General features: G+C 58.5%; 83 protein-coding genes (2 of these 83 running past the window's edge). 47 read left to right on the top strand and 36 right to left on the bottom strand.

All coding sequences use genetic code 11. The annotated features are described in order from the left end of the window. The 11 genes from DES53_RS12040 to DES53_RS11995 all read left to right on the top strand — a co-directional run. On the top strand, positions 1-249 hold the final stretch of the coding sequence (locus DES53_RS12040) for a hypothetical protein (RefSeq protein WP_113958507.1). Its footprint begins 32,688 nt before the window's first position; only the last 249 of its 32,937 coding nucleotides appear in the window; its start codon lies beyond the left edge, outside the window; its stop codon occupies positions 247-249. An 80-nt stretch (positions 250-329) separates the two neighbouring features. Continuing rightward, the gene (locus DES53_RS12035) at positions 330-1,298 is read left to right on the top strand and encodes an ABC transporter substrate-binding protein (RefSeq protein ID WP_113958506.1); all 969 of its coding nucleotides are present in this window, start codon (positions 330-332) and stop codon (positions 1,296-1,298) included. Then, a complete protein-coding gene (locus tag DES53_RS12030; protein ID WP_113958505.1) occupies positions 1,295-3,064 on the top strand; it encodes a PAS domain-containing sensor histidine kinase in 1,770 nt (589 codons plus the stop codon). Before DES53_RS12035 ends, DES53_RS12030 begins: the two co-directional genes overlap by 4 nt. Further along, positions 3,061-3,768, top strand: a complete 708-nt coding sequence (locus tag DES53_RS12025) for a response regulator transcription factor (RefSeq protein ID WP_113958504.1) — start codon at positions 3,061-3,063, stop codon at positions 3,766-3,768. The genes DES53_RS12030 and DES53_RS12025 overlap by 4 nt, the downstream gene beginning before the upstream one ends. A gap of 245 nt (positions 3,769-4,013) precedes the next feature. Next, a complete protein-coding gene (locus DES53_RS12020) occupies positions 4,014-5,192 on the top strand; it encodes a fibronectin type III domain-containing protein (protein WP_113958503.1) in 1,179 nt (392 codons plus the stop codon). A 2-nt stretch (positions 5,193-5,194) separates the two neighbouring features. Beyond that, positions 5,195-7,849 carry a peroxiredoxin family protein gene (locus tag DES53_RS12015; protein WP_113958502.1) on the top strand — a complete coding sequence of 885 codons (2,655 nt, stop codon included), beginning with the start codon at positions 5,195-5,197 and terminating at the stop codon, positions 7,847-7,849. Next, positions 7,846-8,748, top strand: coding sequence for a fibronectin type III domain-containing protein (locus tag DES53_RS32945; RefSeq protein ID WP_170157048.1), 903 nt, complete (start codon positions 7,846-7,848; stop codon positions 8,746-8,748). The genes DES53_RS12015 and DES53_RS32945 overlap by 4 nt, the downstream gene beginning before the upstream one ends. Before the next feature lie 61 nt (positions 8,749-8,809). Then, the gene (locus tag DES53_RS12010) at positions 8,810-9,688 is read left to right on the top strand and encodes a fibronectin type III domain-containing protein (protein ID WP_170157047.1); all 879 of its coding nucleotides are present in this window, start codon (positions 8,810-8,812) and stop codon (positions 9,686-9,688) included. 1 nt (position 9,689) lies between these two features. Next, entirely contained in the window at positions 9,690-12,368 is a 2,679-nt protein-coding gene (locus DES53_RS12005) for a redoxin domain-containing protein (protein ID WP_113958500.1), read from the top strand. 7 nt (positions 12,369-12,375) lie between these two features. After that, positions 12,376-12,810: a signal peptidase II gene (locus tag DES53_RS12000; RefSeq protein WP_113958499.1), complete on the top strand. Its 435-nt coding sequence runs from the start codon at positions 12,376-12,378 to the stop codon at positions 12,808-12,810. After that, positions 12,807-13,595 (top strand): prolipoprotein diacylglyceryl transferase, encoded by a 789-nt coding sequence (locus DES53_RS11995; RefSeq protein WP_113958498.1) that lies wholly within the window; start codon positions 12,807-12,809, stop codon positions 13,593-13,595. Before DES53_RS12000 ends, DES53_RS11995 begins: the two co-directional genes overlap by 4 nt. 16 nt (positions 13,596-13,611) lie before the next feature. Here DES53_RS11995 and DES53_RS11990 read toward each other — a convergent pair whose 3' ends face one another. Next, positions 13,612-15,195, bottom strand: coding sequence for a 2-hydroxyglutaryl-CoA dehydratase (locus DES53_RS11990; RefSeq protein WP_113958497.1), 1,584 nt, complete (start codon positions 15,193-15,195; stop codon positions 13,612-13,614). A gap of 4 nt (positions 15,196-15,199) precedes the next feature. Further along, positions 15,200-18,958, bottom strand: a complete 3,759-nt coding sequence (locus DES53_RS11985) for a BadF/BadG/BcrA/BcrD ATPase family protein (RefSeq protein ID WP_113958496.1) — start codon at positions 18,956-18,958, stop codon at positions 15,200-15,202. A gap of 132 nt (positions 18,959-19,090) precedes the next feature. Here DES53_RS11985 and DES53_RS11980 point away from each other — a divergent pair, with 132 nt between their 5' ends. Then, positions 19,091-19,663 (top strand): DnaJ domain-containing protein, encoded by a 573-nt coding sequence (locus tag DES53_RS11980; protein ID WP_147263366.1) that lies wholly within the window; start codon positions 19,091-19,093, stop codon positions 19,661-19,663. 60 nt (positions 19,664-19,723) lie between these two features. Further along, positions 19,724-21,505, top strand: a complete 1,782-nt coding sequence (locus DES53_RS11975; RefSeq protein ID WP_113958494.1) for an Hsp70 family protein — start codon at positions 19,724-19,726, stop codon at positions 21,503-21,505. A gap of 23 nt (positions 21,506-21,528) precedes the next feature. Here DES53_RS11975 and DES53_RS11970 read toward each other — a convergent pair whose 3' ends face one another. Together DES53_RS11970 and tal are read right to left on the bottom strand one after the other, a co-directional pair. Then, positions 21,529-23,586: a hypothetical protein gene (locus tag DES53_RS11970; protein ID WP_113958493.1), complete on the bottom strand. Its 2,058-nt coding sequence runs from the start codon at positions 23,584-23,586 to the stop codon at positions 21,529-21,531. A 174-nt stretch (positions 23,587-23,760) separates the two neighbouring features. Continuing rightward, positions 23,761-24,714, bottom strand: coding sequence for a transaldolase (gene tal / locus DES53_RS11965; RefSeq protein WP_113958604.1), 954 nt, complete (start codon positions 24,712-24,714; stop codon positions 23,761-23,763). A 215-nt stretch (positions 24,715-24,929) separates the two neighbouring features. On the opposite strand from tal, the gene DES53_RS11960 reads away from it, so the two are divergent. From DES53_RS11960 to DES53_RS11850, 19 genes are all read left to right on the top strand, one after another. Then, positions 24,930-27,428, top strand: coding sequence for a variant leucine-rich repeat-containing protein (locus DES53_RS11960; RefSeq protein WP_147263365.1), 2,499 nt, complete (start codon positions 24,930-24,932; stop codon positions 27,426-27,428). Between the two features lie 33 nt (positions 27,429-27,461). After that, entirely contained in the window at positions 27,462-28,469 is a 1,008-nt protein-coding gene (locus tag DES53_RS11955) for an ATP-binding protein (RefSeq protein WP_113958491.1), read from the top strand. Positions 28,470-28,474: 5 nt separating this feature from the next. Then, entirely contained in the window at positions 28,475-29,626 is a 1,152-nt protein-coding gene (locus DES53_RS11950) for a vWA domain-containing protein (protein ID WP_113958490.1), read from the top strand. Positions 29,627-30,061: 435 nt separating this feature from the next. Beyond that, the gene (nuoB, locus tag DES53_RS11940) at positions 30,062-30,598 is read left to right on the top strand and encodes an NADH-quinone oxidoreductase subunit NuoB (protein ID WP_113958488.1); all 537 of its coding nucleotides are present in this window, start codon (positions 30,062-30,064) and stop codon (positions 30,596-30,598) included. Positions 30,599-30,629: 31 nt separating this feature from the next. Further along, positions 30,630-31,202, top strand: coding sequence for an NADH-quinone oxidoreductase subunit C (locus DES53_RS11935; protein ID WP_113958487.1), 573 nt, complete (start codon positions 30,630-30,632; stop codon positions 31,200-31,202). A 68-nt stretch (positions 31,203-31,270) separates the two neighbouring features. Beyond that, a complete protein-coding gene (locus tag DES53_RS11930) occupies positions 31,271-31,708 on the top strand; it encodes an SUKH-3 domain-containing protein (RefSeq protein ID WP_170157046.1) in 438 nt (145 codons plus the stop codon). A gap of 146 nt (positions 31,709-31,854) precedes the next feature. Then, the gene (locus tag DES53_RS11925; protein ID WP_113958485.1) at positions 31,855-32,784 is read left to right on the top strand and encodes an NHL repeat-containing protein; all 930 of its coding nucleotides are present in this window, start codon (positions 31,855-31,857) and stop codon (positions 32,782-32,784) included. Beyond that, positions 32,781-33,503, top strand: coding sequence for a hypothetical protein (locus DES53_RS11920; RefSeq protein ID WP_147263364.1), 723 nt, complete (start codon positions 32,781-32,783; stop codon positions 33,501-33,503). The genes DES53_RS11925 and DES53_RS11920 overlap by 4 nt, the downstream gene beginning before the upstream one ends. 231 nt (positions 33,504-33,734) lie before the next feature. Continuing rightward, positions 33,735-36,407: a hypothetical protein gene (locus DES53_RS11915; RefSeq protein ID WP_147263363.1), complete on the top strand. Its 2,673-nt coding sequence runs from the start codon at positions 33,735-33,737 to the stop codon at positions 36,405-36,407. Positions 36,408-36,532: 125 nt separating this feature from the next. Continuing rightward, the gene (locus DES53_RS11895; RefSeq protein ID WP_211325526.1) at positions 36,533-43,666 is read left to right on the top strand and encodes an RHS repeat domain-containing protein; all 7,134 of its coding nucleotides are present in this window, start codon (positions 36,533-36,535) and stop codon (positions 43,664-43,666) included. A gap of 61 nt (positions 43,667-43,727) precedes the next feature. Further along, entirely contained in the window at positions 43,728-44,210 is a 483-nt protein-coding gene (locus DES53_RS11890; RefSeq protein ID WP_170157044.1) for a hypothetical protein, read from the top strand. 136 nt (positions 44,211-44,346) lie between these two features. Continuing rightward, entirely contained in the window at positions 44,347-46,812 is a 2,466-nt protein-coding gene (locus DES53_RS11885; protein WP_113958477.1) for a DUF1592 domain-containing protein, read from the top strand. Positions 46,813-46,825: 13 nt separating this feature from the next. Next, the gene (locus DES53_RS11880; protein WP_113958476.1) at positions 46,826-48,088 is read left to right on the top strand and encodes a DUF1552 domain-containing protein; all 1,263 of its coding nucleotides are present in this window, start codon (positions 46,826-46,828) and stop codon (positions 48,086-48,088) included. Positions 48,089-48,099: 11 nt separating this feature from the next. Beyond that, positions 48,100-50,685: a DUF1592 domain-containing protein gene (locus DES53_RS11875; protein ID WP_245958150.1), complete on the top strand. Its 2,586-nt coding sequence runs from the start codon at positions 48,100-48,102 to the stop codon at positions 50,683-50,685. A 35-nt stretch (positions 50,686-50,720) separates the two neighbouring features. Beyond that, positions 50,721-52,124 (top strand): DUF1552 domain-containing protein, encoded by a 1,404-nt coding sequence (locus DES53_RS11870; RefSeq protein ID WP_113958474.1) that lies wholly within the window; start codon positions 50,721-50,723, stop codon positions 52,122-52,124. A 9-nt stretch (positions 52,125-52,133) separates the two neighbouring features. Next, positions 52,134-53,156 (top strand): SMI1/KNR4 family protein, encoded by a 1,023-nt coding sequence (locus DES53_RS11865; protein ID WP_113958473.1) that lies wholly within the window; start codon positions 52,134-52,136, stop codon positions 53,154-53,156. A 45-nt stretch (positions 53,157-53,201) separates the two neighbouring features. After that, entirely contained in the window at positions 53,202-55,061 is a 1,860-nt protein-coding gene (locus DES53_RS11860; RefSeq protein WP_113958603.1) for a hypothetical protein, read from the top strand. Positions 55,062-55,196: 135 nt separating this feature from the next. Then, on the top strand, positions 55,197-56,504 hold the full coding sequence (locus DES53_RS11855) for a PQQ-like beta-propeller repeat protein (RefSeq protein ID WP_113958472.1): 1,308 nt from the start codon (positions 55,197-55,199) through the stop codon (positions 56,502-56,504). Between the two features lie 73 nt (positions 56,505-56,577). Then, positions 56,578-56,988 (top strand): hypothetical protein, encoded by a 411-nt coding sequence (locus tag DES53_RS11850; protein WP_113958471.1) that lies wholly within the window; start codon positions 56,578-56,580, stop codon positions 56,986-56,988. A gap of 58 nt (positions 56,989-57,046) precedes the next feature. On the opposite strand, the gene DES53_RS11845 is transcribed toward DES53_RS11850, so the two are convergent. Next, on the bottom strand, positions 57,047-58,147 hold the full coding sequence (locus DES53_RS11845; protein WP_113958470.1) for a serine hydrolase: 1,101 nt from the start codon (positions 58,145-58,147) through the stop codon (positions 57,047-57,049). 3 nt (positions 58,148-58,150) lie between these two features. Then, complete coding sequence (locus tag DES53_RS11840; RefSeq protein ID WP_170157043.1) at positions 58,151-58,828, bottom strand: type I 3-dehydroquinate dehydratase; 678 nt, start codon at positions 58,826-58,828, stop codon at positions 58,151-58,153. A gap of 197 nt (positions 58,829-59,025) precedes the next feature. Between DES53_RS11840 and DES53_RS11835 the strand changes: the two genes are divergently transcribed. The 10 genes from DES53_RS11835 (at position 59,026) to DES53_RS11790 (ending at position 72,236) form a co-directional block, all read left to right on the top strand. Then, positions 59,026-60,318: a sugar transferase gene (locus tag DES53_RS11835; protein ID WP_245958149.1), complete on the top strand. Its 1,293-nt coding sequence runs from the start codon at positions 59,026-59,028 to the stop codon at positions 60,316-60,318. A gap of 97 nt (positions 60,319-60,415) precedes the next feature. Next, complete coding sequence (locus DES53_RS11830; RefSeq protein ID WP_113958467.1) at positions 60,416-61,369, top strand: UDP-glucuronic acid decarboxylase family protein; 954 nt, start codon at positions 60,416-60,418, stop codon at positions 61,367-61,369. Positions 61,370-61,501: 132 nt separating this feature from the next. Next, entirely contained in the window at positions 61,502-62,128 is a 627-nt protein-coding gene (locus tag DES53_RS11825; RefSeq protein WP_113958466.1) for an Amuc_1102 family pilus-like protein, read from the top strand. Between the two features lie 74 nt (positions 62,129-62,202). Then, entirely contained in the window at positions 62,203-63,966 is a 1,764-nt protein-coding gene (gene mul2B, locus DES53_RS11820; protein ID WP_113958465.1) for an Amuc_1101 family PilM-like pilus complex protein, read from the top strand. Beyond that, complete coding sequence (locus tag DES53_RS11815) at positions 63,966-65,027, top strand: Amuc_1100 family pilus-like protein (protein WP_113958464.1); 1,062 nt, start codon at positions 63,966-63,968, stop codon at positions 65,025-65,027. Before mul2B ends, DES53_RS11815 begins: the two co-directional genes overlap by 1 nt. A 23-nt stretch (positions 65,028-65,050) precedes the next feature. After that, positions 65,051-66,070: an Amuc_1099 family pilus-like system protein gene (locus DES53_RS11810; RefSeq protein ID WP_113958463.1), complete on the top strand. Its 1,020-nt coding sequence runs from the start codon at positions 65,051-65,053 to the stop codon at positions 66,068-66,070. Between the two features lie 139 nt (positions 66,071-66,209). Then, positions 66,210-68,693 carry an Amuc_1098 family type IV pilus outer membrane protein gene (locus DES53_RS11805; RefSeq protein ID WP_245958148.1) on the top strand — a complete coding sequence of 828 codons (2,484 nt, stop codon included), beginning with the start codon at positions 66,210-66,212 and terminating at the stop codon, positions 68,691-68,693. A 72-nt stretch (positions 68,694-68,765) separates the two neighbouring features. Next, positions 68,766-69,380: a dephospho-CoA kinase gene (gene coaE / locus DES53_RS11800; protein ID WP_113958462.1), complete on the top strand. Its 615-nt coding sequence runs from the start codon at positions 68,766-68,768 to the stop codon at positions 69,378-69,380. Continuing rightward, positions 69,370-70,839, top strand: a complete 1,470-nt coding sequence (gene rho / locus DES53_RS11795) for a transcription termination factor Rho (protein ID WP_245958147.1) — start codon at positions 69,370-69,372, stop codon at positions 70,837-70,839. Before coaE ends, rho begins: the two co-directional genes overlap by 11 nt. 284 nt (positions 70,840-71,123) lie before the next feature. Further along, positions 71,124-72,236, top strand: coding sequence for a ribonuclease D (locus tag DES53_RS11790; RefSeq protein WP_170157042.1), 1,113 nt, complete (start codon positions 71,124-71,126; stop codon positions 72,234-72,236). Between the two features lie 33 nt (positions 72,237-72,269). On the opposite strand, the gene DES53_RS11785 is transcribed toward DES53_RS11790, so the two are convergent. The 28 genes from DES53_RS11785 to DES53_RS11650 form a co-directional block, all read right to left on the bottom strand. After that, a complete protein-coding gene (locus DES53_RS11785; RefSeq protein WP_113958460.1) occupies positions 72,270-73,625 on the bottom strand; it encodes a sigma-54-dependent transcriptional regulator in 1,356 nt (451 codons plus the stop codon). A 254-nt stretch (positions 73,626-73,879) separates the two neighbouring features. Then, positions 73,880-76,141: an O-antigen ligase family protein gene (locus tag DES53_RS11780; RefSeq protein WP_170157041.1), complete on the bottom strand. Its 2,262-nt coding sequence runs from the start codon at positions 76,139-76,141 to the stop codon at positions 73,880-73,882. A gap of 234 nt (positions 76,142-76,375) precedes the next feature. Then, positions 76,376-77,818, bottom strand: coding sequence for an MraY family glycosyltransferase (locus DES53_RS11775; protein ID WP_113958458.1), 1,443 nt, complete (start codon positions 77,816-77,818; stop codon positions 76,376-76,378). Between the two features lies 1 nt (position 77,819). After that, on the bottom strand, positions 77,820-78,995 hold the full coding sequence (locus DES53_RS11770; protein WP_113958457.1) for a glycosyltransferase family protein: 1,176 nt from the start codon (positions 78,993-78,995) through the stop codon (positions 77,820-77,822). Then, on the bottom strand, positions 78,995-80,509 hold the full coding sequence (locus tag DES53_RS11765; protein ID WP_147263357.1) for an oligosaccharide repeat unit polymerase: 1,515 nt from the start codon (positions 80,507-80,509) through the stop codon (positions 78,995-78,997). Before DES53_RS11765 ends, DES53_RS11770 begins: the two co-directional genes overlap by 1 nt. A gap of 20 nt (positions 80,510-80,529) precedes the next feature. Beyond that, a complete protein-coding gene (locus tag DES53_RS11760; protein ID WP_113958455.1) occupies positions 80,530-81,360 on the bottom strand; it encodes a glycosyltransferase in 831 nt (276 codons plus the stop codon). Further along, positions 81,357-82,562, bottom strand: a complete 1,206-nt coding sequence (locus DES53_RS11755) for a glycosyltransferase (protein ID WP_113958454.1) — start codon at positions 82,560-82,562, stop codon at positions 81,357-81,359. Before DES53_RS11755 ends, DES53_RS11760 begins: the two co-directional genes overlap by 4 nt. A 107-nt stretch (positions 82,563-82,669) precedes the next feature. Next, a complete protein-coding gene (locus DES53_RS11750) occupies positions 82,670-83,434 on the bottom strand; it encodes a glycosyltransferase family 2 protein (protein WP_113958453.1) in 765 nt (254 codons plus the stop codon). 57 nt (positions 83,435-83,491) lie between these two features. Then, positions 83,492-84,379, bottom strand: a complete 888-nt coding sequence (locus tag DES53_RS11745; protein WP_113958452.1) for an FkbM family methyltransferase — start codon at positions 84,377-84,379, stop codon at positions 83,492-83,494. A gap of 21 nt (positions 84,380-84,400) precedes the next feature. Further along, positions 84,401-85,516 (bottom strand): polyprenol monophosphomannose synthase, encoded by a 1,116-nt coding sequence (locus tag DES53_RS11740; protein ID WP_281270148.1) that lies wholly within the window; start codon positions 85,514-85,516, stop codon positions 84,401-84,403. Between the two features lie 10 nt (positions 85,517-85,526). Next, positions 85,527-86,786 carry a hypothetical protein gene (locus DES53_RS11735; RefSeq protein ID WP_147263356.1) on the bottom strand — a complete coding sequence of 420 codons (1,260 nt, stop codon included), beginning with the start codon at positions 86,784-86,786 and terminating at the stop codon, positions 85,527-85,529. A 23-nt stretch (positions 86,787-86,809) separates the two neighbouring features. Next, the gene (locus tag DES53_RS11730) at positions 86,810-88,003 is read right to left on the bottom strand and encodes a glycosyltransferase (RefSeq protein ID WP_170157039.1); all 1,194 of its coding nucleotides are present in this window, start codon (positions 88,001-88,003) and stop codon (positions 86,810-86,812) included. Positions 88,004-88,114: 111 nt separating this feature from the next. Beyond that, positions 88,115-89,293 (bottom strand): glycosyltransferase family 4 protein, encoded by a 1,179-nt coding sequence (locus tag DES53_RS11725; RefSeq protein ID WP_211325524.1) that lies wholly within the window; start codon positions 89,291-89,293, stop codon positions 88,115-88,117. A 75-nt stretch (positions 89,294-89,368) separates the two neighbouring features. After that, entirely contained in the window at positions 89,369-89,995 is a 627-nt protein-coding gene (locus DES53_RS32515; protein ID WP_147263355.1) for a hypothetical protein, read from the bottom strand. A 594-nt stretch (positions 89,996-90,589) separates the two neighbouring features. Next, on the bottom strand, positions 90,590-91,567 hold the full coding sequence (locus tag DES53_RS11715) for a glycosyltransferase family 4 protein (RefSeq protein WP_170157038.1): 978 nt from the start codon (positions 91,565-91,567) through the stop codon (positions 90,590-90,592). 474 nt (positions 91,568-92,041) lie between these two features. Next, positions 92,042-93,142: a radical SAM/SPASM domain-containing protein gene (locus DES53_RS11710; protein ID WP_113958445.1), complete on the bottom strand. Its 1,101-nt coding sequence runs from the start codon at positions 93,140-93,142 to the stop codon at positions 92,042-92,044. Next, positions 93,139-94,143, bottom strand: coding sequence for a glycosyltransferase family 2 protein (locus DES53_RS11705; RefSeq protein WP_113958444.1), 1,005 nt, complete (start codon positions 94,141-94,143; stop codon positions 93,139-93,141). Before DES53_RS11705 ends, DES53_RS11710 begins: the two co-directional genes overlap by 4 nt. Positions 94,144-94,188: 45 nt before the next feature. Continuing rightward, positions 94,189-94,935 carry a class I SAM-dependent methyltransferase gene (locus DES53_RS11700; RefSeq protein WP_113958443.1) on the bottom strand — a complete coding sequence of 249 codons (747 nt, stop codon included), beginning with the start codon at positions 94,933-94,935 and terminating at the stop codon, positions 94,189-94,191. 91 nt (positions 94,936-95,026) lie between these two features. Beyond that, a complete protein-coding gene (locus DES53_RS11695) occupies positions 95,027-95,947 on the bottom strand; it encodes a glycosyltransferase family 2 protein (protein ID WP_113958442.1) in 921 nt (306 codons plus the stop codon). 41 nt (positions 95,948-95,988) lie between these two features. After that, positions 95,989-97,215, bottom strand: coding sequence for a CgeB family protein (locus tag DES53_RS11690; protein ID WP_170157037.1), 1,227 nt, complete (start codon positions 97,213-97,215; stop codon positions 95,989-95,991). A gap of 323 nt (positions 97,216-97,538) precedes the next feature. Continuing rightward, the gene (locus tag DES53_RS33715) at positions 97,539-97,982 is read right to left on the bottom strand and encodes a glycosyltransferase family protein (protein ID WP_245958146.1); all 444 of its coding nucleotides are present in this window, start codon (positions 97,980-97,982) and stop codon (positions 97,539-97,541) included. 954 nt (positions 97,983-98,936) lie between these two features. Further along, the gene (locus DES53_RS11680) at positions 98,937-100,184 is read right to left on the bottom strand and encodes an ABC transporter ATP-binding protein (RefSeq protein WP_113958439.1); all 1,248 of its coding nucleotides are present in this window, start codon (positions 100,182-100,184) and stop codon (positions 98,937-98,939) included. Further along, on the bottom strand, positions 100,177-101,508 hold the full coding sequence (locus tag DES53_RS11675) for a lipopolysaccharide biosynthesis protein (RefSeq protein WP_113958438.1): 1,332 nt from the start codon (positions 101,506-101,508) through the stop codon (positions 100,177-100,179). Before DES53_RS11675 ends, DES53_RS11680 begins: the two co-directional genes overlap by 8 nt. A gap of 14 nt (positions 101,509-101,522) precedes the next feature. Next, a complete protein-coding gene (locus DES53_RS11670; RefSeq protein ID WP_113958437.1) occupies positions 101,523-102,356 on the bottom strand; it encodes an ABC transporter permease in 834 nt (277 codons plus the stop codon). Continuing rightward, complete coding sequence (gene wecB / locus DES53_RS11665) at positions 102,335-103,528, bottom strand: non-hydrolyzing UDP-N-acetylglucosamine 2-epimerase (RefSeq protein ID WP_113958436.1); 1,194 nt, start codon at positions 103,526-103,528, stop codon at positions 102,335-102,337. Before wecB ends, DES53_RS11670 begins: the two co-directional genes overlap by 22 nt. Positions 103,529-103,647: 119 nt before the next feature. Continuing rightward, positions 103,648-104,802, bottom strand: a complete 1,155-nt coding sequence (locus tag DES53_RS11660; protein ID WP_170157035.1) for a glycosyltransferase — start codon at positions 104,800-104,802, stop codon at positions 103,648-103,650. A gap of 4 nt (positions 104,803-104,806) precedes the next feature. After that, a complete protein-coding gene (locus DES53_RS11655) occupies positions 104,807-106,567 on the bottom strand; it encodes a carbamoyltransferase family protein (protein ID WP_113958434.1) in 1,761 nt (586 codons plus the stop codon). A gap of 186 nt (positions 106,568-106,753) precedes the next feature. Next, positions 106,754-107,071, bottom strand: coding sequence for a hypothetical protein (locus DES53_RS11650; protein ID WP_147263354.1), 318 nt, complete (start codon positions 107,069-107,071; stop codon positions 106,754-106,756). Positions 107,072-107,164: 93 nt separating this feature from the next. Here DES53_RS11650 and DES53_RS11645 point away from each other — a divergent pair, with 93 nt between their 5' ends. Continuing rightward, the gene (locus DES53_RS11645) at positions 107,165-108,514 is read left to right on the top strand and encodes a carbon-nitrogen hydrolase family protein (protein WP_211325523.1); all 1,350 of its coding nucleotides are present in this window, start codon (positions 107,165-107,167) and stop codon (positions 108,512-108,514) included. 6 nt (positions 108,515-108,520) lie between these two features. Here DES53_RS11645 and DES53_RS11640 read toward each other — a convergent pair whose 3' ends face one another. Next, on the bottom strand, positions 108,521-109,450 hold the full coding sequence (locus DES53_RS11640; protein ID WP_113958431.1) for a dihydrodipicolinate synthase family protein: 930 nt from the start codon (positions 109,448-109,450) through the stop codon (positions 108,521-108,523). Between the two features lie 185 nt (positions 109,451-109,635). On the opposite strand from DES53_RS11640, the gene DES53_RS11635 reads away from it, so the two are divergent. The 4 genes from DES53_RS11635 (at position 109,636) to DES53_RS11620 (ending at position 115,177) form a co-directional block, all read left to right on the top strand. Then, positions 109,636-110,529 (top strand): phosphatidate cytidylyltransferase, encoded by an 894-nt coding sequence (locus DES53_RS11635; protein WP_113958430.1) that lies wholly within the window; start codon positions 109,636-109,638, stop codon positions 110,527-110,529. Between the two features lie 198 nt (positions 110,530-110,727). Beyond that, entirely contained in the window at positions 110,728-111,933 is a 1,206-nt protein-coding gene (locus DES53_RS11630; RefSeq protein ID WP_113958429.1) for a 1-deoxy-D-xylulose-5-phosphate reductoisomerase, read from the top strand. After that, positions 111,933-114,194 carry a glycosyltransferase family 2 protein gene (locus DES53_RS11625; protein WP_170157034.1) on the top strand — a complete coding sequence of 754 codons (2,262 nt, stop codon included), beginning with the start codon at positions 111,933-111,935 and terminating at the stop codon, positions 114,192-114,194. Before DES53_RS11630 ends, DES53_RS11625 begins: the two co-directional genes overlap by 1 nt. Then, positions 114,191-115,177 carry a methyltransferase domain-containing protein gene (locus tag DES53_RS11620; RefSeq protein ID WP_113958427.1) on the top strand — a complete coding sequence of 329 codons (987 nt, stop codon included), beginning with the start codon at positions 114,191-114,193 and terminating at the stop codon, positions 115,175-115,177. The genes DES53_RS11625 and DES53_RS11620 overlap by 4 nt, the downstream gene beginning before the upstream one ends. A 38-nt stretch (positions 115,178-115,215) precedes the next feature. Here the strand turns inward: DES53_RS11620 and thiS are convergent, their stop codons facing one another. Next, on the bottom strand, positions 115,216-115,343 hold the 3' portion of the coding sequence (gene thiS / locus DES53_RS11615) for a sulfur carrier protein ThiS (protein ID WP_113958426.1). 76 nt of this gene lie beyond the right edge of the window; 128 of the gene's 204 nt are visible here — the last part of the coding sequence; its start codon lies off the right edge, out of view — the gene reads right to left on this strand; it ends in the stop codon at positions 115,216-115,218.

Genomic DNA, 115,343 nt, shown 5'->3' with positions numbered 1-115,343 from the left:
GCCCGCAGCATGGTTGGGGTGCCTTCCCTTGAGCTTCCTGCGGATACCGTAGTCTATGCATATCTTCTGCCCTCTGAGATCCTCCATGATGGTGCTCGCACCAACGATCTGATCTTCCTCTGCTGGAGCGGGTTCGGCTCGCAATTCACCCTGTACCTCTTCACAGAGATGAGCGTTCCTACCCTGATTGGGATTGGCTTCTATCTGGAGACCCAGTGGGGAGTCATCCTGCTCGCCTTGGGTATGTGAGGGGCCACAAAGGCCTTGTTTTTAGGGTCTAAGCGGGAACCTTATTGTCCTGGGCATGTTTTCTTGCATGGATACTTGAGATGACATCCCGGCTTTCAGTAGTTGTTGTGGCCTTTCTGGCGGCAATTTTTGCCGTTGCCGGGGTGTTTTGGCCTCCGGTGCAATGGACGAGTCCCCTCACCGTGGCGGTGGGCACGTGGCCCGGTGTGGAGCCCATTGCCCTGGCGGATGAGATGGACTACATCCCTGACAGCATCACCATCATGGAGATGCCCTGGCCCTCGGCCACGATGAGGGCATTCGAAAATGGTGCGGCTGACGTCGCCGTCCTGACCTTGGACGAAATGCTCAGGCTCGCCGAGCAGGGACACGACATCCGGGCCGTATTGGTGATGGATATTTCCAATGGTGCTGATGCCATTGTGACGAGGCCGGGTGTGGCAGGCATCAAGGACCTGAAAGGACGCCGCATTGGGGTAAGCCTTACGTCGATGGGATCCTATGTATTGTCACGGGCGCTCGACAGGGAGGGGTTGAGCATGGCGGATGTGCAGGTGGTCCCGTTGAATGTTGCAGAATCTGCCGGTGCCTTCCTTGAGCAGAGCCTTGATGCCGTGGTGACATCCGAGCCCTTTCGTTCCAAAGTGATCGAGAACGGCGGGGTGGAGATCTTCAGTAGCAAGGAGTTGCCTCGTGAACTCGTGCGAGTACTCGCCGTACGGGCGGATGTGCTGGAGTCCCGCCTGCCGGCGTTGAAGCAACTGGTGGATGGGCATTTCACCGGCCTGGAAATGCTCCGGGAAGGGGCGACCCCAGAGGCGATTGAGGCCATCGCCCGGAGAGAGTCGCTCACGGTGGATCGTCTACATGAGGTGCTCACCCTTCTCCACCAGCCAAACAAGGAAGAGAACGTCACCCTTTTGAGCCCTGGTCCGCAGGGATTGGAGGGCACTATTGAGAAGATTGGCCAGTTCCTTGCGAGAAAGGGGGTAATCGACAGGCCGCGCACGGATCATGTCTGGACGGATGCGCGGTTGTGCCAGCCATGATGCCGAGATTTGCCAGCACCCTGCAGTTCCGGCTCTCCGCCATCCTGCTGCTCTTCGGAGCCGCGCTGGTGGTGTCGAACCATGTCATGCAGCTTCGGCGTGAGGAGGAGGTGCGGAGGAAGTCGCTGGAGCTGCTGGCTTACTCCGATGGCACCCGCATGTCCGGTGTGGTGCAGCATCTGCTGGCGCGGAGCATGCATCACGCGGTGGACCTGGAGATGAGCTATGTCTCTGCCACGCCGGATCTTGTCCGCGGTGTGATCAGTGATCAGCATGATGTCGTGCAGCACTCCTCCAAGCGGCAATGGACGGGCCTTCCGCTGGACTCTACGCCACTGCGGATCGCACGACCTCTCATGGCAAAGGCAAGGCAGACCATGCAGGGGCAGATTCATGAAGTGGATCCGGGCAAGCGCTACTTGTCGGTATTCCCCTATCTGACCGGGAACTATTTTACGGAGAAGGGTCTGGTCATCATGGAGTACGATCTTGCACGGGCCATTGCTGAGGCTCGTGCTCATGCGCTGAACCAGACCATCTCGCGCAGCTTCCTCCTGCTCGCCGCGTGCCTGCTGCTCTGGCTCCTGCTGCAACACCTGGTGACCTCCCGCGTGCAGCAGCTCATTTCGCAGGCGAAGGCCGTGGGCACGGGGGCACCCCTGCCAGAACCACTGCGTGGCAATGACGAACTGGCTCGCATTTCCCGCAGCTTCCTGGAAGCCTCCACCAATCTGCGCGACACGGAAACGCAATTGCAGAAGATGATGGAAAATCTCCGGGACGTCTTCTGGATGGCGCCCCTGAAGAAACCTGCCGATCTCAGTGTGAATGATGCCTATGAGGTGTACTGGAATCGCAGCCGTACCCGACTGGTGACGCATCGGTGGGACTGGCTGCATGCCGTGCCCAAGGAAGAGCGTCGTCGTTTGTTGCTGCTGCTTCGCGACCTTCAGCAAGGTGGGGAGTCCGCAGAGGTCGAGCTGCGGCTGGTGCATGCAGGCAAGCCGGCGCGCTGGCTGCAGGTGCGTGCCTTCGTGGTGAAGGATCACCGCAATGAACCCTATGCACTGGCGGGTTTTGCCTTCGACGTCACGGAACGAAAGACCGTGGACAAACAATTGCTGCAGGCAGCCGAGGAAGAGCGTCGGCGCATTGGCAGTGACCTGCATGATGATGTGTGCCAACGACTGGCCGCTGCGAAGCTGAAGAGCGGTGTGCTGCGCAAGAGCCTGGTGGGCGCGCATCTTCCCCAGGCAGAGCTGGCGGGTGAGCTCGCGTCCGATCTCGCCCTGGCGAACAATCTGGTGCGTGGCTTTGCGCGAGGCCTCATGCCGGTGGCCAGTGGTGTGGAAGACTTGAGCCCGGCCATTCAGGAGCTGAGCCGCTTCATCACGAGTTCATTCCAGGTGCCTTGTGTCGTGCATTGTTCAGAGGGCATCTCCCAGTTCGATCCCGAGATGAGCACGCATGTCTATCGCATCGCGCAGGAGCTGGCAGTGAATGCAGCCAAGCATGCGCAGGCCACCCGCATTCAAATCAATCTCGTGCAGGATGATCGTATGCTGCGGCTCGAAGTCCTGAATGACGGTGTCGCCTTTCCAGCCAGCCCACCTCGCAATGCGGGCATGGGGCTCCACATGGTGCAGAGACGTGTGGAAGTCCTCGGGGCTAGCATCTCCTTCCAGCCGAGGCCGGGAGGAGGCACCAAAGTCGTCTGCGAAGTCCCTGTTGCAAGCCTTGCCACGGGGAGTGAACTTGCCTTATGAAACGAACCGAAAACCCAGAAACGACGGCCGGCGTGCAGCGCGTGGCCATTGTCGATGATCACACATTCATGCGAGAAGGCATGAAGCAGTTCATCGACAGTCTCGACGGCTTTGAATGCGCATGGACTGCGCCCAATGCCACGGATGCCCTCACCCACCTCGAGTCTGACATGCCAGATGTGCTCGTGGTGGACATCACGCTGCCGGGCAGGAGTGGCCTGGAGCTGATCAAGGATGTGCATGCCCTGCATCCCAATCTGCCCCTGCTCGTGCTGTCCATGCACGAAGAGACGCTTTATGCGCACCGCGCCATCAAGGCGGGTGCCAAGGGTTATCTCATGAAGAGCGCGGACTACGAGATCTTCGAGCGTGCACTTCGCAAGGTTGCAGCGGGCAAGCTCTGGCTGAGCGAAGATATTGCGGACAATATCCTGCAGGCCTTCACCAGCGGCACGCCTCCCAAGGGTACGGATGGCCTTGATGCTTTGACCGATCGCGAGTTTGAAGTGTTCCAGCTTCTCGGTGAAGGACGCAGCACTCCGCAGATTGCAGAGGCCATGCGCATCAGTCCCAAGACTGTAGATGTGCATCGCGCGAATATCCGCGCCAAGCTGAAACTTGAAGACGGAGCAGCGGTGACGCGTCATGCCATTCGCTGGGGTGAATCCAATCGATTGAGTGCTTCCACAGGGCGACAGCCCTGATTGATTCTGCCAGAGCAAGAGGCAGTCAACTTGCACTGGGAGGCCAAAATGCTGACCAAAGATGCAGGTCGTGCGCAGCAATCCGGATTGCCGCACACGACCTGCGGAAGGTTGATCATTTATTTACGGGTATTTTCCCGTGATTGGGAGGAGACTGTCGCACCCCGCTCGATTCGCGACTCCGTGATTCTGTCACTTGGGGAAGCGATTGCGAACAGTCTGCGTCATCTCAATGACCCCGTCCCATGGAATGGCTGCTGCTCGCGCTGTTGGCCCCACTGGTTTTGGTGCCGGTGGTGTTGATGTGCGGATTCGCCGGATGCGGAAGCTTTGGTGCCGGTGAAGCACCCACGACGCCACCGCCGACGTCTCTGATCGCAGAGCGGACAGGCGACCGGAAAATTACACTGCGATGGACGCACCCGGAGGCGACCGCAAAATTCCGCATCTCACGAGGGGAGTCTTCGGGAAGTGTCGCGCCGGTCCCTGCGCTACAAGATATCGCTGGCACTCAGGCAGATGACATCGATCTCCCTGAAGGCACCACATTCTTTTATCAGCTCATTGCCACGGATGTCACGGGGACCGTGCTCTCCGCAGCCTTCACCTCTGCGGAAGCAAGTGCTACAACTCGCCCTGCCGCACCATCGGATCTGGTGGCCACGCCGGGACTCAACTCGAGCAATCTCACGTGGAAGAACAATTCGAACAAGGCCACGCGCTTCACTCTTGAACGTGCGGGTGCAAACTTTGAAATAACACAAAGCGGAGGCGCGCCGCCTGCTCATCAAGATACCACAACGACGCCCGGTACAACCTACGAATACCGCCTCCGTGCCTTTGTGGATGGCGTGAACAAGGGAGTGCCGGAGCGTGTGGTATCTGTGCCGGATGTCAAGGTGACGGTGACCACACTGTCCTTTAAACCAGTGTTCCCTCCGCCCACGGGCATGCCGGTCCCTCTCACTACCGATCAAGCTGCACCGGGCTTTTGTTTTGTGCAGCGCATTGGAACTGATCGCCTGGCGAACAGCGGCACTCAGGTGAGAGTGACGATCCGCGGCGCGGTGACAGGGCCACTCATCCTTTCTGCCATCACGATCTCCCATGCGGTTCCTTCGGGGGAGGCGTGGGATTCTGCGGCGCCGCTCGTGCTGCTGGGTACAAACGTCACCGTGCCCGCGGGCGTTTCTGTGACGCTTCCTCCTGCAGCGTTCGCGTTGGATAAAACCAAACCTCTTCTCATCGCCTTCGATGTTTCATCCACGATGGGCCAGGGCAATGTCCGTTACGGTCCTTTGGTGGATGCCCAGACCAAGATGTATGTCAAAGCGGCAACGCAGCAGGCGCAGACCGCAAACAGGGCATCCGACTTTCAGCCATCCAACAACTTCTACCTCATCGAAAAAATCGAGGCCGCCTAGCCATGGCGAACGAACTTACAGGCGATTACGAAGCGGTGCTGCAGGTCAGCGTCCGTCAGGTGAATGGTCTGCTGGCCACTCTCCATCAGAATGGCGATATCCCGCAGCGTTCGCCCTCCCTGCCACACGTCATTGCATACATGATTGGACAGGGGACCACCGAGCCTGGACCGTCTCCTGGCATCGGGGGACTGCATACGTGGATTGCGGGGCAGAAGCTCTGGCAGGACAGCGGCACCTTTAAGGTCTATCGGGAGAATGCGGTGAAGGTCGCGGCTCCAGGCGTGGCCAGCAGACTCTCAGAAGCGATCATTGCCATCCAGGAATCCATTCCCGGGCTCATCATGCAGAGTGATCTTCACGGAAAGGTGGAAGTCCAGGTGTCATCTCCCACAATCTCCCTGGGGCCGCGAGCCGACTCCGAGGTGATGGTGAGGGCCTCCATACGCGCAAGATATCTGCCTGCGCCGGGCACCGCTACTCTGCCCGATCCCATTCATGGCGATGTGAATATCGCGTACGAGGTGTCTCCGGCCACCAATCCGCAGGGGCAGAGGGTCCTGAAGGTGACCCCTTCTGGAAGTGATTCGAAAGTTTACTTCGAGCGTCATGCTGGCACGAGCACGAGCGCTGCGGAGTCAGACAAGATTTCAGGAGAGCTCCGCAAATTGGTGCGAGGCAAGCTGAGGCCCCTGGACCTTGTCATTTCCCAAGATTTCCCGTTTGCTGCATTCAAGGGGATGGGAGATGCCATCGCGCTGCCCATGCAGATGTCTGGTGGCGTGGCGCCTTCGGCGGGATTGGGCACGATTCAAAATCTGTTCCTGGGTGGAAGTGAATACGCCATCGCGGTGAGCAAGGATCACATCGGAGCGCTGCTCGCGCCATTGATGGACTCGGTCAAGGCGTCTCTCAGCGCCTTCCGCATCAACGTCACCATCCTCTTTGTCTCCGGGACATATCACGCGAGCTTCAGTTCGGGTCCTGCCCTGGCATGGAAAGCCGGCACGATCGAGATCTCAGGGAATGTGGCGCTGACGACTTCATCCGCTCTGCCCAATGGGTTCGTAAGTTTCAAACAGTCGGTCACGTTGGAACTGCATGCGCCCACGCAGACGGTGACACTGAAGGCCGCGGGTGATCCCGTAGTGGACGAGTCCTGGTTCATCTCACACAACACTGCCGTGGGCGCGGTGAAGTCCGCCATTGCCAATGCCCTTGCGTCTGCATCACCCCAAGTCAACGCCACGTTCGCCAGCATCCGTGCGAGATTCAATGGCGGACTGAAGTCCTTCGATGATTCTGCAGAGGCAAGGTTTGATGCAGTTGAGATCACACCTCATGGTATCGTCATCCGCGGCTCCGTGACCACGCGCTACCATTATGCGCCTATTGTGGACGTGCGTGAGACGCCTGATGGCAAGAGCTTCTCTGCGCTGCATAGCTGGATACCCGGAGGGAGGGTTGACCGTTTCATCTGGACATGGGTGAAGGAACATCAGATTCCGTGGTTCGGTGAAGTGAAACAGAGGGTGGAGGAGCACCGCTTCCTGCTGACGAAACCTGCGGAGGCCCAGTCACTGAGTCGCGTCTGCCTCAAAATAGAAGGAACCCAGCTTGATGCGAATGGAGTGGAACAACCTATCGTTGCGGGGCGAACGTGCCAGGTCAGCGAGCGCGAACCCATCCTCGTGCAGCCGCCATGGTGGGAGATTGTCTACCTGCCCATCTGGCTGCCGCGACCTCCTGAGCAGTTTCTTGAGGAGATCATTGCCGGTTATGTGAATGTCCTCGGGGAGAGAGGACCATCAGCAGGTCGTGGAATCAATACACTTGTAAGATTCGCCTCGCTGGAAGTCGAGACCCCCATGCGAGTGATCCAAAAAGCGCTTCAGGCGACTGGAAACAGAATTCATCCGCTGTCCGTCGTCTGGGTGCTTCCTGCCGGGACATTCCAGCGGGCCAGTTATCGTGAAATCGAGTCCCGACTCAGGGAGTTGGAGGGGGACTTTCCCGTTTCCGTGGAGCTTGCGGAAGACATGGACGGTGGATGGAGCCGGACGTTCGCCGCAGGCGATGTTCCCGCGACCTTCTTGCTGAATGCTCGTGGTGAATTCGTGTGGAAGCAAGAGCAGGAAGGCAATCTCGATGAGATGGTGCAGGTGCTGCAGTATCACCTGACTCCTGCGTTGGCACCAGCGTTCAAGCCACTGTCACTGGCACTGCAGCGTGGAGCAGCGGTGCCTGATTTTGAGTTCGAAGATCAGCATGGTACCGTGCATGCCTTGCATCGGTTCAGGGGAAGAGAGGTGTTGCTGCTCTTCTGGCAGTCATGGTCGTCGCCTTGTCGCAAGGAATTGCAGAGATGCCAGCGTCTCCATGCTGACGGCGGGAAAGACGGCGAGAAACTGGAGATCATCGCGGTGCACGGTGGTCCGGACCCGGAGGCCATCCATGAGGCCTCTAGGGAATCGGGCGCCCGCTTCCTTCTGACACAAGACGGGGAGCATCGCATTGCGCGCATGTTCGGTGTGCGCTGCTGGCCGACTGCTGTGCGGATTGGGCGTGATGGCGCACTACGCGAAGCCACCTTTGGCCTCGTGCCAGAACGGGAAATGGAACCTGCTGGAAAAGCTACACCCAAGGAGGCCCTATGACGGTTGAGTGGATTCTGTTGCTGTTGCTGGTCCCCCTGATAGTGGCGCCTATCATCCTGCTGGGTGGTTTCGCAGGCTGCGATGTGGTGTTCGGTCTGCATGAGATCAAGCCCCGTACTCCCACCAATGTAAAGGCCATGGGGATCAGTGTGAGCGAAATCAAAATCACCTGGGTGAATTCGCAGGGATACCCCTCTCTATTCAGGATCTACCGCGTAACACCGGGGACGGAAGCCGTTTTCGAAACGGAGGAGACCGAGTATGTCGACAACAGCGATCTCCTGCACAATTCCGAGTACACATACGAGATCACCGCTGCCCCCAGGGAAAACCCACAAGAAGAAACGCCGCCCTCAGAAAGGGCTTCCGGAACAACGCTCGACTTCGAACCTGCATTCAGCGCCACCTTGACGGGCGATCAGGCAAACCTCGGTGGCTTCTGCATTGTTCAGCGCATCGAGCCCGTGAGACTCTTTCGCAGTGGCACCAAGGTAAGGTTGGTGTTGCAGGGTTCTACTGTGGGGAACCTGCTCATTGATCGCGTGACCATCTCGCATGCGGCGGCCTCTGGAAATGCATATGACTCTGCGATGGATCTGAAGGAAGTCGCCACGGGGGTTTCCATCGCAGCAGGCGAGGTCAAGGAGTTGAATATTGTGGAATTCGGGTTGGATCAAACCATTCCACTGCTGGTGGCCTTCGATATCAGCACAGAGCCTGGAATGGGGAATGTCCGCCATCTCAATCCCGTGCCGGGCACAGATGCCTCCATGTTCTTCAAACTCGCGACAGCGGAGGCCGGTGTGCAGGATCGCCTCCCGTCAGCTGCCAATCCCGGCGCACCACCTTACAACCCTTCACCGAGCATTTATCTCGTGCGGCGCATCGACGTGGGGTGAGCCGCTCCTGCGCCAGCATTATTGCGCGTCACATTCGACCACCATTCAACCAACCAATACCATGGAATGGACACTTCTAGTTCTGCTCGTTCCCTTCATCATCGTGCCCGTAGTGCTGCTGTGGGGCTATGCCGGCTGCAGCTTCGAAGCCAGGGGATACTTTCCCAGCATCCCTGCCGATGTGACGGTCACCGAAGTGGGGCCGGGGTTCGTGGCCCTCACGTGGACCCACGAGGCGGTGGCAGGAGTGACGTTCGAAGTGGATGTCTTCAAAGAGCAGGAAACAGTCCCGGTCACCTTGATGTCAGATGTCACGAGCGCCCGGGCTGAGCGGCTGCTCCCAAGTACGCTGTATCGCTTCCAGGTGCGTGCCCTCTATGGTGGGTTTGATACAGATCCGTCCTCGGAGGTGTCCGCCACGACGCTGCCACCGGTGCGCTGCTTTACTTCCAGCCTGTCGATGGATCAAACTCTTGTGGAGGGCTTTTGTCTCGCGCAGCGACTCGAGCCGGCCGTGCTGGCGGCTGGGGGATTCCATGTGTTTATCACGGTAAGGGGACCAAACTCAGGAAGCCTCGTCTTGGACAGGGTCTACATTTCACAGCCGGCTGCTGTTGGTAATCCGTATGACTCAGCGGGTGACCTGACCATGGTGGCAACGGCGGTGTCCGTACCCCAAGGCATGTCTCTACCACTGCCCGTGGTGCAATACACCCTGGACCCTTCCAGACCGCTGCTGGTGATCTTCGATATCAATTCCACCCAGGGAACTGTTCGCAATCAGAGTTTCGTTCCCGCGTCACAGGCGACTTGCTTCGTGAAAGGCGCTACGGCCGAAGCAGCGGTGGCGGATCGTATTCCCAACGCTGCCAATCCCGGAGCGCAGCCCTATGTGGTGTCCGACACCATCTATCTCATCGAAACCATAGACGTCGCATGATATGGCCAACAACCTGACAGGAGACTACGAAGCGGTGGTGGAAATCTCGGTAAGGCAGATCAACGGACTGCTCGCCACCCTGCACCAGAACGGCGCCTACGAGAATGCGCCTCTCAAGCTGCTCCACAGCGTGGACACGCGTCTTGGTGATCCGCCACGGAGGTTTCCAGATCATGTGCTCGACTTTGGTGACTGGGTGTTTGAGTTCCAGCAGGAAAAGGGACCGCGCCCCATCAAGGATCTCAAGGATCAGTTCGTGAGCACCTCCCCACCAGGCGTGGCAGGCAAGTTCAAGGACATCTTTGCAGACTTGGACAACATTGAGGTGATCGAGATTCCGCCTGAAGTGATCCGGGGAAGGGCGCGCATCCAGATTTCCACCCTGCAGGTGAGCTTTCCCCAAGGTTCGTCGTCAGAGGTCATTCTTCATGCCTTTGCCAGAGCGCACTACTATCCCGACGACAACACCGGGGAGCTGCCCAAGCCTGTGCATGGAGAGGTGCAGGCAACCTTTGAGATCAGGACCCAACCGTATCAAGGAAAGACGCGGCTCTTCGTCAAAGCGTCCAACCAGGATTCCAAGATCCGGTTCATTGCTGATCCCGCCAGCGGCCTTAGTGCCGCTGAGGCCGGTGTGCTGGCGGCACAGATTCGGAAAGTCGTGCGCGAAGGTATCGATACGCTTCCGGTGGATTTGCCCGCAGGTTTCCCATTCTCCCAGTTCAAGGGGATTGGTGTGGTGGGGCAGGTGCTGGCGTTGCCACTGCAGCTGTCTGGTGCGGGAGCTCCGGCATCGGGAGTGCAGCCCATCAATGCTTCCTTTGTTGGCTCCAGTGGATTCGCGTTTGCGGTGAGAAAGGAGTATGTGCAGGGACTCATCGATATAGATGCCATCCGTGCGTCAGTCGCTGCGCGCAGTATCACGCTCCGCATTGAGCACTGGGGCGTGGGTGTGTCCGTCACTTACAAGCTGCGCTTCTCCAGTGGCCCCACCTTGACTTTCAAGGCCGGATCCATCGAGATTTCAGGTCGTGTGGAGGTGGAGACAGGCACGTGGTGGGCACCGAACGGATTTGTAAGCTTCAAGCAAGCCATCACCATACGGCTCAATACGAGTACTCAGGTCGCGAGTCTGCGACGTATTGGCGACCCAGATGTGGATGAGTCCTGGTTCATCCCCAGCGGAACTTCGACGAACATTGTGCGTTCAGAGATCGACAAGGCGCTCGATGCCAATGAGGACTCGGTGGAGGCGGTGTTCAATGACGCGAGAAGCAAGCTGGTCAGTGGCTTGAGGAATTTCGACAGTGCATCAACCGTGCGATACAGCGGAGTTGAGACCACCGTGGATGGGGTCATCGTGCGTGGAGACATAGGAGGTCCGGGGAGGCTCAATCCCATTGTCGAGATCGGTGAGACAGAGCATCGCACGGCATTTACGGCGTTGAAGAGCTGGATTCCGGGAGGGCGCATCCTTCGCCATGTATGGTCGTGGGTGGAGTATCCGGACTTTCCTCCCAGCATCTGGAATGGCGTGACGCGCACAGCCACGGAGATGCACCGCTTTGTCTTCCCCAAGCCTCCAGGCATCACGAGCATCAGTCATGTATGTCTCCGTCTGGAGGGTACGCAGATTCTGGCCAATGGGCAGACGAGGAATGTCACGGGCGGTACCACGTGCATTGCACCCGCACCAGATATTGTACTGGACGTGCCCTCATGGTGGGAGCCGGTCACGGTCCCGATTTGGATGCCGGATATTGCGGATGATGCAGTGCTGCGTCAGGCCATCGCAGGGCATGTGTCTGTGCAAACCGATCGTCCGCAGAAGATGGCACCAGGACAGAACACTTTGGTGTATTTCGCGGATTGGCCTTCGGAACGACCCTTGCAGATTCTGCGCGACGCTTTCGGCAAGATGAAGCTTCGCAATGTCGCGTTGCAGGTGATTGTAGTGTTGCCTTCCGGGGCGTTTGACAGCACCAAAAAGGAGCTGGCAGGCAAGCTGGGCATGGATGAGGCCAAACTTCCTGTGTCACTCCAACTGGCAGAAGACGATGAAGGTGGGTGGGGGCGCACGTTTGGACTTTCCAAACGTCCATCCTACTACCTTATCAACGCCCGTCGTGAGTTCGTATGGAAGGCTGAAGGACATGTCGATGCCGGGGAGATGGCCGCTGCCTTGGAGAAGCATCTGGTTTCAGCTGGGCCACCACGTGTGCAGCCACTGAGTCTTGCCGTGGAGACGGGATGCACGGCGCCGGATGTAGCATTCCGAGATTCCGAGAAGCAGAGCTTTGCACTGCATCGGATGAGAGGTCAGACGCTATTTCTCAATTTCTGGCAATCCTGGTCAGCACCTTCCCTCGCCGAGCTGGAGAGATTGCAAAAACTTCACGAGAAGGGCGGGAAAGATGCGCCCACCATCATTTCCTTCCATGGGGGCAAGGACGTGAAAAAAATGGAGGAGATCCGCCGCCAGCTGGGCCTCACCTTCACTGTGGTGCAAGACTCAGAGCAGCGTCAGGCGAGGAAGTACGGAGTCCGCTGCTGGCCGACGACAGTCGAGGTGAATCCCGAGGGAACGGTGGAGCAGGCACAATTTGGTGTTGCGATGCATGACGATCATCCACGATCATACGAGGTCGTCGAGTCCGAGCCCGTAGGTGCTTCCGAGTGATTCTGTCATGTTTGCGTTGATTGCCATCCTCCTTGCTGTGCCTGTGGTGGACCATGGGGTGAAGGCGTGGCTGGGGAGTGTCCTTGCTGCACGCAGTGTGCCCCTGGGTGCGCTGGGATGCTTGCGGCTTGTATCTGGCAGGATTTGGCTGTCCCGCATTCATGATGCGCCACGCTCGGGATTGATCTGGGGTGTGTGGATGCTGTCAGCCCTGGCTCTGACCATCGGAACTCTGCTCATGCCAGCGGGCGGCATGTATGCTGGACTGCTCCTTGGAGGAGCTCTTAGTCATGCCATCGAGGTCACCCGCCGTGGCGTCATTTGTGACTATATCTGTCTGCGATTCTGGCCAGCTTTCAATCTCGCGGATGTGGCCATCACCATTGGAGGCATCGGGCTGGTGATGTGTCTGTTGACGGTGATGAAAGGAGGTCCGGTATGAGTGACCGCGTGGAGCATCCTGTGATGCACGAGGCCTTTCCCCGCTACTTCAAGATCGCGGGGCATTGGGTGAATTCCTACAAGATCTTCCTCTGCGTGGGACTGTACATGGGCACGCTCGCGTGTGGGGCGCTCGCGCAGCACTCAGGTCTCTCTCCACTGCGTGTGGGACTTGGTGCGCTCTCGTGTGCTCTGGCGGGTCTTTTTGGAGCCAGGGTGTATCATCTGCTGGTACATGCGGAGCAATATCGGGGCGAGGCAGGAAGGAAGTCTCTTTGGGATGGAAGTCGCGGCGGCTGGAGTGTCTTTGGTGCTCTCCTGACTCTCGTGCCCATGACCTTTGTTGTTGCGTGGCTGCTGAGAGTGCCCGCGGCAGCCTTTTGGGATCACCTGGGGGCGGGAATTCTCGCGGGAGGTTTTTGGGTGCGACTGGGGTGTGTGTTCAATGGCTGCTGTGTCGGACGGGAAACGCAGAGTCCGCTGGGGGTGCACCTGCACGACATCCAGTGCATCCGGAAGCGGCGCATTCCTGTCCAGTTCATGGAGATGGCCTGGTGGCTTCTTGGAGGTGTGCTATTTCTACTGCTCTGGACGAAGAGCTACCTACCCGGAAGCTACGCGCTGGGTGTGCTAGCCTGGTACGGTGTGGGAAGGTTTTTCCTGGAACCGTTGCGTGAGCGACCGGATGTCATCATGGGCAGGTGGCGCATCAATCAGATCGTGGCCGGCGCACTGGCGCTTGGCGCCGGTGGCGCGCTGGTGCTGAGACAGTGGCTCGCGAGCTAAGCGATAGACAGGACGGTCAGCGCATGGCGAGCACCATATTTGCGGCCGAGCCTGCGGTGACATGGGGAGCGTGCGCAAAGGGATGCCTTCCACTGCGGCACTTTACGAGGGCCTCTTCCGCTGTCAGGCCGCGCTTCTTCAGGGCGATGTCATACTCTTCGCGTGCTTTGCGTCGTGCGCGGAAAAGGCACATGAGCACCCGGCTCTGAAAATTCACCGCACCGTCACCGGTGGTTTCCACGGGGCAGAAGATGATTTCCGGATGGCGTGTAGCTACCAGTGACTGGATGCCATCAGACACACCCGAGCTGGGCATGCAGCCAAAGGGTTTTACAGAAACAATCATGTGGGCACGATGGCTCCGCGTGGCCTCAATGAGCTTGCCCACTTCCATGTGACCTTCACCTCCACGAAGCTCGACGTCGTAGTGGGGTTGTGCCAGTGAGGCGACCTCTTCCATGTCGGGAAGATGAAAACCCTTAAGCCCGATACAGTGTGCTGCCGTCTGGAAAATGAAGCGCAATGCGCAGTCTGCTGCCCACAGCCTGCGAAGTAGTTTGGGCGCGTTCCGCTTTGCGAGGCCTTTGCCTGCTTCGTCCTTTTCCTTCAGTTCCAGCCGGCGCCTGGTGTCCCGCTGCCCCTGCCAGATCATGTAGAGCAGCCAGGCGCTCACGGCCTGCACTTCCACCTCGGCGCCTTCCTGCTCAAGGAATCGCTGCAGATGGTAGTTGCCGTCACCTTCAGTGGTCATGGCCCAAAACTCGCCAATGATCATCACCTTGGGTTTTGCCTGGAGGCGGTCGACTGGGATGCGTTCCAGTTCCTTGCGGCAGCGACGCAGGGCCAGCAGGGATGATTTTCTTGTCCGGAGCGCTTCGCACATGATGTCCTTGCAGCGTTCCAGTGCGGCATCGGTATCGCCCTTGGTCACTTCGTAGGGGCGGATGCGATATCCGATGGCATTAAGCACATCGCCAGCGACGATGGCCTTCACGATTTGCATGAAGAACCTGGGAGTCAACTCCAGGCCAACATCACTCCCCGTTGCCTGCTTGAAGCCCCCCTGCTGCTGGAAGAGCAGTACGCGGAACCCCTCGAAACCCGCGTCACGCAGGGCCTTGCGATATTCCGTGGCATAGGTGCCGAAGCGGCACGGACCACACGCACCAGCCGTCATGAACACATAACGACTTACGATCTCCGGCACAGGTAGCTTGTCTTCATCACGCAGGGAAACGAGACGCTTGATGAGATTGCCCACGGTGAAGTAGGTGGGATTGCACTGGCCACGATTGCCGAACTCCTTGCCCAGGTGCAGAGCTTTCGTGTCGGGGCAGGGAAGCACTTCGATTTGGTAGCCGATGCCCTCAAGTCCAGCTCTCACGAACGCATCCTGTGCAATGGTGAGACCACCAAGCAGGATGGTGGTGTGGGCTCGCTGCGCCTTCGTGAAGATTTGCGGGTTTGGGTCGTGCCATTGAGTTGCGGGTCGCTCTTCGAGACCGAGGCGCTTGCGTTCTGCGATCTCGAAGCTTTTCATCTCCTCCTCGATCTCCGCGAGCGTGGGGACATCCGTGCGTGAAGCATTCGTGGTGGCCATGAGATCAATCGATGAAGTTGAGCGAAGGCGCGAGTTGTGGTTTCGGGGAGCATCCGGTTCCACAGCCGGAGCACCCACCACGACAGCTGGCTCCTGATTGGGCCGTACGGGTGAGGAAGTCCACACGTGGAGGCTGAGGCGCGATGTCCGCGGTCCGGTCGAACTGGGGTGGGGAAGCGGGATACTCCTTCGAAAGGTCTGCGGTCCTGATGCCGAACACGGACTCCTCTTCCTCAAGGTAGCGATGGAATGCGCAGTCCATGTCTGCGCGTGCGACATCATACTGGCGTTCCAGGGTTTCTTTGCGCCGAGCCATGAGCTGGTTGCGGCGCTCGGCAAGGCGCTGCTGCAGTTCGTCGAAACGCGCTGCACGGTCCTCCAACATCTCCTGATGGCGTCGCAGCGTGTAAGCGTAGGTCTTGACGCGAATTTTCTGCGACCCCGCCGGCTTGTTGGCATCTAGATCGTGCATCGCCAGATACGGTGTCTTACTGGCGGCGATGATGTCGCTGATCAATCCGTAGGTCGGAGCGTCGTGACCACATTTGAAACTGGAAAGATCCAGCACAGCCACATGCGGATGACGTGCGGCGAATTTTGCAGCCCACACCTTCTGCACACTGTTCGTGGAGTAGTTCTCGGGCCACACGTCGCGGATATCGAGAGGATTGCTGATTCTTCCAGATTCGAGATCTTCTCTGAACCATCGCGAAAGCCACGCGGGTTCCTTGGGGATGGATCGGATGGTCAATACCGGATAGCCCAGCGCCTGGAATTCCTCGAGCAGTCCGTGATTCATCCCGGGATCGGCATGATAGGGACGTGCCAGCACAAGGAGGACGATTTTGTTTTCGCGTTCTGCTTTCTCAAGCACTTCCAGTCCCCGCCGCTCCAGTTCCAAGTTGATTTGGCGCAGGGCCTCCCATCCTTCATCAACCGCAAAATCACTTTCGTCCTCGGTGATGCCGAGGCGCTCACCCCACATCTCGAACATCTGACGCTTGAAATAGGCGGGCTCTTCAAGCGTCACTGCGCTGTCGATGTATTCGGTTCCCCTCGCTGCAAAATAGTGCTGCTCCTTGGTGAAAGCCGCCTTCATTACATTCGGTGTGCCCGCCACAATAGGACACGAGGCTGAGTCCATGACCGGCGAGACGAAGGTGGGTAGATGGGTGATGCTGGGAAAGAAGATGTAGTCGAGCGATGATTCCGGCGGCTGGTGTGCCTTGAAGAGCAAGTGATGCAGATGCGCCTGCACCACCTTTGAAGGATAGCAAGGATCCACCGAACCGTAACGGGCGCCTTCCAAATACATCTCTTCTGACGTGGGAGGTGAGAAGCAGATGTTCCTGGAGGGAATGCCGAGCGCCTCGAAGTACGCGCGGAAGAGCGGTGCTGTCGTGTAGAGGTTCAACACACGTGGGATGCCAATGCGCAGGTGTTGACGACGCTCTGCGGCTGCGGTGTTCGAGCGTTGGAATGAGCGGGCGTTGCGCTTGGCCGAGAACGGCCACCACGCTTTCGCGACTTCTCTGGCGGGCAGCGGTGAGCCCTCGTCCGGTAATGTCTTTGGCTTGTACACCGATTGAAAAACGACACGCGCCTCGTATTCCAGCAGATTGAGATGTTCCTCCTTCAGGGCGTTGCGTTTCTTCACGAGCGCGAGCATGGCATCCTTGGATTCCACGGTACCCTTCTCGCAGGAGAAGCCCGAGATGTAGCGGCTGTTGCGTCCATCCGGTGCCTGGGCATCCACAAAAGTGCGCGAGCAATGATTGCGGCAGAAGTTGCAGCGTGTCTTCTCATCATTGCGTGTGGTGTAGGCAATGCCCATGGACTGCCTCATTCCAATGAAACTGGTGCCTCCCTTGCGCTTCACCACGCGCAATACCTCAATGGCGGCTCCGATGGCGCCTGCTTCGCCACAATACGGATGCACATGCACTTCGGCCCCAGGCACACGTTCTTTGATGTAGTCCACCTGCGCCTTCACGGCTGCAAGGTTGTATTGGGTGCCACCCTGAAGGACGAAGCGTGTGCCCAGTGAGGCGAGTCTGGGAATCTGTACCACGTATTGCCAGATGTTCTTTGGCAATACCATCGCGAGTCCGGCCAGCAATTCCTCGCGGTGGTACCCTTCCTTCTGGAAATTCACACGATCGCTGTCGAGGAAGACCGCACAGCCATAGCTGAACACCGGAGCACCCTTCGCTGCGAAGGCGGTATCCGCATACTCACGCAGAGGTACGCCAAACTGATCGGCCATCGCCTGCAGCAGCATGCCATTGCCCGCCGAGCATTGATTGGAGAGGCGGAAGTCGCTGATGTCACCGTTCTGCATCATTAACACCTTGATGTCCTGTCCTCCGACATCGCAGATGACATCGATCTCGCCGAAAAAGTGTCGCGCACTCAGCATGTGTGCGACGGTTTCGACGATGTTCACATCGGCCCCTGCCACGGTCTCCAGGACATCGGCCGCATAGCCTGTGGCGCCGAAGCCGAGCACTTCGAGTTGCGCACCTTGCTGTTCCACTTGAGTGTTCAAGTCAGTCAGCAGATTGCGGAAATCTTCGATGGGGTTGCCCTTCGAGAGGCGGTAGGACTTGGCGAGCACTTCGCCAGATTGACTGACGAGCACGGCCTTGGAGGACGTGGAACCACCGTCGAGCCCGATCACGGCACGGACCGTTTCACCGGGGACGAAGGTCGTGCGCTCAAATTTCGGAACCGCGTACTCTCTGCGGAACTCACGGACCTCCCTCTCGCTGTGAACCAATCTGGCGCCAGACTGCCGGGAGGAGGCTGCTGATTCCTTTGATGAGGCAAATTCTCTCAAGGCCGCCATGCCGCGGAATCGTCCCGTTCCCTCGGGCAGGTCCAGGCCATACAACACCGCGCCATAAGCTGCGTAGTACTGTGCATTGTCAGGCACCACGATGACGTCTTCGATGGAATCGGTCAACGGAGGTCTCATGCCGCGCTGCGTCCATGTTTCTGGAATGCGCAGCCTCCAGCAGTCTTGGAGAAATGGCAGGTAGGTGTTCGGTCCACCCAAGAGAATCACCTGCGGAAGCAGCGTGTTCCCACGTGTAAGTACCGAGAGATTCTGATTTACGATGGCATCGGCCAGTGAGCACACCACCTCCGGTGCGGGAATGCCGGACTTGATGAGGTTTACAATGTCTGTCTCTGCAAAGACGCCACACTTTGCGGCTACCTTGTGAAGCTTCGTGGCATCGAATCGCAAGCCGGCCAATTGCTCACGGGGCAGGCCTGCCTTGAGTATGCATTTGTCGATTGTCGCGCCCGTACCGCTCGCGCATTTGTCGTTCATGGAGCAGAGAGGCCGCTTCTCGCCCGTTTTGGGATCGCGTTGGAAGATGATGATCTTGGCATCCTGTCCACCGAGTTCGATCACGCTGCCAGCTTCGGGGTGCAGCATCTCCACAGCGAGGGTGACGGCATTGACCTCCTGCACAAAGGTAGCTCCCAATGGCTCCACCAGCGGACTGCCTCCCGAGCCGGTGATGAAGATGTGCATGCCATCGGTTGTCACAGTGGGGAAGGCCTCGCAAATCTCAGAGAGCATCTGCGCTGCCGTGGCGACCTGTTTCGTTTCGTGCCTCCTGTAGTCGCTCCACAGGATTGCCCTCGTATCTGGAGCCACCACCACCGCCTTCACTGTGGTCGATCCCACATCCAGTCCGATCACCAGTCCGGAACTGCGCGAGGGATTCGCCGGATGATGCGTCGTAGACATGTCACGAGCGGCGGTTCGCGTGCAAGGTGTGGCAGCTTCCGCCGGAGGCAACCGGTACTTGCTGAATAATCCTCCCGCTCGTGCTTGCGACGTGCGCACGGCACGGGAATGATGCGCCCCCGCCACAGCACCATGATGTCCGACGCCTATGCCATCTTCTCCATGCCGCGAAGTGTGGCGATTGATGCGGCCGCATTGCAGTCCACCTATGCGGCACTCAGTCGTGAGGCGCATCCAGACCAGGGGGGCAGCGAGGAAAAGGCTGCAGCAGTGAATTCGGCCTACGAGACCCTGCGCTCTCCCGAAAAGAGGTTGAAGCACCTCATTGAGATCGCGGCGCCGGAAGAGGCGAAGGCGTGGCGTACGGTCCCGCTGGATGAGTCGATGATGTCCGTATTCATGGAGCTGGGCAGTGCCTTGGATGCTTCAGCGAAGCTGTTGGAGAAGAAGGCCAAGGCGACCTCAGCCCTGACGAAGGCGCTCCTGGCCAATGAGGAAATGACGTCGCGTGAGCGTCTCGAGAGGATCGGCTTTGGGGTCGAAGAGAAGAAGGTGGCAATGGAATCAGCACTGGCTGCTCTCGACGAACGCCTTGCCTCAGGGGATGGGGACGTGTGGAGGGACATCGCCGCCACGCAGGCCCGGCTCGCCTATCTGGCTAAGTGGCAAGCGCAAATCCGGGAGCGACTGCTGGCGCTGATGTAGCGGGCCCGGCTCGTCTGACCGCTTGCGCTTCCGGCTTGAGCGCGGCATGGAAGCCGTGACATGGCAAACGCTTCCCCGATTCTCGGCATTGACCTTGGCACCACCAATTCCCTTGTGGGCGTGGTGGACAGCGGCTTTCCCATTCTGCTCGCAGACGCCGAAGGTTCCCGCCTGACGCCCTCCGCCGTGCACTACGCTGCGGGCGGACGGGTGACCGTGGGGGCGGCGGCCTTGCGGCAGAGGGCGCTCGAACCGGCGAGGACTGTCACCTCGGTGAAGCGACTCATTGGCCGCAGGGCAGGGGAGTCGGAGTGGCAGCCGGTCTATGATCTGAAGGCATTGGGCAGGACGCCTGCAGAGGTCAGCAGTGACATCCTCAAGCATCTGAAAGGCATCGCCGAGCGTGCTTTGGAAATCGAAGTCTCCCGTGCCGTCATCACAGTTCCCGCTTACTTCAATGACGCGCAGCGCAATGAAACCAAGCGTGCGGGAGAGCTGGCGGGACTCACGGTGGAGCGCATCGTAAGCGAGCCCACCGCCGCAGCGCTCGCCTACGGTCTCGACAAGCTGGAGGAGAACAAGAAGATTGCCGTGTACGATCTTGGCGGCGGAACGTTCGACATCTCCATCCTCGAAATGCGCGAGGGTGTGTTCCAGGTGCTGGCTACCACGGGCGATACGCAGTTGGGCGGTGATGATGTGGACCGTGCCCTGGGCGAGTGGATTCTGCAAAGCTCAGGCTCATCGTCAGAATCACTTGATGCCGCTCAACGAGCGAGGCTCACTGTAGCGGCGGAAGATGCCAAGAAGAAGCTCTCGACGGAGTCCGAGGTCACAGTGGACCTGCCCTTCTTCCTGTCTTCAGGGAATCTCTCTGCGCGTGTGCAGCGAAGGGACCTCGAAAGTGTTGCGCGATCGCTCATCGAGCGCACGCGTCGACATTGTCAGCGGGCATTGCTGGACGCAAATATCACCAGCTCTGAGCTCGATGATGTCATCCTCGTTGGTGGCAGCACACGCATGCCATTGGTGCGGCAGGTGGTGCAGGAGATTTTCGGGCGCGAACCCAACACCTCGCAGAATCCAGATGAAGCTGTGGGGCTTGGCGCCGTGATTCAGGCTGGCATCCTCAGTGGTGCTTTGAAGAATGTGGTGCTGCTGGACGTCACGCCTCTCTCATTGGGTATTGAGACATTCGGCGGGTTGATGAACATCATCATCCCGCGCAACTCCACCATTCCCTGCCGTGCCGGGGAGATGTTCACCAATGCGGTGGCCAATCAGCAGGAGATGCTCATCCGTGTGCTGCAAGGAGAGCGTGAGCTTGCGAAGGACAACTGGGAACTGGGCCGCATTGCAGTTCCGTTTCCTCCGGGGGCGAAGGGCAGCGCCCGTGTGGGCGTGCAGTTCGCCATCGATGCGAACGGCATCCTTCAAGTGCTCGCGCGCGATACCGCCACGAACACGGACACGGTGCTGGAAATTCAAAACTCCGCCGTGGATGTGGATGACGAGAAGGTGGAGAAGATGATCGCGGAAAGCGTGGACTTCGCCTTTGAAGACATGAACGAGCGTATCTGGACAGAGGCGCGGTTGAAGAGTGAGGAACTGCTGAGGGCGGTGGATGAAGCGCTGGAGCAGTGCGCCGGGCTCGTACCGGAGGACGAGGTGGAGAAGATCAAAATCGCGGCCCATGACGTGCGTCACGTCATGCAGGCCGAGCCGCATGATGCCCGCGCGCTCAAAGCCGCGAATCAAGCGCTGGATGATGCCACCCAGCAGCTTGCCGTACTCCTCGTCGAGCGTGCCATGGAGGCTGCGCTGGAGCGCAAGCTCTCCTGATGCGGTTCGCTGTTTTCCGGGTGTTACTTCTCTTCTTCGGCGCCGGCCGCGGCGGGCTGGATTTCCTCTTCTGCTTCGGCAGGTTCATCCACCAAAGCTTCCGGCGAAGGCTCGGAGGCAGCGGCTTCGACTTCGACGGGCGCTTCCGTTTCAGCAGCCGCCTCAATGAGCGTGGTTTCAGCTTCACCGTGAGGGTCCGTTTCGATTTCCTCAGAGGGAGATGCTGATTCGGTCTCGCTTTCGACCGGTGCCTCAGCAGCTTCGGCCGACTCCGCAGCGGGTGCGCCTGCGGCGGGTTTGGCCGGAGCAGCTTTCGGCTTCGGGGGCGGGGGTTCAGTCACGCCGGGGAATACCACACCATCGGCATACTCAATGACGTAACCTTCGCTATTGAGCCAGTGCAGGTCCTGCAGGGCGTGCAGTTGGTCACCGGTCCACTCGTGATGCGCAGCTGCCGCAGCAGGAGCAGGAAGGACCACTGGGGCTGGAGCCGGAGATTCACTGGCAGCAATTGCCGCATCGACTGGCGCCTCAGAGGCCTCAATCGGAGCAGCACCGGCAGATTCAGGAGCGGGCTCGATGGGCGGCAGTTCTGTGCCAGCGCTGGCGCCGAGTGCTTCGGCTACCACCGCGGGTTCGCTCACCGTTGGCTCTTCCGTGATGGCGGCTGGAGCTTCAGCTGCGGGAGCCGTCGAGGTCACAGGAGCATCCGTGGAGGGTGCCACGCTCTCGATGAGCTTCTTCACCTGAAGACCAGGCTGAGTCTTGATGATCTCCACCATTTTTGCGATGCGGGCGGAGAGCACCACGTTGCTTTCCAGCAGGCGCGGGCGCGTGCGGCTCACCCAGAGCTTGCCACCACGTCGCTTGAAGAGTTTCAGGCCATGGCGCTCAAATCCGCTGCAGAGCTGCTGGGCAGTACTCAGCAGATGCTTGCGGCTCTCGTCCACGGCACGGCGGAGATGATTGTAGAGTTGCGGAGCGAGCAGTTTTTTGGGAATGTTTCCCGAGACAGTCGCTTCGCTCACTTCACCCACGAGCGTGTCGGCATGGTGGGAGCGGAAATGGGATTCCATTTCACTGCGCGTCTTGAAGGTCTTGGGTGCTTCTCCTTCGGCCACTTCACCCTTCAGCCACGTCCACTGATGGCCATGCTTCAGGGATTCTTTCCATTTCGCCACGGCCTCAGGAGTGCTCTCTGTGCGCACACGGCGCTTGTAATCTTCAAAGGAAAGATGGCTGAACTGCTCGCGATGGATCTTGTGCAGCGTGGTCTGGTAGCTGTGATGGCTGGGCGGCCCAAGCATCTCACCTGTCATGCCGCACACGGCTACGCTGGTGAAGTTGCCCTTGGGTTCTTCGAGCTCGATCTCCTCGACCTTGTAGAAGCTGCTGATCGCGTCGCCATGAATGACATGAGCAAGCGCCTCTTCACGGCTCAGCCAGAGCGAGCCATCGGTGGGCACGGCGTACAGCCTGGCACCGGCATCGGGCGCCATCTTGAAGCGCACATGAAAACGATCCCCGCTGGCGAGCACGAGACGGGCAGCGTCGAAGACACTGTATGCCTTGCCCGCAGTGCGAATCATCGCTGCCATGGCTTCCGTGGCCTTGGCCTCAGGTTCCACCTGCACATTGAGTCCCACCACGGGCGCTGGCGGCTGCTCGAAGCGCGGTCTGTCACCATAACCGCCACGGCGGTCATCGCGACCACCACGGCCATGCTGGCGATCTCCACGATCCTGGCGATAGCCACCGCCACCACCACTACGACGATCATCACGTCGGTCGCCGGCACCCGGTGGGCGTGGGCCGCGGTTGAAATCTCCGCCAGGGCCACGGGGTTTGTCGAAAGGCCTGCGGTCACCGCGCGGAGGTCCTCCCTGGCCACCACCACCAAAGCTGCGACGCTGCTGATCTCTCGGCCCTCTGCCATCGCGACGATCACGGCCGCGGGTGTCTTCTTCCGGATAGTCTGCCGCCGGTGAAGGCGATGCTTTCCCAAACTCAGCCACCCACTTGGGCATGAGACGAAGATCGGACAGGTCTAGTGGAGGCGTGGACTCGGGGGAATCAGACATTGGAGGCGATGCAGATGAAATTCCATTGTGACCGTTTCACGGGGGAAGGCAATGGCTTTATCGCATCTGCGTCCTCTGGTGACGTCTCACAAGAAATATTCAACAAAATGGGCCGCACCCTAGACGGATGCGGCCCAGATGGGGCATTGAAATATCTTACGATTTCGACCCAGCTTAGAGCATCGCGGCAACCTGCTTCTGCAGTTTCACGATGTCCTCGGCAAACTTGCGGATGCCTTCAGCCGTCTTGTCGACGGCCATCGGATCTTCGTTGAAGAGCCAGCGGAAGGTCTTTTCGTTCATCTCGACCTTGTCGAGCTTCGCGGACTTGGCCGCTTCGGCGTTGAGTTTCGGCGTGATGGCGTCGTTCGCCGCTGCCAGTTCGCCGAGCAATGCCGGGCTGATGGTCAGCAGGTCGCAGCCGCACAGTTCGGTGATTTCACCCTTGTTGCGGAAACTGGCGCCCATCACCTCGGTCTTGTAGCCGAAGTGTTTGTAGTAGTTGTAGATGGCGGTCACGGACTGCACGCCGGGGTCTTCCGCGGCGGCGTAGTCCTTGCCCGTGCTCTTCTTGTACCAGTCGAGGATACGGCCCACGAAGGGGGAGATGAGCTTGATGCCGCCTTCGGCGCAGGCGATGGCCTGGGGCAGGGAGAAAAGGAGCGTGAGGTTGCAGTTGATGCCTTCCTTCTGAAGGACCTCTGCTGCCTTGATGCCTTCCCAGGTGGAAGCAATCTTGATGAGGATGCGCTCACGACCGGTGCCAGCTTTCTCGTAAAGGTCGATGATGTGACGGGCCTTGGCCAAAGTGCCTTCCGTGTCGAAGGACAGGTGGGCGTCCACTTCCGTGGAGACGCGACCGGGGACGATTTTGAGAATCTCCTGGCCGAAGTTCACCAGGATGGCGTCAATTACGGAGTCTACCAGTTTCTCGCCACTGAGGGAGGAACCCTTGTGGTCTGCCACGGCTTTGTCGACCAGTGCCTTGTACTCCGCCTTCTGGGAGGCTGCCAGGATGAGGGAGGGGTTCGTGGTGGCATCTTGGGGCTTGTAGGCCTTCATGGCCTCGAAGTCACCGGTATCCGCCACAACGACAGTATGCTGCTTGAGCTGGTCGAGTTGATTCATGTCGAGAATAGGGGCAATCAACATAGGAGCGATGGGGGTGGATGCAAGGGACGAGTGCGTGGCAAAGAATTCATGAGAGAGGTGAATGCCGCTCATGTCTCGGGCTTGAAGCGCTGGAAGTGGAGGCTAGGAAACTATCCATAAATATTAGAAAATCGATTGCGTTAAAGCATGATTTATATGAGATTTAGGAAAGTTCAGGCCATCACTCTCAAATGACTCTCCCTCAAGGCTCCCAGCTTGAGGAGGCGGCGGACCCTTCCACCCCTCCGATGCGCCTGCATGAGCTGGCCCGCAACGGCGGTGCCCGGGAGAAGAGGGCTGTGGCGGCTAACCCAAACGCCTCCAATGAGTTACTTGTCTGGCTGGCTCGCTGGCATTGGGAGGCGGTGCTGAAGAATCCGGTGCTGCCACTCCTCTTGATGGAGGATCCCAATTTTCCTGCAAAGTTGCCTGTAATTGCGCTTCGGGAGATCCTAAAACTGGAGGAGCCGCCACGAGAATTCCTGGTGCCTCTTCAGCGCCATCCGAATGAGGAGATCCGTGAGGCAGCCCGGCTGCACCGCACCAGTCGGTCCACCCGGTACAATGGCAACGCAGCAGCCGAGGAGACGCCCTCCTTTGGCCTCCAGCTTCGGGGGGGAGCGGCCCTTGCTGAGGTAGTGACCTTGGGACTGGCACCGACCTGGCTGCTGCTTTCCGCCTTGGAATCCTCCGAGATTGGGCTGCGCATGCGCGCCGCGAAATGTGTTCAGGAGCAAGGGGAAGGCGGCCCTCTGCACGGACGTCTCCAGCTCCTGATGGATGCCGGCGCGGACGCACAGTTGCGTTTTTTGGGGAAAGGCCGGCGTGACATGGAGCCGGAGAGCCTGTCCCAACTCGCGGAGGGCGGGCCGTTTGCCCGCAGGCTGGCCGCCCGCCATGCCCGCACACCGGCGGAGTCCCTCATGAAACTCGCCGGGGTGCATGGGGAATTCATGGTTCGCTGTTGCGCGGCGAAGAATCCCTCCACCCCGGTCCCGACGTTGATGTCCCTGGCAGGGAATCATGATTGGCGCATCCGCCAGGCCGTCGCGAAAAATCGTCAGAGCCCACATTCGCTGCTGGAGCAGCTTGCCACTGATCCGGCGAAGGAGGTGCGCGCTGCTGTCGCGGCGAATCCCTCTGCTAATGCCTCCACCCTGTCCCGCCTGGCTGTGGATGTGGAGCCTGAGGTACGCGTCACCGTGGCTCGCCACCCCTCCACCGAGGAGTCCATTCTGCACCTTCTGAAAAAAGACGCGGATGACGAAGTGCGTCGCACTCTCGCCAAGCGCCGGTCCGTGCCCGTCGACATCCTTCGCGAACTGATGCGCGATGGGGACAGCTATGTGCGCATGCTCGCCGTGCGGAACCGCGCCATGCCTGGTGATGTGGATGTGCGCATGCACCGCCATTTCCAGCAGACTCCGATTGGTGGCACGCCCATCGGTGGGGGCGCGACACCTCTCGATGCGCCGACCACGGCCCAGGAGCAGGATTGGAAGCGATTGATGGATCTCTTCCAGCGTCGCGAAATCACGCTGGCGGATCTTCACGAGGCCGCACTGCACCCAGATCCGCTCCTGCGCGCGCGTGTGGCATCCTACGACCTTGCGGACGCGGATTTGCTCGCCCGTCTTGGCGAGGACGCTTCAGAAGCAGTCCGTTCTACTGTGGCTGCAAACGTGAAGGCGCCACTGGCAACGCGGCTTGCCCTTGCGGAAGACTCCCATCCCCAGGTGCGCGGTTCCGTGGTGGCCGCTCCCGAGGTGCCGGAAGGGGTTGTGGCACAGCTCTCGCGAGACGCTGATGAGAACGTCCGCTGGCGCGTGGCTTACAGCAGGCACACGCCGTCTTCTGTGTTGCTTCGCATGGCTACGGAGGAAAGTTCCACGCGGGTGCTGGAGACCTTGTGCGGGTGCTTCGACAATCGCCCCGTGCCGAATGAAGTGCTGCTCCGTGTCATGGAGAGACTCCCGGCCGCGGTGAAAAAGCTCGTGTATCGGGATGTGTTGACTGTCCCGGTGCTTGAGGCGCTGATCCCCCGGCTGGATCCGCATGACCGCAAGTCGCTGCTCTACCACCAGAGCTACGCTCGCCAGAATGGACGCGAGGTTCGCGCAATTCCCCCGCATCTCCTGCTGCGCCTCTGCGATCTGCCAGTGGATCAGAAGTGGTTCGCACGCGAGATCCGTTTGCAGGTGGTAGCCTACTGGGCGGTGACACCTCGCGTACTTGAGTCCGTAGCACGTGCGGAACTGGATCAGACGCGTGTGTCGAAGCAGCGCCGCGCTGCTGCGAGCGGTGTGCTGACCGCAGTGGCGCGGCATCCCCTGGCCCCATCTCACCTGCTCGCGGAGCTCCTCTGGCATTCGTGTCACGATGTGCGTCTCGCTGCTTTGGAAAATCCGAACACGCCGGTGGAAGCGCGTCGCTCACGCATGGGTCCGGTGCTCCAATCCGCAGGCGCGGGTTCCGCTGTGTCCTTGAGACTCTGTGCGCTCTCTCATCCAGACACCACGCAGGACATGCTGCGCAAGGCTGCCTTCCATGGCCGGTGGATGGAGCGTTTTGCCGTCGCTCACAACCCCTCTACTTCCCGTCAAGTGCTTGCCTATTTGCGCGAGGACGCCAATACCGCCGTGGCCTCGGCAGCGCGCGAGCAGTTCACCCTGCGCTTCCCGGAATCCTGACGTGCCGCCTCACTCTCCTGCTCCAGCTTCTGCATGACTCCCGCAGCTCTCAGCGAATACCTGACCTCCCTTATCACCCATCAACTCCACTTGAGTGTGATGATCTGGGGACCGCCTGGCATTGGAAAGTCCAGCATCGTCGCACAGACCGCTCAGGCAAACGGCATGGAATTCATTGACCTGCGTCTCTCGCAACTCGCCCCCACGGATCTCCGCGGGCTGCCCGTGGCAGAGAAAGGGATCTCCAAATGGTTTCCCCCCGAGTTCCTCCCGCGCAAGGGCAGGGGAGTACTGATGCTTGATGAGCTCAATCTCGCTCCGCCGGCGATGCAGGGCATGGCGCAGCAACTGGTGCTGGATCGTCGTGTGGGCTCCTACGAAGTGCCGGAAGGCTGGTTCATCTGGGCCGCGGGCAATCGCAAGGAGGATCGCGCCGCCGTTTTTGACATGCCTGCGCCCCTGGCAAACCGTTTCCTGCATCTCGAAGTGGAGGCTTGTTGGGAAAGCTTCAAGACGCATGCGCTCTCGGCCGGCGTGCATGAGCAGATCCTCGCGTTTCTTGCCTTCCGTCCAGAGCTTTTGCACCGGCTGGATTCGCAGCGTCCTGCGTGGCCTTCTCCGCGTTCGTGGGTCATGGCGAGCAAGCTCCACACGGCGGGGCTCGAAATCGCTCCGGTAGTGGGTCCGGCTGCGGCAGATGAATTCCGATCCTACCTGGAGCTGTATCATGAATTGCCGAATCTGGAGCCCATCCTCCAGGGTGTGGATGAGGCCAGGGTGATTGCCTTCCCGAAGGAACCCTCCGCAAGATACGCGGTGACCATTGGCCTCACCCTGCGTGCGGCGGATCCGGAGCGCGGCTATCGCGGCTTCAAATGGCTCGCGGAAAAGGCGCCCGCGGAGTGGCTGCAGCTCTACGTGGTGGATCTCTTCAAGCAGATGCGTGCGCTGGGGCATCTCGGGGCCTTTGCGCGTCTCGTGGCGCAAGATGCGCAACTGCGTAGCTATCTGCACGGCTATCAGCAGCTCATGGCTGCCTAGTGAGCATGACGGCGCTCCACAGCATCGAAGGCGGCCTGGACGCGCAGCAGTGTCTCAGCGCTTCCCTCCTTCGCTTGCGCGCAAGGCAGCCCTTCTTCGCGGCGCTCGCGCTCTTTGCGAAGTATGAGGTGACCCCGGATGTGCCGACCGCCGCCACCGACGGCGAGGCCATCTTCATCAATCCCATCTTTTGGAATGCGCTCGCTCCTGAGCAGCAGGACGGTCTGCTCCTGCATGAGGTGCTTCATGCCGCGCTCGGCCACTGCACGCGCCGCGGCGGGCGTGACATTGGCCTCTGGAATACGGCCGCGGACATCGTGGTGAATGGCATGATCCTCGCCGAGTCGGACCTCGCACTGCCAGCCGGTGGCATGCGAGATGACAAGCTCGCGCACTTCAGCACGGAAGAAGTATACGAAATCCTCAAGCGAGAGCGCCCGGACATGCCTGCGCCAGAAATGGCGGACCTCCTGGCATCGGAGGATGGCGAGACCCATACCGCAGGCTCCGAAGCCCAGGCTGCTGCCCTCCAGCGTCATTGGGTAGATGCCATGCAGAAGGCGCGCACCATCATGCGCAGCATGGGGCAGGAGGCGCCACCCATGTCCATGCGCCGGGAAATGGAATGTCTGGAGCCCGGTCATATCGACTGGCGTTCGTGGCTCTGGCGTTATCTCGTGCACACACCCACCGATTTCTCGGGGTATGATCGGCGCTTTGTCGGACGCGGCATGTACCTGGAGGCACTCGAAGGCGAGAGCGTGCGCGTACACGTATGCCTGGACACCAGCGGCTCTGTCACGGACGCGCAGATGAGCGTGTTCCTCGGCGAAGTGCAGGGCATTCTCTCCGCCTATCCGCATCTGGTCTGCGACCTTTACTACGCGGACTCCGCCCTGAATGGCCCCCACCACTTGGACGCCTTTGAACCCCCACCGAGTGCTCTTGGCGGTGGCGGCACGAATTTCCGCCCCTTCTTTGAGCACGTGGAGCGTGCGCAGGAATATGGCGAGACCGCCCTCGCGATTTACCTCACGGACGGCTACGGCCACTTCCCCGAGTGGCAGCCCCGCATCCCGGTGCTGTGGGTGGTGACAGCGGGTGGACTGGACCTGAAACGGTTTCCCTTTGGGGAGCGGATTCGGCTTACGGGTTGAAGGACGTTTCGACGTTAGGCAGGTGGCGGTTCAAGCAGAGCGACTGAGGCCGCGAAGTGTACCTCCATTTCGCCCCCGTGGGTTACATCCGCGGGCAGTTCGGCTTGTGACTCCGTAACGAGCCGAAACACTTGCACCTTAAGGACATCGCCCACGCGCGGATGACACTCGGGAGGTATCGGCTTGGTACGTGACAGTTCCACGCAATGCATGAATCCCGTCTGGCCTTCAAAAGTCCCCCAGTAAGCGTATCCGCCATCCCGGATGACGGTGAAGGGGATAATGTCGCCAACTGCTACACTCACGTTGCCAGATAACAGTGTGTTCAATTGCAAGACAAGCGTCGAGGACCAGCCTTTTCTCAGCTTGTGAAATATTTCACAAAGCGGTTGCCCCCGGCCGGGCAGGGACTACCATGATCTTCAAGGAGCCGCCATGTCTGCACCCGAGCCCATCGTCACCCCTTTTGCCTACGATTCCAAAATCGAGAGCAATGTCGTCATCACCAAGCTGGATGCGGCGATCAACTGGATGCGCAAGAATTCCCTCTGGCCGATGCCGATGGGTCTTGCCTGCTGCGCCATCGAGCTCATGGCCACGGCCAGCTCCCGCTATGACATCTCCCGCTTCGGTGCGGAAGTCTTCCGTTTTTCCCCTCGCCAGGCTGACGTGATGGTCGTGGCCGGCACGGTTACCTACAAGATGGCCCTCGCCGTGAAGCGCATCTGGGACCAGATGCCGGAGCCGAAATGGTGCATCGCCATGGGCGCCTGCGCCAGCAGCGGCGGGATGTACCGCAGCTACGCGGTGCTGCAAGGCATCGATCGCCTCATCCCGGTGGACGTCTACATTTCCGGATGCCCTCCCCGTCCTGAAGCGCTTCTGGAAGGTTTCTTCCGTCTGCAGAAGAAGATCGAAGCTGAGTCTTCCCTGCTCGACCAGAAGAAGGAACTCGTGGAGGAACTGAGCTAAGCCGCCGCTGTAGCAGCACGTCACGTCATCCATGAACGCCGCGCAAATCGTCAAGGCCCTCACCGAGAAGTTCGGACCTGCCATCACCGGCACCACGGAGTTCCGTGGCGAGCACAATGTCAGCGTGACCTTGGAGTCCCTGAAGCCCCTGCTACGCTACTGCCGCGATGAACTGGGTTTCGACTACCTCGTGGACATTTCCAGCGTGGACCATTACGAGACCGAGCCGCGGTTTGAGATGGTGTATGAGCTTTACGGGATGACGCATCACGAGCATCTGCGCGTGAAAGCCATGCTCCCCGAAGACCAGAATGTTCCAACGGTGACGGACATCTGGCTCACGGCCAACTGGCATGAGCGCGAGGCCTATGACATGATGGGCATCAAGTTCGACGACCATCCCGATCTCCGCCGCATCCTCATGTGGGAGGGCTATCCCTTCTTCCCCCTGCGCAAGGAGTTTCCCCTGGCTGGAAAGCCCAGCGACATGCCGGAAATCGCCTTCACCGGGATCGCTCCGCTGGAGGGTGGTCCCTTCGTCACGTGCCCCACGGACGCAGACACCATCGATCGCGAGCCCCGTGCGAAGAGCTTTGATTCATAGCCGGGGCAAATACGCGGCATTGGAAAAAAATACTGGTGTGGCGTTTAGTTTGCGCTGAGTCTGGGATTGTGAAGCACCGCTTCTCCCCAGAGCTGGAGTACAAGCTGGAAAAGTCCGGCTGGTATGCTGGTCGCGAGACGGATGCGGAGCTCAAACTGCTCCATTTTCCCATGCACAAGGCCGGGGAACGATTCCTGACGGAGTTTGGTGGGCTGACGATTGGCTCGCAGCTCTTCTGCAACGCGTACTACGTGAATGCGCACTATGAGCACCATGAGCGTCTGGCGGTGCTCTCAGGCCTGCCCAATCTCCTTCCGGTGGCAGCGACCTGGTATTGGGGTGAGGGCTCGCTCTGGCTGGATGCGACAGGCCGCGCCTATCTGACAGACGACTATGAACTGGCCTTCGTGGGCAAAACCGTGGAAGAGGCTTTGGAGCTGCTCATCCTGGGAAAGGAGATCCCGGCACACTACAGGCGCTGGGATCTGCCACCTCGCGAAATGTAGCCAGCGGATGCAGCAAAACTCCGGACGATCGAAGCGTCCGGGATTGAAAAATTTGCCATCAAAGCAATTCGCAGTGGCGCAGCATGGAAACTGCTGCATTCAGCTAGATGTATTACACCGTATTAATTGCTATCATTTGCAACTTTTTGGCAGCAGCCGCCTGCCGGGCCGGAGATCCCGCCTATGACTACGTGGCGGGCTGGCTGAAACCACCGGCAGGACTCGAGCACATGGGAAACTCCCACGGTGAGATTGCGGTGGATTCCAAGGGGCTGATCTACGTCAGTGTGGACGGTGATGGAAATCCCGCGGGCAAGCCGGGCATCCAGGTGTATCGCCCAGATGGCAGCTACTCCCACAATGTACCGAATCTGCCAAAGACCTTGCATGGGTTTGTGATTCGTCACGACGTCATCTACGGAGCGGTGCTTGGAGAGCAGAAGGTCATCAAGGCCACATTGGATGGCCAGATCCTGATGGAGATTCCCGCAAGCGCCTTTCCGGAAGAGAAGCGCGGCCCTAAAGGTTTGAAGCTCACCTCTGTGGATGTGGCTCCCAACGGCGACATCTATGCCGTGGACGGCTACGGCCTTGATTGGATCTTCGTCTTCGACGCCACAGGCAAGTTCAAGAAGGTCTTCGGTGGTCGGGTGGCCCCTTACAACTTGAGCAACTGCCACAAGATCTTCATCGATCCGCGTTACGAGCAGCCCCGCATCCTGTGCTGTGATCGCGTGAACCTGCGCCTGCTGCATCTCAGCCTGGAGGGTGATGTCATTGGCGAGCTCGCCACCGGCCTGCGCCGTCCATCCTCGGCGTCGTTCCATGGCGAGTATGTGTGCATCGCGGAGATCGCCGGGCGCGTCAGCGTGCTCGACAAACAGGGACGAACGGTCATCACGCTAGGCACCAATGAGACCTCAGGAGAAATCAACACCAACAAGGTGGAGCCAGCCCAGTGGCATGAGGGCGTCGTGACCTCGCCGCATGGCATCACTTTTGATGCGGCAGGAAACATCCTGGTCACAGAGTGGAATAAGAACGGTCGCGTGCTGCGGTGGAATCGGAAGCAGTGAAACGCGCTGTTTGGTGGAGCATCGTCATGGTCGCCATCTTGCTGCAGCCCGCAGCTTTGATGGCCCATGACACGGACCTCGTATACGCCCGCATTGAGAGAAAAGCCCCGGGCGGCAAGGTAACGCTGCAGGCCACCGTCGAGTGCCGCAGCAATCCTCTTGTGCCCGATCAGGAAACGGCGCGGGAGGCGTTGGCCACGATGTTCGACCTTCAAAAGGTTCCCGATGCCCAGGAACAGCCCGCCAGTCGCGGCGTGGTAGGCAGGCCATTGGGCGAGCCTGATTGGTCCGTGCAAAAGGAGTGGACGGATGCCACCGTTCCCGTTCCCGTGCAGTCTCCGGCAGACGGGGGCGAAGAGCATTGCTGGGTGACGGCACGCTGGGAGCTGGAACTGCCGAAATACGAAGCCGTTTGTCTCCATGTCAGCCCTGAAACTAAACTCGGGGCACTACTGTGGGAGGTTCACCGTTCAGGACAGTCGCCAGATGGGAAGACTCGATGGCAGATCCTGCTGCCCGGAGACCGGAGCTCTCGTCTGAACGTGCCAGAAATAAGGAAGGCTGGGAATGTGGCCCAAGCGACTTCGAACCCAAGCAGAGGGTGGGGATGGCCAGTAGCGGGAATCGGGACCCTCACGGGCGCGATACTGACAGTGGGGGTATTCTGCGGAAGGAGACCACTGCGCAAGCGCTGGGCACGGACAATGGAAGCATCATGAATCCACTACGAGCCTCCCTGGTTTAATTTGGATTCATTGTAAGAATTTTTCCTAAAAAGTGTCGACGTGGCCGGCGCTTTTTGCTCCATTCGTTGGCAATCTTCTGGGAAAATTATGCAGTGCCCGTCTGATTTTGCCCGCGTGCGTCCAGAGCCTTTGCTGTCCCGGTTCCGCCGTCCATGGGTGGGTTGGCTTCAAATTGTGGCGACGTGCCTTGTCATTCTGAGCCCTTTGCCCACCAGCTTTGCAAGCTGGTCGGACAGCGACTCCGATGGTCAAAACGATACCTGGACCGATCCGAATACCAGCCAGGTTACTACGCTGGCGGACCTCAATCTTCAGAATAGTGATGTCGACTACGACGGCGCCACGAATGACGAAGAGGCCGCAGAGGGTTCGAATCCCTATCTCTACGATTCGGACTTCGACGGTCTGAATGATGGAGATGAATTGCACTATGTAAAGCCTATCTTGGGCACCTCACTCACGAACTGGGACAGCGATGGCGATGACATCAGCGACCATGATGAGTATTATGGAGTGACTGGCATTACCTATCCTGGAGGTCAGCTCCCCAACTTCCCCGGAGCCACCTATTTCAACTATGATGGAGATGCAATAGGGAACCATGAAGATCCTGCCCCGATGGATCCCGACAACTATAGTCCGATAAATCAAACCTACTGGTACAACAGCGCGTTTGATAATGGGGATGGCGATTGGTTCATCAATTATTCAGATCCATTTCCAGAGGATGGAACCAACTATTCCGCTCTCAATGGTATCACCTGGGGAAATGAGGTTTTGGATGACATGGATGGTGACGGTATCCCCAATTGGCGGGACATTGCGCCCAATGGACCTCCGAATGATATCGATGAGGACGGCATCCTCAACAGTTCCGATCCGTATCCCGAAGATCCTTCCAATTACAATCCCACCCAGGGCATTGCTTGGTATGGGGAGGTGCTGGGAGACGTGGACAACGATGGTACCGTCAACTGGTTGGATCCCTCTCCCTATCCAGATGACGATGGAGATGGCTTTTTCAATGAGGTCGATCCTTTCCCATCTGATAATACCAACACCAGCCCCATCAACGAGACCACATGGCTTGGCGAAGTTTTGGGAGACATAGACGGAGATTCATTCCTCAATTGGACGGATCCCTACCCCTCGGATCCGAACAACTTCAGTCCCACCAACAACATCGAGTGGTATAGCGAGGTGTTTGGGGATGCTGATGGAGACGAGGTGCCCAACTGGCAGGACTCCGAGCCCTACGGGCCCTCAAGTACTGATTCCGATGGCGACGGTGTCCACGACGGTGACGATCCCTTCCCCGAGGACAACACCAACTACAGCGATATCAATGGGATAACCTGGTACGGCGAAATGCTGGGCGACAGTGACAATGATGGCACCCCAAATTGGCAGGATGCCACGCCTTACGAAGACAGCGATGGAGACGGAATTCCAAACGCCATCGATCCTTTTCCGGCGGATGAGAGCAATTACAGCGAGTTCAACGGAATTGCCTGGTACGACAGCGTCCTCCTTGATCCGGATAGCGACGCGTTCCCAAACTATCAGGACCCCTTCCCCGAAGACGGTGCCAACTACAGCGAGATCAATGGAACGGCCTGGTACGGAAATGTTTTTGGGGATCCGGACGGCGATTTGTTCGAGAATTTCAGGGACCCATTTCCCAATGACAACGCCAACTACAGCAGCGCCAACAACCTTTCGTGGTACGACTCTGTCTTGGGAGACGAAGATGGTGACGGACTCCCAAACTGGAGTGACGCATGGCCGTATGACGGCTCAAATGGCGATAACGTGGATGTGGATGGCGATGGGCTTACTCAGAACCAGGAAAACGGCTATGGCACCAGTGACGATGACGTGGATAGCGATGATGACGGGCTGACTGATTACGAAGAACTCGTGGTCTACAGTACCAATCCACTGAATGCCTATCAGCTGAGCCAGGGTCTGGGCTGGGGGGATTTGTATACGGATTACTATCTCGTCGACACCACGGACACCGATCTCGACACGATACCAGACCGTGTTGAAATCTTCTACGGGATGTTGCCCGAGAATGTTGAAGATGGTTTTGGTGACTTGGATGGCAATGGCATGAGCAACATGGTCCAGTACAGCGCGGGCATCGCACTCAATGTCGACTTGGTTCGCTATGATGCCGATGGAGATGGTATGACGAATGTCTTCGAGGACTACTATGGCCTGAATAAGAGCGATCCTAACGATGCCACGGCAGACACGGACAACGACGGTGTATTGAACTTCGAGGAAGCGGGCCTGCTTCTATCTCCGCTGAGCACAAACTCACGTGAAATCGAGGGCCTGACAGATCTTTACTTCCTGGTCGCCGCGTTGGTCTATCCGGAAACCGCACCTGAGTGGGAGGACGAAAACAACAATGACCTGCCTGACTGGTATGACGACGCCCTGGCGGGTACGAGTCCGCGCTTCGTGCGGCAGGCACCGGATGATCTCGACGGTGATGGCATGCCAGATGTCTGGGAGCATCAATATGGCCGCTGGAAATATCCTTCGTTGGGCCTGTACGTGCGCCACGACGACGCTGCCGCGGATGCCGATGAAGACGGGCTGAGCAACATTGAAGAGTACGAACTGGCCACCAATCCGGTCATCGCAGACACGGACGAGGATGGTATGAGCGACGGCCAGGAGGATAATGACGGCGACGGTCTGACAAACGGCGAGGAATTCCAGCATGGAACCGATCCCTATCTCGCGGACAGCGATGGTGATGGTGTCTCCGACAGTCAGGAGGTGGAGGAGGGTTCCGATCCCACCGATGCACAGTCTAACAATGGCCTGGTGAGACTGCGTGTGTTCACGCGCCTTGAATAGTCATTTTCGAAAAATCATCCATTATGATCTTGAACTGTTGTGTGCGCAGGAGTGGAGCTGCATTGTGGGCAGCACTTGGGACAATGGGACACCGTTTCGGCAGGAGCTTGCTCTGGTCGATGCTCGTGTCACTGATCTGGTTGGGGGTGGCGAGAGTAGCCACCGCACAATGTGCTTGTGAAGGGATCATCGTGAAGGGGACGATCTTCGATGGCTTGGGAGAGGCACAGTTCAGCGGACTGAACGAGGTATCCAACTTCAACCTGTCACCCAGTGAAGTGCCAAACACACGATACGAGGCCTTCAGTGTGAAACCGGGGCGCCGTTATTCGCTTACGCTTAGTGCCCAAGATGGTGGCGAAAGTGGGCCATGTGCCGGCGCGGATGTCAGTGTATCCCTCGGCGCTTGCCCAACCGTGCTACTTCTAAGCAAGCGCAGCACAGACACCTTCTGGCAGAGTGGTGTCTCGTTGTATGCATGGGCGAATTCGGACTATAACTCTCAGGATTGTCCGGATACCCCTGGCGACCCTGGCGAACCGCCGATGTATGAGAAGCGTTATTACTATTTGGAGTATTACCGCTATGGGATTCGGACCGAAACTTTGTATTTGTATGATGAAAACTATGAGAGCCAGGCCAGTTCTCTTCGTAGTTCGGAGGACTATCTGGGCGAGGACATTCCTGCAGGGGACAGCCAGACCTTTCATCTGCTTGATAAAACGATGGAGGAGGCGGTGCAGTATGATACCCGCCAGCCGCATGACCCTCCATCCCCTGACAGTGACCCGCGATTCAGTCGCTGGGGGCAGGAGCACGAAGAAGACGTTATGACAAGTCCCGGCAGGCCTCCCACAGATCCCCAACCGCATGCAAGTGCCAATCAGCCGAAGAATGATTCCGTTCAGATGGTCGCTTGGGTCCCAGACATTTCCCCTGCGCATGATCCAGGGGGTGGTAGTCCCGGCGGCCCAGGGGGAAGTGGTGGTGGCGGTGGCGGCGGTGGCGGCGGTGGTGGCGGTCCCGAAGTTCCTGTCGGTGTGAGCTTTGGCTTGGGACGTGACTCAGGGGGATATGCGAAGGGGACATTCACCTTTTCGGGCAAGTTGGATGACCCTGAGCTACTGGATGAGGGCAATTTCGAGTTGAACCTTCCCTTTGATGAACCTGGGCAACCTTCGACCTTTGTTGAAGTAGCCAATCCGGCCCCTGGTATCTCACGCCGAATCACAGGAAATGGCGTTGTTGCGGAGGAACAGCGTAGCGGGACGAATCAGGTGACCATTACTATCCGTAGCAGCACTGCAGGACCGGGAGATCCACCGTTGGGGGTACATGTTCTGGAGCGGACAGAGGAAACGCAGAGTCTTCCTCCGGGCCTCATTTACACACAGACCATCAATGGAATCACCAAGACGTGGGAATTTTACGGAAAAGTAAATCCCGGAGGCGGCCGCGTCTGGCGTGAGGTTTCACCGGATGGAGGAATCTCTTCCGGAATGGAAACTCCACGCGTCAATGGCAGCTACTCGACTGAAGTCGAAGCTTACCGCGTGATCGATAACGAGGAGGTGTTAGTTAGCAGCCAGTCTTCCACATATCAACAGTATCCATGGGGCGACGAGTTGGTCCTCAAAGTCGTCAAGGCCAATCAAAACACTGTTCTTACTACGAGTTACGAGTACTATACCTCGGGAAGTCCTGCGATCGTTGGGAAACTCAAGTGGCAGAAGGAACCTGATGGGTCGTGGACATCCTATGAATATCATCCCCAGACCGGGGCTTTACTTCGGACTTTGCGGCCTTGGCTGAACGAAGTGACCGATCCGGCAGCCGCTACCTTCCAGAACAGTCAGGCGACCACCTACCAGCGCGTTAGTGCCACCGAACATTGGGAGATCGAGAGCATCAAGGGAGTGGTGACTTCGAGAAGCTGGAAACGCGAGTGGTACGATGAAATTGATCCAGTCGCACATGCGACTCGCTGGGCTTCGGAATGGAAGCGATCCGCCAGTCCGGACGCATATGTGCAAGAGACCTGGGACCTGTACAATCATGGTCCCGCGTGGGAGGCTGCATTGAGTCCAGCGGTGGTAGCCTTATCAGGGGACCAAGTTGTGGCTGGCTCGGAAGTCGCGGTGACCTTTCCGGACCCAAATGATCCGGGAATGATCCACCGGCAGCAGGTTTCGGAACAGGGCTTTGCCCAAGCTCTTGGCAATCTGTTCGGCAAGACCGCGCTTTATGATGCTGCGAGTGGCAAATGGCACATGCGCAATCACAGCGCCCCCCCGGTCTTTTCCGTCGAACAGCGCACCTCGATCCCTGCGGAGCCGGCGCGTCTTGACATTACTTGTGACCCCGGTGGCGGCGGCTGGATCTCGCTCCGTGTCAACGGCACATTCTACATGATGGATGTAGGCAATCAGATCATCAATTCCAACGGGGGAACGGAGGGCATGGCCAACGCGTTACGTGATGCACTCATCAACGATCCAAACAGCCCATTCACGGGAACAGGAATGATTAATGTGGCCGTCAACGGAGGCACGGTCACTATCACCACCACGGCCGCTGGAGCGAATCAAACTCTCGACCTCGATGGGAATGGCAGCGCTTTCCTCCCGCCCAATGCATCGGATTCAGGGAATGATATGGTGGAAGGAGAATGGAACGCGGTCGCCACCGGGACATGGACCGAGCGCACGGCCGCGCACTTTCCTCCTGACACTCCAGGCCCGCCGCCCAATCTGGACCTATTTAATGGCAGTTTCAATATCACCATGAGCCAGCGCTTCACGGCGGACTACGAATTTTGGGACGGTCAAATGATCTTGAGAGACGCGAGCCAGGCGCATTTCGGTCTGGGCGAGGTGCGCCGCACTGTGAACTCCACAGGGCAGGTCACCTCTTACAGTTATGAGCGGGGGACATGGGATGAAGTAACCAAAACCTTTGACTGGAGCCCTCCACCGGCCGGTCAGCAACCTGGAAACGCCCGTAGAGTTATTGAGACGCGACACGCCATTGATCCTGAAACCTTCGTTCTTCTGGATTCGGATCCCAGGGTGAGTGTCACAGAAAGCGATTACCAGGGTCTTCTTCGGAATGAGCGCACTTTTCATGGTGCCCAGCTTATATCTACTGTGGTGCACGATTACGACCCGGAAACCAGACAGCGCATCAGCAGCTTGCAGGATGGTGTGGAGATATACAAAGCCGTTCAGGTCGATGCCGCCACCCGTGAGGAGACCGACCGTCACGGTATCACAATCCGTACGACGATCGATCCGGAGTCCGGTGAAACCATCAGCACGGCAAAGCTGGGCGCGAATGGGGCGCCGGATATCGTGACAACCAGTGCTGAAAGCGGCTTTACCGTAATTACCACCACAACCGCGGGAGCTCTGAAAAGAGTTCAATCTGGCACGCGGGACTTGGCGGGCCGTGCGGTCGTCTCTGTCGATGAACTTGGTCGGGCAGTTACGACGTCTTACGGTCTTGGGGGATTGAGGGTCACCGAAACTTTTGCCGATGGAGGCACTTGTATCGTTGAAAGTTATCTGGATGGCCGGCTCAAGAGCATTACAGGTACCGCTGTAGTACCTGAATATCACACTTATGTGGTTAACGCCAACGGCTCGATCACAGAGACTATCCGCTATGGAACGGAAAATAGCCAGCGATGGAGCGCGCTAACGATCAATAGCTTGGGATGGTTGATAGAGGAAGAACGACCTAGTCCTGTCGCGTCTGCTGCATCGCTCATAACCACCCATCAATACAACTCACGGGGGCAGCGCATACGGACTGAAGCTACGGGCGTAGCAACGAAATTGTTTGCATTTGATCTCTTTGGCCGCCCATGTATGAACGGATCGGATTTGAACGGAAATGGAGTGTTGAATGCCGATTTGGGAGAGCCGATCACTGCCACCGAGGTGGGTTATGAGGAGGAAGGTGGGGCTTGGTGGGAAGTCATCAAAACAATTGAGACGCTCAATGAAGCGAGCCGCAATGACTTCGTCACCCGTGTGGAAAGGCGCAAATTGACAGGCTCGGCAAGCACACTCACTCAGGAAATTGACTCAAATGGAACGATAACTGCCACTGCAACGGTACTTGACCCCGCGAATAAGATTGTGACCACGGCAGTCACTACGAATCGGTCCAGTCTGACAAAGATAAGCACCTACTTGAATGGACTGCTCGTTTCTGAGAGTGCCTCGCAAGGGACGGGAACCTACTCCCACGAGTACGATGGGCTTGAAAGGTTGATTTCTACTACGACTCCATCGGGTGTGAGTCGCCTCTGGGAATACGATGATCTTCCGGATGGCACTATCAGAGAGCGCTGCAAGATGGAAAAAGTCCGTGCCGCAGGTGCGTTTGATTCCAGCATAGTTGCCCTTTACGAATACTACCCGGACAGTGCCCATCCCAACGCCGGTCGTCTGAAGCAGGTTACGGAACAGGGAGGAGCCATCGTGCTTAGTGAATATGACTCTGCTGGAAGAGTGGTCCGGCACGCGGGCAACGCAGTCTATCCTGCTCGATATGTGTACGATATCTACGGAGATCTTTCGCAGATGCACACCTTTCGAGGTGGAGACACCCAAGGAGTAGCGGACATCACGACGTGGAACCGGGATCCGGCTACGGGAATGTTCACGGGCAAAACTGACGCGCAGAGTGGCGCGGTAACCTACAACTACCTGAGCAATGGCCTGTTGCACGAGCGTATATCGGCGCGTGAGGTTTCGCCCGGGCAACGGCTGAAGGCCACCTACAGCTACGATGCAGCGGGGCGAATCAGCCAGTTGAGCTATAATGACGGAACACCCTCGGTGAGCTTCACCTACTATGGGGATGGCCAGCGTCGCACCATGACGGATGAAGCTGGTATGCACACGTATGCGTATGCAGGACCTGGGGGCATCGCCAGCGGCGAATCTATTACTGGAGGTTTGTTGAATGGCGCTCAAATAAGCCATGGATTTGACAGCACGCGGAGGCGTGCCTCGATAACCTGGAACTATCGTGGCGAAACTCGCACAACAAATTATTCCTATGACGCTCCCGGACAGATGAGTTCAGTGAGCGCTTTTGGAAGACAAGCAGACTACGCATTCCATTCGGAGACGGGCAGGATGACTGGGGTATCCTACGGTGTGGGGGCGCTCACGGATATCGACGTGTATGACGAAAGTGGTCGGTTGACTTCAAAGGCTTGGCACAAGGGTATTAATGGGCCATTGGTGAGCCGGCATATCTATGGTCATAACAGCGCCGGCCGTCGTGAAAGCTCGCTTCGTGAAAATGGAGAAACTTGGGGGTACGTCTACAATCCCCGGGGAGAGCTGACTGGAGCGGTCAAGATGCTCTCGGACGGAACGACAGCAAAGCCCGCGCATTCCTTTGGCTACAGCTACGATGGTATTGGCAACCGAACAGAGATACTGGCCGACACACCAGGTGGCCTGACAAATCTCTCATGGAGCGCTGATGTCGCCAATGCCATTACCAGTCGGGAGCACGCCAGCAGCCAGTGGATTCTTGGCCAGGCGAATCCCGCGGCTCAAGTCACCGTGGACGGAACTCCTGCGAGTCGTGATCCTAGCACCGGCCGTTTCCATGCGGGCGCTACCTCGGGTGGAGCTCCTCTCGCGGACTTCAAGGCTGTTACGGTCGAGGCGGTATTGGCCGGTGCCGGGGTGAATGGTGGTTCCATCACTGTCCGGCAGCTGGGACATCTTTGGTTTGCTGCGACTCCCGAGGGATTCGTTTACGACGCGGACGGTAATTTGCTACAGGACGGTCGTTGGACTTACCAGTGGGATGGAGAGAACAGGCTGCGCGCCATGGAGACTTCGTCGGTTGCGGTCAATGCAGGTGTGCCAGCGCAACGCCTGGAATATGCATATGATGCTGAAAATCGACGCATTCGAAAGAGGGTGTTGATTTGGAAAGATGGTGCGTGGCTGGAAACGGCCGATTGGAGATTTTTGTATGATGCTTGGAATGTCATCGCTCAGTGTGATGTAAGTCCCAATGGCGCGGGGGCATGGGGCTGCTATGCATGGGGATTGGACCTTAGTGGCAGTGAGCATGAGGCTGGCGGTGTGGGCGGTCTGCTCATGGTCCAGCGCATCAAAGCGGCTGGAGCCTCTCCGCAACTGTTGTTCCCCTGTTATGATGGCACTGGAAATATCACGGAATACGTTGACAGTGAAAGTAATGAGGTGGTGGAGCGGATGGAGTATGACCCCTTCGGACGGCAGATTGTGGGCGACTTCACTAGTCGCAGCTCTCCGCAAACTTCACTTTTCGGCTATGGCACAAAGTACCTCGATGCTGAAACGGGGTTGCTGTATTATGGCCAAAGATACTACTCGCCGGACGCTGGCAGGTGGCTGACAAGGGACCCGTCTGGAGAGAGCGGGGGACTGAATGTCTACGCGTTTTGCATGAACAATCCTGTGAACCTTTTCGATGATATTGGTCACGTAGGCAATAAGGCTTATCCGGAAGACCCCTTGTTGAAGAAGGCGCGAGAAGAGAGGATAAAGAAAGAAGAAGGAAATTATGCTCGTGCGATGGAGAATATGAATAAAAAAACTCCTCCTTACACTTTCCGGAAGTATCCTGGCAGTAAGCTGAAAACAGTGGATGACTTCGGTTACGTCCATTCTGCTCGTGCGTTCGAATACACCCTTCAGAGTTTCAAACGGCATCCGAAAGGACTCTTTTGGAGGGAGTTCTGCGGACTGATTTGTTGCGCAGGTGGTGAGTACCAGGGAACTAAGGCGCATCCTGGCCCGTGGAGCGGACCGGGCTTTAGGACAACCTGGAACGATGCGACCTTTCAGCAGATTACCACCGTGACGAACGCTACGGGACTGAAGGAGGACGGTGAAGCTTGGAACGGCAAAAAAATCACATTCACCGCAGGTGTGGGACTTATTGGTTGGGGTGGGGCGACTTGTCGGCCAACCTTGAATGCGGCCACGGGAGCGTCTGTGTCATGCAAGGATGTCGGCCAGGGGTGGCAGCCTTGCGCTATCTATCATTCTCACAATCATGACGACCCGAGCTTTAGCAAGGCTGACAAAGTATTATCCATTCAATATCCCCATGGGATATACCTGGCTACTCAGAATGCCATGAACCAGCCGCTCGTGCGGCATTACCAACCCACCTTCGGCAGCGGAGGTCAGCCCACTGGGGGTATTGAGCGGGACATCCCCCCACCCCAGTGATGCCTTGCAATTTTACATTTAGATCATGCTACAGCCTATGAATGCGCATCCTTCCCTGTTCATGTTGGTGGTGGTCGCGTCTGTTTACTGGGGTGACTTTCGCCCCCTTTTGGGTACGGAACCAGCAAGGGCCAAGGCGGTGGCGATAGAGGTGACCTACACGGACTTGGAAAAGCACCCTGAGAATTACGTGGGGAAGCTGGTAACCATTGTCTGTTTTGCAAGGACCAGCCCGTTTGGAGGAACCGAGCTCTTCGAAAAGCTGGCGGGTGCAGTGAACGAGGACCATGAACCAGTGGGTAGGTTTGTGACAGTAAAGGACATGACCTTTGCCCTCGCGCCTACCCCTCCAAAAATACCTGTCTGGTGCAAGGCCAGCGGTGTCTTCACGCCCAATCTTGACCTTAAGAAGCGTCCCGAAACTCAGTGGCTGGGAATTCTGGAAAGAATTGAGCGTTTGGATCTGATGCCACTATCAGAGGAGATGATATACGACGCGTACGCGGAGATTCGGGAAAAAAAGGCTGCCTCCAAAGCGAAATGATTCCGGAACCTCTTCTGCGGGTGTTGTGAGGGAATGAGTTTCCGTAAAACAAGAGAGACTGCCAGGACGCTATACCTGCATCCACATTGCATGAAAGGAGCCGGGGGCAGGGGCCTTACTGTAAATCCGCCCCCCGATGCCCGTAGTATCCGCTCGTTTTACCCTCCGCTTTTTCACCCTCGCCCTCGCTGTTCGTGTGTCCTCTGTGACACCTGTGGCGCTGGCCGCCGCCGTCTCCCCAGGTACCCCGGCGGTCGAAGACTACGAGAAAGTGGTAAAGCCCTTCTTTGCAGAGCACTGCAATAGCTGCCACGGGGAGAAAAAGCAGAAGGCGGATCTGCGCGTGGATACCCTGGCGGTGGACCCCACGTCGCCCAAGTCCATGGCGCATTGGGAGGAGATCATGAACCGCATCAACTCCGGGGACATGCCGCCGGATGATGAGCCCCGCCCCAAGCCGGCGGAGGTGGCCAAGGTGGCGGAGTGGATTGTGGGCCAGCTCCATGAGGCAGAGGCGGCCAATCAGGCCTCCGGCCGCGAGCGTGTGGCCTTCCGCAAGCTGACCCGTGTGGAGTACGCGAATACGGTGCGAGACCTGCTCGGTGTGAACTTCGATGTGAAGGCGCCCACCGGGTTGCCGGAAGACCCCGACTGGCATGGCTTCGAGCGCATCGGTTCCGTGCTCACGCTGTCTCCCGCGCATGTGGAGAAATACCTCGCAGCGGCGGACGCCGTGCTGGATGAGGCGCTCTCGATTCGACCAGAGCCGAAACGTGATGTGATTCGCTGGGGCGCCTTCGACATGCGCTGGAAAGGTTTTTCGGAGGAGTACAAGGCCCGCGGCATCGCAGATCAGGTGCGCATTGAAATTGTCCCGAACAACTACACCACGGACACTTGGCCGCTGGAGGTGAAGACCACGGGGGAATACATCCTGCGCGTCAAGCTCAGCGGCCTGCGCCCTGAGGGTGGTCGCCCGCCGCGCATCAAGATGTACATGTCGAGCGTGGACAAGACCCTGCTGGAGCAGGACATCGATGCACCGGAGGACAAGCCCATCATGGTGGAAGCGCGTGTGCATCTCATCGCCGGGAAGTATCCCATCCGCATCATCAACTCCGTGCCCGGACCGAATCCCGAAGGTCGCCGCTCGCGCCACTCCGGCACGCCAAATGCCTTCACGAATGTACGCAGCCGTGTGCCGTGGCAGCTCAAGCTCACGGATGACGACTTCAAGCCCATCCAGCCCACGCTCATCCTCGACTCCGTGGAGTGGGAAGGTCCCATCGTCGACTCTTGGCCTACGAAGGCGCATCAGCAGATCTTCTTTGCCGGAGACACCGCGACGAAAGATGCCGCCTATGCGCGTGACATTCTCACCCGCTTCGCATCCCGCGCCTGGCGTCGCCCCGTGCAGCCGGTCGAGGTGGAGCGTTTCTTGAAGCCCATCGCAAAAGCGCAGGAACTTGGCGACAGCTTTGAAGTTGCGGTGAAGAGCGGCCTCGCTGCCATCATGTGCTCCAAGAGTTTCCTCTATTTGGAGGAGGGGAACGCTGCGAAGAACGAACAAAGGTTGACCAACTCCGAGCTCGCCTCGCGTCTTTCCTATTTCCTCTGGAGCAGCGCGCCGGACCAGCGCCTGCTGGATCTCGCGAAGGAAGGCAGGCTGCAGGAGAAAGAGACACTTCGTGCCGAAGTGCGTCGCATGCTGGCAGATCCCAAGGCGAAGGAATTCGCTGTGGGTTTCCCACGCCAGTGGTTGCAGCTTCGCAAGGTGGGCATGTTCCCTCCGGACAAGGTGCTGTATCCCGACTATGACGAGAACCTTGAACAGAGCATGGTGGGCGAGACGCTGAGCTTCTTTGCCGAAATCCTGAAGCGCAACGGCAGCCTGCGTGAGTTCCTCAACTCCGACTGGACAATGCTCAACGAACGCCTTGCCATGCACTACGGCATCGAGGGCATTCGTGGAGGCGAGTTTCGCAAAGTGGCACTGAAGCCCGAGTACCAGCGAGGTGGCCTGCTCACGCAGGGTTCCATCCTGAGCCTCAGTTCGGATGGCACGCGGCATCGCCCGGTGCATCGCGGCGTGTGGGTGCTGGAGGCGATAGTCGGAAAGCCACCAGCCCCGCCTCCCGCGAACGTGCCCGCGCTCGCCACGCCTGTGGCGAATGCGCCGAAGACCACGGTGCGTGAAAAGCTCGAGCAGCATCGCGCGGATCCGAACTGCACCGCCTGCCACGACAAGATCGATCCCCTCGGTGTCGCGTTTGACAACTACGATGCCATCGGTCGCTTCCGCCTCGTGGAGGAGTCGAAGGAGGGCACCGGCGAGAACCCGAAACTCGACCCCAGTGGCATGCTACCGGATGGGCGCAAGTTTTCCGATTCAGTCGAACTGCGGAAGCTCATGGTGGAGGACGTCGACAAGTTCGCCGCCGCCATCACAGACAAGCTCGCTACCTATGCTCTACGCCGTGGCATGACCTTCACAGATCGCGAAGAGCTCAAACAGATCGCCGATGAAACCAAGGCGGGCGACTATCAGCTTGCCACCTTGATCGAATCGCTTGTCACCAGTCCTCTGTTCCAGAAGCGCTAGAGCCAAATCTCCCATGTCCCAATTCCTCCCCCAGCGTTGGCGGCTTTCACGGCGGCATTTTCTGCGCGGCGCCGGCGCGTGTCTCGCACTGCCGTTTCTGGAATCCATGGGGCTGGGCGCCGGCAATCCATCGGACGTGCGGCGTTTTGTTTGCGTCGCCAATCCGTTCGGCATGATTCCGGATGCATTCTTTCCCACGACGTCGGGCAAGGATGCGGCACTGCCGGAGAACATGCAGGCCCTGGAGCCGCTCCGTGGAAAGTTCACCATCTTCTCACATCTCGATCATGGGTTGAACGGAGGTCACTCCGGCACGCATGCCTTCCTGTCTGGAGTGCGCTCCAATGAAGCGGCGGGCATGCCGCACGGGAATATCACGCTGGACCAGTTCTGCGCGGAAAAGATGGCCGGCGTCACACGCTTTCCCGCGCTGAATACTTCCGCGGGCAGCAATGATGGCGGTGGGGTGGAACTCTGCTGGACGCGATCCGGTGTCATGGTGCCTTCCATCCAGAAGGTGAGCCGCGTGTTCCAGATGCTCTTCGTGGATGATCCGGGGGACAAGGCTTCCCAGCGACTGGCGCGCTATCGCAGGCAGGGATCGATACTCGATGCGGTGAATCAGCAGGCGAAGTCGATGAATCAGCGGCTGAGCCAGCACGATCGGCAGAAGATGGACCAGTACTTCACGTCCATCCGCGAGGTCGAGCAGACACTGCAGCAGGAGCAGGCCTGGGTCACTCGTCCGCGCCCCAAGGTGGACATGAAGGAGCCGAAGAACGGCACCGTGTCCCAGCAGTTGCCCATCCTTTTCGACCTCATCACGCTGGCCTTGCAGACGGACTCCACCCGCGTGGCCACCATCGAAGTGCCCGGCGCGTTTGATACAGGAGCGGTTGGCATCGAAGCCAAGGGCTACCACGCGTACTCGCACCACGGCAAGGACCCGAAGCTCATGGCGGGCATGCGGAAGGTAGAGCGCTACCAGATGGACCAGCTTGCACGCTTCCTCACCAGGTTGTCCGACCTCAATATGCTGGATAGCACGCAGGTCCTCTTTGGCAGTGGCATGGGCGATGGCAGCGCGCATACGAACAAGAATCTGCCCATTCTCGTCGCTGGCGGCGGTTGCAACCACCAGACGCATGTGGTGATGCCAGAAGAGCAGGGGAAGCGGGTGCCTCTGAGCAATCTCTATCTCACCATGGCGCAGCGCTTTGGCATGGAGGCGGATGCCTTCGGCCACAGCAAGGGAACGATGAGCGGAGTGATCTAGCGATGGCTGGCATGAAGGTTCCTGCGCTCCTGCTCCTGGCGATTGCTGCACCTCTCCATGCAGGAGATTTTCGTGAGTTCACGTCCACCTACTGCATCGACTGCCACGATGATGAGATGAAGAAGGGAGGGCTCTCTCTCACTTCCCTCGGAGAGGAAATCACGGCAGCGAATGCCAGGGCATGGCTCAGGGTGCTGGAGCAGACAGAGCGCCACTCCATGCCACCCGGGGGCAAGGACCAACCCTCGTCTGAGGAACGCCATGCGATGGTCCTGGACCTGGAGCGTCGCCTCGTCACGCATGCTGCCGCCACGCCTGCACACCATCCCACGGTGCTGCGCCGGCTGAATCGAGCGGAGTATCGCAATACCGTGCGGGACCTGCTGCATCTCAATGTCAGCAGCTTCGATCCGAGTCGCGACTTTCCTGAGGACACCCGCATTCATGGCTTCGCCAGCAATGGCGAGAAGCTTGTGACCTCCAGTTTCCTGATGCGCCAGTATGTGGAGGCGGCGGAGCAGATTGTGGAGCGCGCGGTGCAATTCGGTCCGAAGCCCGAGGTGAGACGCTGGGATCTGTCGCCTCCCTTCGACAGGACCACACGAGGCTTCCCCTACGCAGAGAACGCCTACTACCAAAAGACGCTCAAACAATCTCCACCCCACCAGTCCCTCACCGAGCGGATGCGGGGTCTGCCGCAGAGTGGCTACGCGCCGGTGGATGAAATGCGCGAAGGCGTGCCGGTGAGTGGCTGGTATCGCATCCGGGTGAGGGCCGAGGGCAGGTATCGCCACGTCGACCTCGATCCCAAGGATCCTAAGCTCGACCTGCGTAAGCAGAAGTTCCCCTCCATGTGGGATCCCACAGAGCCCATCCGATTTGCTCTTTTCACAGGCACACTCGAAGGCATCGATCCGGAGAACAAAGAAGCCCTCGCCGTGGCGGCTACGGGCTATCAGTCGGGTCAGCGAACGCTCGCCGTATGGGACCTGCGTGAAGATGGCCCCGAGTGGCTGGAGTGCCGCGTGTGGCTGGATCGTGGCCAATTTCCGCGCATGGGCTTTCCCAATGGTCCCAGCGAGTCCAATAACCGGATAAGAAACTACTTCAAAGCGAATGTCGATCGGCTGCTGAATGCAGAGCAGCGCGCCAGGTATGAGGCGGACAAAGCCAATGACTGGAACCTCTTCATGTGGTTCGAGTCTCCCCGCATCCTCGTTTCCAAGATTGAAGTCGAAGGGCCCTTGATTGAGTCATGGCCCACCGAGGGGCATCGCGCCATCTTCGGGGCAGAGCCTTATCGCAGAGAGAATGCCTCAAAGGTGCTGCAGAGCTTCGCAGCCCAGGCTTGGCGGCGACCGGTGGCCAGTGAGGAAGTGATTCCGCTGATTCAATTGGTGCGTGAGGCCGAGAAGGAAGGGCTCACCGCGGAAGCCGCGATTCAGGAAGGCATCAAGGCCATCCTTTGCTCTCCGGAATTTCTCTATCGTGAGGAGAAGCAGCACGGTCTCTCTGCTTACGAGATCGCGACGAGGCTGTCCTACTTCCTGTGGTCCTCCATGCCGGATGAGACTCTGCTGAAACTGGCTGCCGAGGGCAAGCTGAAGCAGCCGGACGTGCTCCAGGCGCAGACCATGCGTCTACTGCAAGACCCGCGTTCCGAAGCGTTCGTGGAGGAGTTTCTCAATGGCTGGCTCTCCCTGCGCAAGCTCGGCTCGATGGCGCCGGACGTGCATAAATTCGCGGTCTATTACGATGATGATCTGGAGCCTGCCATGCGCATGGAGACGCGGTTGTTCTTCCGCCAGCTTCTCAATACCAATGGTCCGGTCGAACGCCTGCTCGAATCTGGTGACACGATCCTGAACAAGGAGCTTGCCCAGCTCTACGGCATCGATCTTGCGCTGGTGAAGGAGGCTCAAGGCAAGCCCATCCCGGGTCTGCAAAACGAGGAACTGGTGGACGATGCGGCAGGACGTGCGCCGTCTCTTGCCTTCGCCCAGGTGAAACTGCCGGATGCCCGGCGCGGTGGTCTGCTGGGCCAGGCCAGTGTGCTCACCTTGACGGCGAATGGGGTCGATACATCTCCCGTGATTCGCGGTGTGTGGCTTCTGGAGAATGTGCTCGGCGCGCCACCTTCGCCACCACCGCCTGATGTGCCCACGGTTGAGCCGGACATTCGCGGCGCCAAGACGATTCGCGATCAACTCATGAAGCATCAGGAGGCTGCGAGCTGCCGCACCTGTCACCGGCAGATCGACCCTCCCGGATTCGCCTTGGAGAACTTCGATGCCATCGGTCGCTGGCGTGGCCATTATGTCGCCGACAAGGTGGCCTTGCCCGTGGATGCCAGCGGTGAGTTCGGAGACACCAAGTTCAAGGACGTCACCGGATTCAAAGCGGAACTGCTCAACCGCCGCGAGCAGTTCGCCCGCTGCCTGGTCGAAAAACTGCTGCTGCACGCCCTCGGTCGAGAACTGGAAATCACCGATCGTCCGCACATCCGGAAGATCGTGGAGACTGCGGCCAAGGACGGCTACCGCCTGCGCGATCTGGTGATTCTCTGCGCCACGAGCGAGATTTTTGCTTTGAAGTGAGTTTAGTCATCCCTGCAACACGACATCATCTGCCCATGAGCAACATCCTTTCCCAACGCTGGCGTTTGAGCCGTCGTCACTTCCTGCGTGGCCTCGGCGCCACCATGGCGCTGCCGTTGCTGGATGCGATGGCTCCCCGGCGCTTGAGTGCGGCAGCGGCTGCCGCGGCAAAGCCCCGCCGCAGCGTGTTCGTGTACATCCCCAATGGCGTGAATGGCATGACGTGGCAGGTGAAGAAGTCCGGTCGTGATTATGACTTGTCTCCAGCACTGCAACCACTGGCGAAACATCGGCAGGACTTCACGGTCTTCAGCGGTCTGCACCATCCGAATGGCCTGGGGCAGGCGCACGTGTGCGCGGACACCTGGCTGACCGGCGCGAAGATCGATGCGCAGGGCGGACGCAAGTATGAGAACTCCATCTCCGTGGACCAGATGATGGCGGAAGTGGTGGGGCAGCAGACCCGCTTCCCCTCTCTGGAGCTGTCCATCTCCTCGGGCACTGGTCATCCCTTTGGCAGCAGCACGCTGGCTTTCTCTCGCGATGGCGTGCCGCTCCCTGCGGATGACAATCCGAAGGTCATCTTCAACCGCCTCTTCGGTGAAGAGGTGGGTGGCATCGGCGCGCAGCGTGCCCGCCTCACGAAGCGCAGGAGTGTGTTGGACGCGGTGCTGGAAGATGCGAAGTCCCTCCGTCTGGAACTTGGCAAGGATGACCGTACCAAGCTGGATGAGTACCTCCACTCCGTGCGCGATGTGGAGCAGCGTACCGAGCGTCTCGATGCGTGGCTGGATGTTCCGAAGCCCACCGTGGAGAAGAAGGTTGCGGAGAATTTCCAGAAGGATGTGCCCAAGGCGCAGGCCGGCGAGTACTGGCGCACGATGTTTGACCTCATGGTGCTCGCCATGCGCACGGACATGACGCGTGTGATCACCTACATGAATGGCAGCGAAGGCAACGGCCTTGCCATTCCGGAAATTGGCATCACCCAGGCACGCCACAATCTCTCGCACCACAATGGCGATCCGCTCATCCTGGACCGCCTCGCGAAGAGTGACACGTTCATCATGGAGCAGTTCGCCCATTTCTTGGATGAGCTCAGCACCATCAAGGATGGCGATGAACCGCTGCTGGATCGGACCATGATCATGTTTGGTTCCGGCATGAGCTATGGCCACAGCCACGCGAACAGCAACCTGCCCATCCTGCTCGCGGGTGGTCGCGGCCTGGGTCTCAAACACGGCCAGCATATCGATTACAACCGTCCCCACCTGAAGGAAGACTACACCCTGAGCTATGACGAGTGGCGCAGCCTCTGTGGCAGGCCCAAGGATGGCAATGCACGCCTCAGCAATGTGATGCTCACCATGCTCCAGAAGATGGAGATCCAGACGGAGAAGTTTGTGGATAGCCTGGGGCCGGTGTCGGAGATCGTCTAGGCAGAGAGAATGAAAGCCCTGTGGCTGCGCATTGATAAGTGGCTCGCCGAGCACGCACCTGAAGTGCTCGAGGGCCTCAATCCGCCTGCCACGCTTGAGCAGATTCGCGCTGCTGAAAAGTGCCTGGGCTGCGTGTTTCCACAGGACGTGGTGGATTCATTTCTTGTGCATGACGGCGCGCGTCCGGGGTGCGGACTGTGGTCGGGCTGGGATCTTCTCAGCCTGGAGGGTGTGGTGCGGGAGTGGGAGTGCTGGAAGGAACTGGTGAATGGAGGCGCCTTTCACCAGAAGAAGAGCGTCTCGGATGGAGACATCACGGACTCCTGGTATGACTTGAAATGGATACCTCTCACCTACCAGTCTGCGGGAGATAACGAATGTCTTGACCTGAATCCGGGAAAGAAAGGAACCGTGGGGCAGATCATCTCCGTTTACCATGATGATCCCAATCGAGGTGTGGTTGCCTCCAGCTATCGGGCTTGGATGGCGGCGTTCGCAGACGATTTGGAAGCCGGTGGTTTTGTGCTGGATGAAGATGGCTGCCTTTCTCGTTTTGCGGATCGGGTGGATGAATGGTCTCCCGTGGAATATACCGTCTGGCATCTGGATAATGAAGTCAGTGCTGACGCCCACAAAGTCCTGAGACAGTTCATCCAGCATGGAAACACTGGGGAACTTTCTGCGACATTTGATCATATCATTGCGCCGCCGATGATTCAGCCAATGGCATTCACCAAGTGGTTTGGTGCCAAGGCAAAGCCATGCCAACCGTGCTGTGATGATGCCGTGCGGACGATGGTGGCCCTGGAGTTTGTCGCGGAGGCGATCGGCAGGGGGCATGCAACCACTCCTGCTGCGCTTACCCAATGGATTCGCAGCGGCCACACCGATGCCGTGAAGGCTCTGCAGCCAGTTGCACGCCGGGCACTGGATGCCCTTCAGGTGCTCGCCAATTCGGATGCTGCCTGGGAAGTTCGGGCTTCCGAGTGGCACGCCGCGGCTGCAAGTCTGGTGAGACGTTTTCGAACCTAGCGGCCGGACCGCTTTGCATATTTGTATTTCTACATTCCTGCCACCATGCCTCATCGTTATCTTGTCTGTCTTACGTCAGTGTTCCTCTTGGGCATCTCCTCCTCGATCGCCGAAGATTCCACGGCCAAGAAGGATGAGCGCTATCCGTTCCGCACGGATTTCGCGAATGCGCATCTGCTGTGGTACCAGCCGAAGAAGCTTGAGTTTCCGCCGCATCACTCGGATCGTCGTATTAGTGGCGAGTTGGTGAGTGTGGACTACATCCTGCGCAAGGGGCAGTTCCGCGCGACGAAGACCGGTGAGTTGGTGAGCTTTACCATGCCGCCGTATGCGTATGTCAGCTATCTGAATGCCGAGGTGGATTTGCGTGAGGTGCCGCTGGGCACGTTCTTCCTCTTCTTCCTGAATCAGGATGAGGACGGTGGCTTCACCAAGCTGGCTACCATGCAGGAGCAGTTCACCATGGATGCGAGCCACAGCTTCACCTACAAGCTGGATGAAGCAAAACTCGCGGAAGGCAAGCTGCTCACTACCAAGCACAGCATCAAGAAGAACCAACCCGACCTCGGGAAGAAGGAGCTTCTGGTCACGAAAGAAACGCGGGTGTGGAAGGGCGAACAACAGGTGAAGCTGGAAGACCTGAAGCCGGGCGATGAACTGTTGTACAATCTCACTGGCAAGACTGCTGACAAGCCTGGCTGGTGCACAGACATCTGGGTGGGGGAGGAGACTCACCAGCTTGCCACGGAGACGCAGCGCAAGAAGTACACGGATTTCATCAAAACCCGTGGCGTGGCCGGCTGGGTGGAAAAGACCGAGGGTAAAAGCGTGACGGTCACGCTCTTCAGTGGCGACGCAAAGTCCTTCAAGGAAACGTTCGGTGCCGATTTCGTGGTGGGCAAAACAGGGAAGATGTGCGTGGCCAACGAGGAACTGCGCACGTGGAATCCGCCGGTCGATGGCGAGAGCGCCAACATGGTGACCGTGGATAAGGCACCTGAATCCGGCTACGGCTGCAGTGGTGTGCGCGTCACCGTGACGGTGTCGAACATGCTTGAGGGCTTCCGCAAGGGACGCGTGGTGCGCCTCTTCGCCCAGGGCTGGAAGGCGCAGGACCAGTTCTATGGCGAGAGCCTGATGGGCTACGGCTTTGGCAGGATGCAGAACCAGGAACTCGTGGAGAACGTGGCGAAGGAATACCCTGAGCAGTTCCCCTTCCGTACGGACTACAGCAATCGCGACCTGCCGTGGTACAAGCTGCAACCCAACGTGAAGCCGCCGCCCTTTTCCGAGCATGTGATCACCGGGGAGCTCCTGAAGACGGATGCTGCCGCCCGCACCGGTCAATTCCGCAAAGACGGCACCGGTGAGCTTGTGGATTTCAACCTCACCCCGGAAGGTGGCGTGCAGTATGTGAACGCCGATGCCTCACTCGCCGACATTCCTCTGGGCACTCGTTGCCGGTTCTCGCTGTACCAGGACGAAAAAGGCGCTTTCACCAAGGCCAGCCTCGTCACCGATGAGTACACCCGATTCGCTCGCAATGTGACGACGATGCGCGTGGTGGACATCAAGCAGAACGGCGAAGTGCTCTTCGTGGCCCACCAGATTCCCGAGGTGAAGGATTACAACGGTGACATGAAGCGTCCGCCGGACATTGCTCGTGGCACACTGCGTCTCGATTCCCAGACACGCCTCTGGAAGGGCGACAGGGAGGTGAAAATTTCGGACGTTGCTGTCGGTGATGTCTTGCTCGCGAATTTCACCGGAGAGCAGGCTGGTGCGCCTGCGCGTTGCACGGAAATCTGGATCGGCGAGGACACCCACAAGCAGGTCTCCGAGGGGCAGAAAAAGAAGAACGCCGAGCGCCTGAAGGCGGAGAAGGTGGCGGCCGCAAAGAAGTAAGTGCTGCCCGCGATTGCGGTTGCTAGCGCTCGCCAAGAAAGACCCCGACCCGGCAAACCGTTGCTTGCAGCCCGGGGTGACGCCGTGTTTCATAAAGGGCTCACCAAAAATCCATTCATCCATCCCATCCCAACTATGATCCGGTCTGCGAACCTGAACATCATTGCGTCGGGCGGTCTGGCTGCTGCGGCCTCCGTGCTTTTCGCCGGAGCCACCGCTTTTGCGGCTCCTGCCACTGCTCCCACCGAATCTCCTGCCTTCCGCGGAAACAGCCTCGGCTCGGCGCCTGCGCTTCCCGTCAAGGACCTGAGCAAGGTCAAGCTCAACAAACGCTGGAAGGTGGAGACTCCCACGGGCTTCAGCTCTTTTGCCGTGGCTGGCGCCAAAGCCTACACGATTGTGAAGCGCGATGTGGATGGCAACCCCACCGAGGTACTGGTGGCCATCGACGTGAAGTCAGGCAAGGAAGCCTGGGCAGCTCCTCTCACCATCATGAACAAGTATGATGGCGGTGGCGACGCTGGCACGGGCGACAATAAGGGCGGCGACGGCCCCCGCTCCACGCCTGCTGTGAACGATGGCAAAGTCTACGCCATCGACGCCAATCTTGGCGTTTACGCCTTTGACGCCGCGAGTGGCAAGGAAGTCTGGAAGCGCGATGTCATGAAGGACAACGCCGGCGTGCAGATCAAGTGGCAGAACGCCGCTTCCCCGCTCATTGACGGCAACGTCCTTCTCATGGCGGGCGGCGGCCCTGGGCAAGGTCTGCTGGGTCTCGACAAGAATACCGGTGAAGTGGTGTGGAAGGGCGAAGACGACAAGATGACCCACGCCACTCCGATCCTTGCGGACATCCACGGAGTGCATCAGGCCATCTTCTTCACCCAGTCCGGCCTCGTGGCGGTGGATCCTGCGAAGGGTTCCGTTTTGTGGCGCGCCGAGTTCCCCTTCAAGGTGAGCACCGCAGCCTCGCCGGTGGTGTATGAGGACGTCGTTTACTGCTCCGCCGGTTACGGTGTGGGTGCCGGTGCGTTCAAGATCAGCAAGAGTGGGTCCGGCCTCAAATCCGAGCCTCTCTGGCGCCGTGAGAACCAGTGCTTCAACCACTGGAGCACTCCCGTGGTGAAGGATGGCTACCTCTACGGCATGTTCAGCTTCAAGGAGTATGGCTCTGGCCCTGTTGCTTGTGTCGACATCAAGACCGGCAAGGATATCTGGCAGGAAGCCGGTTTTGGTCCCGGACAACTCATCCTCAGCGGTGACAATCTCGTCGCTCTGAGTGACAAGGGTGAAGTGGTCTTCATCAAGGCCGACCCCAACAAATACACCGAGCTGAAGCGCGAAGACATCCTCGACGGCAAGGTGTGGAGCTATCCGGTGCTTGCCTACAACCACCTCTTCGCCCGCAGCACGGCGGAAGGCGGTTGCTGGGAGATCAAGTAGGTATCCACCCGGTCGATAACCATCTGCGCAGCAGCCATCCGTTTGGGTGGCTGCTTTTTCATAGTCTCACAGGATGAACTCGCGCTGGTTTCTCGGCTTGGGATTGGGTGTCGTGGTGTTGTCTTTCCTCGGATGGTGCAGTCGTCAGGCCCCGCATTCGCGCTCTTGGGAAACCAAGGCGACTCCAACGGACAAGCCTGCAGTCAATTTTGTGATTTCCACCCGCAACGAAGGTGAACCGTTTTTGGAGCGGGTGGTCCTTTCCAGTGAGGATCCTCAGACGGGGAAGCTCGTGAAACGATGGATGGATTTCAGAATCCTGGCGGGAGGACGAGACAGGATCACATTCGAGCTCAAGGCAGCCCCGGGAGAGATTCATGAGCTGACCTTGCCGCGAGAGTTTTCCAGCTCGTTCAAGGCGGAGCTCAAGAGCAAGTCCAGCGGTACTGTTGATGTTCTCCAGTTCGATGACGTGCGGAAGTAGCGGATGGAGCGGCGCAGGCCGCGCAACGGCAAGCGCAGGTGTGTCACCCGTCAGTCACTCACCCCTGAAGTGACCACTCCAGGAGCGCCTGCGCATCTCTCCACACAGAGTAGGAGGTGCTGTTGAGCACCACCACGATGCGGCGGCGGCCTTCTTTCTCACCGCTTGCTACGAGGCAGTAGCCGGAGAGGTTGGTGTAGCCGGTCTTCATGCCGTCGCAGTACTGGTAGGTGCGCAGCACACGATTGGTATTCTCCAGCGTTTCCTCGCGGCCATCCGGGCGCTTGAATGTGTAGGTCCGGTTGGAGACCATCGCGCGGATCTGCGGCAGAGCATCCGCCGCCTTTGCGAGCTTCGCGAGGTCCCGTGCCGTGGAGTACTGGCCATCGGCGGGCAGGCCGTTCGGATTCACGAAGTGACTGTCATTCATGCCGAGTTCCTTGGCGCGGGCATTCATCTGCGCTGCAAAGGCAACTTGTGAGCCTGCGTGGTCGCGTGCCAGGGCCTGTGCGATGTCGTTGGAGCTTTTCACCATCAGTGCGGTGAGCAGCGAACGGCGGCTGTACGTTTCTCCAGCCTTCAAACCGATGCGAACCGGAGGGCATTTGCAGTCCGCCTCCTCAATGGTCATCATCTCATCCAGCCTGCCGGACTCTACGACGAGCAAGGCGGTAAGGAGCTTCTGCGTGCTGGCAATAGGCCCTTTGCGATCTGCGTTGCGCTCCAGAAGCACTTCATCCGACTCGGGGTCGATCACCATCACGCGCTCCGCTACCACCTTGGGGGCCGGGCCGCGCTTTTCACGCAGGAGCAGAGCTTCCTGGTAGCGCTTTGCTTTGGCGATGTCCGCCAGGAGTTGCGTGCGTTTGGCTTCGAGCTCACGCCGCTCTTTTTCCAGTTTTGCGGCGGACTCGGCGAGTTGGCGTTCTTTCTCCGCAAGCGACTGTTCATGTTCAAGAAGCGAAGCCTCGCGTGTCACCACGCGTTGCTCACGGGTCTTCAGAGCTTCAATTGCTGAGTCGAGTTTCTCGGGATTGTCGCAGGAACAGATCAGCAACGCGGGCAACAGGGCCAGCCAGCGGGAACCGTGGCGGCGCAATTTGTTTCCCGACTTGAGCAGGGTGGGGGCCGTGTGGCTGGGGGAGCCGCAGGAGAGCATCACTTACAGGGCGTTCAGCAGTTTCTTCAGTTCGGAGGCCGCCCATTGGCCGGGTGCATTGGACTCGCCGACATAGCCGTAGTTCAGCAGGCTGCCGCACTTGGCAAGCACGAGTCGGGAGGCTCGGCCCAGATTCCCCATACCCATGGCAGCAACTGGCAGCCGCTTCTCTGCGGCCACGAGCTGAATCAACCGCGCTAGATCGTTGGGGGACTGCAATGTCGTGGCCACCTTCACGGCCTCGAGCTTGAATTGCAGGGCGAAATCTCCCGCGCCACGCAGGACTTCGTCTCCGGGGGTGGCATTGAAATCGTGGAATGAGCCAATCACGCCGACATTCCTGGCCTTGGCCTTGGCGATGACTTTTTCAAGTTCCAAGGCGCTGCGCAGCTCCACGTCCATGAGCGTTGCGAGGTCGAGATGTGTGTCGAGCAGCGTGGCTCGCTCGGTGGCGTCAAGGTTGTAGAGACCTCCCTCTTCCGGGTGCCGGGCGGTGATGAGCAGGGGAAGGGTGAGCTTCTGGGCGAGAGGGCGGGACTCGTCCGGAGCGAGATCGATGGAGTCCAGGCGGAGTTCCAGCAGGTCGCAGCCTTCAGCCAGCGAAGGATCCGAAGCAAGGGCCTCAAGGGTGGCGGCACTGCTAACTGCCCCAACCACAAGGGGTTGGGAGCTGTGCAGCAAGTTTTTAGAAGAATCCAGTTGTGGCATTCTTGAAATTATATAAACTTTGCTTTAGCCTCAGAAATTACGGAATTATTTAAACTTGCTAAAGTATGCTTGGTCGCCGGCAAGAAATCAATCTCCAGCTCAACCAATTGCTGGACTGTGGGCTTTTAGGTCTGTCCATTTGGTTCGCACACTGGCTGCGAAGTGACCTTGTGCAATCACTCTGGCCGAATTTGTACCCCATTCCGGGGTTTGGCCGGTTCTGGTGGCTGGTGGCGGTGATTGCGCCGTTCACCCCGATCATTTTGGAGTCGCGGGGCTTCTATGACGACATCCTGCGGAAAACGCCGGCGCAGAGCCTGAGGCAACTGGCAGGTACCGCGTTGCGGGTTACTGTGCTGGTGGGTCTTTGTGAAATCTTCCTCCGGTGGAACGTGGAGGCACGTTCCGTGGTCGTGGTGGGAAGCCTGCTCGGGGCTGCGCTCCTCCTCCTGCGGGAGCAGGTCGTCCGCAGTATCATGAAGCGGCAGGCCCTGCTTGGCCATGTGAACAAGGAGCGTGTGCTCCTTGCTGGTCAGCCTGCGGACATGGATGCCATGCTGAGCTCCATGACGGATGAACAGCGGGCCGAAATGGAGGTCGTGGGGCGCTTCGACATCATGGCGGCATCCAAGGAGCAATTGGTCGATTTGCTCCATGAGAAGGCGGTGTCGCGAGTGATTTTTGCCGTGAAACATGCCCACTTCGCCCGGATTGAAGAAGCGGTGCAGGCGTGTGAAACCGAAGGGGTGGAGGCGTGGTTGAGCGCGGACTTCTTCCAGACTGCGATTGCCCGTCCCACGTTCGATGTCCTTGGGGGCAAGTTGATGTTGGTCTTCCATACGGCCCCGGCGGCCTCGTGGTCGCTGTGGGTGAAGGATGTGCTGGATCGCGTGGGTGCTGCCCTCCTGATTCTGGCTACTTCCCCGCTATGGCTGGCCGCTGCGATTGGCATCAAGCTCAGCTCGCCGGGTCCCATCTTCTTTGCCCAGTCCCGTGCGGGGCGCTCCGGTCGCTCGTTCCGCATGTTCAAGTTCCGCACCATGTGCACCAATGCCGAGGCCCAGCAGCGCCAGCTTGAGCAGAACAATCAGATGTCTGGTCCCGTCTTCAAGCTGAAGCACGACCCGCGCATCTTCGTCTTTGGAAAGTGGTTGCGCCGTCTGAGCATTGATGAACTTCCCCAGCTCATCAATGTCCTGCGCGGTGAGATGTCCCTTGTGGGGCCGCGTCCGCTGCCCATGTACGAGATCCAGAAGATTGAGAAGCATGCCCAGCGCCGCCGGTTAAGCGTGAAACCCGGGCTTACCTGCCTGTGGCAGGTCATGGGGCGCAACACCATCAACAGCTTCGAGGACTGGGTCGCGCTCGATCTGCGCTACATCGACAACTGGTCCCTGTGGCTGGATGCCCGCATTCTCGTCCGCACCATACCCGCCGTGCTGAAGGGGGCAGGGGCACATTGATGGCCCGGCCTTCGGGGAATTCGCTTGCAAGCAGGGGAGGCCCCTCGTTACTCGCGGACTCTCAGCCTCTCTGTACTTTTTTGTTGTCCACCAGCCTATGAGCCAGAAAAAAACAGCCGTCGTTACCGGAGCCGCAGGGTTCCTTGGGTCCCACCTTTCCGACCTCCTTCTTGGGGAGGGGTACAAGGTGATTGGCTTGGACAATCTTCTCACCGGCAATGTCCGTAACATCGAGCACCTCGCGGGCAATCCGGACTTTGATTTCATCAAGCACGACGTCACGAAATTCATCTACATCCCGGGCAAGGTGGACCTCATCTTCCACTTCGCTTCGCCGGCCAGCCCCATTGACTATCTCGAGCTGCCCATCCAGACACTGAAGGTCGGTTCGCTGGGAACGCACAACACGCTGGGCCTGGCCAAGGAGAAGGGGGCGACGTTCCTCATCGCCAGCACGAGCGAATGCTATGGCGACCCGCTGGAGCATCCCCAGAAGGAAACGTACTGGGGCAATGTGAACCCCGTAGGTCCCCGTGGCGTGTATGACGAAGCCAAGCGCTTCGCCGAGGCCATGACGATGGGGTACCACCGCTATCACAAGCTGGACACCAAGATTGTCCGCATTTTCAACACCTACGGGCCGCGCATGCGCCTGGAGGATGGACGAGTGGTGCCAGCCTTCATTGGGCAGGCGCTTCAGGGCAACGATCTGACCGTGTTTGGCGATGGTTCCCAGACGCGCAGCTTCTGCTACGTGAGCGACCTGCTTGCTGGCATCTACAAGCTCTCCCAGAGTACCTACCATGAGCCCTGCAACATCGGCAATCCCACGGAGATGACGGTGTTGCAGTTCGCTGAGAAGATTCTGAAGGTGACGGGAAGCAAGTCGAAGATCGATTTCCGCCCGCTGCCGGTGGACGATCCCAAAGTGCGCCAGCCGGACATCACGCTCGCCCGGCGCATTCTGGGCTGGGAACCAAAGGTTTCCTTTGATGAGGGCATTGCCCAGACGGTCGCTTACTTTCGCGACTTTCTGGGAATCCACGCTTGATGTTGAAGCGGTGGAACTGCTAAAACGGTAGAAATTCGCCGGTAATTGGCGCGGCTGGAGACCCTCCTGAGGGAGGTGTCTTGAGCCCGCCCATCCTTGGTGAATTCCTGAAACGCCCACTTCTCACGATCCATGACGCTCCGAATTTGCATGCTCGCTGCAGCCTTTGCTGCAATCCTCCCCGTTTCGGCCCAAGCCCAACTAGAAGCATCCAAGGAGGTGAAAGTGCGAGTCAAGGGGATGAACGTGGATGTGCAGTACACGCCCCAGTTCTCCGTGCCGAATGTGAAGGACAAGCGGTTCCGTCCCAAGAACTGGCTGGAACTGGACGTGGCCTTTGATGCGGACAAGGCAAAGGTAGCCGGGGAGAACAACCCGATGATCGACTCGCTGGAGTTCAAGTTCTACGTCGTGCTGAACGTCCGCAACAAGGAAGGCAAGCTAACGATGCTCACGGCGAATGCCACCTTCATCAACATCATGGAGAGGGAAGAGAGCCACGTGCTGATGTATGTCTCGCCCGCCACGCTGACGAACTTGCTCCAAAAGAACACCTTTACTCCGGCGGATGTGTCTGCCTTTGGAGTCGAAGTCTACAAGAATGGCGCTGCAGCAGGCCGCCACATCAGCACGGGAGCCACACCCTTCTGGGACAAGGCGGACAACTTCGTGGTGGTAGACGGCTCCCTTCTTCCCAAGGCCAAAACGCCATTCGCGCCTCTGTGGGGCGACTATGATGTGGAAATGAAAGCTCAGTAGTGGATGGATCCGCGCCTCTGATGCTTGACAGCGTGGAGTCGCCGATGTTTTGAACCGCCCCCAAATTTAAAGCGATGGCAGACAACAGTTTTGCAGTATTCAATCTCGGCTCACAGCGGGTGAGTGGAGCCGTGTTCTCCAAGGCGCGAAATGGCGATCTAGTCCTGAAAGCAGCCGCATTTGCCGAAATGCACGGAGATCCTGGCGTGGAAGCCACCCGGCTCCCCCAGCTCCGTGTTGCCGTCCTTGAACTCGCGGACAAGCTCCGTCTGAAAGGCAAGGACGTCTGGTACGCCATTGCCGGACATGTGGTCTTCACCCGCTTCGTGAAGCTTCCTCCCTTCGACGAAGACAAGGCGGATCAGATTGTGGAATTTGAGGCGCGCCAGAACGTGCCGTTCCCCATCAATGAAGTCATCTGGGACTACGAATTCATCGGGCCCAAGAGCGGTGGTGAGCGTGAAGTGGCGTTGGTGGCCATCAAGGCCGATGCCCTGAACGACGTGAATGATCAGGTCGAAGCTGGGGGCGTGAAGTCCGTGGGGGTCGATCTGGCTCCTCTGGCTGTATACAACGCCTTCCGCTACAGCTATCCCGATGTGGATGGCAGCGCGCTCATTGTGGACCTGGGTGCCAAGTCCACGAACCTCATCTTCGTGGAGAACGACCGCGTCTTCACCCGCAATATTCTGGTGGGCGGCAGCACCGTGACGGGTGCCATTTCCAAGGAACTTGGCCTTGCTTTCGGTGACGCCGAGAACGCCAAGCGCACCCAGGGCTATGTGGCTCCAGGTGGCGCCTACGAGCCCAATCCTGATGAAATGGTCGACGCCATGGCGAAGATCATGCGCAACACGATGACCCGTCTGCATGGCGAGATCGTGCGCACCATGAATTACTACCGCGCCCAGCAGGGCGGCACACCTCCCCAGCGCATCTTCCTGTGCGGCGGCGGTGCCCAGACCTCCATGGTGGCGGAGTTTTTCCAGGAGAAGTTCAATCTGCCCGTGGAGGTGCTGAATCCTCTTCGCGGTGTCCAGATGGATCGCAGTGCCAACCAGGCCGAAGCCACCGCCAATGCGCCGAGCATGGGTGAGCTGGTGGGGCTAGCGCTGCGCCATGCGGGGGCGGCCCCCGTGCAGGTGGAGCTCATTCCGGATGCTGTCTCCACGCGGAGGGATTCGGCCAAGCGTGCACCGTTCCTGGTGCTGGCGACGGTCTGCTCCTTGCTGGCGCTGCTGGTGGGTGTCTTTTACTTCAAGCGCGCGAATACGCTGGTGCAGGAGAAAATCGATGCCCAGAGCAAGGAACTCGCCGAGCTCAAGGATTACGAGTCGGTTATTTCCGACCAAGACAAGCAGTTGAAGCTGCTGGCGCAGCAGAGTTCGCAGCTTGAGCAGGCAGTCAATGACCGCTCCTATTGGGTCAAGCTTCTGGGTGAGCTCAACAACCGTTTCGACACGGACTTCATGTGGCTCACCATGATTGAAGTGTTGAAGGGCGACAGCTCCATCACTCCGCCGCTCCTCAGTGGTGGTGCGCCGACGCCCACTCCTTCGGCTCCCGTGACCCCGGTCACTGCTGCGGCAAAAGACGGCGCCCCGCCGGCGCCTCCGCAGTTCCAACTCAGCGTTCGCGGCTTGTATCGCAAGAATGAAGAGAAGGGCCCTGCCGTGGTGTACGACTACTTCAACAAGCTGAAGGAGGCCAAAGATGTCTTCGTGGCGCCTCCCCCTGATGTGAAACCTGAAGTGAACACCGGTCTTGAAGACGATCGCTATGCCTACGACTTCAAGTTCCGCATGCCGCTGGTACAAGGAATGAAATTTGAAAAGTAATGAACTGGGTCCAAGAGAACAAATCGCTGGCCGGGATTCTCGGCGTCATGATCGCAGGCATTCTTGGCTTGGGAGCCTGGTTGTACCTGTCCTATGCTGACTACGCTGCCTCCATGGAAACATGGGGTCAGAACGACAGCAGCATTTCGGCGCTCAAGTCGAAAAAGGTGTATCCCAACAAGGAAAATGCTGAAGCTCGTGAGACTGAAGTAGGGTCCTACGGGGACAAGGTGGACCTTCTGCGCACTGCGCTGCTTAGCGAAAAAGTGCAGCAGAGCGTGAAGCCGATGTCGCAAACCGAATTCCAGGCAAAACTCAAGGAAAGGGCGACTGCCGTGGTCCAGATGGCCAAGTCAGCGGACATCACCCTTCCTGCAGACTTTGCCCTCGGTTTTGCCGATTACACCAACAACGTGCCCCGCACGCCGGAGGTGGCCGCAGAGCTCGGAGTCCAGCTGGATGTGATGGAGCGTCTCGTGACCACCGTCATCCAATCGGGTGTGAAGTCGATCGAGCTGTTTGATCGTACCAAGCTTCCCACCGAGGATCGCCCCGTGGAGCCGAAGCCGGTCAAGGTGGCTCCTGAAAAGAAGTCGGCCAAGAACTCGAAAACGAAGAAGGGTGCCAAACGTGTGGCCATCACGGAAGAGCAGGCGGCTGAGCCAGTGCTTGACCGCTATCCGGTCAAAATGATCTTCACGACGGATCAGGCTCCCTTCCAAAATATCGTCAACACGTTGTGCGACCCGATCAAGATGCCGCACTTCCTGGTGGTCCGCCTGGTGCGAATTGAGAACGAGCGTCAGGACGGTCCCTCCCGGGATGAGATCGCTCGCAAGAAGAATCCCGATGTGAGCCTTGAGGCTCCTGCGGACTCCGCTCCAGCGGGTGCTGCTGCAGCGCCAAAGGTGGCGCCTGATGCAGTGACTGTGATGGGCGAGGAGAAGCTCAAGGTCTACGTCGAAGTGGACTATGTGCGCTTCCGCAAACCTGCGGTTGCTGAAGAGGCGACCGAAACCCCGGCTCCTGCCAGCAATACCGCATCCACGGCCAATCCCTGAGACCCGACTCCTTTCGTTCCGTCATGCAGAAAAAACAAAGCAATTACGAACGCGTCATCCTTGGCCTGATGGCAGTGCTGGCTCTTGCGGCCAGCGGATGGTTCATCTACCAGGCGCTTGGTTTTGCCAACACGCTGGAGCCCAAGCCGTTCACCAAGAAGAACGAACGCGACCTGCCTCCGATTGAGAAGGTGGATCTCGCCATCAAGAACATCGTCACGCCTCCTGCACCCTGGGTTGCGCCGGAACGCGCGAACAAGCGTGTGCCTCTGAACAAGTCGGTGCTTCTCGTGCTGAAGGATGAGCAGCTTTTCGACCTGGCCCTGCCGGAGCCGAAGCTGCGTGACCCGATGACAAATGAATACCTCGTGAAGTACGAACTGCAGTATCTGCTGCCGAACGTGGCCTCGCTCGATCCGGACAGCGATGGATTCACCAATTTGGAGGAGTTCACTGCGCAACCTCAGACCAATCCCAAGGATCCGAAGAGCATGCCGCCGGTGACGGACAAGCTGTTCCTGGTCGAGCGTATCTCCAACGACTACAAGATCACCCTCCGTTCGAGCTCCGCTCCCTTCCAGGTTGCCACTCCGAACGAGGCCAAGAGGAGAAACTGGTTTGTGGATCCGGATGCGAAAGATTCCCTGGGGAACCCTGACGCCAAGGCCCGCAGCTTTGGTGGTTCCACTGGTGAGCGTTTCCTTGCGACCAAGTTTGAGAAGAAGTCCGTCCCCGATCCCCGCCTGGGAGAGCTGGATGTCTCCGAGTTGACCATCAAGGAGCTCGTCACGGACAAGCCGTTTGTGCTCATCATGAAGCAGGAGCTGAATTTGGCTGTGTATGAAGCGAAGATGGAATTCCGCCTTCGCGCGCCTGCGGTGCCGCTCCCGCCGGTGAAAGAGGGGGATCAATTCCGCATTCCCGGATTTGAAGCCACCACCTACAAGGTGCTGAAGATAAACGAGGACAGCGTGAATATCGCCCCGGTTGGTGCTGACGGCACGGTGGACGAGTCCAAGCCCATTCTTATCAAGAGGGCCTGACCCCGCCAAAACCGAGGTATTCATTCATTTTTTCAAATTTAGGCTCGCCAAAGAGCCCTCGACTTGAATAAGCTCTGACAATTCGACCTCCCTCTCCCCCACCTCCCACATGATCACTCGCCAAATAAGATCAAAACCCATGAAGCAGACCGCGTTTCTAGCCCTCGCAGTTGCCATGCCGTATACAGCGGTTGTCGCAGGGCCAGCCGGTTCGGGAAATGTCTCCAGCATTGCGGAGCGTGAAATGGCCCGTCGCATGCAGCGCGTGGCTGATGCCCGCGCCGCGATCGACAAAGGGGACCTGCTCATGAAGGACAAGGATTGCGAAGGTGCACTCAATGAGTACCGCACTGCAATTGAGTTGCTTCCTATCGCCGCGATGACGCAGCAGATTCGCGATGAGGTCAATGCGAAGTACTGTGAAGCCGCTGTGTGCCTCGCTGGAGAGCGTGCGAAGAATGGCCGCTACGATGACGCCCGCGCCCTTCTGAATGATGCCCTGGCCCGTCACCCCGACTGCGAAAAGGCGGAAGTGCTCCTTGAGCGCCTTGCGGATCCCGAGCGTTACGAGCCTGCGCTGACCCCTGGTCACGTGCAGCGTGTGAAGGACGTGGAAAAAGGCCTACAGATGGGCTGGAGCTACTACAATTTGGGCAACTTCGACTCGGCGAACAAGTCCTTCCAGGACGTGCTGCGCAAGGACCCCTACAACAAAGCCGCTCGTCGTGGCATGGAAGCCACCGAGCAGCAGCGCGCGGACTACTTTGATACCGCCCGCGATCATACCCGTATCAAGATGCTCAACGAAGTGAACCGTGGCTGGGAAGATCCTGTGCCGGTGAACTTGGGAGCTGGAGCCGGTGCAGAGTACGGCACGACCACTTCTCCTGGTGCCTACTATGTGGACAAGATGTCCAAGATCATCTTCCCGACGGTGCAGTTCGCCGGCGCCAGCGTGGAAGAAGCTGTCGAATTCCTGCGCATCAAGAGCAAGGACTACGACAATATCGAGCGTGACCCAGCCAAGAAGGGCGTGAACCTCATCATCAAGCCCGGTGCTGCGCCCTCCACGGCCACCATCAGCCTTGACCTCAAGGATGTGCCCATGTCCGAAGCTCTCCGTTACATCACGGAGTTGGGTGGCATGAAGTACAAGGTGGAGCCCTTCGCCGTCGTGGTGGTCCCCATCTCTGACGTGGGTACTGAAATGTACACCCGCACCTTCAAGGTGCCGCCGACCTTCCTCAGTGGTATTGAAGGTGGTGCCGCCGCCGCTCCTGCCGCCCCTGCGGATCCCTTTGCTCCCGCTGGTGGCGCTCCCGCAGGTGGCATTACCGGTCGTCCCACGGCTTTGGATGTTCTGAAGGCCCAGGGCATTCCCTTCCCAGAAGGCGCTTCCGCCACCTTCATTCCGGCGACCTCGCAGCTCATTGTGCGTAACACCCAGCCCAGCTTGGACTTGGTGGAAAGCTACGTGGATCAGATCATCAACACGGCTCCCCGCCAGATCTACATCACTGCGAAGTTCGTGGAAGTCAGCCAGAAGAATACCGATGAGCTGGGTTTTGACTGGCTGCTCGGTCCCTTCGGCATGGGCGACCGCGTGTTCGGCTCCGGTGGTACGGTGGGTAACTCCGCTTCCGGTGCTGTGAGCGGTACGGACTTCCCGTTCACCTATCCTGGCACGGGTACGCCTCCGGTGGGCATCAACCCGATCACCCGCGGTAATCGCAGTGGTTCCATTGCCATCACGCCCGACTCCATCGACGGTCTGCTCAATGCGCAGACTCTTGCGTCGACCTTGGCTCCTGGTATGTTCGCAGTGTCCGGTGTCTTCACCGACCCGCAGTTCCAGGTGGTGGTTCGTGCGCTGAGTCAGAAGAAGGGTGTGGACCTCATGAGCGCCCCGAGTGTGACGACCCGTTCCGGCCAACGTGCCACCGTGGAAGTCATTCGCGAATTCATCTACCCTACCGAGTTCGATCCGCCCCAGATTCCCCAGACGGTGGGTGCTACCACTGGCACGTCTTTGACGGGTGCCTCCGGTGCTTCCACCTTCCCGGTGACGCCGACCACCCCGACCGCGTTCGAAATGCGTCCGGTGGGTGTCCGCATGGAAGTCGACCCGGTGATTGGTCCTGATGGCTACACCATCGACCTCAACTTGGCTCCTGAAGTGACCGAGTTCGAAGGGTTCATCAACTACGGCAGCCCCATCAGCACCGCTTCGGTGGACGCTCTGGGCAACCCGACGACCCTCGTACTTACGGAAAACCGCATTGAGCAGCCCATCTTCTCCACCCGCAAGGTGACCACGGCCGTGACGGTCTGGGACGGCCAGACGGTAGCCATGGGCGGCCTCATCCGCGAAGACGTACAGGACGTGGAAGACAAGGTGCCGATCCTCGGTGACATCCCGATTCTGGGCCGTCTCTTCCAGTCCAAGGCGGAAGACCACTTCAAGCGCAACCTCATGGTGTTCGTCACGGCGAACCTGATCGACCCGTCCGGCGAGCGCATCCGCAAGCCTGTCGTGGAAGTGGAGCCTGAGATCGAAGCGACTCCGCTTCTGCCTCCGCCTCCTCCCACGACGCAGGCTCCGCCCCTTCCCATGAATCAGTAATTGGGAATGATGTTTTAACTCTGACTCGCAAAGGGCGGCCCGGTTACAACTGGGTCGCCCTTCGCATTTGAAATGAAAACCTGGATTGTTACCGGAGGAGCGGCCTCCGGAAAATCGACCTTCGCCCGACTGTTGGATGAGCAGGCAGACTCAGCCGTCCTTTTCAGCAGCGACGGGGTAGTGCATGAACTTCTTGGACGGCCCGAGGTGGTGGAAAAGCTGGCTGGCGCATTTGGTCCCGAAATTGTGGGGGCGAAAGGAGCGATCGATCGCGGCAAACTCCGAGAAATCGTCTTCAAGGACGGCAACGAGGAGCGGCGAAAGGCGTTGGAAGCGATTCTGCACCCGCTGGTGCGGGAAGAGCTGGGGAAGCTACGGGAGGATGCTGGGGCCAAAAAGGCACAACTTTTGATTGCGGAAGTCCCCTTGTTCTACGAATCTGCCTATGACTATCAGGCTGATCTGGTCATCGTGGTTGCTGTTGGCAACTCGGTACAGATGGAACGGCTGACAGGCCAGCGCGGCTTGGACAAGGCGACTGCCGAACGCATTTGCGCTGCCCAGTGGCCGCTCTCCCGTAAACTGGACGCAGCCGACAAAGTGATTTGGAACGAAGGTTCCGCCGAACTTCTAAAGCTTCAAGCCCAGTTACTTCTGCAACAACTCGATACCGAAAATGGTAAGTGAAGACATCAAGGATTCCCCTGAGGGAGCGCCCGCTGTGGCGGCAACCTCGCCGGAGGCGGTGACCGAAAATACCAGCCCCACCCCGACTGCGGCAGTCCCTGTACAGGAGGAGTCTCCGAATCCTGGAACAAAGCCCGCTTCGCCCCCCCAAGGACAGGGCCCCCAGGCCAATACTGCGGTGAAAGCTGAGCTTCCTTTCCCCGAGGAAGCATCCGTGAATGAGATGCAGGAGATGAGCATTGGGGCATTGCAGACCCTGGCTGCCAGCGTCGGTTGGAGGGTGAACGGCAGCCGTACAAAGCACCAGCTCATTGCCGAGCTCACCGCTTGGCTCCTGCAGCATGGGACCAAAGTCCAGGTCGAGGGCTTCCTTGAGATGCAGCAGGAGAGCTACGGCCTTCTGCGCTATCCGAAGCATAGCTTTACCCCGCTTCCGGAAGACATTTTTGTGCCCATTTTTGTGATCCGGAAGTTTGGCTTCCGTCCCGGACAGCTTCTGAAGGGCAATCTGAAGGTGCCCACCAGCAAGGAAAAATACCTGGCCATCGAGCGGATCACCGAGGTGGAGGGACGCAACATTGACGAGTGGCAGACGCCTGCAGATTTCGAGAAGCTCACGGCCACATTTCCTTCCGAGCGCATCATCCTGGAACAGGCAAAAAGTCCCAGTGTGAGCAGCCGGGTCGTGGATTTGATTGCCCCCTTGGGCAAGGGTCAACGCGCACTCATTGTGGCGTCGCCCCGTTCAGGCAAGACCATGCTTCTGAAGGACATTGCCAGGTCCATCAAGGCCAACCACTCCGAGATCTCCCTCATCATTCTGCTACTGGACGAGCGTCCGGAAGAAGTGACGGACTTCGAAGAGAGCGTGGACGCCGAGATTTTCAGCTCCACCTTTGACGAAGCGCCCAAGCGACATTCGCAGGTTGCTGAGCTGGTCCTGGAGCGTGCCAAGAGGCTCGTGGAATTGGGCCGGGATGTAGTCATCCTGCTGGATAGCATTACCCGCCTCGCGCGAGGCTACAACGCGATGCAAGGTGGCAAGGGCCGTACCATGTCCGGTGGTCTTGATGCCAAGGCGCTCATGAAGCCCAAGAAGTTCTTTGGTGCAGCACGCAAGGTGGATGAAGGCGGTTCGCTGACCATCGTCGCCACGGCGCTGACAGAGACTGAAAGCCGCATGGACGAGGTGATCTTTGAGGAATTCAAGGGCACCGGCAACATGGAAGTGAGCCTGGACCGCGAGATCTCCGAACGCCGCATCTTCCCTTCCATTCATGTGCTCAAGTCTGGTACACGTCGTGATGACCTGCTGTACCACCCAGATGAGTTCAAGCGCATCGCAATCATCCGCAAGCAGCTTGCGAGCGTGCCGGCGTATGAGGCGCTGGAACTGCTCATCAAAAACATCGAGCGCAGCAAGAGCAATGCGGAGCTGCTGCTTTCAGGTCTGCGTTGATGAAGAAGCCATCTTTGCTGCGGCGGTCGCTGGCAGCCCTTGCGAGCGCACCCGGCAAGACGCTGAAGCGCCTCCTTGGGCGGGGTGATGCTGTTGCTGCCAAAGGAGGGCGATCAGGCTCGGAAGCTGGCAAGTCATCGTCACCTTCGACGTCGATGGCAAAGGATGCCCAGTCGCGTGAGCGTCAGCGACGGGGGCCACAGAGGACGGGGAAAAAGCAAGGTTCCGGTAAAGCGGTGCAGCATTCTTCCCCGGCTCATCGTACTGCTACCTCTCCGAGCCCCATGGAACCTGCATCCATCCCGCCCGCAAGTTTTCGATGGATTGATACTGATGAAGACCTGGCAGCGTTGACCAGTACCCTGTCTGCAAAGCTGGACCGCGGTGAATTTACGCGCACTTTTTTGGATACGGAGGCGGATTCGCTCCATCACTACACGGAGAAACTCTGTCTGCTTCAGCTTGCGGCCGGTGGAGAGTATTTCCTGATTGATCCGCTGAAATGCGGGAATCTTCCGCTGCTCTTTGCAGTGCTGGACCGCTCGGAGCTCTGGCTCCATGGCGCGGACTACGACCTTACACTGTTGAAGCGGCAATGTGCCTGGACGCCCCACCGGGTGCATGATACGCAGATTGCCGCGCGCCTCACCGGTCACCGCGCTTTCGGTCTTGCCGCACTGGTGCAGCACTATTGCGACATCGCCCTCTGCAAGAGCTCACAGAAGGCCGACTGGTCACAGCGTCCGCTTCCTGAGAAGATGCAGGCCTATGCAGTCGATGATGTGAGGTATCTGGGCATTCTGGTAGAGCGTCTTCTCGCGGAGTTGGACACCGGCAAGCGGCTCCCCTGGTTTGAGCAGAGTTGCGAATCGCTCCGGCAGGATGTCCTGGGGCGTACGGAGAAAGATCGCACCGATGCGTGGAGAATCAGTGGCTCGGGGAACCTCAGGCCAAAGGGGCTCGCCATGCTCAAGGAACTATGGTGGTGGCGCGACACGACCGCGAGCGAGAAGGATGTACCCCCCTTCAAGGTGCTGAACAACCAACAGCTGATCAATCTGGCGCTGGAGTTTCAGGAGGAGGGGAAAACCACGCATCCTCCGCGCTGGCGCCCCAAGTGGCGCGAGACATTCACAGCGGCTGTGCACCGGGTACGTCAGTCTGATCCAGACACCTGGCCGCAGAGACTGAAACGGAATCAGCGACGCAGCACTGATGAAGAGCGTGCTCGCATAGAGCAGCTGTGCGCGTTGCGTGAGGCGAAGGCGGGCAAACTTGGGATCGAGCCATCGTTGCTTGGCTCCCGCGACACGCTCACGGACATGGTTCTGAAGGGAGGAACCAATGGCTCCGAGGCATTGATGCCCTGGCAGAAAGAAGTGCTGGGTCTCGAGTGAGTCCCAGCATTCGTCATGGCCAGACAATGACGCCTAGGTTGTCGTGCGGCGTTCGACATTGAGCTCCATCTTGCGATAGAGCGTGGCGATGCTGATGCCGAGCATGCTGGCAGTCTTCTCACGAGAGCCGTTGTTGAACTTCAGCGTCTCGTTGATGAAGAGCTTTTCTTGGGAACGAACGAAGTCGTCCAGCGTGCTGCCGATGGGAAGACGCGTGCGAGGTTCGGAGGAGACCGCGGTTGTCTCAGTCGTCGCTTCGATCTTTTGAGTGACCTTGGATGGCAGGTCGGCGGGCTTGATGGTGCTGCCTTCGGCCATGGCGATGGCACGTTCCACGGAGTTGCGCAGCTCGCTGATATTTCCCGGCCACGGATAGCGCTCAAGGAACTCTTGCGCGTAGTGCTCCATCTTCTTCATGGTGCCTCCCACACGCAGGGCGTGCTCCCGGAGGAAATGCTCCACCAGCAGGGGAATGTCCTCACGGCGCTCACGAAGCGGTGGCACGACGATCGGCACCACGGAGATCTTGTAGTAGAGATCCTCGCGGAATTTCCCTTCGCGAATGGCGTCCTCGAGATGGGCGGTGGTGGAGGTCACGAGCCTGCAGGGGAGACCGGAGCCGCCGTTCATGCCCGGCTGTGCGTGCTCCAAATACGCGTTCAATTGCGCCTGAATGCGCATGGGCAGGTGATCGATTTCGCCGAGGTGAATGGTCCCTCCCCGGGTGCGTGTGAAGATGCTGTTCTGCGGGCTGCCATGACCGAAGAGCTCTGCCTCCAGCAGATCGGGTGGAAGGGCACTGCATTGAATGGCCTTGAAAGGTCCTCCGTTGCGGCTGCTGGCCTCATGAAGCGCCCGGGCGAGCAGTTGTTTTCCAACCCCGAATTCACCCTCAAGGAGTACCGGGCTGTCGTTGTCGGCAACGCGATGGATGATGCCGAGGATCCGCTGGATGACGCCACTGCCTCCAATGATCTTGGAGCTTTGGGGGAGATTGGATGTTGCCGCGGTGACTGGAACCGTAATGCCCTTTCCGCCCAACGCCTGGTCCATGGTGCGCTTCAGGTCCGGCAGCTCGAAGGGCTTGGTCAGGTAGTCAAAGGCACCGAGGCGCATGGCCTCGACCGCGGTTTCCACGCTGCCGTGGCCCGTGATCATGATGATGGCGGTGCTGGGGGACTCGTGGCGGCACTGCTTGATCACGTCCATGCCGTCTGTTTCGCCGATCCGCAGATCCACGATTAGAAGCTCCGGCTTGTGTTCGCGAATGGCTGCCAGACCTTGTGAGCCGGTCTGGCAGGGGATGGCCTCATGTCCCTGACCACGGCAAAACTTGGTGATCAGATCAAGAATGGCCGCTTCGTCATCGGTGATTACCACTTTTGCCATGAGAGTAGAAGTTGAGAGGTGGAGCGTGAAATTTCAAGAGATGTTAACAATACCAAAGGGTTCCGTCAAAGCATATCTCTCGTTTTTGAGAATAGGTGCGGACAGAGGTTACGGTTTCACCAACGAATGCGGGTCTTTGTGAGAAATTTGCCGGGGACCTCCTTGCACGTGGCAAAGGAGATCGAACAAAAAAGCCGGGGGTTTACTGACCCCCGGCTTTGAACTTTCGACCTTTTTGTCTGGCTGGAAACAGGTCAGGGAGGCGGCGCGAGCTTACGAGCATACTCCTGAAGTGCGCTCCAGGCATGAAGGTAGTCACCGGTCTCGGCGAGCACTTCCGCCAGTTCCCAGAAGACCCCTGGAGGGACCTGTTTTAGAACGGACACCTCGCGTAGTGTAGCCTGGGCACCTTTGAAATCGCCCGCCGCCTTTTGAGCCCAGTAGAGTTCGAGACCGGCCAGGGGATCTTGGGGATTGAGCAAAAAGAGTCGTCGCAGAGTTTCCGTGGGTTGATCACCGCTCAAAGGTCGGAGCGACGGCTTGGGCAGGTGCACATGGGCAAGGGTGTAGGCACCCTCAAAGTCCCCCTGCTTCGCGCGATGCTCAGCCACCACAGGCCATCCATCACGCCGCCACTCGGCATTGTCTTCCAGGCGCTGGAGCACTTCCGCGGGGTCGCCACGCTCATACCAGAGTTGGAACAACCTGAGCCGGTCCGCCGGCTTCAACCCTTCAAGCGTAGGGTGCTTCACAAGAAACTCCTTCAATGCGGAGTCGAACTCGGTACCAGTAGAAGCAGACAAGTAGAGAAACTGCAGGCCCGGTGTAGTCGCGAGCGAACGCATGGCCTGACGAACCTCCGGATGGGTTGTCATCTGCGTAATTCCCCAATGATAAAACCCATATGCCCGGGTGGAGTCACGAAGTATGGCCTCACGGAGGGCTGGAATGCCGTAGGGAGGGTCATATAGGAACCAAAGTTCCGCCTCGCGCATGCACATGCGCCCGAAGGTCTGCTCCAGATAACGAGCGCGGGAGAAATCAGCAAGAGCTTCTTGGGAGGAATAGCCAAGCTCAAGTTTTAGCGAAGCTCGCTCGAAATAGAGATTCCACTGCAGGGGTTTGATTGAAGCTGCTTTATTCCATGTTTGGAGAGCGGCAGCGCGGTCGCCAGACCTCTTCAAAAAGGCGGCATCGTTGGCGAGTTGGTCAAACTTCTCTTGGGGAGTGATGGCCGAGCCGGTCAGACTCGCCACCAGCAGGGATGCGCCGAGGGCGCAGATTGCGATGCCCAGTCCGGGCCAGAGGGCGGATGTCTTTTTTGCGGTTGGCTCAACATCTGGAAGGCGGCGGTTGCCGGCAAGTCCAATGAGTAGTGCGGTGAAAGTCGCCGGGCCGATGCCGTGAAGCGGTGTATCCACCAGTGACTGCGCCGGGTAGATGAGCGCTGCCACACCTACAGTGACGCCCAAACGCCTGCCACGGCTCGACGCGATCCGGCGACTACCCCAAGGTCCATAGGCGAACGTCAATATGATGGCCGCGACCAGGGAAGATAGAATGCATGGGACACCCGCCTCAGATGCGAGCCAGAGCCAGTCGCTCTCGGGGTGGATGGCGCGGCTTTCCGTATCGATGGACTCTCGCGTCATGGAAAATACCGGGTCGAAGTTGCCAAGACCCACGCCTGCCCATGGCGACAGGTTAATCATCCGGAGCGTGTCCAGATAGATTCCAATCCGCCCCTCTGAGGAGATGATATTGGCGATGGAGCCGTCGCCAATGTGAAAACGATCCAGTATCCGGCTGCCGAAGATAATGAATCCAGATGCCAGGATCAGCAGGATGGAGAGGGCTACCGCAATCCAGGCTCTGGTGTATTTCTTAGAGTTTGCCAAGGCCATCCACAGGCCGAGTCCTGCAAAGAAGAGGAGGACACCCATGCGAGAAGTGTTGAGCAACATGGCCACAAACATGGGAACTACGCCCAGCGCGTACAGGCATCCCATGACGGGATTCTTCCTTTGGAATGCATCAAACGTGGCCGCAAAGCCCAGCACGGCGCCTATGGCAACGAGACCACCGAAGTGATTCCGATTGGGGAACGGGCCAAAGTAGGCAAACTGGGCCCACTCACCACGCCACAGCGGTATTTCCCTCTTGAACCAGAACAGGCCTATGGCGATGACCGCCAGAATGGCAATGACGAGCGCAAAGAACTGGATGGCGACACGAATCTCCTGGCGTTTGAAATTCTGGCCCAGACAGTAGATCAACCAGATGATACCCAACACGAGGGCTACCCAGCCTTCGAAAGTGATCCACGGCTGGGGTGTCACCAGTCCTCCCAGAGCGATGCCGTGTTCGGTCTCAAGGGCGGTGCGCCAGAAGGGCACGGACGTTTTGGAGAGAGGGAGGAATGCCAGCAGGGCCAGTAGTGGAACTGCGAACAGAAAGCCAAGCAACACGCGGTTGATGGAGCGAGAGGGCGGACGCAGCACATAACAGAGTGACATCAGCGCCACCACAAGTCCCATTGCCCAAGGCTCGCGTGACCCACAGAGGGCGATGGCGGTGGTAGGTACACTTAACACCAGCCAGAACCACGGCTGCAGAAAACCCGAGGCCGACGTGTCATCTCGAGGGATCGGAGCGGAGGCATCGGGAGCCACCTCCCAATGCTCAGTTTTGCGACGGGATCTTCGGGAATTTCTTTTTCGTTGCTGTTGTAGCACTGGATATGGGCCTCTTTAGCGGCAGGATTCTTGTTGGGTGGGAGACGCGGATTGGGGGGGCGCTGAAGCGGGACTTGCAAACACCAGCCCTTGTATGGCACCCCACCGCTCCGTAGCGCGATTGAGTGAAGGGATCAAATTTTCCGCCACCGCTGTCCAGCGCACCCGTGCTTGCGCGGATTTTGGCACATGAATCACGCACACCAGGCCAGTGACCAGGGAGAGGTTCACGCTTTCGAAATCGGCCTCGGCATGGCGTTTGAGGCCCAGCCGCTCGATGCAGAGGGCGAGAAGGGAAAGGAACTCTTCGGGATCCTTGCAACGCTCCGCTTCCCACTCCAGAACCCGGCCATAGGCTTGCGCGTAGAGCATGTCTCGTCTTCGTGAAAGAGCCTCGTTGAATTGCGCCCGCACGTCACGCCAGCTTCTCACGTAGCCAAGGTAGCGTGCGGCTGCCAGGGCCAAGATTGCCAGCGCGGCTCCGGCAATGGGCAGGGAAAGCCCCTTGCTCCAAAAAATGCTCATACCCACGATGCTCAGGACAAGGCACACTGAGTAAATGGCGATGAGCGCTCTGGCCTTGCTGAAACCCAGCAGGATAAGCCGGTGATGGATGTGCTCCGCATCTGCCCGGAACAACGGAACTCCCATCAACGCACGGCGGATGATGGCGAACAGCGTATCTAGAATCGGAACGCCCAGCGCCACAATCACCACCAACAAAGCGGCGATCACGGATCCCTTGCTGGAAGTGAATACTGTGACCGACGCGATAAAGAATCCCAAAAGATAGGCTCCGCCATCTCCAAGAAAGATGCGTGCCGGAGGAAAATTGAAGATGAGAAAGCCGGCCAATGCACCGCCCATGATCATTGAGACGGTCACGACTTCTGGCTTGCCGGAATAGTGGCCGACAAACGCGAGCGTGATGCAGAGGAATAGACCGAATCCTGTCGCCAGACCGTCCATGCCATCGATCAGGTTCACGATGTTGGGCACGGAGATGAACCAGACAAGTGTTACGGGGAAGCTCCACCATCCAAGGACGAAATGCCCCTCGCCGAAGGGATTGGAAAGTTCATCGATAGAAACTCCGAGGGCATAGAGGATGGTCCCGGTGCCGAGCTGCCCCAGCAATTTCAACCTCGCGCCCAGCGGGCGTATGTCGTCGGCAAAACCGATCGCGAAAATGATGCAGTTGGAGATGATGACTGGTGCCCAGCGTTCCAGAAAGCTCGGGAAACGGCATTCCATCACCAGAAAACCTGCCACGAGCGTGACGAAGATCCCAAGTCCGCCGAGTCTTGGAATGGGCTTCTCATGGAATTTTCGATTTTGATCGGGAGTATCGAGCCCCCAGCTTCCCCGATAGCGAACCAGCAACCACGTGCAAAATGCGCTGAGCAGGAGCGCTCCCAACAAGATGCCAACGTTAACAAGCGACGGGTAGCGGTACATGTCAGGCGGGCTCTTCGGAAAAAGTTGCCTTCAAGGGAGCCCCGTCAGGAGAATCAGGAAGAAGAAGCTGGACGAGATGGGACCACCACTTTTCCCCTTCTGCATGTGCAATGCCTAAACAGGCTGGCTTCAGAGTGGCAGGTGAGAAAGGGACCTCGGCTTCTTTCGCGAAGTCATTGATCCGCAGTGCCAGCCAGTCGGCGAGGGCGTGAAAATCGCCGACGGCAAACACTCCGTTTAGCGCGCTGTGGTTCCGCAGGTCCGTCGAGATGGCGCCCTCGTGCGGGCCTACCCAGACGAGGGGCCTCGGCAGCAATTTCAGAAGCGCCAGTTTTGACGGCCACAACAGGCCTCGCACCTCCTGGCGCTGGGTTGCAATCAATACATGAGCCTGGAGCAGGGAGGGGACAAGATTGTCTGAGGGGGCATAGTTTTCCCAGCGGCATTGCTGGAGCCCCAAGTCGGAAGCAAGTTGCCTCGCGGCAGTCCACGCGTTTCCTCCACCTTGAAAGACAAGCTCGAAGGGATGCCCGGCGTCTTCCAAGAGCTTCTGGGCGCGCAGAAGCGTTTCGTACTCATGAGCACGCCCGAGGTTTCCGGAATACATCCACTGGATGCGTTCACCACGCGGTGCGACACTGCCCTCTGAAAAGGCGATGTGAAGAGGCGGCCAGGGGGAGGAGATGAAGGCGCGCGGGTCATCCTTCATCCGTAGATACTCCAGCATGTCGCAATCCAGGCAGGCGATAAGCTGACAGGAGCGGTAACTGAATGACATGGCCGAGCTTGCTAGCCGGTGGACCAAGCCGCCGGGGCGAACTTCACCCAGGGCAACAGCAGTGTCCGGGTAGACATCCATAGCCCAGTGCACGAGCCTCGTGCCCTTTAATTTTGCCAGAATAGCGGCCACAAACAGGATGCCGGGAGGGTCGCTGAGGCAAAGAATGCAGTCGGGCCGCTTCGAGGTCAGTCCGGTCCAGAACAGGCGGAGGAGCAACTGGATTTCATGCAGCCAGCGGCGCCAGCCTTGAGGTCTGTTGTCGCGATAACCCTCTTCCGCGCCGAGGTGGGTGACCTCAGCCCCCTTCGCACGAAGGATCATGGCAAGATCTCCGATCAGGGCAGCGGTAGGCGCCGGCTCCGGTGGGACGTACTTGTTGATGACGAGAATTCGCATCAAGCCTGGTCAAATCCGCGACCCCGGATTTTAGCATAGAGCCAAGTTGCAAATATCCAGCCAAGGAGCGCATAGGAGAAAAGCAGAATCTCCTGCAGGGATCTCCAGCCCACGAACAGCATCATGGTCGTGTACCCGTAGAACATGGGACCGATGGTGCCGGAGGAGGCATCAAAGAGCGGGCTGTTCATTCGAGCCATGCGGCCGAACACCCAGCCTGTAATAAGGATAGCGTAGGGCCCCCATGACAGCCATGCTTCTCCAACAATGGATACCGACAAGGATGCGCCTTTGGCATCAAACTCCTGCAATTGAAATCCCCCGTCGATAGGCTTGTTCTCCCAAAACACACGGGGAATGGGGCGCACAAGCACGTAAAAGATGTACTTGCCGTAGACGTAAGGGTGGTGCTCAGGAACAATTGAGTGGATCTGCGCAAGTCTGTAAAAGTTGTCGTCAACGGCAAGACCCTTGGGTGCGCCGCCGGCGACGGAGTCTCCGCTCATGGACTTCCATGCAATGTAGGCGGCATTGGAAGCGCCGATCTCACCGACGCCCACGGTCCGGAATACCAACATCGTCTGCATGAGCCAGAGCACAAAGGCAACGGCGAACGCCGATGCGGACAACTGCCAGATACGAACGTGTTCGCGATCCAAGACCCAGTATGTCACTGCTGAACCCAAACACACGCCGATGATGCGGCGAGAACCCGAGTGCATTAGAAAGATAAGGAAAATCGCGGCGAAAAGGATGCCCACGACAGACGCGGGATGCATCAATCCTTTGCGGCGCACAAGCATCGTAGCCAAAGTGGGAAGCAGGTAGCCGAAGTAGATCAAGTGATCCACGAAGGCATTCCATCCTCCCAGCGCTTCGCGATTCCACGGGGCCGCAAACCGGTTGCCCAGCAAACTCTTGAGCATCAGATTGACGTCAAAGTTGCAGGGAATCGCATAGGCGAGCATCGACAGCACAAAGCAGATGCTCGTGATAGGCAAAATGATCGACACCTCGGGACGCAACGAGCAGCTCGCCATAAAGGCCTTGGGCAGCCGCCAGGGCTTCCTCATGGTGGCCAACCAGAACATGATCACAAAACAGCCTGAGGAAGCGAAAGACATCCTGACTGCGTCCCGGTTGACAGTGGGGAGGTCATAGACGGCAGTCACCAGGTCCATGAACAGCCAGTAGATCGCCGCCATGCCAATGATGTTTTCCGTGCGCAGGGCATTGCGTGGGTTCCGCAGAAATGCCAGAAAAGGCCCTATAGCCAAACCCAAGGCCATCAAGACGCCCGGGATGAACAGCACGCCCTCTTTTTGGGGATTGGATGGCACGGTTGCCATCGCCATAATCGTGCCGGTAAACGTCCCAATGACACCAAGCATTGGGTAGAAGCCAGGGTCAGACTGGTCAGGCTGACGTCCATCCATATGCACGCGCCGCTCAGGCTGCTTGAGATGACGCGGAGCAGCTTGTGGTGTTAGAGCGCGATGGGGTGAACGAAGCATTGGAGGGGAAGGGAACTCTATCAGACATTCCGGGAGGGGGGCAATCCCTGTTTGCGCGAGAGGGATGTCCCTTCGAGATGGGCCCCGGTACTGCCCTTCAGGTGGGCAAGCCACGAGGCCATACGCCTCCGGCGACGGACCTGCAGCACATCGCCGAGCATGCAAAGTGCATCGCGGAAAAGCCGCAGCTTCCCTCCCCGGACCTCATGCCAGTCGATGGGCATCTCTTCAATGATGGCGCCCGAGTCGGTCAGGGCAGCCATCAACTCAATGTCGAAGCCAAAGTCCTTTACCTCAAGGGTGGGAAAGACACGGGCATATGCGCTTCTCCGGATGAACTTGAGGCCGCATTGGCTGTCATGCACGGGGATGTCGAGAAGGATGGACACGATGGTGGCATAAATGCGGCCAATAATGTGCCTGTGCAGATGCCGTTGAATGCGATGCCCGAGCATCTGAATCCGGCTGGCGAAAATGGCATCTACTGAAGTCTGGCCCCCAATCAGCAGGCGGGCGAGCCGGACTGTTTCGGAGGCTGAGCAAGCGCCGTCTGCATCCACAAAGCCCAGCCATTCCTCGCTCTGATGCGCCAGCCAGCCAGCATACACAGCGCCACCCTTCCCCAAGTTGGAGGAGAGCAGCAGAGGTTCCCTGACGAACGGGTATTTCATCCGGGTCGCATTCACCAGTTCCCGAAGACGGTCTTGTTCCTCGGGGCTGGATCCGTCCTCTACCACCAGGATGGAGGTACTCCCCAAGGGCTCTGCGAGCGCGCAAAGTTCCGAAAGAAACGGCCCGATGCGTCCGCTCTCGTTGTAGCACGGGATGACCAGAAGAATCTTTGCGGTCACGCTATGTTCAGTCTGCGAATTTGTTGTAGCACGGCATTTTCAAACATGTCCCAGGACCATGTGGCCACCCGTTTACGTCCGGCCCGTCCCATCTCTTCCAATTCTCCGGGATGAGTGAGTGCCCAGTCAAGCGCCGTAAGCAAGGGTTCATCCTCCCCGGCATCGAAGAATCTTGCCTCATCGTCATTCAAGAAGCCCACGGCGCCGCTATTTCGGCTCGCCAGTACGGGAGCTCCGCAGCTTAGCGCTTCGAGAATCACCAGCGCGAAGCCTTCCGCCAGCGCAGGCAGGACAAGGCTGGATGCCCGCAGATAGTGAAGCGCCAGCTTGGACCTCGGCATCCGGGGAAGATGCTCGTATACCCCTTTGTAGTCTTGCAAGAAGTGACTGGACAGGTGCATCGGGCCGATGAATACCAGCCGGTTGGTCCGATGTGCCTTCAGCTTTTTCCAGGCGTGGAGAAGACGGTGCGCCCCTTTCCTCGCGGAAATGTTGCCAACCAACAGGAAGGAGCCGTCCGGCTGGGGGCGTGGCCTCATGAGCCACTCGCTTTCGCCGCCATAGGGGATGACCGAGATGCGATCTTCACTGAGGCCTGACTCTACGAGTGAGTTTTTTACAAATGCCGAGGGACACCAGATGTGATCTGAAAGCCGGAGTTCTTCCAGTTTGTTTTCAACACGTTCGGGGTCGAATTCCCTGGGATCGAACGTGGACTTGCAGATGTCCCCATAGACAGCACTCTCACGCTTCAGGATGGTGCGGACGGTTTCGTGGTGCGGCGTGGGCAGATGATAGATATTGGTCGCTCCAGCCTCCTTGGCGTGTGTGAATGACTTGAGGCTGCCCAGTTCGCGCCCGATGACCGCCGAGGTTTGCTCGGAGACCAATTTCGATGAAGCGGTATCGACCCGGCGAAACAGTTCGTCATGGCACGGAATGGGAGGATGTCCGGTCGCTAGCTTGTAGCTGCGGAGCATGTCCGGAACGAACTGGCGGACCAAGCGACGCTGGATCAATTGTAACGGAGCGCGGCGAGTGAACAAATTCTGACGACGAGCTCGTTGCAGAGCGACATGCTCCCACGCCTTGGGCAGCCAGCTTGTAACCAGAGAGCCGCGGACTCCGGCTGCATCAAGCGCGAACTCAATGTGCCTCTCATCCACGGGCATGACAGGGGACACATGTAAGATTTCTTTCATCTGGACAATGTCACTTTAGTAAAAGCGCCAGCCTCAACAACGCCCCTATAATCATTGGCGTGTCAGTTTGCTGACCACTCCATTCAGAGGTGCGTCGGAGTCCCTCCTCAACTTCCGCGTAATTTCCTATCCAGAATTTTCAGCGAAAGCATCAACTCGGCAAGCGTCCGTTGAAATACGTAATGCCAGCCGGCAAAGCCATCAAGCAGCAAGCCTTTCCACAGAAGGGTGTATAGAAAAACCAGGGGGGGAGCCACAAAGATGCGAAGTCTAAGGCGGTCTGCGAAATTCAGGCCGGACGCCGGCGGGCGGAGCAGATGCTCTGCCTCCTGTTCCGCGTACACAAGTTGAGACCCCAGCCACCGCTGCAGCGGCTTGCGGTCATCGTGGTAAATGATGCTGCTCAGCCAGTGCAGTTCTCCAGAGACCTTCACTCGATGTCCGTGACCGTCAGGCTCATAGCTGGCTCTAGCGGTCTGATACAATACCACTCTAGGCGGATACAACGTGCCGCGAAGGGCCTTGCCATAAATGCAGTAGCAGAAATTGGCCCGGTAGCCGGACACATTTTCATCAAGCTGGTCGACTTCAGCTTCGAAGCCATCTCCGACGAGATAGTCGGCGTCCAGGGAAAGGACCCATGGGGTCCTGATTTGGGTCAGGCCGAAGTTACATTGCGATGCAAATGAGTCGAACTTCCGGGTGAGGACGCGCGCTTGAGGGTGCCCTGCCACCAACTCCAGAGTTTTGTCCGTGCTGCCGCTGTCGATAATGACGATGTCTTTGGCCCACGTGAGCTTCGCCAGTACCCGGCCTATATTGGCTTCCTCATTGTAAGTGATGATGAGCGGGGTGATTTGGGAAAGGTCCATGTTTCTCCGCTGGTGTGCAGCAACGTGACTGGAGGAAGTTTCGTACGTGTTCCTCTCTCAGGATACGGCGTTTGAAATTCGGACGAGCGGTTCTCCCTTGGCTGCGACGATGTTCGTGTACTGCCTGCTGGGAAGGTTGGCAATGAGCTTCGAAAAACCCTCGACAGGAAGCGGGGACAGGCCACGGCTTGCCAGAGTGAATAGTGCGAGGCCAAGTGAGGAGAGTTGGTGCAAATACTCCAGGGCATCCCGGCCTGCCGACTTGATCCCTTCGGGCCAGAACTCCGAGACAATCAGCACGTCCGGAGAACGACGGATCGTTTCAAGGCCACCCGCGATGACCATGGGCTCGCAACCTTGCACGTCTATTTTCACCAGGTTCACCTCATGGATTCCCAAATCACTGAGAATAGAGTCCAGCGGTCTGACCGTGATTGGAATTTCCGTGGAGGAAAGGGAGGAGGCGTAGAGCCTGTTGTCTCCTTTGTTTCCAAGGTTGAGGTGCAAACTGGCACTGCCTTCGCGGTCAGACGCAGCGCATGAGCAGATGTGACTCCTTTTTCTGCTGGTATCTGTCCCGTCCACATTGCAGGCGATGGTCTGCTCGAGAAATGCACGGCTGTGTGGATTGGGCTCGATGCTGACTACTGTGCCTGCGGGGGAGGTAAGCTGGAGGGCCAGCGCCGTGTAGATGCCAACATTGGCACCGATATCCACGACTACCATCCCTGGCAGGCAGTGTTCTTGAAAAAACTTCAACTCATCCCTTTCATAGACCCCAAAAGTCACGGCTCCCGAGATGACAGGATCCGCGGGATCCAGACAGATCTCCGCGGAACCGATTTTGACCCGCTTGGGGATGATTTTCAGCAGCAACCAATTCGCTGCCTGCTTCAGGGGGCGCGGAGCCAGAATCACGGTGTAGACGAATTCCGCGAAAGTCATGAGTGCAAAGAGGATGAAGGGCTATCGCGACAGCGCCGCCTTCAGGGAACGGAGATCGTGGCGAAGCTCTTTACGGAGCATATACCGGCAGACCGCCGTCACGATGGTTGCTATGGTGAAGATCTTTATGGGCGTCGGAGCACGGAGTTCAGCCAGCAGCCACCACAACGTGAGATTCCCTACGAGAAGCTCTGCGAAGATCATGCCTATGAAACCCACCCAGGGATGGGTCACAGTCTCAGGCACGCCTTCCGTGTTGAGATACCGCCAGTGCAGGAGAGCATGTACTCCGTGACTAAAGAGCAACGCGATGGAAAAGGATATGTGCGGAGGCCACCCCAAAGCCGTTAGGCCCAGGAAGAGGGGCAGGGCCATCGACCACGTCAACGCAAATGCGGCCACGAATTTGGCAATTGGAGAGAATCGCGGAAACTTGAAGTCATACAAGCGACTGAGGTGCTCAAGATAGCGAAACTGCTGCTTGAGCGAAAGCTTGGACTGTCCCTCCTCCCGCAGGCCGAAGTGAATCGGGATCTCGCGCACGCGAAGGCCCGGGCATTTGCAGAGAAACTCAAGACCTATCTTGTACCCAAGTGGAGCGAGTTGGGCAGAGCTATTCCAGACATGGCGCTTCAATCCGAAAAACCCACTCATGGTATCCTTGACATCTCCACAAAGTGGTCTGGCAAGCAGCCGTGCCACGGCTGAGTTGAGTTTTCTGAACGTGCCCCAGGTAACATCCGTGGAAGCTCCTGTAACATGCCGTGAGCCGACTACAAAATCGGCCTCGTCTTTCTCCAGAGACTCTATCAGGTGAGGCAAGGCCTCGGGGGGATGCTGGAAGTCAGCATCCATCACGACTGCAATATCGCCCCTTGCTGCAGCCAGACCTTTCAATACCGCACCGCTCAGGCCGTCGGGCTGCATGCGCTCAATCAGCCGTAAAGGATATCGATTGGCCAGTTCCAAGGCCGTCTGTGGCGTGCCGTCGGAGCTTTTGTCATCCACAATGATGATCTCAAACCGCCGGCCGGTGAGCACGGTTGCGATTGCAGGCACAAGCCTGGGCAGATTCCCCGCTTCATTGAGCGTGGGAATCACGATGGATATTTCTGGAGTCTGATTTTCTGGGATCACAGGAGGGGGCTCATGCACAGAATCTGTCCTTCGCAGTCAGACGCCAGAGTCGGATGGCCAGGTAGACATAAGATCCGAGGAGAATCACATCCACGAAAGCCACGCTAAAGTATGCCCATGAGGGAAGTGGGATCGCGGCGTCTTTGTCCCAGAAGGCAGCAAGTTCCTGATTCGAGAGCAGCCGGTACCAGATGCTCGGCTCGCAAGCGGCCAGGCCGCCAATGGCGGTGAGAGCGACACGTTCGCCGTTCGATGGGAATGTGGCGCCAATCAGGCACAGGGGAAAGAGGGCACACTCGAGATAGGATGCGAACGACTTCTTGCTGATGATGAGAACGATGATCATCAGGAGTGGCAGAAAGATGAGCGCCTGGTAGGGGGTTACGACTCTCTTCTTCCACATGGCGGTGAGAAAGAGACCACTCAAAAGCCCGAGTCCAATATAGTTGGCCGCCGAACGCAAGTGCGGAAGCGAAAAGTCCAGCCCGGCCATCCCAAGCAGAAATGGAAGGTTGCCAGAGGATCCGTGCTGTGAGTGAAAGCTCATCAGCTTGGTGATGTCCGCCCCTTGCAGGAAGTACCACCCGTATCCCGGAATCACCACGCAAAAGAAGCCTGCTGCACAAGCCCAGCGATTCTTCGATGCCCACGTGAATGGGGGGATGAAAATGAGGGATAGAAGCTTAACGGCAAGGATGGAGGCTCCCACGGTCGCGCCGCACAGAAAGCTCTGATGCCGGATGAGCAGGAGCATGCCCCCTGCGATGAAAGGTGCGAACCAGATGTGGTTTTGCCCGGTGATGGGCACATTGAGCAGACTCAAGGGCGAACAAACATACAACAACAGTCCCAGATTGGAGATTCGCGGATTGAACAAACGGTCTCCAACCTTCAGCCAAAGAGGCAGTGAGATGAATTCAAAAACAATCGCGATGAAGACCAGCCAAACAGGTGAGTCGAAAATCTTGATGAGCAGGGCGCAGGCCACGGAAAACCAGGGGCCGTAAATGGGCATGAAGTCCCGGAGAGGAAGCAATCCGCCTTCCACAGCTTTGGCATCGTTGTAGTACCAGTTGATGTCTGATTGCGCTCCCATTCTCAACACGAAAAAGACCATGACGAAAGTGCCGACTCTCGTCAGGATAAATCCCGCCAGGCAATACCGGCGAAATGAAGGGGTGGCAGCGGCAGAATGTTCCCAAAGGGGCTTCAGTCTCCATGCCAGCACGATGCAAACCAAGGAGACGATGAGCTTTATCAGCAGTATCATGTAATGTGTAAATATGCGGATGCCTAAACCGATGGCGTGGTAGCCACAGACTGGACCGCAAGAGTGAGGTACGCAGCCTTGAGCGCGTGCCCCATCGCTTCAAGGGAATATTTCCCGGTCGCAAATTCTCTGCCTGCCATTCCCAGTCTGCCGCGCAACTCTGCGGAGTCGAGTAACCTGCCAACGGCCGCTGCAAGAGAGTCAGCTTCATAATCGGCTGGTTGAACAGCGCCGACGGCGGAGGCCTCTGCTCCCAAGGCTACGCCCAGGGTTGTGACACAGGGCACACCCGCAGCCATGGCCTCAAGCAGAGCGATCCCAAAGCTCTCGGATTTCGAAGGGAGCACGAAGATCTCTGCTGAGCCGAGGGCAATCCGCTTTTCCTCATGACCCAGAAACCCAGTCCATAGAATCTTTGATGCTATTCCCAGTTCTTCTGCTTTGGCTTTCAAAGAGGAGGTATATTCCACTGTGCCGGAGCCGGCGATCACCAAAAGCGCATTTGGATGTGAAGGCGCCAGTTGTCTCCACGCTTGAAGCAGTACCTCGATGCCCTTCTTGGGGTCAATGCGCGACAGGAACAAGACAATCTGGCGGTTTTGTGCCTCGGGAAACCGCGCCTCAAAAAGCTGGCGGTCGGGAAGGTTCACGTATGCCGACATGTCAATACCCAGGGGGATTACCAAGGGTCTGGCCGTGAGATTGAGCAATGAGGCCTCTTGCTGTTCAGCGTCACTGGTGTAGTGAATGGCCGAAGCTGCATTAAGCAGAGGCCGTTCGATCAGGCGAAAGGAGAGGGCTTTGATGTGCTTGCGCCGGTGAATCATTCCCCATTGGTTCAGGAGCCCGTGTGGGGAAACGATGTACGGCCTTCCTGCATGCAAAGCGGCTTTCCAGGCAGCAATGGGAGCAAAAGAAAATACTGCGTGGATGTGTACCAGATCGTACTCCGCCATGTGTTGCCAAAGCCACTTCAGCAAGCTCAGGGAAGGCTTGTAAAAGCGTCCGTGGCGCGGGAAGAAGTAGCAAGTCCACGCATCGAGGTGGACTGGGGTGCCAAACTGTATGTTCCGCCTGGCGGCCTCGTCCCGATCGATGGTGGTAGCTACTGAGACCTCCACGCCCTCAGCAGCGACTGACGCAGCCATCTGAGCAAGGGCGATGGTTGGTCCGCCATCTTCGGTATCCAGTGAAGGAGTGACGTGAAGTATCCGCAAGGAAGTCTATGATTGCGTGATTGATTTGGTCGGATGCAGATGCGCTAGCAGCCGGACCGTCGGTGTTGAAACTTCCAATGGGACAACTCCTCTGGGTCCGGCCTTGTTTGGCTACATTGGGAAATTCTCGACCGGGCTTCCTTTGGGTTGAATGGTCCTGCCTGGCATCGCAGCGATTGCAGATTCAATCAACTTTGCGGCGCCACGCTGAAGGGAGTGCTGCGCCACTGAAATACGGGCTCTATGAGACATGTCGTGCCACTGCTCATCCGTGAGAGTAGCGGCCAAACGCATGGACCGGTACAGACCTTCGCCTTCGCCCGGAGGATGAAGCCAGCCATTGTGACCGGGTTTGATGAACTCCACGGCCGCGCCTGTTTGAATCGTGCTGACGACTGGCAGCCCTGCAGCAAGTCCTTCCGGCACCACCAGGCCCCAGCCGTCATGGCGTGAGGGGACACACAGAATGTCACCTTTCGCATACTCCAGATGGAGACGATCCCAAGGGCAGAACCCGGTGAAATCAACGCGATCTGACAACGAGGAAAGTTGCTCTTTCATCTCGGCCTCCATGGGGCCGTAGCCGACCACTCGCAGGCGCACATGGTTGAACTCTGCAGCCAGCCGGGCAAACGCATGGGCAAGAAGGTCCGTGCCCTTCCGATGACAAAGCATCCCAGAAAACAAGAACACACGCTCCTTCGACAGGGGGCTCCGGGGGACACTTCCAAACTTCTCCAGGTTTGAAAAATAGGGAATATTCACATACTCATGACCTGAGCCAAACTCGCGGCGATAGGCAGTGACTGCCATGGAGCCAATGCCCCAGATGGGAGCGTGTGTCAGGTGAATCGCACGAAGGCGCCACATGCGGAAGAGTCCGCTGAGTGGCGAGAGAGAATGGAGTAAAGGACGTTCTCCCCAGAAACACATGGGCTTTCGAATGCGCTTCCGACGCTGGAGTACGTGCTTTACGAAAGGATGTTTGTAATAGTTCAACACCAGAAGGTCTGCTTCATCAGTGCTGCGTGCGACGGCATTGACGTCCACGTTTGGGTCCGTCAGGAGAATGCTGTCGTGGAAAGGTTTGGTCGTCTGCCAGAGACGCTGCTTGTCCCTGGCATGGAGATAAATGACGCTCAATTGGAGACTTCCCATTCTCGCGGCCTCATCGAATAACTCCACCTGATAGGGTGACGGCGAGTGGGTCACCACGGTCACACGAGGGAGCTGGATATTGAAGTCTTCGGACTTCACATTATTGAGGCGGCTGATTGTTCGTGGAATCACTCGAGCCTGCAGCGTTATCGACGAAGTGCAGTCGGTCACAGGCTGGTGAACTCCACCCGGTGAAAAACGCCGGGTTCAATCGGAGGAGGCCCGTTTCTGACCAAGCACAATATCCCGGAAAACGGGCCCCAAGGTACGGGGTAAGAGTGCTTCACGTGCACGCTCAACTGCGGCGTGCTGTTCTGCAGGGATGACTGGCGGATTCACCATGCACATCTCTTTGACGCGCTGAACCAGAGCTGGCCATGAGTCGCAATTATATCCGATTGCTCCGTAGCGCCGGAAGTAGCAGTCCACCATCGAGTTGCGAACAAAAAGTGTCGGCTTGCCGCAGGCAATCAGGTCCGGAATCGTACCGCTCGTACGGTATTGATAGGGATTGGGATCGTGTACGGAAAACCACATGGTATATGACGCTGCGGCGAGGCGCCGAAAGTATTCAGGAATGGAAAGCGGCGAGCCGGGTGTGTCCGTCAAATGAGCTGTGGCAGAGGCGTCCTCATTCCCTGAGACAAAGCCTGCAACCGAGAAGTTGGCTTGAGGCTGAACAGCGTGAACTTCCCGGGCCAATTCTGCGAACGTTGCCAGTCCCTTGTCCGGCACACCAGGAAACACAAAGTGGTGGGCGTCCACAGGTTGCGTGCAGGCATATTCCACGTCCAGCAGGGGGATGGGCAAAAGTCGGATGTCGTGCTGGCGCAAGAGGGATGGAAAATTCCGCGCCAGTGCTGTGGTGATGTGTTCTTCGAGAACGACGAGGCGCAGATTGGGGAGGTGTGGACCACGGAGCCCCGGCAGTCTCTCTGGTAACGGCCTTGAATTCCACCCCAAGGGCTCAAAGAGTGCGTGGGCAATGACAACCACTGGCGTGGTCACACGTCCCAAACGCATCAGGTATCTCAGGAAGGTGAGCGCAGAGCCTCCCATATCCGCGAATACCCAGCATGCCACGTCCGGCCGGCGCATGGCTTGGACCATTTTGAACAGGAGCTTGAAGCGCTGGAGGGAGCCGTGTGCTGTGCGAGGAGCTCCGAGGTCATGACCCACGACTTCGATGGAGTTTCCTGGCTTCGAACGGCTGAGTGATAGCGCATCTCTGAGAAATGGCACATGGGACTGCTCCACATGGAAAGTAGCCGGATGGGTCGGAAACGCATGAGACACAACATGGGCAAGTCCAGCGTTGAAGGTTCCGTGCCGGAATTCGCGCTGCCAGCTGCAGAGTCCGATCATTCTTTGGAGCTCAACGGGGTGTTGATTTTTTTGACGTGTGGTAAGCACCTGGGTGCACCGCCGTCAGCCAGGCATTGCCTCATGGTTGCACCGTGCACGGAACTCCTGAAACTTGTGCTCAAGAAGGCTCAGAAGACGTTGCTGATAGGCGTCAAGTGAGAGGCCTTGCGAGTGCTCACTCGCTGCGGCACTCATCTGTTTCAAGAGTAAGCGATCCTTGTGGAGTTGGCGCAAACGTGCCGCCATGATTTCGACATCCCTTACGGGGGCTATGTATCCTGTTTTGCCATCCACGACGGTACTGCCCGCATTCGGGGTGGTGACTACGGGAAGTCCGCAGGTGAGGGCCTCATATGTCACTGTTGCGGACCCTTCGCAGATGGACGGGAGAAAAAACACGTCGGCCCATTCATAGTGAGCTCGCACATCTGTTCGGGGCACGGCACCGGTCAGATGCACTGCCTGTGATACCTCTGCCATGGCCTTTGCAGAAAGGGAGGTGGGCCCCACCCATCGAAACTCGGCATCGCTGCCAAGTGCGCGGGCCACTTCCAAGCAGGTGGACGCACCCTTGCGCAATCCGAGTTCCCCCACCGTGAGGACTCTTAGCGGCCCAGATTCGTGGTGTGCGGGTGAGGCGGCAAAGTGTGCATCTACACCGTAGGGAACAACCGCGCATCGATCCACCGGGCCGCCGCACTGAGCGATTCCATCACGAACGAATTCACTGCCACATACAATGAGGTCTGCGAGAGCCCATTCTTCAGCCTCACGACGCGCCGTCATCTCGGCGGCGGAGCCGAACTTCTTATCTGGTTCCCACCCAGGGTGGCGTGCATGCTCTGTTTTCAGAAGGGTGTCCTCCACCGCGCGGGGCACGATGGTTTGTTCCACGACAGTGAAGAGTCCCTGAGAGCGTGCAGCTTTCAAGATTTCGAATCCGGCAGTGTTGAAGGTATAGATGGCGGTGGCATTGCCGAAGCCCTGGCTGACGACGCGATCACCAAAGGCCCTGCCTGCCCACAGGTGGACAGCACTCATCTTGTTCGTATCGCGCGCGGTCCGTCGCCGAAGGTAGTACAGTGCACCAAAGACCGATTGCGGATAGACCTGTTTCTGGGGCAGGCCAGAAGCTATGCGTCCCGTGAGCCGACGTATGCCTGAGCTCTGCCATGCCTTCGGAAGCCTTCGAAAAACGCTGCCCCAATCCATTCCACCATACAAGTCCGTATAGAAGCGCTCCAGTTTGCCGGCTTGGGCCAGCATCCTTGGCACTGCATAGTGCATGCGGGCTCCAAGCTGGCACACCACCCAACTTTCCCTGGAAGGGGAGGGGGGTGAGCCTGCGCTCACATGACCACGATCATCCAGCACAGTTTTTGCACACGCTGTCATTTTGCCGCTCTTTCGTAGAAAGGACTCTGGGACACATCAACCAGGTTGGCTGGAGCGAAACGTGGCCGACATGAGATTTAATCAGTCAGCGCTCGGTCCCCACACCGGCTTGACCCAGCTTCAAGTGACAGCAGCCTGCTCATTCTCCTTCTCAGCGTCTTTTGAAATGGGGCGCTGGCAGGGCTTGAATGCCTCCAGCACGGCAGCATTGTCCTTTCTCAAGTAGAGGGAGAGGTGATTGTAGTGCGTGCAGGACTTGCACAGATTCTTGATCTTGGACGTGGTGAATTCCTCGCGCAGGCGTTTGAGTTCCGGTCCGAACCAGATATCCGCGAGGTGCTGGTTGCGCACGTTTCCGACGACCAATTCGCTCGCGTCCACGTCGCGGCAGTTGCATCCTCCCACCTTGCCGTCCCAGTAAACCATCGGCCCCATGAACAGTTCAGTGCAGGGGCTCCAACGAGGCCGTAGATTCCGGCGGAGCTTCATATTGCCCGTCAGTTCTTCCTGCGTGATCTTCCCGCCCCAAGAATCGTAGCGGAATTTCACACCAATATTCTCAACCCCTACGACTGCTGCCACCTTGTGGTAGTCGGGATAGGAAAGCACTTCGTGAAGGGGGCGATCCACTCGCATGTCCACCGTAAAGTTCACCGGCCTGCCGAGCCGATTGTTCACCTCGGCGAATTCAATGACGTTCTCAAGCATCCGCTCATACATGGTCGTGCGGTACACCCGAAGGTACATCTCCCGGTCGAAGCCCGAGGTTGAGACTGTGAGTGCACTCAGCCCTGAAGTAGCCAGCGCTTCGGCTCCCAGCTTGTGAAGGCTGAGCATGTTCGAAAACATCGAGATGCTCTTGATCTCGGGATGGCGGCGCGCGTAGCGAATGCGCTCAATGATGTGTTTATCCACGAGCGGTTCGCCCACGGTAGGCGTGAAGCCCAGATTCCCGCCACCGCATTCCACGAACTCCTTGATGATCTTGCGGAAAAGGCCCATGTCCATAACCCCTGTGGCCCGCGTCTGGTACTGGTAGGCGCAAAAAACACACTTGGCGTTGCAGATGTTGGTCGTCTCAATGTTGACATTGCACATCGCCTGCGAAAGGCGGTCTATCAGCTCCTTCTTTCGGAAGGGGTAGACGAGCGCCGCACGCAGACCTGCCAGCTCGAACTTGGCTTTTCGAGTGAGCAGTGTGACCAGATTGGAGAGATTCATGGATTCGAGCCTCTGGCAGATATATTACCGCTTAAATCGGTATCCGGGAATTGTTTTGGTTGAGGGCCGCTGCCTGAGCCCTGCCACTCTCCCATGGGGCCAAGTTCCTGGCATACCTCGTTAAGGGACAGAACTTTGTTACGGTTCAAGCGCCGAGCGAGACGATAAATCTTGCTGGAAATTGGATGCCGCAGGTGCCTTGTCCGCCATACGAGGGGGATGGCGCGGAAGTACCCACTGATAGTCTGGGGGAGACAGTCGTGCGTCAGACCAAACCGCAATCCATTGAGGATGGTCCCCGGCAGATGGTAGAGCAGGTCGGGAAAGGGGACGTTCCATATTGCATGACACACATCGTTTCGCCGCTGCCACATCCGATTCCGTCCGGCATCGCGGACAGGTGACATGTAGTGCAAGATGACATCTGCCGAGCCGAGCAGCGTGACATATCCGAAGTTCAGGAAGTGTACGCAAAGTTCGCGTTCTTCAGTTTCGCGGAAGAGCAGTTCTTGATATCCGCCCATTCGGAGAAACAGATCGCGCCGAAAAGCACATGCCGTGCCCACGAACGACGCGACCACCCAATCCCCCGGCTCGGGTGGCGTGGGAGACTTTAACTCAGGGCTGATTCGGATGTCCTTGTAGGGAATCCACACGGCCGCAACACGCGGGTGTCTGAAGTCAGCCAGGGTCTGCCTTACAATGTGCGGGGTGGAAAATTCTGCGTCATCATCAATCGACACGATGATTTCACCCTTGGCGAGGAGGGCACCTCGATTGCGTTGCGCACACACTCCAAGAGGTTGCTGCGCTTCAACTAACGACACCGAGGGAAACTCGCTCCGCATCATGGCCACCGTGGCGTCGGTAGAGGCATCGTCCAGGACCAGGATTTCGCACTCGATATCCTGGCTCAGGGCGGATTGCACTGCCCGACGGAGATCGTCCATCCGATTTCGCGTGATGAACAGAATCGTTACACTAGGCGTTTGTCCGGCCATAAGTCGTAAAAAGTCTCGCGATAGGCAGCGGGAAACGCGTTGGCATCATTTTAGGGGTTTCCGGCCCTCCAGGATCATGGTCTCGAAAATGTTCCAACGCGCGCTTCCGGAAGCGTCGCCATGATGTTCCAAGTTGCGAAGTCCCTCGTGACTACTTTGTCCGACCGTGCACCATTCCAGGGCTTCAAACCCTGCTTCGCGGAATGATGATTCGAGGTTGGCCCGATCATAAATGAAACGGTGTCCCCAACTGTAGAAGAAACAATTGATGACAGCGGCCGATCCCTTGCCGCCAAATTCATGGAGATGCCGCCCAGTGAACCATTGCACATATTCTCCGCCTTCCGAGTTTGGCTCCACTGAGTGGAGGCCCAGGATGACCTGCAGATCGGGAGTTGCGATGCGGATATGCGCGCCCGGTTTGAGCACGCGAAAACTCTCCCGCAACAGGTGCATGCCTTGAGCATGAGGTACATGCTCAATCATATGTTCGCTGAATACATAGTCCAGTGAGCTGTCCGGCAGCGGGAATGGCTTGGTGGCATCGAGAAACACCGAGCCCGAATGCGCAACAGTCAGCTCGGTATTGAGCCACTCTGGAATCACATTCGCTCCACAGCCCAAGTGCAGGCCCCGTTTTTGATGGCTCTCCAGATAGCGATTGATGACAGCGCGACGGGTTATTTTGGATATCAGTGTCCTGCACAAGTATACCAAATCCAAAAAGGCCAGGGCAGGTGAGCGAAGGGCTGGATGCTCTCTAACCAGTGTTCTAAGCCGTTCTTTGATCATACTTGACGTGCTTGGAGGAGGAGTCGTGAACGAAGTGTCGAGATGTCGTGTCTGGCGGGAGGTTCACTCCAACGCGAGATTCTGTGCCCTTTCATACAAGAGCCGGTGCAGAGGACCTTCGCGCGCTGCGGACGGCTTTCAGTGGGAAGCCGAGCAAAAATTTCCATCTGCTGGTGGCCAAGTGCCATCGTAGCGTGGCCCGATACATCCGCCACGCCTCGGCTCGCTTGTCTCCAGTCTGCAGGCAGGTCAGCAGGATGGGACGCACATGGTAGCTGATGATGCGCCAGCGCTCCCTGGCACGTTCTGCGCCGCCTGGATAACCACCTGCATTTTCAGTGTTGATGATGTACCAAAGACCGGTGAGGGTCTTTTCCAAGACCATGGTGATATTGGCAGCATGTTCGCGATAAGCGAGTGTCGCAGGTCCTCCGACTTGCACGAATCCCGGCGCCGTGCCGAGTTTGAGGGCCAGGTCGGCATCTTCAGCGTTCATGTTCTTTTGGGCAAAGCCGCCGCAGCCGAGAGCCGCATCCCGCCTCACCACGAAAGCAGAAGCACCCAACCAGCGCCACTCATGGTTCGTGGCAAGATAGTCCCTAAATTGGAGGATCGTCGTGGGCTGCGCCGACGCTTGGGCCAGCTCTGCCTCGGAGCGAAAGAGCAGTGGTTTACCTGCGATGAACGCAGGCTTGGATGCTGTCCGGATGACTTCAGCATAGGTCTCAAGGGTCCAGGGGAACCAGAGATCGTCGCTGTCGAGAAACGCCAGATATTCGCCTGTGGCATGCTGCATTCCCAGATTGCGCGCGGCCCCGGGGCCTGCATTTGACTGCTGGATCAGGGTGAGCTTCCCCTTTAATGAAGAGAGATAGGCGACCGTGCCATCCGTGGATCCATCATCGACGACGATGATTTCGAAGTCATTGAATGTCTGCTGCAGGACGGAGGCCAGAGTATCCCGGAGATATTGTTCCCGGTTGTAAGTGGGTATGATGACCGAGAAGAGCATGAACTGCGTTGGAACTGTGGCCGTTTCGTGCACGGAGAGGCTCAGGATATTCCCAAGCCTGTCTTTCGAAACAGTTCCTCAAAGCGTCGCGCCCACGTGTGGTCCCGCCTGGCGCGTTGCCAGCCGGCCTCCCGCAGGCGTTCGGCTGCCTCTGGATTTTCCAAGTAGTACCTTGTTTTCTCCACCAGCTCGGCTTCGGAGGAATAAGTATCAATTTCCCTGCCTACCTCGTAGAATTCGGTGATTTCATCTGTGTATCCGGTGAGGTAGCAGGTGCGACACATCGGGGCCTCGAAGTCGCGAAGTCGAACGTGAGGGATGAGCTCGGAACCTGGCTGGTCATCTGCCCATACATTGCTGAAATTCAAGATGACCTCGTGCTCGGAGAATACCTCGCAAACTTTATCAAACGGGATGCTTCCTTTCGCATACGGCGTGAAGAGAGGAAGCACCTGCCGGTCTTCCTCGCGTTGTGCGTACTGTTTCCAGATTCTGCTCAGCCCCCCGACGATGCCGTAGCGCTGCATGTGCTTCGTCACTAATGTCAGATAACTGGAGAGCTGCCGTGGTTTGACGTGGTGCCGTTTTTTTGGGGCTTCACCGTCCTGAGGGGGTGGTGGCGATTGCTGTGCAACGGGGGCGCCCCACCCAGGGCCATATATCTCCACCGGAATTTCCGCGCGTATCAGGGCGGCCATCCATCGGTGACGGTCAGCGTATCGCATCCCTACGAAACATGCGTCCGCCTTGCGGGAGACGTCGGTGACGGGGCGGTAGACTTCAGGATCTGCACCCATCTGCACCCAGATGGGGGTGGCACCGACCCGCTGATACAATGCTTTTGCGTTCTTTTCTGCGTGCCAGGCAAAGTCTGCCTTTGCTGCGACATCTGCTACAAGATCGAATTGACAGATGCTATTGCAGTAGAAATTCACCGAAGGAATTCCCATGCGACGGATCTCCGCAAAGCCTGCAGGGTCGAAGTGCGAGTTGTAAAAATAACTCAGAAAAAGATCGATGGGCGCTGCAGCATGTGCGCGGCGCAGATCATCGAGAATCTGTTGCGTGATGTTCGCACGGATTTCGGTCTCCTCGCGGTCCAGCTTGCGAGAGGCGCCCATGAATTGGCTGGCAGGAAGCAGATCCACGGAGGATTCAATGACTTCATGACCGAGCTGTCGGAGAGCGGGGTGGAAGTTGCCGGTCCAGAGTGAGCCATAGAACAAGCTTGGATCCGAGGAATGGCGGACTGCGGAATAAATTCTCATTGGGACGGTTGTCGCAAAAAGGTGCATCCGTTTGCACCAGCGCTTGTACGATGTGCGTGCCATGGTCCAAAGCATGGAGGCGGTATCCATGCTCTGTGAGAAAAGCGGACTACTATTCAAACCGGCACTGACCCGAATGGAAATCACCAAAGCTCACTTCTGCGCGCGCCGCGTGTGCATGCTTCAGACAGTCAGGCGCACCTCGCAGTGCATGAAGCTCATATCCCTGCACATCCTGCGTACGCGTCGCCATCTTGTTGCCTGCTGTCCAAGGCGCTCCAGCTGAAGCAGAGGGTTGTAGAAAAGTTCAGCTCGCATGGCGTTCAATTGACATGGGTTGATCCATTGTGTGCGCCAAGCAAGGCATCTTGAAACTTGTGCTGCGCAGCTGCTGCGGAAAATTGCCTCGCTCCAACCTCGGCCGCGGTGCGTCCCAGCTTCATGCGTAGCTCCGGATCGCTTGCGAGCGTTTTCACTGCTTCCAGGATTAACTCTGGCACGTTGCGAGTCACTGTCAGCGCCACCCCAGGATGTTCGTCCGCCCACTGCACAGCGGAGGTGGCTGGCGGTCCCACGACGAGGATTGGCAGACCGGTTGCCGAGCAGTCTGTCAGTTTGCTGGGGAAATTCAGACGCATGGGTTCCAATTCTTCCGGGTCGAAAGACATGGGAACCACCAGAGCGTCGCATTCTTCACGCAACATGTGCACGATTGCTTTTGATGGAATGAGCCCGCGAATGGCAACGTTGGCACGATTGAGCCCCATCAGGGTTGCGTCTTCAGTGGAGAAAGGGCCATAGAGATGCAGTCGTCCTCCGATTTCCTCCAGCGCGCCCGCCAGGAGTCGGAGTGTCTTCACATACGACGGGGATACAAGTGAACCCGCGTAGCCGACACAAAAGGGGCGTTTGCCTGGTGGTGGCGGTGGTGGAGGCGAATCGAACGAAATGAGGTCCGAAGCCCGCGATGGATAGAGCACAGCTCCTGGTACTCCATAGCGACGCATGTATTCTGACTCCATGGTCGGGGAGACGCAGAGTCTTGATGCCGCCTGACCATAGATCTGGCCAAAGCGGCGATGAAGCATGGGGCGAATGGCGGGAAGTACTGGCGTCGCGGAGGGCCAGTCGTCATGGACGATCAAATGCAGATGGAGGCCGCGCTGTCGGGCAAAGTGGGCCGCTGCCAACCACGCGTAGTCGTGAGCCACGGTAAGGACGGCATCTGGCTTGAAACTCCCAAGTTGGGATGTTGCCCTTCTGACGAGCCGACCCTGTGTGTAAATCAAGTACATCCCAGCCCAGCGATGCAGTCGGCTGTGCCTCAATCGGGTGACGAGGGGTCCCGCTGGGAGATGTTCATAAGTGGCGTCAGGGAGCCTGCGCCCGGGAACTGATGGTGCGGGGGCGCATTCCAGAAGCATCAGCCGGTCGCGAGGGTAGTCCTCAAGGAGTCGATATAGCAATGCCGATCCATGATAGGAAGACTCCACAGGCACATCACCAAAATACAGAAGCTTGGGAAATTGGGAGCTCATCCCCTGGAGTGTTCCCTGCCTCAGTGCCGGCAAGATGGCAGTGTGTATTTCGGTGTGCGGCATCCTAGCTGTGCTTGGGAAAGTGGAACCTCGTTCCGAAGTAGATGTAGGATCCTGAGATCCCGGGGCCGCATCCGTATAGCCAGCACTTGATTTGTCCACGCCGCATTGTGATTCAAGGCTTCAGGGATTGCCGGTTTGAGTGAGCATGGCTTGGAAAGGCATTTCCACGTAGCCCCGCTCCGATGCAGGAAGTGGGATGAAGTCGCTGCTCAGAGATCTCCCTGACACATGGAAAGAGGTCAAATCCAGATAGTTTCCATAGTATTGGTCAGTGGCGAGCCACATGCCGACACGATAGTCACCCTCTATCAGGGGTACCGTGGCGATGCTGCCTTCAACCGCGAGGGTTCCTTCGGTGACTGGCAGGTTCTCTACTCCGACGGATCGCAAATCGAGCATGGCGACACGAGTCCCGGCTTCACAAAAAATGAGCAATGCGGATTGCTGAATCGTCATCGGACGCAGAACCTGCAGAACAATCCGGAACGAAGTGCCTTCTCCGGAAACAACACCTCCTTCAGCGATCGTGAGGTCCCGAATTTTCAGCCCCGGACCCAAGTTCATGCTGTCGCCGCTGGATCCAGCCCCGTTATTCTGAATGTTGGCCATGTAGACCTTGAGCACGTCTCCGATGGGTCCGGTCTGCCTGATGACTCCTCTGTCCAGATAAATGGCTCTCGTGCATAGGGATTGGATTGCCGCCATATTGTGGCTCACGAACAGCACGGTCTTTCCTCCCTGCGCCACGGCCGACATCCTCCCGAGGCATTTTTTCTGAAACTGGGCGTCTCCAACGGCCAGAACTTCGTCCACGACCAGAATTTCCGGCTCCAGATGCGCGGCCACGGCAAACGCCAGACGCACGTACATGCCACTGCTGTATCGCTTGACTGGCGTGTCGAGAAACTTCTCCACGGCAGCGAACTCGACGATTTCATCAAACTTGCTGCGTATCTCCGCCTTGGTCATGCCCAGTATCGCACCATTGAGAAAGATGTTTTCCCGGCCGGTCAACTCAGGATGAAACCCAGTTCCTACTTCCAGCAAGCTCGCCACGCGGCCACCGAGTGTGATGCGTCCTTCGGTGGGCGCAGTGATCCGGCTCAGAATCTTGAGGAGGGTGGACTTGCCCGCTCCGTTCCTTCCAATGATCCCGACAACATCTCCCTGGTTTACCTGGAAAGAAACATCCTTGAGTGCCCAAAAATCTTCGCTTGTGGAGTTCTGGTGTCCACTGGTTGCGCTTGAAAAAAGGTTCTTCACCTTTCTTGCCAGCACATCTCTCAACGCCGTATATCGCTCACCAGACTGGTGTTTGATTTGGTATCTCTTGCTGAGATTTTCTACCTGGATAATGGGTTCAGACATCTTTAGGGGAAGCTTTGGGAATGCCCGCCATCTTTCTGAATCCAGACATCCCCGCTGCCAAACCAAGGACGAGAGACGGCACAAGAGCTGCCATGGAAAACCAGATGATCTCCAGTACGCTGTCCGGCCGCAAAGCGAAATAGGCTCCTGCTTGAGCCAGAACGGTGAAAGGAGGATTGAGCCGCGCGAGATGCACCCATCCGCGGGATGTATTGAACCACCACAGAATGACGGTGAAAGAATAGAGTCCCAGATGAGCGATCATCCAGGGTACTTCCTTTGCGAGATGCGTATACGCTGAGCCAAAAAGCCAGAGTATCCAATCGGCGGCAAGCCACCCTATCACCGTGAAGGCGGCGAGGGCTGCAACATACGCCGCGGCGGAGAGTGCCAATCTGCCAGCGAGAATGCGAGGAGTCTGGCTGCGCGAGAGAGTAGGGATGACCAACTGGTAATACAACAGTGCCAATGCAGCGAACACCGAGCCGAGCCGGCTCAGCGCGCCGAAGTCGGCCACGGCCGCGACGTTGGCCGTGATGCTCAGCAGCCACACACCCACCTGCCCCTGGATGAACTGGAACAGGTTGTAGAATCGCATGGCGCCCACCTGCTGGAGAAGCAGCGCCTGATCGTCGGGTGAAGGTTGAGGCTGTCCCTCGCGCCATTCTGTGGAAGCATGCCTTAGAATCAGATACTGCCACGTCACGCCGACGACGGCTGCCAGCGTTGCCGTGATGGCATCCAGCCAGAACAAGGCTGCAGCTCCCACCAGGAGCAACCTTGCGATGACGCCGACGAAGTCTGAAAGCAGCGCCTGCCGAAAGCGGCCTTGTAGCTTGAGTGCGGCACTGAGCGAACTGTTGGTGAGAACGGCGAAGAACCCAAGAATGTTCGCTCCCAGAATGGCAACAGCGATGGAGAGCGGTGCTTCGTTCTCCAGCAGCAACCAGAAGGGAATTGGCAGCGCCAGCAGTGCCGACACCCAGCCCAGCCGCCAGCGCAGGCTCAGCACTGATGCGAGAGCCTGCCGGAACCGCGCAGTCTCCCCAACTGCCCTCCCGCCTACGGACTGCATGCCAAGCCCGGTGCCCGGGTCCACCAAGGTGGTGAAGACCGCCGTGCTCGAGTTGCCCAAAGTGTACCACGCGAACTCTGTTTTGGTGAGCCACCGGACTAGAAGGAACCCGGTTCCAATGCTGATGGCCTGAATCCCTCCTTGCAGAAGGGTCAGCAGTCCGAACCGCTTCCATCGCGAGAGGGCCTGTTCTTTGGTCGATGTTGTCTGTCCGGCATTTGAAGCCTCACTGGAGGGTGTGTGCTGCAAGCGGAGCGGGACGATTAAATGACATCAGCAAAGGTGCGTTCTGTCTTTCGAAAATAGCTGACGCCCCACACAAGCATGATGAAGCTCAAAGCGGTGGAGATGCAGAAACTGGGCAGATGCACTGGCGCAGACTGGCACACTGCCCAGCGGAAACCATCGATGACACCTACCATCGGATTCAGCGAATAGACCATCTGCCATCCGGCCCCGAACTTCTCGCCGATGACAGAGCTTGAGAAACCTACAGGCGACACATAGAGGCCGAATTGCATGACGAAGGGAATGACGTACCTGAAATCGCGGTACTTCACATTCAACGCAGTCACCAGCAGGCCCGGTCCCAGAGCTGCGATCAGTGCCAGAAGAATGAAGATGGGAAGGGTGATGAGCCGCCACGTGGGCCAGTATCCGTACGCCGCCATGAAGACTGGCAGAATGCCGAGGCAAATGAGGCAGTCGATGAGCGCTACGATCACCGCGCTCGCAGGCAGGATCATGCGTGGAAAGTAGATCTTCGAGATGAGATTCGAATTTCCAATCAGGCTCTGGCTCGACTCCCCCAGCGAGCTGGCAAAGAAAACCCAGGGGATATTTCCAGCGAGCACGAGGATGGGATAGGGCACACCATTGGAGGGGAGCCCGGCAATCTTCCCGAAGGCGAAGACCAGAATCAGCGTGGTGAGCAGGGGGCGCAGCACCGCCCAGGCGATGCCCACGACGGTCTGCTTGTAGCGCACCAGCACATCGCGCCACGCCAGGAAACCAAAGAGTTCGCGATAGCGCCACAGGTCGCGCCAGTAGTGGGCTTCCGTGCGGCCGGCTTCTATTACCAGTGATTCGTGGCGCATGCCTGGAGAATGAACTTTTGGGTCAATGCCGCCAGTGGGGCGATGCTCCAGACCATGCGCTGGAGTGCGGTGGCAATCTTTTCTGACGCCGTGCCGTCACCGAAGGGGTTCTTGCGATTGGCCATGGTGGCGTAGGCATCGGCGTCTTCAAGGAGTCGGTTTGCCTCAGCGACGATGCGTGCCTCGTCCGTGCCCACGAGCATCGCGCACCCGGCATCGATCACTTCGGGGCGTTCCGTGGTGTCGCGCAGGACGAGCAATGGTTTGCCGAAGCTGGGTGCCTCTTCCTGAATGCCGCCGCTGTCACTCAAGATGAGCGTGGAGTGTTCCATCAACCACAGCAGGGTGGGGTAGCTCACCGGTTCCAGCAGATGGACGCGGGGGTGGTCCTTTAGGATGGTGAAGACCTGCTGCCGCACATTGGGATTGAGGTGCACCGGATAGACAATCACCGCGTCCTCATGCCGATCCGCCAGGGCACGCAGGGCACGGCACATGGAGGCCATGCCTTCTCCGAACGATTCGCGACGATGTCCCGTGACCAGCAACAGGCGTTTCACCTGGAGATCCGCTGCCACGTGCGCGGGCACCTCCGCAGGAGCCTCCTTGGGAAGTCCGGCTCGCACCCACTGCAGCGCGTCCACGACAGTATTTCCCGTGAGATGAATCTGACTCTCTGACACACCTTCACGGCGGAGATTTTCCGCGGACCTCTCGGTGGGCACGAAGTGCAGGGAAGCTACTTTGGTAATGATGCTGCGGTTCACCTCTTCGGGGAACGGCGAATAGATTTGCCCCGTGCGCAGGCCGGCTTCCACATGGCCGACCACGATGCGGCGGTAGAACCCGCACATGGCGCCGCACATGGCAGTGGTGGTGTCGCCTTGCACGAGGATGGCATCAGGTTTGACCTCCTCGAGCACGCGGTCAATCGCAGCAAATGCGAGACTGCTGATGCCTGCCAGCGTTTGCCCCGGTGTCATCAATCCCAGATCAATATCTGTTTTCAGGCCGAAGGCATTCATGGCCTGGTCGAGCATCTCGCGGTGCTGTCCCGTCGAGCACACCACCGTTTCGAAGTCCGCTTCGCGCTTGCGCAGGGCCATGATGACCGGGGCCAGCTTGATGGCTTCAGGACGGGTGCCGAGGAGAACGAGGATACGTCGCTTCATGAATTGCTTGCGGAGTACTTGGTTGCTGGTGGGGTGGTTGTATACAACTCAGCACCAGTACATCCATCTTTATGCGGAGAAAACAAGCGGGTGCTTTTTTGGATGAAACATCGTGGGTTTCAATTTCCTTGCAGATTGCATTCCGCGCGGGCCAGTTCCTTTTCGCGTTGCGTGAGGGACTCCATGGGGGGCATGTCAACCAGTTGGAGAATCCGTTTCCAGCGCTGGCTCCAGTCATGACGGCGCAACGTGTTCGAAATGCTGTTCCGCCGCGCAGCCGCGAGGCGTTCCGGCTGCCAGCGGAGATCTTTGATGAACTCCAGCGGGTGGGTGCAATCGTAGGGCATGGGAATCACGGCATCTTCCCAGTCGAAATACTCCCGAAAGGTATCGCAATCTGGCGCCATGCCGATTTGGATCGCCCCCCCTGCGGCTCCTTCGAACAACCGGGCGCCCACCGCTTCAACTCCTCCTGTGAGGGACTCAAGTGAAACGTTGTGCTTGAAGCTGACGAAGAATTCGCTGCGCTTGATGTTGTTTGCGATCAATTCGCGGTGTTCCCGCCAGTTCATCACATCGAAGCCCGCCGCTGTGTCATAGAGATAGAATACTCTGCCGGCTTCTGCATCGCGCATGAGTGCCTGGTGAATTGCGGGGGAACGGCGACCCATGCTGAAAACTTCAATGGGTCTCGGCGCATTGAGGGAGCGAGGACAAAAGCGCAGCGCGTCAATGCCCACTGGAAGGTGATGGCACGGACGCCCGGTCAGCGATTCGAGCTGCCCCACCTGGGGGCAATGGCAGATGATGAAGTCGAACTGGCCAAGCAACTCAAAACACGCTCGTTTCTGCGGTTTTGAAAACTCATGCGGCCAGTGCTCACCCAGGTAGCAGACAGTCTTGCGGCAATTCTTTTTCCAGTTCGCGATGGATCGGATGGTGGGAATTTCAGAGGCGTACTCAAAGATGGCGAACCCGAGCTCATAGGTGCCCGGAAGATGGCTCTCTTCGACCTGGGTCGTTGGCGGAGAGGGCAGCCCGAGTCGGAACTTGATCTTATCCGCCATTCTCGATGCCAGGTAGGATGCAGACCTTGCTCGTAGCATCGCTGGAGCGTGATAGTCCACGTCGTCAACAGTCCCAATGACATTCTCAAATTCGTAAAATGCTGACCGGTAGACCTTCTGGGAGAACCTCCTTCTCGAAAAGATGACCACACGTCCCTCGCCACGGGGAGGGGGCACATGCGGATCAAACTCCGAAGCTTCGTGCATGGTCCTATCCACGTCGCTGCAGCATCTGGTTTCCCAGCACCAGCACATCCATCTTCGTGCGGAGAAAGCAATCGAGGGCTTCCTTGGGATGGCACACGACAGGTTCGTTTTCGTTGAAACTCGTGTTCAGCACCATGGGCACCCCGGTGAGATCGCGGAAGTGCTCAATGACCCGATGATACATTGGGTTGGTCTCGCGATACACCGTCTGCAAGCGGCCGCTGCCATCCACGTGCGTCACTGCCGGGATTTTTGAGCGACGCTCTTCGCGGACCTGGTACACCTGCATCATGAAGGGCACGTCGTCGTCTGTCTCGAACCACTCTCCGACGGCCTCACGCAGCACACTCGGCGCAAAGGGACGGAAAGATTCGCGGCGCTTGATCTTCGCGTTCAGAATGTCCTTCATGTCCGCGCGACGGGGATCGCCGAGGATGCTGCGATTTCCCAGCGCACGCGGACCCCACTCCAGGCGTCCTTGAAACCAGCCAATGACTTTGCCTTCGCTGATGGCCTGCGCAGTGGAGGCGCAGAGCTTTTCTGTCTCATCTGCTGTGTAGGCAGTCACCTCGCAGCCGGCATCGCGAATGCGGGCCTGCTCGGCGTTCAGGAGCGACCTGTAGTCTTCCTCGCTGAATTGCGGACCCCAGTACGCGTGCAGGCAGTGATGGCGCGGAACGCTGGCGCCCCCGAGTTGCTGCGCCACGACCATTCCCGCACCGATGGCGCCTCCGGCATCACCCGCGGCACTCTGGATGTAGAGCTTCTTGAAGGGGCTGCGGGAAAAGACCTTGCCGTTCGCGACGGAGTTCATTGCGCAGCCACCGCTGAGCGTCAGGGCATCACACTGGTACTTCTTGTGGAGCGACGCCAGCATGGCGAAGAACGCCTCTTCGTACATCGCCTGCACACTGCGTGCGATGTCCTTGTGCCGCTGGTCCAGGGGTTCCTCCTTCTTGCGCGCCGGACCGAGCAGTTCCTCAAGGGCAGGAGTGTAGAGCGTTCCCACCTCAGGGGAGCCTTTGTCCCAGGTGTACGGCACTGCCTCGCGATGATGGCGGAAGTACCGCAGGTCGAGCTCGAAGGTCCCGTCCGCCTGTACGCGCACAATCTGGCGCATCAGATCCAGGTGTTCGGGCTTGCCGTAGGGGGCCAGGCCCATGATCTTGTACTCGTCACCGTAGTGGGGGAAGCCCAGCCACTGGGTCATGACGGAGTAGAAGATACCCAGCGAGTGCGGGAAGTATACGCGCCCCTCCACGCTGAGAGACTGGCCTCTGCCCATGCCCCAGGCGGCGCTGGCAAAGTCGCCCATGCCGTCCACGGAAAGGTTCACGGCTTCGTCGAAGGGGCTGCACAGGTAGGAGGACGCCAGGTGGGCCAGATGGTGCTCGATGTGGTGCACCTCGGCGCGCATCTTCTCCTGAGGAAAGGCGTCCGCGATCTTCTCGCCCACGCTTTTCGCCTTGCTGCGCTTCCGCAGGCGCTCCATCACCAGCCCGAGGTCGGGCCGATGCCGGATGAGGTGAAGCAACCGGCGGAGGTTGTTGACGCGCGGGTTGAGATTGATGGCGATGTGTTCGAGATCGCCAAACTGCGCGCCCGCCTCCTTCAGGCAGTACTTCATGGACTCGACCGGCAGACCTGCCCAGTGCTTGATGCGCAGGAAACGCTCCTCTTCGACAGCGGCGATCAATTTCCCATCCTTGATGATGGCGGCGGACGAGTCGCCGTGCCAGGCGTTGATTCCTAAGACTAGAGCCACAATTTAGTAGGAAACAGGAATTTTGCCCTTACTCGGGCACGCTGCCGCCATTGGTCGACGACCCGAGAAATGGCGATTATCGTTGAGGCTCAAGGCTTTACGCATGAGCGGCCCAGACTAAACACTGCGCCGCATTCATTTGAAAGACAAAACTCGTGTCATTGTGCTCACGTACAGAGCCCTTGATCAAGGCTTCACTACGACGCGGCCATTTTCGAAGTCCAGGCAACGTTCGCGGAGCCCGTGCTGCACATTCTTGGGAATGTGGACGATGATGCGGCCCATGCGGTAGCAGCGGTACTCTGGGACGGTTTCCTGAGGCACCCACAGCACCTGCCACCAGGCACGCCCCTTCATGGGACCAGACGCGCAGCGGATGTAGTCCAGCGTCATGACCCGGCGGGGATGGGCCTCGGCGTGCTTCAGGTACACTCCGGCGAGGTACTCGGCAAAGACCTCAGTGTAGATGACGCCGCAGGGCAGTTTGGCTAGCGTGCAGGGCATGAGTGCGGTGCTGCCCATGCATCGCCTGTGGAGGGGGCCTGTGCAACCGGCTCTTTGCTGGAAAATCGCCACATTCCGCGCCGTATGGGCTGCATGACCGCAAGCATCCTTCGCGCTGCCCTTCTTGTCTCCGCGCTCACCGGTTCTCTGTTGCAGGGGGCGCCTCCGCCGTCGAACTGGCAATCGTGGGCGCCACGTGAAGAGATCTCGCCGCACTTCGCCCATCAAGAGAAAGGGGGCATCGATGGCAAAGGATCGTTTGTCATTGAGTCTGACAAGCGTGAGGGACAGCAGGGGGCATGGAAGGGCGAGTTTCCCGTGCAGGGAGGCAGGCCGCATCGCTTCTCAGTCTGGTACAAGGCGACCGGCGTAGAAAATGCCGACCACAGCATCATCACCCGCATCCTCTGGCGCGATGCGCAGGACAAGCCGGTGAAGCACGCTGAGCCCACCTTCACCGCCTATCGCAAAGGCGAGCCGCCCAAGTCAGAGCCCGAGTACCCGAGGCGGAAAGCAGTGGCCAAGAATGGCTGGACGGAAATGAGCGACACCTACCTCGTGCCACCGGGAGCGACGAAGGGCATGGTGGAACTGTATCTACAGTGGCAGCCAGGTGCCCGCGTGGAGTGGAGCGGTGCTGGTCTTGCCGAGGTGGCTGAGATGCCCTCACGCAAGGTGCGTCTGGCAACGGTTCACTTCCAGCCTCGCGAGGGAAAGACGCTGCTGGAAAAAGCCCGCCTCTTTGAACCCCTGCTCGCCGAGGCTGCGAAGCAGAAAGCCGACTTTGTGGTGCTGCCGGAGACGCTCACCTATTACGGCAGTGGCAAACCCATGGTCGAGTGTGCAGAGACAGTGCCGGGCAGTGTGACGGATTACTTCGGCACACTGGCGAAACAGCACAACAACTACATCGTCGCCGGTCTCATTGAGCGTGATGGCGCCCTGGTGTACAACGTGGCGGTGCTGATTGGGCCGGACGGGAAAGTGGCGGGCAAGTATCGCAAGTGTTCCCTGCCGCGTAGCGAAGTCGAGGCGGGCGTGACTCCGGGGCACGAGTACCCAGTCTTTACCACCCGCTTTGGCAAGGTGGGCATGATGGTGTGTTATGACGGATTCTTCCCCGAGGTGGCGCGCCAGCTCACCATCAATGGCGCCGAGGTGATTGCATGGCCCGTTTGGGGGTGCAATCCGATGCTCGCCCAAGCCCGCGCGTGCGAAAACCATGTGTATGTGGTGAGTAGCACGTACGAAAAGCCTGAGACCGGCTGGATGCTCTCCGCCATCTACGGACACGACGGCACGGTGCTGAGCTATGCCAAAGAGTGGAGCACCGTGGTGGTGCAGGAGGTGGATCTGGAGAAGCGCGAGCATTGGCACAGCCTGGGCGACTTCAAGGCCCAGATCCCCAGCCACCGTCCTCCTTGGGTGGTAAATGCCAGATAGCCGGCGCTATTGCTCCATCAGCCAGTCAAAGAACCCCAGTGATTCCAGCTCGCTCTGGAGCACCTTCTTCTGGGAGTGATCGAGGGCGGTGTTGGGCAGACGGGGCGGCCCCACGGGCACGTTGAGCATTTCCATGGTCGCCTTTGCGGCGGCCATGTATCCGTGCCGGGCAAGCGTGCTGATGATTTGGGTGCTGCGAAGCTGCTCGCGGCGGGCGGTGTCCAGATCATTCTTCGCAAACGCCGCCATCAGCCGCTGATACACTGGGGCCGCAAAGTTGAAGCTGCTGCCCACTGCGCCACGTGCTCCAGTGGCCAGAGCACCAAGCATCCACTCGTCCATGCCCCAGGGTATGTCCCAGTAGCCAGGATCCATTTGCAGACACTGCAGGTAGGCCATGAGATCGGGATTGGTGAACTTCAGTCCCGCCAGGGTCGGGATGTGTTCTGCAGCCTTTGAGAGGAACTCGGGCATCGAAAAGGACACCCCTGTCATAGACGGGATGTCGTAGTGGTAGAAGGGTGTGTCCGGCGCTGCGGCCGCGATCTGGGCTGCGCAGGAGATGAGCGCGTCCAAATTGCGTGGCTTGAAATACGAAGGCGCGAGGGCGGAGATGGCTGCCGCACCGTGTTCCTGGGCGTGAGAGGCGAGAGCTGCGGCGTCTTCAAGGCAGTTGGAACCGACGTGGACAATCACCCGCATGGGCGTGCCTTTCACGACGCTCATCCAGCGCTCCGTAAGGGCAAGGCGCTCGCGAAGGGTGAGAGAGTGGCTTTCACCGGTGCTGCCGCCGATGAAGACGGAACCGATCTTCCACTTCAACAAATGGGCCGCGAGGGGGGCGACAGCGTCCAGGTGGAGTGCACCATCAGGATGGAACGGCGTGTGGGTGGCAGGGGTGAGGCCAATGAGGCGCTGGGACTCGGGCAGGTTCATGAAGGCTGGAACGGGGAGGCGAAAGCGGCCAGCCTAGGCAAGGAAGAAGCATCGTCGCGGGGAGAATGCTGGTCTGGCGAGCAGACCAGTGGAGTGCAGCGGGACGATTCGGATTCAACATCGCCTTAAAGTCTTGTTTGCCTGATGGGCGCAATTTGCTTTGATGGCCGTTTTCCGACCACAGCATGTCCGCGCCCCAGAGCACTTCTCAGCCTCCCAGCAAGGGGAAGGTGTTTGTCATTCGATTGGGCAGCACGCTCGCACTCTGGGCGTTCATCACGGTGGGCTTGCTCACGGGGCTGGACTGGCTGTTGCTGCTGATGATTGCGCTGGCAGGCATCGGCACTTCCGCGGAGTACTTCCGCCTGGAGGCCCGGGACACGAAGGCCAGAGCCTACCGCTGGGTCGGTTTCGGCCTGTGCGTCGTCTTTTGGGCAGTCATGGCCTGGCAATCCATTCCGCAAAGCGTGGAGCCCCCCTGGTGGCTGGAGGCGGCCTTCCTCGCCGCGACCGTTCAGGCGGCCTTCCTGCCGGCATTGGCTCATTCGTTGGAGGGCCGTGATACGCTGGTGCGCATCTATTTCACCATCTTCGGCGTCATTTACACGGCGCTCATGATGGGATTCCTGGCGCGCATTCTCTTCATGGAGCAGGCCGCGAGCGGGTCCCACCTGCTCCTCATGGCCATCATGGTCACGAAGTTCAGTGACATGGGCGCATATGCTTTTGGTTCCTGGTTTGGGAAGCACAAGATGATCCCCCACATCAGTCCGGCAAAGACTTGGGAGGGACTGAGTGGTGCCTTCACGGGGGCCTACGTCGCCATGTGCAGCATGATGTTCATTGTGCCGGACAAGCTCGCACCGCTCAACTGGACCTCGGCGCTCATCCTGGCGCCCATTCTCTGCATTGCGGCCGTGATTGGTGACCTTGCGGAGTCCGTGCTGAAGCGCTGCCACAGCATCAAGGACTCTGGTCACAAGCTGCCCGGTATTGGGGGGATCCTCGACCTCACGGACAGCCTGCTCTTCACCGCGCCTGTTTGCTACTTCTACCTGCGCGTGATTGGCCAGGCGTAGTCTGCCGGCTGGGCTGGCACAGGTCGGGGCCATGGCCGTGCCTCGTGGCGTGGGCAGGGGACGCTTCGCGGGTCAATTTCCACCCCAGGTGCCATCGCCTTGGAATCCGGCACGCGCAGCGCTTTCCGCTTGCGGGCGTGCCGTCGCAATCGAAGGGTTGCCACTGCTTCAAACCGCATGGCAGACATCTCACACCGAATGACCTCCCAGCCCCAGCAGGCGTGGGATAAGAATGCATCCTCAAGTGCACCGGTTCGTCGGCGCAAGGTCCTGGTGCTGGGGTCCACCGGTTCGATTGGCACCAGCGCCATGAAGGTGGCGCGCGATATTCCGGATCGCATGGAGATCGTCGGCCTCGCTGCGCAACGCAGTGTAGATACCCTCGTGGCCCAGGTTGCGGAGACCGGAGTGAAGCAGGTCTGTGTGACCGACGAAGACGCCGCCAGGCGCGCGCGGGAATTGCTGCCGCAGGACGTGCGGGTCTTCGCAGGAAATGGCGGCCTCGTGGAAATTGTGCGGGAATCTGATGCAGACATGGTGCTGGTGGCCATCGTCGGTGTGGCAGGTCTTGCACCTTCTTTGGAGGCCATCGAGCGGGGCATGGATCTCGCGGTGGCCAGCAAGGAGATTCTCGTCATGGCTGGCGAAGCGGTGATGTCTTCCGCGGCACGGAAAAAGGTGAGCGTGCTCCCCGTGGACAGTGAGCACAACGCGATCTTCCAATGCCTGGAGCAACGCGATCCTTCGCACACCCGCCGACTCCTGCTCACGGCGAGCGGTGGACCGTTTCGCAAGGCGGCGGCCGCGGATCTGGAGCACGTGACGGTGGCCCAGGCACTGAAGCATCCTACCTGGAATATGGGACGGAAGATCACCATCGACTCCGCCACCTTGTTCAACAAGGGGCTGGAGATGATCGAGGCACACTGGCTCTTTGGCGTGCCCATGAGTCGTGTGGATGTGGTGGTGCATCCCCAGAGCATTGTGCACAGCATGGTCGAGTTCGTGGACAATTCCGTGCTCGCCCAGCTCAGTCATAGTGACATGTGTTTTCCTATCCAGTATGCCGTCACCTGGCCGGCTCGCGTGCCGAACAATCTCCCGCCGCTGGATTTTGCAAAGCTTGCGACGCTGCATTTTGAAGCGCCGCGTGAAGACGTCTTCCCCGCACTGCGGCTCGCACGTGAGGCGGGGGATGCCGGCGGTACCCTGCCTGCAGTGATGAACGCTGCGAATGAAGTCGCGGTGGAGGCCTTCCTGGCCAGCCGCATCAAATTCACGGCCATCTGGGAAACCGTGGAGCGTGTGATGCAGGAGCACACCAATGTGGCACACCCGGTCTTGGACCAACTCGTGGAAGCGGACGCATGGGCGCGTCGTGCCACCACCCGTCATCTTGCGTGATGAACTCTGCAGCCTTCAGCCATCGTGATCCACCCGGGTTCGTGATGGGCACGGCGGCATCGGGGCATACATTTGCCTTCTCAGTAACTCCGGCCCGTGAGGAGTCTGCTGGCGTTTTGGCACGCCGGGCGAAGCTTCGCGAAGTCGACCTTTGCGTGACGGTCCTGTCTGATTCCTGCAACCTGCAGGGATGGTTCGTGCCCCCCCGGGATACGGAGATCTTTGGGATCCGCGCGGTCCATGGGCAGTCCATTTTGGTGGCCAAGCGCAAACAGTTTCGTCCTGAGGCCCTGATGCAGCATCCTGGCAGACCGGAGGCGCTCTATTCTGGTTTCTCGATCGAGTTGAAGTTGCAATCCGGGTGGACCCGCTTTGAGCTGCAGTACAAGTCTGAGCAGCGGAAGTGGGTGCCGTTTGCAAAGTGTGATGTGCGTCTGCCCTGGGCCTGGAGGCTCATGAAGCGCTTCGTCCGTCGCGCGGCTGCCAACAGCTATGAACGCTGGCTGCGGAGCCACGGCGATCCGGATGCGATGGAATTGGAAGCCATGCGGAATGCCCTAGGGCGCATGCCCGGCCAGCCGCTGTTGTCCGTATTGATGCCGGTCTATGATTCGCCGGAACGCTGGCTGCTCCGTGCCATCCAATCCGTGCAGCACCAGGTGTATCCCAATTGGGAGTTGTGCATCGCGGATGATTGCTCTCCATCTCCCCAGACCCGTGAGTTTCTACAGAAGCAGGCAGCGCTGGATCCTCGCATCAAGCTGTGCCTGCGTTCGGAAAATGGCCACATCTGCAAAGCCTCGAACTCGGCGCTTGAGTTGTGCACGGGCGAGTTCACCGTGCTGCTGGATCATGACGATGAACTCCCGCCACATGCGCTGTTCCACATCGCTTGGGAGGCGGCTCATCACCCTGAGGCGGGCATCATCTTCAGTGATGAAGACAAGATCGATGCCAGCGGCGTGCGAACCGGCCCCTATTTCAAGCCCGGTTGGAATTACGATCTGCTGCTCGGGCAGAATTGTGTGAGCCATCTCGGATCTTTTCGCACCAGCCTGCTTCGCGAGGTGGGAGGATTCCGGCCTGGCTACGAAGGCAGCCAGGATTGGGATATCACGCTGCGTGCCCTGACCCACTGCGGGCGAGACAAGGTGCGGCACATTCCCCGGGTGCTCTATCACTGGCGCACTCTTCCTACTTCGACTGCCTCCACGAATGATGCCAAACCCTATGCGGCGTCCGCAGGGTACCGTGCGGTGGAGGACCACCTGCGTGTCACGGGGACTGGTGCCGTATTGCAGCCGCTGGACGGAGGAAAGTGGCAGGTGATCTGGCCTCTGCCCGACCCACCGCCTCGCGTCTCCATCATCATCCCCACCAGGGATCGGCATGCGCTCCTTCGTGATGCCATGGAGTCCCATGCGAGCATCACTGAATACCCGGATGTGGAATTGATTGTCGTAGACAACGATTCCACCTGTGTGGAAACGCTCGGCTATTTGCGGAAGCTGGAGGCGGCTGGTCTCAATGCCAAAGTCATCCGGCACACCGGAGCCTTCAACTGGTCGGCTCTTAATAATTTGGGCGCCAGTGTGGCTACAGGCTCGGTGCTCGTCTTCCTGAACAACGACGTGCGCATCACCAATCCGGACTGGCTCTGCGAACTGGTGCGCCAGGCCTGTCGCAAGGAAGTGGGAGCCGTGGGTGCCCGCCTTCTGTACGAGCGGGGCCTCATCCAGCATGCCGGTGTGGTGCTCAGCATGGTGGGAATTGCCGGACATGTATTCCGTAATTCGCCACCAGATGCTCCGTCGATAGGTGGGCCACCGGATCTCGTGCGGGAAGTTTCTGCAGTTACCGGCGCTTGTCTGGCGGTGCGTCGTGATGTCTTCGAGCGGGCAGGCAGATTTGATGAAGTGACGTTCCCCATCGCCTACAACGACGTGGAGTTTTGCCTGCGTCTTCGGGACATGGGGTTGACCAACATCTACACTCCATTCGCCACCCTGGTGCACCATGAATCCCAAAGCCGCCGGACGCTAGAAGCCACCTCTGAACGCAAGGCTGCGATCGCCCTTGAAGCGCACGAACTGATGCGCCGGTGGCCGCTGCTGGTCCATCGCGACCCGTGCTACAACATCAATCTGTCCCTGGATGCCGAGCTTCCCATCATGGCAAGGCCCCGGCGTGAGTGGCCCTGGCTGCAAGCCCAGGGGCCGTGCACGGCGTTCCAATCCCAGTCTCCATCCCGAAGTCTATGAAGTTTCCGTTTGTCCGAAGGAAGAAGCACGAGGCCGCACTGCTCCATGAAAAGGCCCGTCGTGTGAAAGCCAGGGAAGCCGGCGAGCATTCCAAGAAAGTGGCGGAACGTGCCAAGAGGATGGCTGGGGATGCCAAGGCCGCCGCCGAGCTTGCAAGGGCGCAAGTGCCGCCGCTGGAGCAGCGGATTTCAGACCTGCTCGCGGAGCAGCAATTCTTGAAGGAGCGATTGCAGGCTGCCGAACGCGCGCGGTCCGAGATTGTCGCGCAGGTGCAGGGGCACGTGGATTTGCGCTCCCTGCTTGCACTCAAGCTTTCCGGAGAAGGCATCGAGATCGGCGCGCTGCATTTCCCTTTGCAGGTGCCTCCTGGAGTGAAGGTCCGCTATGTGGACAAGCGCACGAAGGCTGAAAACGAGGCGACGTTCCCTGAACTCGCGGCAAAGGGCATCGTGGAGACCGACTGGGTTGGCGATGGCCAGTGGCTCGAAGGCATGGCGGATGAAAGCCAGGATTTCGTCATCGCGAACCACATGCTGGAGCACTGCGTGAACCCGCTGAAGACGCTGGAGCACTTCCTTCGTGTTCTCAGGACAGGCGGGCGACTCTTCATCGCCCTTCCCGACAAGCGATTCACCTTTGATGTGAAGCGTCCCATCACTCCGTTTGAACATGTGCTACGTGACTACCGCATCAACCGTGAGGTGGAGGAACGCGAAATGTATGAAGAGTATCGCGACTTCGTGGATGCGTCGTTCGATGTGGACAAGGCCTTGCGGACCAGGGCGGACATCCATCACCACGTGTGGACTCAGGCGGAAGTGCTGGAGTTCTTCACGGAAGCGAGACGCAGGCTGGGATGGCCCTTGGAAATCGAGTTTTTCGGCAAGCAGGGTATTGAGGTCGTTCTGGTGCTGCAGAAGATCGATCCTGTGCATGAAGATCATGCCAAGCGATATGCGCCCGCTGCCCCAACCGAGCCCTGAACTCGGTGCAGTTCCAGTATTCTCTTGAGAAGCACTGTTCAGCCGCCCGCGGTGATCTGCACCAGCTCGAGCACGTCGCCTTCTGCTACTGGCGTGGAGGCCAGCTCACGTGGGAAAAGTGCGCGTTGATTGAGTTCCACCACCACCGGCTTCCCGGTCATCCCTA

This window comes from Roseimicrobium gellanilyticum, from assembly GCF_003315205.1.
Taxonomy (GTDB): Bacteria; Verrucomicrobiota; Verrucomicrobiia; order Verrucomicrobiales; family Verrucomicrobiaceae; genus Roseimicrobium; species Roseimicrobium gellanilyticum.
Note: the sequence above shows the minus strand (reverse complement) of the source record. Positions and strands in the feature narration are given on the sequence as shown.

Excerpts from the sequence above, each read along its gene's own strand:
- DES53_RS12035 (WP_113958506.1), top strand. The coding sequence starts at position 330 with ATGACATCCCGGCTTTCAGTAGTTGTTGTGGCCTTTCTGGCGGCAATT.
- DES53_RS12030 (WP_113958505.1), top strand. The coding sequence starts at position 1,295 with ATGATGCCGAGATTTGCCAGCACCCTGCAGTTCCGGCTCTCCGCCATC.
- DES53_RS12025 (WP_113958504.1), top strand. The coding sequence starts at position 3,061 with ATGAAACGAACCGAAAACCCAGAAACGACGGCCGGCGTGCAGCGCGTG.
- DES53_RS12020 (WP_113958503.1), top strand. The coding sequence starts at position 4,014 with ATGGAATGGCTGCTGCTCGCGCTGTTGGCCCCACTGGTTTTGGTGCCG.
- DES53_RS12015 (WP_113958502.1), top strand. The coding sequence starts at position 5,195 with ATGGCGAACGAACTTACAGGCGATTACGAAGCGGTGCTGCAGGTCAGC.
- DES53_RS32945 (WP_170157048.1), top strand. The coding sequence starts at position 7,846 with ATGACGGTTGAGTGGATTCTGTTGCTGTTGCTGGTCCCCCTGATAGTG.
- DES53_RS12010 (WP_170157047.1), top strand. The coding sequence starts at position 8,810 with ATGGAATGGACACTTCTAGTTCTGCTCGTTCCCTTCATCATCGTGCCC.
- DES53_RS12005 (WP_113958500.1), top strand. The coding sequence starts at position 9,690 with ATGGCCAACAACCTGACAGGAGACTACGAAGCGGTGGTGGAAATCTCG.
- DES53_RS12000 (WP_113958499.1), top strand. The coding sequence starts at position 12,376 with ATGTTTGCGTTGATTGCCATCCTCCTTGCTGTGCCTGTGGTGGACCAT.
- DES53_RS11995 (WP_113958498.1), top strand. The coding sequence starts at position 12,807 with ATGAGTGACCGCGTGGAGCATCCTGTGATGCACGAGGCCTTTCCCCGC.
- DES53_RS11990 (WP_113958497.1), bottom strand. The coding sequence starts at position 15,195 with ATGGCCACCACGAATGCTTCACGCACGGATGTCCCCACGCTCGCGGAG.
- DES53_RS11985 (WP_113958496.1), bottom strand. The coding sequence starts at position 18,958 with ATGTCTACGACGCATCATCCGGCGAATCCCTCGCGCAGTTCCGGACTG.
- DES53_RS11980 (WP_147263366.1), top strand. The coding sequence starts at position 19,091 with ATGATGTCCGACGCCTATGCCATCTTCTCCATGCCGCGAAGTGTGGCG.
- DES53_RS11975 (WP_113958494.1), top strand. The coding sequence starts at position 19,724 with ATGGCAAACGCTTCCCCGATTCTCGGCATTGACCTTGGCACCACCAAT.
- DES53_RS11970 (WP_113958493.1), bottom strand. The coding sequence starts at position 23,586 with ATGTCTGATTCCCCCGAGTCCACGCCTCCACTAGACCTGTCCGATCTT.
- tal (WP_113958604.1), bottom strand. The coding sequence starts at position 24,714 with ATGAATCAACTCGACCAGCTCAAGCAGCATACTGTCGTTGTGGCGGAT.
- DES53_RS11960 (WP_147263365.1), top strand. The coding sequence starts at position 24,930 with ATGACTCTCCCTCAAGGCTCCCAGCTTGAGGAGGCGGCGGACCCTTCC.
- DES53_RS11955 (WP_113958491.1), top strand. The coding sequence starts at position 27,462 with ATGACTCCCGCAGCTCTCAGCGAATACCTGACCTCCCTTATCACCCAT.
- DES53_RS11950 (WP_113958490.1), top strand. The coding sequence starts at position 28,475 with ATGACGGCGCTCCACAGCATCGAAGGCGGCCTGGACGCGCAGCAGTGT.
- nuoB (WP_113958488.1), top strand. The coding sequence starts at position 30,062 with ATGTCTGCACCCGAGCCCATCGTCACCCCTTTTGCCTACGATTCCAAA.
- DES53_RS11935 (WP_113958487.1), top strand. The coding sequence starts at position 30,630 with ATGAACGCCGCGCAAATCGTCAAGGCCCTCACCGAGAAGTTCGGACCT.
- DES53_RS11890 (WP_170157044.1), top strand. The coding sequence starts at position 43,728 with ATGTTGGTGGTGGTCGCGTCTGTTTACTGGGGTGACTTTCGCCCCCTT.
- DES53_RS11885 (WP_113958477.1), top strand. The coding sequence starts at position 44,347 with ATGCCCGTAGTATCCGCTCGTTTTACCCTCCGCTTTTTCACCCTCGCC.
- DES53_RS11880 (WP_113958476.1), top strand. The coding sequence starts at position 46,826 with ATGTCCCAATTCCTCCCCCAGCGTTGGCGGCTTTCACGGCGGCATTTT.
- DES53_RS11875 (WP_245958150.1), top strand. The coding sequence starts at position 48,100 with ATGAAGGTTCCTGCGCTCCTGCTCCTGGCGATTGCTGCACCTCTCCAT.
- DES53_RS11870 (WP_113958474.1), top strand. The coding sequence starts at position 50,721 with ATGAGCAACATCCTTTCCCAACGCTGGCGTTTGAGCCGTCGTCACTTC.
- DES53_RS11865 (WP_113958473.1), top strand. The coding sequence starts at position 52,134 with ATGAAAGCCCTGTGGCTGCGCATTGATAAGTGGCTCGCCGAGCACGCA.
- DES53_RS11860 (WP_113958603.1), top strand. The coding sequence starts at position 53,202 with ATGCCTCATCGTTATCTTGTCTGTCTTACGTCAGTGTTCCTCTTGGGC.
- DES53_RS11855 (WP_113958472.1), top strand. The coding sequence starts at position 55,197 with ATGATCCGGTCTGCGAACCTGAACATCATTGCGTCGGGCGGTCTGGCT.
- DES53_RS11850 (WP_113958471.1), top strand. The coding sequence starts at position 56,578 with ATGAACTCGCGCTGGTTTCTCGGCTTGGGATTGGGTGTCGTGGTGTTG.
- DES53_RS11845 (WP_113958470.1), bottom strand. The coding sequence starts at position 58,147 with ATGCTCTCCTGCGGCTCCCCCAGCCACACGGCCCCCACCCTGCTCAAG.
- DES53_RS11830 (WP_113958467.1), top strand. The coding sequence starts at position 60,416 with ATGAGCCAGAAAAAAACAGCCGTCGTTACCGGAGCCGCAGGGTTCCTT.
- DES53_RS11825 (WP_113958466.1), top strand. The coding sequence starts at position 61,502 with ATGACGCTCCGAATTTGCATGCTCGCTGCAGCCTTTGCTGCAATCCTC.
- mul2B (WP_113958465.1), top strand. The coding sequence starts at position 62,203 with ATGGCAGACAACAGTTTTGCAGTATTCAATCTCGGCTCACAGCGGGTG.
- DES53_RS11815 (WP_113958464.1), top strand. The coding sequence starts at position 63,966 with ATGAACTGGGTCCAAGAGAACAAATCGCTGGCCGGGATTCTCGGCGTC.
- DES53_RS11810 (WP_113958463.1), top strand. The coding sequence starts at position 65,051 with ATGCAGAAAAAACAAAGCAATTACGAACGCGTCATCCTTGGCCTGATG.
- DES53_RS11805 (WP_245958148.1), top strand. The coding sequence starts at position 66,210 with ATGAAGCAGACCGCGTTTCTAGCCCTCGCAGTTGCCATGCCGTATACA.
- coaE (WP_113958462.1), top strand. The coding sequence starts at position 68,766 with ATGAAAACCTGGATTGTTACCGGAGGAGCGGCCTCCGGAAAATCGACC.
- rho (WP_245958147.1), top strand. The coding sequence starts at position 69,370 with ATGGTAAGTGAAGACATCAAGGATTCCCCTGAGGGAGCGCCCGCTGTG.
- DES53_RS11790 (WP_170157042.1), top strand. The coding sequence starts at position 71,124 with ATGGAACCTGCATCCATCCCGCCCGCAAGTTTTCGATGGATTGATACT.
- DES53_RS11785 (WP_113958460.1), bottom strand. The coding sequence starts at position 73,625 with ATGGCAAAAGTGGTAATCACCGATGACGAAGCGGCCATTCTTGATCTG.
- DES53_RS11780 (WP_170157041.1), bottom strand. The coding sequence starts at position 76,141 with ATGTCACTCTGTTATGTGCTGCGTCCGCCCTCTCGCTCCATCAACCGC.
- DES53_RS11775 (WP_113958458.1), bottom strand. The coding sequence starts at position 77,818 with ATGTACCGCTACCCGTCGCTTGTTAACGTTGGCATCTTGTTGGGAGCG.
- DES53_RS11770 (WP_113958457.1), bottom strand. The coding sequence starts at position 78,995 with ATGCGAATTCTCGTCATCAACAAGTACGTCCCACCGGAGCCGGCGCCT.
- DES53_RS11765 (WP_147263357.1), bottom strand. The coding sequence starts at position 80,509 with ATGCTTCGTTCACCCCATCGCGCTCTAACACCACAAGCTGCTCCGCGT.
- DES53_RS11755 (WP_113958454.1), bottom strand. The coding sequence starts at position 82,562 with ATGAAAGAAATCTTACATGTGTCCCCTGTCATGCCCGTGGATGAGAGG.
- DES53_RS11750 (WP_113958453.1), bottom strand. The coding sequence starts at position 83,434 with ATGGACCTTTCCCAAATCACCCCGCTCATCATCACTTACAATGAGGAA.
- DES53_RS11745 (WP_113958452.1), bottom strand. The coding sequence starts at position 84,379 with ATGACTTTCGCGGAATTCGTCTACACCGTGATTCTGGCTCCGCGCCCC.
- DES53_RS11735 (WP_147263356.1), bottom strand. The coding sequence starts at position 86,786 with ATGATACTGCTGATAAAGCTCATCGTCTCCTTGGTTTGCATCGTGCTG.
- DES53_RS11715 (WP_170157038.1), bottom strand. The coding sequence starts at position 91,567 with ATGAGTGCTGTCCACCTGTGGGCAGGCAGGGCCTTTGGTGATCGCGTC.
- DES53_RS11710 (WP_113958445.1), bottom strand. The coding sequence starts at position 93,142 with ATGAATCTCTCCAATCTGGTCACACTGCTCACTCGAAAAGCCAAGTTC.
- DES53_RS11705 (WP_113958444.1), bottom strand. The coding sequence starts at position 94,143 with ATGGCCGGACAAACGCCTAGTGTAACGATTCTGTTCATCACGCGAAAT.
- DES53_RS11700 (WP_113958443.1), bottom strand. The coding sequence starts at position 94,935 with ATGATCAAAGAACGGCTTAGAACACTGGTTAGAGAGCATCCAGCCCTT.
- DES53_RS11695 (WP_113958442.1), bottom strand. The coding sequence starts at position 95,947 with ATGCTCTTCTCGGTCATCATACCCACTTACAACCGGGAACAATATCTC.
- DES53_RS11690 (WP_170157037.1), bottom strand. The coding sequence starts at position 97,215 with ATGAGAATTTATTCCGCAGTCCGCCATTCCTCGGATCCAAGCTTGTTC.
- DES53_RS33715 (WP_245958146.1), bottom strand. The coding sequence starts at position 97,982 with ATGGGGCTCAATCGTGCCAACGTTGCCATTCGCGGGCTCATTCCATCA.
- DES53_RS11680 (WP_113958439.1), bottom strand. The coding sequence starts at position 100,184 with ATGTCTGAACCCATTATCCAGGTAGAAAATCTCAGCAAGAGATACCAA.
- DES53_RS11670 (WP_113958437.1), bottom strand. The coding sequence starts at position 102,356 with ATGCGCCACGAATCACTGGTAATAGAAGCCGGCCGCACGGAAGCCCAC.
- wecB (WP_113958436.1), bottom strand. The coding sequence starts at position 103,528 with ATGAAGCGACGTATCCTCGTTCTCCTCGGCACCCGTCCTGAAGCCATC.
- DES53_RS11660 (WP_170157035.1), bottom strand. The coding sequence starts at position 104,802 with ATGCACGAAGCTTCGGAGTTTGATCCGCATGTGCCCCCTCCCCGTGGC.
- DES53_RS11650 (WP_147263354.1), bottom strand. The coding sequence starts at position 107,071 with ATGCCCTGCACGCTAGCCAAACTGCCCTGCGGCGTCATCTACACTGAG.
- DES53_RS11645 (WP_211325523.1), top strand. The coding sequence starts at position 107,165 with ATGACCGCAAGCATCCTTCGCGCTGCCCTTCTTGTCTCCGCGCTCACC.
- DES53_RS11640 (WP_113958431.1), bottom strand. The coding sequence starts at position 109,450 with ATGAACCTGCCCGAGTCCCAGCGCCTCATTGGCCTCACCCCTGCCACC.
- DES53_RS11635 (WP_113958430.1), top strand. The coding sequence starts at position 109,636 with ATGTCCGCGCCCCAGAGCACTTCTCAGCCTCCCAGCAAGGGGAAGGTG.
- DES53_RS11630 (WP_113958429.1), top strand. The coding sequence starts at position 110,728 with ATGACCTCCCAGCCCCAGCAGGCGTGGGATAAGAATGCATCCTCAAGT.
- DES53_RS11625 (WP_170157034.1), top strand. The coding sequence starts at position 111,933 with ATGAACTCTGCAGCCTTCAGCCATCGTGATCCACCCGGGTTCGTGATG.
- DES53_RS11620 (WP_113958427.1), top strand. The coding sequence starts at position 114,191 with ATGAAGTTTCCGTTTGTCCGAAGGAAGAAGCACGAGGCCGCACTGCTC.